The 114,408-nt window shown below is 65.3% G+C and carries 107 protein-coding genes and 1 tRNA gene (1 of these 108 only partly in view); 54 read left to right on the forward strand and 54 right to left on the reverse strand.

All coding sequences use genetic code 11. From position 1 onward, the window contains the following. The 4 genes from QA642_RS36545 to QA642_RS36560 all read right to left on the reverse strand — a co-directional run. Positions 1-54 carry the 5' end (the start) of an MFS transporter gene (locus QA642_RS36545; protein ID WP_283081228.1) on the reverse strand. Its footprint begins 1,140 nt before the window's first position, so the window shows 54 of its 1,194 coding nt (coding positions 1-54); the start codon lies at positions 52-54; its stop codon lies beyond the left edge, outside the window. A 53-nt stretch (positions 55-107) separates the two neighbouring features. Beyond that, positions 108-662 (reverse strand): TetR/AcrR family transcriptional regulator, encoded by a 555-nt coding sequence (locus QA642_RS36550; RefSeq protein ID WP_283081229.1) that lies wholly within the window; start codon positions 660-662, stop codon positions 108-110. Positions 663-1,677: 1,015 nt separating this feature from the next. After that, on the reverse strand, positions 1,678-1,824 hold the full coding sequence (locus QA642_RS36555; protein ID WP_283081230.1) for a hypothetical protein: 147 nt from the start codon (positions 1,822-1,824) through the stop codon (positions 1,678-1,680). Between the two features lie 132 nt (positions 1,825-1,956). Then, complete coding sequence (locus QA642_RS36560; protein ID WP_283081231.1) at positions 1,957-2,217, reverse strand: hypothetical protein; 261 nt, start codon at positions 2,215-2,217, stop codon at positions 1,957-1,959. Between the two features lie 247 nt (positions 2,218-2,464). Between QA642_RS36560 and QA642_RS36565 the strand changes: the two genes are divergently transcribed. From QA642_RS36565 to QA642_RS36580, 4 genes are all read left to right on the forward strand, one after another. Further along, on the forward strand, positions 2,465-2,629 hold the full coding sequence (locus tag QA642_RS36565) for a hypothetical protein (protein ID WP_283081232.1): 165 nt from the start codon (positions 2,465-2,467) through the stop codon (positions 2,627-2,629). Between the two features lie 293 nt (positions 2,630-2,922). After that, entirely contained in the window at positions 2,923-3,894 is a 972-nt protein-coding gene (locus QA642_RS36570) for an AraC family transcriptional regulator (protein ID WP_283081233.1), read from the forward strand. Between the two features lie 215 nt (positions 3,895-4,109). Continuing rightward, positions 4,110-4,334: a hypothetical protein gene (locus QA642_RS36575; RefSeq protein WP_235539831.1), complete on the forward strand. Its 225-nt coding sequence runs from the start codon at positions 4,110-4,112 to the stop codon at positions 4,332-4,334. A 343-nt stretch (positions 4,335-4,677) separates the two neighbouring features. After that, positions 4,678-5,004, forward strand: a complete 327-nt coding sequence (locus QA642_RS36580; protein WP_027558216.1) for a hypothetical protein — start codon at positions 4,678-4,680, stop codon at positions 5,002-5,004. A gap of 175 nt (positions 5,005-5,179) precedes the next feature. Here QA642_RS36580 and QA642_RS36585 read toward each other — a convergent pair. Next, positions 5,180-5,256, reverse strand: a tRNA-Pro gene (locus tag QA642_RS36585). A 68-nt stretch (positions 5,257-5,324) separates the two neighbouring features. On the opposite strand from QA642_RS36585, the gene QA642_RS36590 reads away from it, so the two are divergent. From QA642_RS36590 to QA642_RS36615, 6 genes are all read left to right on the forward strand, one after another. Next, complete coding sequence (locus tag QA642_RS36590; RefSeq protein WP_283081234.1) at positions 5,325-6,314, forward strand: L-threonylcarbamoyladenylate synthase; 990 nt, start codon at positions 5,325-5,327, stop codon at positions 6,312-6,314. A 23-nt stretch (positions 6,315-6,337) separates the two neighbouring features. Continuing rightward, on the forward strand, positions 6,338-7,765 hold the full coding sequence (locus tag QA642_RS36595; protein ID WP_283087054.1) for an FAD-binding oxidoreductase: 1,428 nt from the start codon (positions 6,338-6,340) through the stop codon (positions 7,763-7,765). Continuing rightward, positions 7,762-8,205 carry a GNAT family acetyltransferase gene (locus tag QA642_RS36600; RefSeq protein WP_283081235.1) on the forward strand — a complete coding sequence of 148 codons (444 nt, stop codon included), beginning with the start codon at positions 7,762-7,764 and terminating at the stop codon, positions 8,203-8,205. Before QA642_RS36595 ends, QA642_RS36600 begins: the two co-directional genes overlap by 4 nt. A gap of 9 nt (positions 8,206-8,214) precedes the next feature. Then, complete coding sequence (locus tag QA642_RS36605; RefSeq protein ID WP_283081236.1) at positions 8,215-8,796, forward strand: NUDIX domain-containing protein; 582 nt, start codon at positions 8,215-8,217, stop codon at positions 8,794-8,796. A gap of 161 nt (positions 8,797-8,957) precedes the next feature. Next, positions 8,958-9,887 (forward strand): glycine reductase, encoded by a 930-nt coding sequence (locus tag QA642_RS36610; RefSeq protein ID WP_283081237.1) that lies wholly within the window; start codon positions 8,958-8,960, stop codon positions 9,885-9,887. Positions 9,888-9,923: 36 nt separating this feature from the next. Then, on the forward strand, positions 9,924-11,117 hold the full coding sequence (locus QA642_RS36615; RefSeq protein WP_283081238.1) for a CoA transferase: 1,194 nt from the start codon (positions 9,924-9,926) through the stop codon (positions 11,115-11,117). 120 nt (positions 11,118-11,237) lie between these two features. Here QA642_RS36615 and QA642_RS36620 read toward each other — a convergent pair whose 3' ends face one another. Next, positions 11,238-11,996 carry an SOS response-associated peptidase gene (locus QA642_RS36620; RefSeq protein WP_283081239.1) on the reverse strand — a complete coding sequence of 253 codons (759 nt, stop codon included), beginning with the start codon at positions 11,994-11,996 and terminating at the stop codon, positions 11,238-11,240. Positions 11,997-12,059: 63 nt separating this feature from the next. On the opposite strand from QA642_RS36620, the gene QA642_RS36625 reads away from it, so the two are divergent. From QA642_RS36625 to QA642_RS36640, 4 genes are all read left to right on the forward strand, one after another. Beyond that, on the forward strand, positions 12,060-12,560 hold the full coding sequence (locus QA642_RS36625; protein ID WP_028158159.1) for a hypothetical protein: 501 nt from the start codon (positions 12,060-12,062) through the stop codon (positions 12,558-12,560). A 33-nt stretch (positions 12,561-12,593) separates the two neighbouring features. Then, complete coding sequence (locus QA642_RS36630; protein WP_283081240.1) at positions 12,594-13,028, forward strand: NUDIX hydrolase; 435 nt, start codon at positions 12,594-12,596, stop codon at positions 13,026-13,028. 208 nt (positions 13,029-13,236) lie between these two features. Continuing rightward, positions 13,237-13,614: a TIGR02301 family protein gene (locus QA642_RS36635; RefSeq protein ID WP_283081241.1), complete on the forward strand. Its 378-nt coding sequence runs from the start codon at positions 13,237-13,239 to the stop codon at positions 13,612-13,614. A 273-nt stretch (positions 13,615-13,887) separates the two neighbouring features. Next, positions 13,888-14,154: a hypothetical protein gene (locus tag QA642_RS36640; protein WP_235539844.1), complete on the forward strand. Its 267-nt coding sequence runs from the start codon at positions 13,888-13,890 to the stop codon at positions 14,152-14,154. A gap of 3 nt (positions 14,155-14,157) precedes the next feature. Here the strand turns inward: QA642_RS36640 and QA642_RS36645 are convergent, their stop codons facing one another. From QA642_RS36645 to QA642_RS36665, 5 genes are all read right to left on the reverse strand, one after another. After that, positions 14,158-14,478 carry a cupredoxin domain-containing protein gene (locus tag QA642_RS36645; protein ID WP_283081242.1) on the reverse strand — a complete coding sequence of 107 codons (321 nt, stop codon included), beginning with the start codon at positions 14,476-14,478 and terminating at the stop codon, positions 14,158-14,160. 11 nt (positions 14,479-14,489) lie between these two features. Further along, positions 14,490-15,023, reverse strand: a complete 534-nt coding sequence (locus QA642_RS36650) for a DUF4142 domain-containing protein (RefSeq protein WP_283081243.1) — start codon at positions 15,021-15,023, stop codon at positions 14,490-14,492. 89 nt (positions 15,024-15,112) lie between these two features. Further along, on the reverse strand, positions 15,113-15,817 hold the full coding sequence (locus QA642_RS36655) for an RNA polymerase sigma factor (RefSeq protein ID WP_283081244.1): 705 nt from the start codon (positions 15,815-15,817) through the stop codon (positions 15,113-15,115). 95 nt (positions 15,818-15,912) lie between these two features. Further along, entirely contained in the window at positions 15,913-16,782 is an 870-nt protein-coding gene (locus QA642_RS36660) for a sulfurtransferase (protein ID WP_283081245.1), read from the reverse strand. Positions 16,783-17,011: 229 nt separating this feature from the next. After that, complete coding sequence (locus QA642_RS36665) at positions 17,012-18,346, reverse strand: dihydroorotase (RefSeq protein WP_283081246.1); 1,335 nt, start codon at positions 18,344-18,346, stop codon at positions 17,012-17,014. A 96-nt stretch (positions 18,347-18,442) separates the two neighbouring features. Between QA642_RS36665 and QA642_RS36670 the strand changes: the two genes are divergently transcribed. From QA642_RS36670 to QA642_RS36695, 6 genes are all read left to right on the forward strand, one after another. Further along, the gene (locus tag QA642_RS36670; RefSeq protein WP_283081247.1) at positions 18,443-19,318 is read left to right on the forward strand and encodes a folate-binding protein; all 876 of its coding nucleotides are present in this window, start codon (positions 18,443-18,445) and stop codon (positions 19,316-19,318) included. After that, positions 19,315-19,941 carry a DNA-3-methyladenine glycosylase I gene (locus tag QA642_RS36675; protein ID WP_283081248.1) on the forward strand — a complete coding sequence of 209 codons (627 nt, stop codon included), beginning with the start codon at positions 19,315-19,317 and terminating at the stop codon, positions 19,939-19,941. Before QA642_RS36670 ends, QA642_RS36675 begins: the two co-directional genes overlap by 4 nt. Next, positions 19,938-20,552 carry an HD family hydrolase gene (locus QA642_RS36680; protein ID WP_283081249.1) on the forward strand — a complete coding sequence of 205 codons (615 nt, stop codon included), beginning with the start codon at positions 19,938-19,940 and terminating at the stop codon, positions 20,550-20,552. The genes QA642_RS36675 and QA642_RS36680 overlap by 4 nt, the downstream gene beginning before the upstream one ends. A 258-nt stretch (positions 20,553-20,810) precedes the next feature. Continuing rightward, on the forward strand, positions 20,811-21,317 hold the full coding sequence (locus QA642_RS36685) for a protein tyrosine phosphatase (protein WP_283081250.1): 507 nt from the start codon (positions 20,811-20,813) through the stop codon (positions 21,315-21,317). A 109-nt stretch (positions 21,318-21,426) separates the two neighbouring features. Continuing rightward, the gene (locus tag QA642_RS36690; RefSeq protein ID WP_283081251.1) at positions 21,427-22,395 is read left to right on the forward strand and encodes an NAD regulator; all 969 of its coding nucleotides are present in this window, start codon (positions 21,427-21,429) and stop codon (positions 22,393-22,395) included. A gap of 93 nt (positions 22,396-22,488) precedes the next feature. Further along, positions 22,489-25,212: a DUF2339 domain-containing protein gene (locus QA642_RS36695; RefSeq protein ID WP_283081252.1), complete on the forward strand. Its 2,724-nt coding sequence runs from the start codon at positions 22,489-22,491 to the stop codon at positions 25,210-25,212. A 195-nt stretch (positions 25,213-25,407) separates the two neighbouring features. On the opposite strand, the gene QA642_RS36700 is transcribed toward QA642_RS36695, so the two are convergent. From QA642_RS36700 to QA642_RS36725, 6 genes are all read right to left on the reverse strand, one after another. Then, positions 25,408-27,096 carry a methyl-accepting chemotaxis protein gene (locus QA642_RS36700; RefSeq protein ID WP_283081253.1) on the reverse strand — a complete coding sequence of 563 codons (1,689 nt, stop codon included), beginning with the start codon at positions 27,094-27,096 and terminating at the stop codon, positions 25,408-25,410. 354 nt (positions 27,097-27,450) lie between these two features. Beyond that, entirely contained in the window at positions 27,451-29,193 is a 1,743-nt protein-coding gene (locus QA642_RS36705) for a HAMP domain-containing methyl-accepting chemotaxis protein (protein ID WP_283081254.1), read from the reverse strand. A gap of 228 nt (positions 29,194-29,421) precedes the next feature. After that, positions 29,422-29,655, reverse strand: a complete 234-nt coding sequence (locus QA642_RS36710) for a hypothetical protein (protein WP_283087055.1) — start codon at positions 29,653-29,655, stop codon at positions 29,422-29,424. Between the two features lie 152 nt (positions 29,656-29,807). Beyond that, a complete protein-coding gene (locus tag QA642_RS36715) occupies positions 29,808-30,392 on the reverse strand; it encodes a hypothetical protein (RefSeq protein WP_283081255.1) in 585 nt (194 codons plus the stop codon). Between the two features lie 113 nt (positions 30,393-30,505). Continuing rightward, on the reverse strand, positions 30,506-31,492 hold the full coding sequence (locus QA642_RS36720) for an MDR family oxidoreductase (RefSeq protein WP_283081256.1): 987 nt from the start codon (positions 31,490-31,492) through the stop codon (positions 30,506-30,508). A gap of 41 nt (positions 31,493-31,533) precedes the next feature. Further along, positions 31,534-32,784: an MFS transporter gene (locus QA642_RS36725; RefSeq protein ID WP_283081257.1), complete on the reverse strand. Its 1,251-nt coding sequence runs from the start codon at positions 32,782-32,784 to the stop codon at positions 31,534-31,536. A 336-nt stretch (positions 32,785-33,120) separates the two neighbouring features. On the opposite strand from QA642_RS36725, the gene nadA reads away from it, so the two are divergent. From nadA to nadC, 3 genes are all read left to right on the forward strand, one after another. After that, on the forward strand, positions 33,121-34,227 hold the full coding sequence (nadA, locus tag QA642_RS36730; protein WP_283081258.1) for a quinolinate synthase NadA: 1,107 nt from the start codon (positions 33,121-33,123) through the stop codon (positions 34,225-34,227). Between the two features lie 181 nt (positions 34,228-34,408). Continuing rightward, entirely contained in the window at positions 34,409-36,013 is a 1,605-nt protein-coding gene (locus QA642_RS36735) for an L-aspartate oxidase (protein ID WP_283081259.1), read from the forward strand. Between the two features lie 9 nt (positions 36,014-36,022). Then, positions 36,023-36,901, forward strand: a complete 879-nt coding sequence (gene nadC, locus QA642_RS36740) for a carboxylating nicotinate-nucleotide diphosphorylase (protein ID WP_283081260.1) — start codon at positions 36,023-36,025, stop codon at positions 36,899-36,901. A 153-nt stretch (positions 36,902-37,054) separates the two neighbouring features. On the opposite strand, the gene QA642_RS36745 is transcribed toward nadC, so the two are convergent. The 3 genes from QA642_RS36745 to QA642_RS36755 form a co-directional block, all read right to left on the reverse strand. Beyond that, the gene (locus QA642_RS36745) at positions 37,055-38,509 is read right to left on the reverse strand and encodes a cell wall hydrolase (protein WP_283081261.1); all 1,455 of its coding nucleotides are present in this window, start codon (positions 38,507-38,509) and stop codon (positions 37,055-37,057) included. Between the two features lie 499 nt (positions 38,510-39,008). Continuing rightward, the gene (ppdK, locus tag QA642_RS36750; RefSeq protein ID WP_283081262.1) at positions 39,009-41,945 is read right to left on the reverse strand and encodes a pyruvate, phosphate dikinase; all 2,937 of its coding nucleotides are present in this window, start codon (positions 41,943-41,945) and stop codon (positions 39,009-39,011) included. A gap of 96 nt (positions 41,946-42,041) precedes the next feature. After that, positions 42,042-42,197 (reverse strand): DUF3096 domain-containing protein, encoded by a 156-nt coding sequence (locus QA642_RS36755; RefSeq protein WP_018648785.1) that lies wholly within the window; start codon positions 42,195-42,197, stop codon positions 42,042-42,044. Positions 42,198-42,422: 225 nt separating this feature from the next. On the opposite strand from QA642_RS36755, the gene QA642_RS36760 reads away from it, so the two are divergent. Beyond that, positions 42,423-42,776, forward strand: a complete 354-nt coding sequence (locus QA642_RS36760; RefSeq protein WP_283081263.1) for a DUF1236 domain-containing protein — start codon at positions 42,423-42,425, stop codon at positions 42,774-42,776. Between the two features lie 346 nt (positions 42,777-43,122). Here the strand turns inward: QA642_RS36760 and glyS are convergent, their stop codons facing one another. From glyS to QA642_RS36790, 6 genes are all read right to left on the reverse strand, one after another. Further along, positions 43,123-45,222, reverse strand: coding sequence for a glycine--tRNA ligase subunit beta (gene glyS, locus QA642_RS36765; RefSeq protein WP_283081264.1), 2,100 nt, complete (start codon positions 45,220-45,222; stop codon positions 43,123-43,125). Beyond that, positions 45,222-46,160, reverse strand: a complete 939-nt coding sequence (locus QA642_RS36770) for a glycine--tRNA ligase subunit alpha (RefSeq protein ID WP_212435997.1) — start codon at positions 46,158-46,160, stop codon at positions 45,222-45,224. The genes glyS and QA642_RS36770 overlap by 1 nt, the downstream gene beginning before the upstream one ends. A 223-nt stretch (positions 46,161-46,383) precedes the next feature. Next, the gene (locus QA642_RS36775; protein ID WP_074122886.1) at positions 46,384-46,575 is read right to left on the reverse strand and encodes a hypothetical protein; all 192 of its coding nucleotides are present in this window, start codon (positions 46,573-46,575) and stop codon (positions 46,384-46,386) included. Between the two features lie 104 nt (positions 46,576-46,679). Further along, the gene (locus QA642_RS36780; protein ID WP_283081265.1) at positions 46,680-47,588 is read right to left on the reverse strand and encodes a S49 family peptidase; all 909 of its coding nucleotides are present in this window, start codon (positions 47,586-47,588) and stop codon (positions 46,680-46,682) included. A gap of 214 nt (positions 47,589-47,802) precedes the next feature. Continuing rightward, positions 47,803-48,570, reverse strand: a complete 768-nt coding sequence (locus QA642_RS36785; RefSeq protein WP_283081266.1) for a methyltransferase — start codon at positions 48,568-48,570, stop codon at positions 47,803-47,805. After that, positions 48,563-48,790 carry a DUF2007 domain-containing protein gene (locus QA642_RS36790; RefSeq protein ID WP_283081267.1) on the reverse strand — a complete coding sequence of 76 codons (228 nt, stop codon included), beginning with the start codon at positions 48,788-48,790 and terminating at the stop codon, positions 48,563-48,565. The genes QA642_RS36785 and QA642_RS36790 overlap by 8 nt, the downstream gene beginning before the upstream one ends. 134 nt (positions 48,791-48,924) lie before the next feature. Between QA642_RS36790 and QA642_RS36795 the strand changes: the two genes are divergently transcribed. The 5 genes from QA642_RS36795 to QA642_RS36815 all read left to right on the forward strand — a co-directional run bounded on the left by QA642_RS36795 (position 48,925) and on the right by QA642_RS36815 (position 53,738). After that, positions 48,925-49,932: a polyprenyl synthetase family protein gene (locus tag QA642_RS36795; protein WP_283081268.1), complete on the forward strand. Its 1,008-nt coding sequence runs from the start codon at positions 48,925-48,927 to the stop codon at positions 49,930-49,932. A gap of 478 nt (positions 49,933-50,410) precedes the next feature. Continuing rightward, entirely contained in the window at positions 50,411-50,926 is a 516-nt protein-coding gene (locus tag QA642_RS36800) for a helix-turn-helix domain-containing protein (protein WP_283081269.1), read from the forward strand. A 1-nt stretch (position 50,927) separates the two neighbouring features. Beyond that, positions 50,928-52,190 carry a beta-ketoacyl-ACP synthase II gene (fabF, locus tag QA642_RS36805; RefSeq protein ID WP_283081270.1) on the forward strand — a complete coding sequence of 421 codons (1,263 nt, stop codon included), beginning with the start codon at positions 50,928-50,930 and terminating at the stop codon, positions 52,188-52,190. A gap of 44 nt (positions 52,191-52,234) precedes the next feature. Then, positions 52,235-52,867: a LysE family translocator gene (locus QA642_RS36810; RefSeq protein WP_283081271.1), complete on the forward strand. Its 633-nt coding sequence runs from the start codon at positions 52,235-52,237 to the stop codon at positions 52,865-52,867. Then, positions 52,860-53,738 (forward strand): alpha/beta hydrolase, encoded by an 879-nt coding sequence (locus QA642_RS36815; RefSeq protein WP_283081272.1) that lies wholly within the window; start codon positions 52,860-52,862, stop codon positions 53,736-53,738. The genes QA642_RS36810 and QA642_RS36815 overlap by 8 nt, the downstream gene beginning before the upstream one ends. 126 nt (positions 53,739-53,864) lie before the next feature. Here the strand turns inward: QA642_RS36815 and QA642_RS36820 are convergent, their stop codons facing one another. From QA642_RS36820 to QA642_RS36830, 3 genes are all read right to left on the reverse strand, one after another. After that, positions 53,865-54,749, reverse strand: a complete 885-nt coding sequence (locus QA642_RS36820; protein ID WP_283081273.1) for a 4-(cytidine 5'-diphospho)-2-C-methyl-D-erythritol kinase — start codon at positions 54,747-54,749, stop codon at positions 53,865-53,867. 26 nt (positions 54,750-54,775) lie between these two features. Next, positions 54,776-56,572: a tetratricopeptide repeat protein gene (locus QA642_RS36825; RefSeq protein WP_283081274.1), complete on the reverse strand. Its 1,797-nt coding sequence runs from the start codon at positions 56,570-56,572 to the stop codon at positions 54,776-54,778. Between the two features lie 309 nt (positions 56,573-56,881). Beyond that, complete coding sequence (locus QA642_RS36830; RefSeq protein ID WP_283081275.1) at positions 56,882-58,543, reverse strand: electron transfer flavoprotein-ubiquinone oxidoreductase; 1,662 nt, start codon at positions 58,541-58,543, stop codon at positions 56,882-56,884. A 135-nt stretch (positions 58,544-58,678) separates the two neighbouring features. Here QA642_RS36830 and QA642_RS36835 point away from each other — a divergent pair, with 135 nt between their 5' ends. Continuing rightward, positions 58,679-59,485: a uracil-DNA glycosylase gene (locus QA642_RS36835; RefSeq protein WP_283081276.1), complete on the forward strand. Its 807-nt coding sequence runs from the start codon at positions 58,679-58,681 to the stop codon at positions 59,483-59,485. Positions 59,486-59,613: 128 nt separating this feature from the next. Here the strand turns inward: QA642_RS36835 and QA642_RS36840 are convergent, their stop codons facing one another. From QA642_RS36840 to QA642_RS36855, 4 genes are all read right to left on the reverse strand, one after another. Beyond that, positions 59,614-61,122, reverse strand: coding sequence for a glycosyltransferase family 39 protein (locus QA642_RS36840; RefSeq protein WP_283081277.1), 1,509 nt, complete (start codon positions 61,120-61,122; stop codon positions 59,614-59,616). Between the two features lie 262 nt (positions 61,123-61,384). Beyond that, entirely contained in the window at positions 61,385-62,236 is an 852-nt protein-coding gene (locus tag QA642_RS36845; protein ID WP_283081278.1) for a ribonuclease HII, read from the reverse strand. A 74-nt stretch (positions 62,237-62,310) separates the two neighbouring features. After that, positions 62,311-62,766 carry a VOC family protein gene (locus QA642_RS36850; protein WP_283081279.1) on the reverse strand — a complete coding sequence of 152 codons (456 nt, stop codon included), beginning with the start codon at positions 62,764-62,766 and terminating at the stop codon, positions 62,311-62,313. A gap of 23 nt (positions 62,767-62,789) precedes the next feature. Beyond that, complete coding sequence (locus QA642_RS36855) at positions 62,790-63,953, reverse strand: PA0069 family radical SAM protein (RefSeq protein ID WP_283081280.1); 1,164 nt, start codon at positions 63,951-63,953, stop codon at positions 62,790-62,792. Between the two features lie 210 nt (positions 63,954-64,163). On the opposite strand from QA642_RS36855, the gene QA642_RS36860 reads away from it, so the two are divergent. Further along, positions 64,164-66,578, forward strand: coding sequence for a phosphoketolase family protein (locus tag QA642_RS36860; RefSeq protein WP_283087056.1), 2,415 nt, complete (start codon positions 64,164-64,166; stop codon positions 66,576-66,578). A gap of 6 nt (positions 66,579-66,584) precedes the next feature. Further along, positions 66,585-67,778 (forward strand): acetate/propionate family kinase, encoded by a 1,194-nt coding sequence (locus QA642_RS36865; RefSeq protein WP_283081281.1) that lies wholly within the window; start codon positions 66,585-66,587, stop codon positions 67,776-67,778. A 337-nt stretch (positions 67,779-68,115) separates the two neighbouring features. Here the strand turns inward: QA642_RS36865 and QA642_RS36870 are convergent, their stop codons facing one another. Further along, on the reverse strand, positions 68,116-68,871 hold the full coding sequence (locus QA642_RS36870) for an RMD1 family protein (RefSeq protein ID WP_283087057.1): 756 nt from the start codon (positions 68,869-68,871) through the stop codon (positions 68,116-68,118). Between the two features lie 417 nt (positions 68,872-69,288). Here QA642_RS36870 and QA642_RS36875 point away from each other — a divergent pair, with 417 nt between their 5' ends. Together QA642_RS36875 and QA642_RS36880 are read left to right on the forward strand one after the other, a co-directional pair. Next, entirely contained in the window at positions 69,289-69,864 is a 576-nt protein-coding gene (locus tag QA642_RS36875) for a glycosyl transferase (protein WP_283081282.1), read from the forward strand. A gap of 62 nt (positions 69,865-69,926) precedes the next feature. Then, positions 69,927-70,856 (forward strand): helix-turn-helix domain-containing GNAT family N-acetyltransferase, encoded by a 930-nt coding sequence (locus tag QA642_RS36880; RefSeq protein ID WP_283081283.1) that lies wholly within the window; start codon positions 69,927-69,929, stop codon positions 70,854-70,856. 200 nt (positions 70,857-71,056) lie between these two features. Here QA642_RS36880 and moaB read toward each other — a convergent pair whose 3' ends face one another. The 3 genes from moaB to QA642_RS36895 all read right to left on the reverse strand — a co-directional run bounded on the left by moaB (position 71,057) and on the right by QA642_RS36895 (position 72,984). Next, positions 71,057-71,620: a molybdenum cofactor biosynthesis protein B gene (gene moaB, locus QA642_RS36885; protein ID WP_283081284.1), complete on the reverse strand. Its 564-nt coding sequence runs from the start codon at positions 71,618-71,620 to the stop codon at positions 71,057-71,059. Between the two features lie 156 nt (positions 71,621-71,776). Continuing rightward, the gene (locus QA642_RS36890) at positions 71,777-72,721 is read right to left on the reverse strand and encodes a neutral zinc metallopeptidase (protein WP_283081285.1); all 945 of its coding nucleotides are present in this window, start codon (positions 72,719-72,721) and stop codon (positions 71,777-71,779) included. A 122-nt stretch (positions 72,722-72,843) separates the two neighbouring features. After that, positions 72,844-72,984, reverse strand: a complete 141-nt coding sequence (locus QA642_RS36895) for a hypothetical protein (protein WP_283081286.1) — start codon at positions 72,982-72,984, stop codon at positions 72,844-72,846. Positions 72,985-73,127: 143 nt separating this feature from the next. Between QA642_RS36895 and QA642_RS36900 the strand changes: the two genes are divergently transcribed. The 3 genes from QA642_RS36900 to QA642_RS36910 all read left to right on the forward strand — a co-directional run bounded on the left by QA642_RS36900 (position 73,128) and on the right by QA642_RS36910 (position 75,561). Beyond that, positions 73,128-74,258 (forward strand): site-specific DNA-methyltransferase, encoded by a 1,131-nt coding sequence (locus QA642_RS36900; protein ID WP_283081287.1) that lies wholly within the window; start codon positions 73,128-73,130, stop codon positions 74,256-74,258. Between the two features lie 181 nt (positions 74,259-74,439). Next, positions 74,440-74,766, forward strand: coding sequence for a hypothetical protein (locus tag QA642_RS36905; RefSeq protein ID WP_283081288.1), 327 nt, complete (start codon positions 74,440-74,442; stop codon positions 74,764-74,766). 114 nt (positions 74,767-74,880) lie between these two features. After that, on the forward strand, positions 74,881-75,561 hold the full coding sequence (locus QA642_RS36910; RefSeq protein ID WP_283081289.1) for a glutathione S-transferase family protein: 681 nt from the start codon (positions 74,881-74,883) through the stop codon (positions 75,559-75,561). 58 nt (positions 75,562-75,619) lie between these two features. Here QA642_RS36910 and QA642_RS36915 read toward each other — a convergent pair whose 3' ends face one another. The 4 genes from QA642_RS36915 to QA642_RS36930 form a co-directional block, all read right to left on the reverse strand. Next, the gene (locus QA642_RS36915; RefSeq protein ID WP_283081290.1) at positions 75,620-77,629 is read right to left on the reverse strand and encodes a methyl-accepting chemotaxis protein; all 2,010 of its coding nucleotides are present in this window, start codon (positions 77,627-77,629) and stop codon (positions 75,620-75,622) included. Between the two features lie 326 nt (positions 77,630-77,955). Further along, a complete protein-coding gene (locus QA642_RS36920; protein WP_283081291.1) occupies positions 77,956-79,965 on the reverse strand; it encodes a methyl-accepting chemotaxis protein in 2,010 nt (669 codons plus the stop codon). A gap of 277 nt (positions 79,966-80,242) precedes the next feature. After that, positions 80,243-80,389, reverse strand: coding sequence for a DUF1127 domain-containing protein (locus QA642_RS36925; protein WP_349253805.1), 147 nt, complete (start codon positions 80,387-80,389; stop codon positions 80,243-80,245). Positions 80,390-80,463: 74 nt separating this feature from the next. Beyond that, entirely contained in the window at positions 80,464-80,907 is a 444-nt protein-coding gene (locus tag QA642_RS36930; protein WP_283081292.1) for a nuclear transport factor 2 family protein, read from the reverse strand. A 91-nt stretch (positions 80,908-80,998) separates the two neighbouring features. Here QA642_RS36930 and QA642_RS36935 point away from each other — a divergent pair, with 91 nt between their 5' ends. Beyond that, positions 80,999-81,922 carry a LysR family transcriptional regulator gene (locus QA642_RS36935; protein WP_283081293.1) on the forward strand — a complete coding sequence of 308 codons (924 nt, stop codon included), beginning with the start codon at positions 80,999-81,001 and terminating at the stop codon, positions 81,920-81,922. 208 nt (positions 81,923-82,130) lie between these two features. Here QA642_RS36935 and QA642_RS36940 read toward each other — a convergent pair whose 3' ends face one another. Further along, a complete protein-coding gene (locus tag QA642_RS36940; protein WP_283081294.1) occupies positions 82,131-82,751 on the reverse strand; it encodes a glutathione S-transferase family protein in 621 nt (206 codons plus the stop codon). A gap of 128 nt (positions 82,752-82,879) precedes the next feature. Between QA642_RS36940 and QA642_RS36945 the strand changes: the two genes are divergently transcribed. Beyond that, positions 82,880-84,157: a flavin-dependent oxidoreductase gene (locus QA642_RS36945; RefSeq protein WP_283081295.1), complete on the forward strand. Its 1,278-nt coding sequence runs from the start codon at positions 82,880-82,882 to the stop codon at positions 84,155-84,157. Positions 84,158-84,366: 209 nt separating this feature from the next. Here the strand turns inward: QA642_RS36945 and QA642_RS36950 are convergent, their stop codons facing one another. Together QA642_RS36950 and mutY are read right to left on the reverse strand one after the other, a co-directional pair. Further along, on the reverse strand, positions 84,367-84,789 hold the full coding sequence (locus QA642_RS36950; protein WP_283081296.1) for a PaaI family thioesterase: 423 nt from the start codon (positions 84,787-84,789) through the stop codon (positions 84,367-84,369). 70 nt (positions 84,790-84,859) lie between these two features. After that, positions 84,860-85,960: an A/G-specific adenine glycosylase gene (gene mutY, locus QA642_RS36955; protein ID WP_283081297.1), complete on the reverse strand. Its 1,101-nt coding sequence runs from the start codon at positions 85,958-85,960 to the stop codon at positions 84,860-84,862. Between the two features lie 199 nt (positions 85,961-86,159). On the opposite strand from mutY, the gene QA642_RS36960 reads away from it, so the two are divergent. The 8 genes from QA642_RS36960 (at position 86,160) to QA642_RS36995 (ending at position 95,886) form a co-directional block, all read left to right on the forward strand. Beyond that, the gene (locus tag QA642_RS36960) at positions 86,160-86,657 is read left to right on the forward strand and encodes a DciA family protein (protein ID WP_283081298.1); all 498 of its coding nucleotides are present in this window, start codon (positions 86,160-86,162) and stop codon (positions 86,655-86,657) included. A 136-nt stretch (positions 86,658-86,793) separates the two neighbouring features. Then, complete coding sequence (locus QA642_RS36965) at positions 86,794-87,450, forward strand: DsbA family protein (RefSeq protein ID WP_283081299.1); 657 nt, start codon at positions 86,794-86,796, stop codon at positions 87,448-87,450. A 217-nt stretch (positions 87,451-87,667) separates the two neighbouring features. Beyond that, a complete protein-coding gene (smc, locus tag QA642_RS36970; RefSeq protein WP_283081300.1) occupies positions 87,668-91,132 on the forward strand; it encodes a chromosome segregation protein SMC in 3,465 nt (1,154 codons plus the stop codon). 150 nt (positions 91,133-91,282) lie between these two features. Further along, positions 91,283-92,263, forward strand: coding sequence for a small ribosomal subunit Rsm22 family protein (locus QA642_RS36975; protein ID WP_283081301.1), 981 nt, complete (start codon positions 91,283-91,285; stop codon positions 92,261-92,263). A gap of 140 nt (positions 92,264-92,403) precedes the next feature. Then, positions 92,404-92,964: a LemA family protein gene (locus tag QA642_RS36980; RefSeq protein ID WP_283081302.1), complete on the forward strand. Its 561-nt coding sequence runs from the start codon at positions 92,404-92,406 to the stop codon at positions 92,962-92,964. A gap of 32 nt (positions 92,965-92,996) precedes the next feature. Further along, entirely contained in the window at positions 92,997-94,202 is a 1,206-nt protein-coding gene (locus QA642_RS36985) for a M48 family metallopeptidase (protein ID WP_283081303.1), read from the forward strand. Between the two features lie 200 nt (positions 94,203-94,402). Further along, entirely contained in the window at positions 94,403-95,155 is a 753-nt protein-coding gene (locus QA642_RS36990) for a hypothetical protein (protein ID WP_027558136.1), read from the forward strand. 62 nt (positions 95,156-95,217) lie between these two features. After that, positions 95,218-95,886: a hypothetical protein gene (locus QA642_RS36995; RefSeq protein WP_283081304.1), complete on the forward strand. Its 669-nt coding sequence runs from the start codon at positions 95,218-95,220 to the stop codon at positions 95,884-95,886. Between the two features lie 114 nt (positions 95,887-96,000). Here QA642_RS36995 and QA642_RS37000 read toward each other — a convergent pair whose 3' ends face one another. The 5 genes from QA642_RS37000 to petA form a co-directional block, all read right to left on the reverse strand. Further along, positions 96,001-96,540, reverse strand: coding sequence for an adenine phosphoribosyltransferase (locus QA642_RS37000; protein ID WP_018323310.1), 540 nt, complete (start codon positions 96,538-96,540; stop codon positions 96,001-96,003). 119 nt (positions 96,541-96,659) lie between these two features. Continuing rightward, positions 96,660-98,825, reverse strand: a complete 2,166-nt coding sequence (locus tag QA642_RS37005; RefSeq protein ID WP_283081305.1) for an anthranilate synthase component I — start codon at positions 98,823-98,825, stop codon at positions 96,660-96,662. 392 nt (positions 98,826-99,217) lie between these two features. After that, complete coding sequence (locus QA642_RS37010; protein ID WP_095426928.1) at positions 99,218-99,892, reverse strand: dienelactone hydrolase family protein; 675 nt, start codon at positions 99,890-99,892, stop codon at positions 99,218-99,220. Positions 99,893-100,102: 210 nt separating this feature from the next. Then, positions 100,103-102,166 (reverse strand): cytochrome b/c1, encoded by a 2,064-nt coding sequence (gene fbcH / locus QA642_RS37015; RefSeq protein ID WP_283081306.1) that lies wholly within the window; start codon positions 102,164-102,166, stop codon positions 100,103-100,105. A gap of 62 nt (positions 102,167-102,228) precedes the next feature. Continuing rightward, a complete protein-coding gene (petA, locus tag QA642_RS37020; RefSeq protein WP_283081307.1) occupies positions 102,229-102,759 on the reverse strand; it encodes a ubiquinol-cytochrome c reductase iron-sulfur subunit in 531 nt (176 codons plus the stop codon). A gap of 280 nt (positions 102,760-103,039) precedes the next feature. On the opposite strand from petA, the gene QA642_RS37025 reads away from it, so the two are divergent. From QA642_RS37025 to QA642_RS37055, 7 genes are all read left to right on the forward strand, one after another. After that, positions 103,040-103,498: a tRNA (cytidine(34)-2'-O)-methyltransferase gene (locus tag QA642_RS37025; RefSeq protein ID WP_283081308.1), complete on the forward strand. Its 459-nt coding sequence runs from the start codon at positions 103,040-103,042 to the stop codon at positions 103,496-103,498. A 19-nt stretch (positions 103,499-103,517) separates the two neighbouring features. Then, complete coding sequence (gene queE, locus QA642_RS37030) at positions 103,518-104,150, forward strand: 7-carboxy-7-deazaguanine synthase (protein WP_283081309.1); 633 nt, start codon at positions 103,518-103,520, stop codon at positions 104,148-104,150. Between the two features lie 17 nt (positions 104,151-104,167). Beyond that, entirely contained in the window at positions 104,168-104,533 is a 366-nt protein-coding gene (locus QA642_RS37035) for a 6-carboxytetrahydropterin synthase (RefSeq protein ID WP_027558127.1), read from the forward strand. A gap of 129 nt (positions 104,534-104,662) precedes the next feature. After that, positions 104,663-105,550, forward strand: a complete 888-nt coding sequence (hemF, locus tag QA642_RS37040; protein WP_283081310.1) for an oxygen-dependent coproporphyrinogen oxidase — start codon at positions 104,663-104,665, stop codon at positions 105,548-105,550. Further along, positions 105,541-106,287, forward strand: a complete 747-nt coding sequence (locus QA642_RS37045; RefSeq protein ID WP_283081311.1) for an HAD family hydrolase — start codon at positions 105,541-105,543, stop codon at positions 106,285-106,287. The genes hemF and QA642_RS37045 overlap by 10 nt, the downstream gene beginning before the upstream one ends. 468 nt (positions 106,288-106,755) lie before the next feature. Further along, positions 106,756-107,811 (forward strand): hypothetical protein, encoded by a 1,056-nt coding sequence (locus tag QA642_RS37050; RefSeq protein WP_283081312.1) that lies wholly within the window; start codon positions 106,756-106,758, stop codon positions 107,809-107,811. A gap of 129 nt (positions 107,812-107,940) precedes the next feature. Continuing rightward, positions 107,941-108,168, forward strand: coding sequence for a DUF2158 domain-containing protein (locus QA642_RS37055; RefSeq protein ID WP_283081313.1), 228 nt, complete (start codon positions 107,941-107,943; stop codon positions 108,166-108,168). Between the two features lie 277 nt (positions 108,169-108,445). Here QA642_RS37055 and rnk read toward each other — a convergent pair whose 3' ends face one another. From rnk to QA642_RS37080, 5 genes are all read right to left on the reverse strand, one after another. Continuing rightward, positions 108,446-108,859, reverse strand: coding sequence for a nucleoside diphosphate kinase regulator (gene rnk / locus QA642_RS37060; RefSeq protein ID WP_283081314.1), 414 nt, complete (start codon positions 108,857-108,859; stop codon positions 108,446-108,448). A 15-nt stretch (positions 108,860-108,874) separates the two neighbouring features. Next, the gene (locus tag QA642_RS37065; protein ID WP_283081315.1) at positions 108,875-109,357 is read right to left on the reverse strand and encodes a GreA/GreB family elongation factor; all 483 of its coding nucleotides are present in this window, start codon (positions 109,355-109,357) and stop codon (positions 108,875-108,877) included. Between the two features lie 336 nt (positions 109,358-109,693). Further along, positions 109,694-110,995 (reverse strand): glycosyltransferase, encoded by a 1,302-nt coding sequence (locus tag QA642_RS37070; protein ID WP_349253806.1) that lies wholly within the window; start codon positions 110,993-110,995, stop codon positions 109,694-109,696. Positions 110,996-111,534: 539 nt separating this feature from the next. Continuing rightward, complete coding sequence (locus tag QA642_RS37075) at positions 111,535-113,538, reverse strand: PQQ-dependent dehydrogenase, methanol/ethanol family (protein ID WP_283081316.1); 2,004 nt, start codon at positions 113,536-113,538, stop codon at positions 111,535-111,537. A 469-nt stretch (positions 113,539-114,007) separates the two neighbouring features. Further along, on the reverse strand, positions 114,008-114,337 hold the full coding sequence (locus QA642_RS37080) for a PilZ domain-containing protein (protein WP_283081317.1): 330 nt from the start codon (positions 114,335-114,337) through the stop codon (positions 114,008-114,010). Positions 114,338-114,408 lie beyond the last annotated feature (71 nt).

Here is a 114,408-nt window from a genome sequence, read left to right on the forward strand (position 1 = left end):
CTGCGACACCGCATCCGGCCCGGGCGCAGTCTCGATCGTGGCATTCATCGTCATTTCACGTGGCCTCCAAACAATCGGGAACGATCATTCCCTAATAGGACATGAATTCAGGCGAGCAGCTTCATCGCGATGCCGACGAGGCGCATGCCGTCGAGCGGCAGGCGCGCCTTGCCGACGACGCGCATGCCTTGCGTGATGCAGATCATCAGTCGCGCGGTGTCGTCCGCCTCGACATGGCCGGGAATCGAGCCGTCGGCCTGGCCCTCGCGGATCAGGCCGGCGATGAAGCTTTCATTGGTCTCGAGCTGGGCGCGAACGCGGGCGGCGACGGCGGAATCGACCGCCGACAGCTCGACCGCGCTGCCGACCACGAGGCAGCCGCGCCGCCCCTCGATGCCTTGCGAATGCGCGACATAGGACAGCAGCACATTGCGCAGCCGCTCGCGGCCGTTGTCGGCGCGCGCCGCGGCGCTGCGGGTCTGCTCCTGGCGCAGCGCCGTGTAGCGCTCGAAGGCGGCGAGGAACACCGCATGCTTGTCGCGAAACGCCTTGTAGACGCTGCCGGTGGCGAGCCGCATTGCCGCGGTGAGGTCGCCGATCGAGGTAGCATGATAGCCGCGCTCCCGAAACACGCGCACGGCGCGGTCGAGCGCGGTATCCATGTCGAACTCCCGGGGACGGCCGGGCGGACGGGCTGCGGGCTGGGATCGGCGGGCGGCTTTTTGCATTGCGGGATAATAGGGAATGATTGTTCCCGAATAAAGACACGTGGTTGTGATGGGGGCATTGGCTGTTTAGCGGAGCCCTGCAACTCTCGTAAGGGGCGCGGGCTTCGTTGTCCCAACTCCGCTGTCATTCCCCCGAAGGCGGGGAATCCAGTACGCCGCGGCCTATCGGTTCAATCACGACAGCCTCGGAATACTGGATCGCCCGGTCAAGCCGGGCGATGACAGCGAGTGTGTGGTTGCAGACATGCGTATTCGCCCTCGCGGCGCAATTCGCCCGAGCTTTGCTTGATTGCTCCGCCCTCAGAACCAAGAGGGCGCAGGGAAGGCCGGGTGCCAGCTCGCACCCGCGGTCCGCTGCGCGAAAGGTAGCGCAAGGAGACCGCACAGCAGCATACAGGTGAAGCCCAACACACGGCCTTCCCTGCGCGATGGTTGGACGGCTTATGCCGTGCTCTCCCGGGAGCCGAATTCCTTCTGGCCTCCCTCGCCCTTACAGAAGTCGCCGGCATCGCGCCGGTTGACGCGACTGCCGCATCCGCAAGAGCTTGACCGTAGCAACGACGGCCAGGACCACACGGTTTTGCCGTACGCGCGGCCCGCTATTCGCCGCAGTTTTTCCAGCCCTGTCGACGGAGCCGGAAACCTACAGGCGAGACGAACCTGACAGCGCCGCTCGTCCACGCGCGGCTTCGGGCTCACGGAGAGCAATCCGCCCTGCCCTAACCTCTCGCGCCCGACGCTGCCGCGTCCACCGCAAACCCTGCTCGCGAAACATGACGACCTCACGATCGCCCCTCAAGGATGAGCCGGGACGGGCGACACATACGACAAATCCGAATTTCGGTAAAGCGGAATATTTTTCCGCTATGGGGTTGACGGGCGGCGACACAGGCCGCTCGTGTGTTCTTCCGGCTTCATTGTCTCTCCGGCGGCGCGACCGCCAAGCAACTTACCCGGCGTGCCCATCCTGACGCTTGCGAAATTTGTCGATGAACTCGCGCTGCTGATCGGCATATTCTTGCGCGACCTCGCGAGCTTCTTCCTCGCGCGATTTTGCTGGTTCCGTAGGCTTCTTGGACTTCTTGTCATGCGACATGCTGGCTCCGAAGCAATTTCAGGCTGTCGGCCAACGGTCGCTGTGTCGGGTCGTTCCTCGCTCCAAGAATGAATTGTGCATTTGTGAACTTTGGAACGTGGCCGCGCATCCCGCCTATGCGCGCCAAAGGGATCAGCGCGATTTTCGCTTGTGTGTTTGTTTGCGGCTGAGCCGTTTGGCGTTGGCCGCAACCTTCCTTCGATACTGCGCGACAATCTTGTCTCCGGATGCCCCGGCCATCAGGCTTTTACCGGCCTTCGCCGCCGCAAAGAATTTCTCACTCACCATGAGTTGGGCTTCACGTTGAGCGGCTTTGCCGCCGCGCATCAGCTTCGCCATTCGCAGGGCGATCACACGGTTGCTTTCCAGCCCGAGCATCATCCAGTTCCACATGCGGCGATGTTCCTAGCCAAGCAATAGCCTTATCACATGAACAACTCCGGTGTGCGCGGTGTCCAATCAAAGCCGCGTGGCTTATCACCACGGCAATCGGTGCGGATCATTCTGCCGGTAATGCGCGTCCCTACGAGCTAAGGGTTCCTTCACCTTGCTTTAGGGAACACCCGAACTGGTAATGGCTCGGCCCCATTTCACGCCGAATATCAGACCGCTGCTGCTGGGGGCCAAACGGAGATGTCCGATGGGTGCGGCAGGCTTGCGCTTCGCGCGTATGAAAAGAACTCTCCGCTTCCGGGCGGTCTTTATCAGCGTGCTGGAAGAGTTGCCCTTTATCTGCCCGGTGGCGGTCGCAATCGGCTCGCTGATCATGATCGGCATCACTCTCTGCAAGGATTGGCCGCAGTGAGGCCTCGATCATCTACCGAATGATCCGCAATCTTCTCGTAGCCGTCACGCGGAAATCTTTTCGTGCCGTTACGGCATTTCGCGCATCATCGCAACCTCGATGCGAACCGTGTCAGCATCGAAAGTTTGACGGGAAATTCCTCGTCATTTTCTTGAAGTCCTCCCTTGTAATCCACCTCACACCCGCACCGAAGCGCAGTCCGATATAGTCCAGTCGTTGTTGCTTGGTTGAGCACCGAAACGGGAGGCCGGGCATGCCAACGTCATCTGCCCTTTTGCGATGGTCGACCGAGATTGCCGGAGCGCGCTCGGTTCTCCACGTTCCGTGAGGAGTTTGCGCGGCTGAACCTCGCCTTGGATGTGATAGATCACAGCGGCGGCCGCCCGCGTATTGACGTCACCTACCTGTCGCTCGGCGCGGTTGGCGTTTGTAGTATTGTCACCACGCCGGTGGAGTTTATCCGGCACAAACACCACCTCAAGGATAGCCGCGACCAATTCGGACTGAACATCGTCGAGGCTGGACCCGTCCAATTTGCAAATGCTGGCCGGGAACATGTTTATGATGCCGGCTCCGCTTGTTTGGTTGACCGGGGAAAGCCACTGCGAGTATTTGGCCCGCGTGGCGGCAGCGTCAAATTCGTGACCGTGCAGGCTCCCGCCCTTAGGTCCCTGGTTGCGCAGCCGGAAGATCTTTCAGGTCGGCCGGTGCATCGCGGACCGGCGCTTAGATTGCTCGGTCGTTACCTGCGGTCGCTCGCATCCTTCAAAGAACCTCCGTCATCAAAACTGGCGTCCACCGTCGGCGTACATCTCCTCGATCTCGTGGCCGCGACGCTCGGGTCGACCGCCGAAGCTGCAGACATGGTTACCGAGCGTGGTGTGAAAGCGGCCAAGCTTCAGGCGATCCTGGCGGAGGTCGCGCAACGCTTTGGCGATCCCAATTTCGATCTGGACAATGTTGCCGGCACGCTCGGTATGTCGCGGCGATACGTGCAAAAATTACTCGAAGGGACCGGAAAGTCGTTCACCGAGCACCTTGCAGGGTGTCGGCTTGAGCGTGCCTTCGCGATGTTGGCTGACCCGCACTATCTGCATTTGGCTATCATTGATATCGCGTTTGCAGTCGGCTTTGGTGACCTTTCTCATTTCAATCGCTCGTTCCGCCGACGCTTCGGCGAGACGCCGTCAGGCGTGCGCGCCGCATCAATCGTGCTGCAGAAGTCGTCCAGCGCCCCCGCACAATGCGCTGGCGACGGCCGCTGAAGTGCGGATATGCATCGGGAGGGCGCAAGGCTGAGCGAAGCGACATCCGGAGATCTGCGCCAGCGCATTCCCCGAGTTTCACCCACTCACCGGCTGGATGGGAACTTTCGTTGCCAATCTGCAACGGTTCCCCGCGATCTGAAGCCGGACAAAACAAACTCCCATTCCGGCCACGAACCGCTCTCACAACGCCGTGAGACGACAGGGGAATTACGATGCGTGCACAACGCGTTTGGAAAGTGAACGGGGCTGCCAGCATCGGGCAGCTCCAGTCGAGACTGGACGATCTCAACAAGCGCCTCAGCCAGCTCGAAGGCCAGAATCCGGAGAGCTGGAAGCTCGACGAGCTGAGATCGAGCGCGCTCAGGCTGTCGCGCGAGATCGACGACATCCGCTGCGCCGAGGCGACGGCGGCGCTGAGCGAGCTGCTGCGGAAGTAGCCGGCGCCAGAGAGTCGCCGGTACGTCGGATGGGGAGAGCGACTTGTCCGCCGTAGCTTGAAAAGCGAAGGCGGAAGCGAAATCCATCGATCCCTTTGGGGGGAAGAAGGTGATGGGTTTCGCTTCACTCTACCCATCCGACCCAGCTCGACGAATCGGTCGCCGCTTAGGGAACCAACACGTCCCGCCGCCATTTCCATGAGAGCATGGAGCAAGATCATGACCAGGCACCTGACGCGAGCCGGTCTCGCGCGCGGCGTGGCCGGCGCGGTATCCACGCTGGTCCTGTGCGCGACGGCGGCATTCACCATCGCGCGCCATTTCGCGCTGTGAGGGATTTCGCATGACATCCGACCCCGAGGAGTCGGTGAGGCTGCAAGGCTTTGGCGAGATGACGTTGCGCACGGCGATCGCGACGCTGATGGCGCTCGCGCCGCGCGAGCGCACTGACGCTGCCATCTTCCGTATCCGCGACGGCTCGCGCTTGGCTTCGAGCGAGATCACCGAGCTCGCCTCCGACTGGGGCATGACGCCGATGGCTGAGGTCAGGTCGCCACGACTGGCGCCGGATCAGCACTGGACGGACATCGTTCGCGGCATGGTGCGCGAGGCGCCGCTGCCGTCGCTGATGGTGGCGTTCCTGGTGGGCGTACTGGTGGCGCGGCGGTAGGCGCAAACACAACTCGCGCGGCCTCGGCCGCCGATGCAAGCCATGCCGCGCGCTCAGGCGCCCCTGCCCGGCCAAATCGGCCGTGGACCCGCCCCGAAAATCGTTGCAGAAAGGTATCCTGAGGCGCCGGCGGCCGGTCCGCCAAGCCTCTGGAAAACGTCAACTTTTGGAAGAATGGTCGGAGTGGCAGGATTCGAACCTGCGACCCCTGCGTCCCGAACGCAGTGCTCTACCGGGCTGAGCCACACTCCGACAAGAAGGCGGCTTATAGCGTCGGGTTTGACGCACTGCAAGCGGCCGAGCCGAGGAATTTTGTCCCTGTGAAAACGGGTCTTGAGACACTGATTTTGCCGGCCGGCGAGGCCGGCGCGGAAGCCGCCGCCCGGACACTTGCGGCCGGCGGGCTGGTCGCGTTTCCGACCGAGACGGTCTACGGCCTCGGCGCGGACGCCGCCAATGCCACCGCGGTGACCCATATCTACAGCGCCAAGGGGCGGCCGGCCTTCAATCCGCTGATCGCACATGTGCCGGACATCGCCGCCGCGCGCCGGATCGGCGGGTTCGACGGCCGCGCGCTGAAGCTGGCGGAGGCGTTCTGGCCGGGGCCGCTGACGCTGGTGGTGCCGAAGACCGACGGTTGCCCGGTGGCGGATCTCGCCACGGCGGGCCTCGACACCGTCGCGATCCGCATTCCCGCCCACCCGGTGGCCGAGGCGATCCTGCGCGCCTTCGGCGGAGCGGTGGTGGCGCCGTCCGCAAACATCTCCGGCCACGTCTCGCCGACATTGGCGGCTCATGTCGAGAGCGACCTTGCCGGGCGCATCGACCTGATCATCGACGGCGGGCCGGTCGCGGTCGGCGTCGAATCGACCATTGTCGGCTGCTTCGACGCGCCGATGCTGCTGCGGCCCGGCGGGCTGTCGCGCGAGCGGATCGAGGCGGTGCTGGGCATGCCGCTGGCACGGCCGCCGGCGGCAGCCGAGAGCGACGACAGCCAGCCGCTGGCGCCGGGCATGCTGGCCTCGCATTACGCGCCGCGCGCCCAGGTGCGGCTCGGCGCGCTGGACGTTGCGCCTGATGAAGCGCTGCTTGCGTTCGGGCCTGCGCGTCTGCCTGGACTCGATGCTGCCGCGGCCGTCATGAATCTGTCGCCCACCGGTGATCTCGATGAAGCCGCCACCAATCTGTTCGGTTATCTTCGCAGCCTGGATGCGAAGGCGCCGAAGACGATCGCGGTGATGGCGATCCCCGAGGAAGGCTTGGGCGAAGCGATCAATGACCGGCTGCGGCGCGCGGCAGTTGCGCGCTAGAACGCGGAATGAAAGAAGACGACATGAACATCAACCAATCCGCCACCCCTCCGCTTGCACCCGAGCTGATCGACCAATTCCGCAAGATCGTCGGCGACAAGCACGCCATCACCGATGCGGCCGACATCGAGGCTTACGTCACCGAGGAGCGCAACCTGTTCCATGGCCGCACGCCGCTGGTGCTGCGTCCGGGCTCGACCGCGGAAGTCTCGGAAATCTGCAAGCTCGCCTCCGCGCACAGGATCGCGCTGGTGCCGCAGGGCGGCAATACCGGGCTCGTCGGCGGACAGACGCCGCATAATGGCGAGGTCGTGGTGTCGCTGCGCCGGCTCGACAAGATCCGCGAGGTCGACACCGCCTCCAACACCATGACCTGCGAGGCCGGCGTCGTCCTGCAGATCGCGCAGCAGAAAGCGTCCGACGTGGACCGGCTATTTCCGCTGTCGCTCGGCGCCGAAGGCAGCTGCACCATCGGCGGCAATCTCTCGACCAATGCCGGCGGCACCGCCGCGCTCGCCTATGGCGTGGCGCGCGAGATGGCGCTGGGACTGGAAGTGGTGCTTGCCGACGGGCGGGTGCTCAACGTGCTGTCCAAGCTGAAGAAGGACAATACCGGCTACAATCTGCACAACCTCTTCATCGGCGCGGAAGGCACGCTCGGCATCATCACCGCGGCGACGCTCAAGCTGTTTCCGAAGCCACGGGCGGTCGAGACCGCCTATGTCGGGCTGAAGTCGCCGGCGGCGGCGCTAAAACTGCTGACGATCGCGCAGAGCGAGGCCGCGAACGCGCTGACGAGCTTCGAGCTGCTGTCGGAGATGGCGGTGGACTTCTCGGTGCGCCATGGCATCGACGTGCGCGATCCGCTTGCGGAAAAACATCCGTGGTATGTGCTGATGGAATTGTCCTCGCCGAGCGACGACGCCCGCACGCCGCTGGAGACGATCCTCGGCCGCGCCATGGAAGAGGAAATCGTCGACGATGCCGTAATCGCGGCCAGCCTCGCCCAGCGCAACGCCTTCTGGAAGTTGCGCGAGGAAATGTCGTCGGCGCAGAAGCCGGAGGGCGGCTCAATCAAGCACGATATCTCGGTCCCAGTCGCTGCCGTTCCTGAATTCATCGAGGAAGCCAACGCCGCCGTCGTAAAACTGATCCCGGGCGCGCGGCCGGTGCCGTTCGGCCATCTCGGCGACGGCAATCTCCACTACAATGTCAGCCAGCCGATCGGCGCCGACACCGCGGACTTCCTCGCGCGCTGGCACGAGATGAATGCGGTCGTGTTCGAGATCGTGCTGCGCATGGGCGGCTCGATCTCGGCCGAGCACGGCATCGGCGTGCTCAAGCGCGACGAGCTGCCTGAGGTGAAGGACAAGACCGCGATCGAGCTGATGCGGTCGATCAAGGCGATGCTCGACCCGCTCGGCATCATGAATCCGGGGAAGGTGCTGTGAGTGCTCTTGCGATCGATGCGATTGGGGATGCCGATGTCGAGAACGTTGTGGCGCTGTGGCAGCGCTGCGGCCTGACGCGGCCGTGGAACGATCCGCATGCCGACCTCGCGCTGGCGCGGCGGCGTGACAATTCCACCGTACTGGTCGGCCGGGACAATGGTGCGATCGTGGCGACCGTCATGGTTGGCCATGACGGCCATCGCGGCTGGGTCTATTACGTCGCCGTCGACCCCGACTGCCAGAAGCGCGGCTATGGCCGGGCCATCATGGCGGCGGCCGAGGACTGGCTGCGGCAGGCCGGGATTTCGAAGCTTCAGCTGCTGGTCCGGCGCGAGAATGCGCAGGCGACTGCGTTCTATGGCTCGCTCGGCTTCGAGCTGTCCACCTCCGTGATGTTCCAGAAGTGGCTCGACGGCCGCGCGACCACGCAAAGCAATTGAGATCCAGCCATGACCATTTCCGACCGCGTCCGCATCAAGGACGTCCGCGTGCTCTCGGACAACTGGACGCCCCTGAAGACCACGACGTTCGAGTACCGCCGCGCCAATGGCGAATGGCAGACGCAGCACCGCGAGACCTATGAGCGCGACAACGCCGCCGCCGTGCTGCCCTACAATCTCGGCCAGCGCACTGTGATCCTGGTGCGGCAGTTCCGCCTGCCGGCGTTCATCCGCGGCTACGACGATCTCCTGATCGAGGCGGCCGCCGGCGTGCTGGAGAACGCTTCGCCGGAAGAGCGCATCCGCGCCGAGGCGGAGGAAGAGACCGGCTATCGCCTGCACCATGTGCACAAGGTGTTCGAGGCGTTCATGAGCCCTGGCGCCGTCACCGAAAAACTGCACTTCTTCGTCGCCGAATACGAACCTTCGATGCGCGTCAGCGACGGCGGCGGCCTCGAGCACGAGGGCGAAGACATCGAGGTGCTGGAGCTCGACATCGACGAGGCGCTGGCGATGATCGCCGACGGCCGCATCATCGACGCCAAGGCGATCATGCTGCTGCAATACGCAGCGCTGCATGTTTTCAGGTGAGAGCTCTCTTCACCTCGCCCCGCTTGCGGGGAGAGGGAGCGCACCTGCCGCGCGGCGAGCCATCGCGGTAAGCAATTCAGACCTGCGCCGCCCTTCCCCCGGTTGAGCAACCCCAAAACTATCTCTAGTCTGGCTTCAACCAAGAACCAGGAGACGCGCCCATGTCCGCTCCGCGCGACGACGAATTCGGCTTTGCGCCCGACTATGACTCCCCCGTCCCCTATATGCAGCGCACGCGGGATTATTACACCGCGATCGGCTACACCACGCCGTATCGCTGGGCGCATTACACCGAGGCGCCGTTCCAGCCGCTGAAGAAGCCGCTGGCGCAATCGCGGGTGACCCTCATCACTACCGCTGCGCCGTACGATCCGGCCAAGGGCGACCAGGGGCCGGGCGCGGCGTATAACGGCGGCGCGAAATTCTACCAGGTCTACGACGGCGACACGTCGCAGCAGCACGATTTGCGCATCTCCCACATCGGCTACGACCGCAAGCATACCACGGCGACCGACAGCGGCACCTGGTTTCCGCTGCCGCAGTTGCTGAAGGCTAGCGCCGCCGGACGCATCGGCGAAGTCGCCCCGCGCTTCTTCGGCGCGCCGACCAATCGCAGCCATCGCGTCACGATCGACACCGACGCGCCGGAGATTCTGGCGCGCTGTCTTGCCGACAAGGTCGACGTCGCCGTGCTGGTGCCGAACTGCCCGGTCTGTCACCAGACCACCGCGCTGGTGGCGCGGCACCTGGAGCGCAACGGCATCCCGACCGTGATCATGGGCTGCGCCAAGGACATCATCGAGCACGCCGCCGTGCCGCGGTTCCTGTTCTCCGACTTCCCGCTCGGCAACTCCGCCGGCAAGCCGCACGACGTCGCCTCGCAGGCACAGACGCTGGAGCTGGCCTTGAGGTTGCTGGAGACCGCGAGCGGTCCGCAGACCACCATGCAGTCGCCATTGCGCTGGAGCGAGGACGCCTCCTGGAAGCTCGACTACAACAACGTCGCGCAGCTGTCGCCGGAGGAGCTGGCGCGCCGCCGCGCCGAATTCGACAAGCAGAAGGAGATCGCGCGCGGCAACCGCGCCGCCTGACGTCCTCCAACAAAAACAAACCAAGGGGAGAGCGACGTGACGCGACCGTTCGAGGGCGTGAAGATCCTGGACTTCACGCAAGTGCTGGCCGGCCCCTATGCGAGCTACCAGCTCGCGCTGCTGGGCGCCGACGTCATCAAGGTCGAGCGGCGCGAGGGCGAGGACATGCGCCGCACGCCGCTCTCCCGCGAATGGGCCGAACGTGGCCTCGCGCCGGCCTTCCAGGCCATCAACGGCAACAAGCGCAGCCTGACGCTGGACTTGCAAAAGCCTGACGCGATCGCGATCGTGAAGAAGCTCGCCGCGACCGTCGACGTCGTCATGGAAAATTTCCGCCCCGGCGTGATGGACAAGCTCGGCATCGGCTATGAAGCACTCTCCGCGATCAATCCCAAGCTGATCTATTGCGCGGTGTCAGGTTTTGGCCAGACCGGCCCGGACCGCTTGCGGCCCGGCTATGACGGCAAGATGCAGGCGCTGTCGGGCATCATGGCGATCACCGGCCATCCCGAGACCGGGCCGACGCGCGCGGGTTTTGCGGTGTGCGACGTGCTCTCGGGTGCGACGGCGGCGTTCGGCGTGTCGAGCGCGCTCTACCAGCGCGACCGCACCGGCAAGGGGCAGCTGATCGACGTCTCCATGCTGGAGGCGACGATGGCGTTCCTCTCGGGCCAGATCGCGGACTGGTCGGTCGCCGGCCATCGCCAGCAGCTGTCGGGCAACCAGGCGGTGAGCCGCAGGACCACGGCGAATTTGTTCAGATGCGGCGACGGCCACATCCTGCTCGCCGTCAACAACGAGAAGCAGTATCGCGCGCTGATGACGACGCTCGGCCGCGCGGACACGCTGTCCGATCCGCGCTTCGCCGACTGGTTTTCGCGCAACGAGAACGAGCCAGCCCTGCGTGCCATCATCGAGGAGGCGCTCGCGGCAAGGCCGGCGCGCGAATGGGAGAAAATTCTCGAGGACGCCGGCGCGCCCTGCGCCAGCATCTGGAAAGTCGAGGAGGTCATCGACCATCCGCAGATTGCCGCGCGGGGTGCCATCCAGGAATTGGACACGCCCTACGGCCGCCTGCGCTTCGCCGGCAGCGGCTTCAAGCTCGCGCATGGCGGCGGACGGCTGGACCGGATGGCGCCGGAGCTGGGGGCGGATACGGATGCGGTGCTGGGTGAGCTGGGATTTGATGCTACGGAGATCGCGGCGCTCAGGGCAAGGGAGATTGTCTAAAACTCCGCAGCCGTAGGGTGGGCAAAGCGAAAGCGTGCCCACCATTGCGCGTTGAGGAGAGAGATCGTGGGCACGGCGCGTTGCGCCTTTGCCCACCCTACGGCAGCTGCGGCAGCGCAGCTAGAACAACGACCCCTGCCCGTCATCGGCCGAGCTCGCTGCAACCTTCCGCGCCGCCTTCCTCGGCTTCGGCGCCTCCGCCTCCATCTCCTCCGCACTGATCGGCAACAGCAGCTGCTCGTCGTCATTGGCGACGCGGTTGACGCGGGTGGAGACGGGGTGCCAGGCGAATTCGCCGATGCGTGGGGCCGTCATCATCGATAACACATGATCGACCTCGTCACCGCGGATCTCGAGCCAGCGCTCGAAATCGCGCGGGCTGATGGTGACGGGCACGCGGTCATGCAGCGTGGCCAGATCCTCGCCCGCCGCGGCTGTGACGATCGCGACCGTGTCGAGCTCCTCGCCGTTCGGCCCGACCCAGGTCTCGAACACCGCCGCGAAACCAAGCGGCTCGCCATCGGCGCGGTGGATGAAGAAGGGCTGCTTGCGGCCCTCGATGGTTTTCCACTCGTAATAGCCGTCGGCCGGAATCAGCCCGCGGCGGCGGCGTATAGCCTTCTTGAACGCGGGCTTCTCCAGCACCGTCTCCGAGCGGGCGTTGATCAGCAACGTGAATCCCTTGGGATCCTTGACCCAGCTCGGCAGCAGGCCCCAGCGCATCAGGCGGAAATGGCGTGCGCCATTCTCGACCAAAACGACCGGAATCGGTTGTGTCGGGGCGACATTGTACCGTGGCGGGAAATTCGGCTGCTCGATATAGCCGAACAGTTGCCGTAAAGCCGCGGGGGCTGAAGTTATGACGAAGCGTCCACACATCCTTGGGCGTCCATATAGGGTCCGTTCAGGTCCTTTTAACCCCGAACGTTAACACTGCCGCCGATGAGCTCAATGGCCTCCCAACCCGCGCGGACGCATGTACAGACGGGCCCCGAGGCCGCCGCCTGGGCCGAACGGCTGCGCGTGGCCAACATCAACCCGCGGACCGGGCTTGCCACCGACTATCTCAACCATTTCAATGAAGCCGTGATGCTGCTGGAAATGGTCCCCGACATGCCCGAATGCGCGGAAGATTTTCTGACCTGGTCGCCGCTGTCCTATGCCGAGCATTTCACCGCGTCCAATTTCAAGGCACGGGATCTCGCCATCGAGGCCTATGAGAAGGCCGATCCGAACGTGCGTGCCCAGTTCGACCACATCACCGACACCATGACCTCGATCCTGACCGCGGTCGGCTCGGCCATGCGCGAGGTCGAGAAGGATACGACCCGCGTCCGCCTCGCCGAGCAGGCCACACTCTGGGTCAAGCCGCTGATCGCGGCCTGCGGCGGCATCATCAATGGCGGCGCGGAGGCCGACGTCGACACCATCATGGCCAACTGAGCCAGGTCCTTTAAGAGCAGGTCCTTTAAGAAAATGTCGGCGGTCGTTCAGCCCACCCATCCCCAGATCGCGGTCAGTGCCGCGATTTTTCGCAACAGTAAGGTGCTGCTGACCCGCCGCGCCCGTTCGCCCGCCAAAGGCTTCTATTCGCTCCCGGGTGGCCGGGTCGAGTTCGGCGAATCGCTACACCAGGCGCTCAAGCGCGAGGTCGACGAGGAGACCGGGCTGGACATCGAGATCATCGGCCTTGCCGGCTGGCGCGAGGTGCTGCCCAGCGCGCCCGGCGCCGGGCACTACCTGATCATGTCCTTTGCCGCCCGCTGGGTGGCCAGGGAACCGGCCCTCAACGACGAGCTCGACGATTACCGCTGGATCGCCCCGGACGCCTTGGCGAGCCTGGGCGACCTCAAGCTGACCGGGGGGCTCGAGGAGGTCATCCAGTCCGCTGCGCGCCTGGTTGGCCCCTGACCGAGCCGCGAGCTCTGACACCTCTCCCGCTTGCGGGAGAGGTCGCTTCGCATCGTAGATGCGAGGCGGGTGAGGGCTTTCGCCTCTAGGGGGTTCTCGCCCGCGGAGATACCCTCTCCCCGACCCTCCCCCGCAGGCGGGGGAGGGAGCGCACCACCCGCGCGGCTCCGCCTTGCGCCCGTCGCCCCGAGGGGGCATACAGCCGCCGATGTCCACGCGATTTCTGGCCATTTTTGCCCTGCTTCTCGCCTGCGCCTCCGTGCCCGCGAGGGCCCAGGACGTGGCGGCGCCGTTTGACGCCGATTTGCAGCGGCTGGCGGAGATCCTGGGTGGCCTGCACTATCTGCGCGGCATCTGCGGCTCCAACGAGGGCAACAAATGGCGCAGCGAGATGCAGGCGCTGATCGATGCCGAAACCCCCTCCGGCGAGCGCCGCACCCGCATGATCGCCGGCTTCAACCGCGGCTATAACGGCTTCCAGCAGACCTACCGGAGCTGCACGCCGGCGGCGACGGTGGCGATCCGCCGCTATATCGAGGAAGGCTCGAAGATCTCGCGCGATCTCACGGCGCGCTACGCGAACTGAGGTCTCTCCCCTTGTCATTCCGGGGCGCGCGCAGCGCGAGCTATGGTGCGCAATTGCGCACCTGAGAATCCATCCCACCACCGACTCTGCAGCCCGATGGATTCCGGGTTCGCACTTCGTGCGTCCCGGAATGACAGTGACGGGAACCTGTCATCACTTTGTTCACAGCCGTTAACCGTTCCTAAAGATGTGCCCTAGCGGTCGTTAACACCCGTGCTACACCTCTCTCACAGCGCATCGCCGTGGATCGCGCCCCAGCCCTGACCGAGTTGCATGAGCCAGCCGATTTCCTACGCCCCCGCCCGCGCGCCGCTGCCCGATCACGAGCAGAAGCAGGCTGCCTTGAGCTATCTCAACGAGGCCTGGGCCGAGGCGCGCCATGACGGCGTCGACGGCGATTGCCTGGCGCAGGCAAGCCTGTTCGCCGCCTTCGCCGAGCTGGTCGGCACCTATGGCGAGGATGCGGTGGCGAAATTCGTCGAGGGCCTTCCTGGCCGCGTGCGCAACGGCGAATTCTCGGTCGGCGTCTCCAGGCAGTAGGCGCTACGGCTCGATTTTGAGCGTCGCTTTCATGTTGGGATGATAGCGGCAGTAATACTCGACCGTTCCCGCTTTCTTCAGGACGAACGACACCGACTTCTTCGGCGGCAGCGTCACGTCGAAATCGCCGTTCTTCGCGGTGGCGGTGTGGGCGAAGACGTCCTTGTTGATCCAGTTGATGGTGTCGCCCACCTTCGCCGACACCTCAGCCGGTGAGACCACGAGATTCTCCATCGCGATCTCGATCGTCGCGGCGTGTGCCGGGACAACCATCGACATGAAGATGGCCGCAAGCGCGATCGATGCGAGGCGTCCCGGCTTCATCTCACACGCTCCTACTTCAGCTCGGTTGCGACGTGCTCGGCGTGCTGCTGATGGCCCTGAAAGATCTTCAGGCCGGTCTGCAACAGGCTTTTGAGCTCGGCGTTGCTCGCCGACGGGATCAGCTGGGTCTCGAGCGCGCCGTTGACCGTCTTGTGGTAGGCGACCTCGTTGGCGACATAGGCCTTGTCGAAGGCTGCGCCGCTCAGCTTGTCGAGCTCGGCCAGCTTGTCGCTCGCCTGCTTCGACAGCGCCTTGCTGGTGTCGTTGTCCTCGGGCGTGACGTTCAGCTTCTTGACCAGCGCCAGCGCCTGCTTGTTGACCGTCTCATGGTCGCGCAGCATGTCGTCGGCAAACGCCTTGACGTCCTTGTTCTTGGCCTTCTTCTGCGCCTGCTTGGCCGCGTTGATGTCGATCACGCCGGCAGTGTAGGCGATGTGCGCGATCTGCGGATCGGTGAGCTTGTCGGCAGCGCGCGCGCCTTGCAGCAGCACGGGGCTGGACAACAGAATGGCTGCGGCGGCCGCCGCGCTCCAACGGATGAACATGGTTTGACACTCCTGTGCTGCCGGACGGTTTGCCGGCGTTGCGTCACAGGTGTTGGATGGACGTTTGGCGCAAACGTTCCCGAAAAATTTCAGCCGCCGATGCCGAGCCGCTTCAGCACGGCCTCCGTCAGCCGTTCGCAGCGCCAGCCGGCGAACGGGAATGCGTCCATCATCACCGGGCCGATCTCCCTCTCCACGTTCTCGCGCAGCATGGCCCGGGCGCGATGCAGCCGCGTCTTCACGGTCTCGGGCTTGACGCCGAGCAGATCGGCGGTCTCCTCGATGTTCATGCCCTCCATGACCCGCGCAACGAACACCATGCGGAAGACATCCGGCAACTCGTCGATGGCGCGTTCGACGACGCGCTGGATTTCACGTTGGGCCATGGTCCTTTCCGGATCGCCTGCGGGAGAAACGGGAAATTTGATGATCTGCGCCTCGAGCGCCGCTTCCGGCACCGCGCCAAGCTCGACATGCGGCCTGGCGCTACGCGCCCGGCCAAGCGCCTCGTTGATGGCGATGCGGGACAGCCAGGTCGACAGCCCGGATTCGCCCCTGAAGCCGTCGAGATGGGTGAAGGCGCGGACATAGGTCTCCTGCACCACGTCCTCGGCTTCGCTGTCGCTGCGCAGGATGCCGCGCGCGAGGCGGTAGAGCCTGCGGTTGTTGGCCTGCATGATCTCGCGCAGCGCGGCCTCGTCCCGGCCTCGCGCGCGGTCGATCAGTTCGGCTTCCGATGCCCTGATTTCTGGGGTTTTTGCGCCGGCGGACAGGCCGGCTGCGGTCCGTTGCATGGCGGTCACCTGCTTGTTTCGCGTCGTTCCGGACATTGGATGCAGGCCAAGGGAAAAGGTTCCCAACTTTCTTACCCTCCCCTGGAGGGTAAGACCTAATCCGTCTCGATCGGCAGGGACGGGTCCCTCGCCCATTCGCCCATCGAGGCATCGTAGAGCGTGAGCTTGTCGTAGCCGAGCTGCGTCAGCATCAGCAGGTCGATCGTCGCCGAGATTCCGCCGCCGCAATACACGATCACATTCTTGTCCCGCGTGACGCCTGCCGCGGCGAATTTCGCTTCGGCATCGGCGAGGCTCGTTAGCGTCTTGTCGGCATTGGCGAGCGTGGCCGCGGGAACGTTGACACTGCCAGGTACGCGGCCGGGCCGGCCGTAGCGGCTCGGCTCGAGTCCCCCGTGAAACTGCGGTCCGAGTGCATTGACGATCACGGTCGAGGGATCGCCGATCCGCGCCTTCACGGTGTTCTTGTCAACGAAGAAGCCCGCGCGCGGCGACGCCTTGAAGGTCGTAGCCGGATAGCCCTTTGGTGCGCCGGTCTCAATCGGCCGCCCCTCGTCCTTCCATTTGTCGAGGCCGCCGTCGAGCACGCGCGCATCGACACCGAGCGAGCGCAGCATCCACCAGAACCGCGTCGACCACATCATGCTGCCGATGCTGTAGAGCACGATGGTCTTGCTTGCATCGGCGCCGTGACGGCCGAAGGCGGCCTCGAGCTCGGGCACCTCGGCCATCATGAAGAGCGGACCTGCGGAGGTGTCGGAGAACTCGCCTTGCAGGTCGAGGAAATCGGCGCCGGGGATGTGGCCGGCCGCGAAGGTCTTGTCGCCGGGCACGGCACGATACGGCACGTCGCTGCCGGGCGGCACGGGCTCGTTGTAGGTCGTGCAATCGTAGAGGCGCAAATTGGGATCGCCGAGGATGGCGGCGAGTTGCTCGGTGGTGATGAGGGGCGTCGGTTGGGACATTGTCACCTCGCGCTGCAAAGCTGTAGCCCGGGTGAGCGTAGCGAAACCCGGGAACCTCGCAAAGTGAAAACCCGCATGTCGCTGCGCTCATGCGGGCTACGGCCCCTCCACTCGTCATTGCGAGCGTAGCGAAGCAATCCAGACTGCCGCTGCGGAGGGATTCTGGATTGCTTCGCTACGCTCGCAATGACGAGTGGGGAGGCACTATGCGTCCCCACGACACATCACGTTACTGCTTCAGCGTCTCCAGAAACCGCACCGGCTCGCCTTGCGAGGCCGTCACCAGCTCGCCCTGCCACATCACGCGGCGGCCGCGGATGAAGGTGCCGACGGGCCAGCCCGTGACGCGCACGCCGTCATACGGCGTCCAGCCGGCTTTCGACGCCACCCATTTGTTGGTGATGGTCTCGCTGCGTTTCAAATCGACCACAGTGAAATCGGCGTCGTAGCCGGCGGCGATGCGGCCCTTGCTGGCCATGTTGTAGAGGCGCGCGGGGCCGGCGCTGGTGAGATCGACCAACCTTGCGAGCGACAGGCGGCCGGCATTGACGTGATCGAGCATCAGCGGCACCAGCGTCTGCACGCCGGTCATGCCGGAGGGCGAAGCGGGATAGGTCTTCTGCTTCTCTTCCAGCGTATGCGGGGCGTGGTCGGAGCCGAGCACGTCGATGATGCCCTGCTCGATGCCGCGCCAGATGCCGGCGCGGTGATCGGCGCCGCGCACCGGCGGGTTCATCTGCGCGAGCGTGCCGAGCCGCTCGTAGCATTCGGGCGCGACCAGCGTCAGATGATGCGGCGTCGCCTCGCAGGAGGCGACGTCCTTGTGGTCGCGCAAGAATTCGATCTCTTCCTTGGTCGAGATGTGCAGTACGTGGATGCGCTTGCCGGTCTCGTGCGCGAGCTTGACCAGGCGCTGCGTCGCCATCAGCGCCGCGGTCTCGTCACGCCAGACCGGATGCGAGCGCGGATCGCCCTCGATGCGCAGCGATTTCCGATCGTTGAGGCGGTACTCGTCCTCGGCGTGGAAGGCGGCGCGGCGGCGGATCACCTGGAAGATGCGGCGCAGGCTCTCGTCGTCCTCCACCAGCAGCGCGCCGGTCGAGGAGCCGATGAACACCTTGACGCCCGCGCAGCCCGGCGCGCGTTCGAGCACCGGCAGGTCCTGCACGTTCTCGCGGGTGCCGCCGATGAAGAAGGCGAAATCGCAATGCATGCGGTGATGGGCGCGCTTCACCTTGTCGGTGAAGGTGGCTTCCGTCACGGTCAGCGGCGAGGTGTTCGGCATCTCGAACACGGCGGTGACGCCGCCCATCACGGCGCTGCGCGAGCCGGTCTCGAGGTCTTCCTTGTGCTCCAGCCCGGGCTCGCGGAAATGCACCTGCGTGTCCATCACGCCGGGCAGGATGTGCAGGCCCTTGCAGTCGATCACCTCCGCGGCGGAGCCTTGCGACAGCGCCCCCAGCGCGGCGATACGACCGCCCATGATGCCGATGTCGCGAACACCCTCGCCGTCCTGGTTGACGACGGTGCCGCCCTTCAAGATCACATCGAAACGCTGGGTCATGGGGCCTCTCTCATCCCCAAGCGCAGGGCTCGAGGTCTTGTCGTTTACGCCTTGCGGGCTTACGTTCCGGAGCAACATGTCGCAAGAGATTTTCGCATGAAATCAGCGTTTCTTCCCGACCGGGGCGTGGTCAAGGTCGCGGGCGAGGATGCGCGCAACTTCCTCAACGGCCTCATCACCACCGATGTCGACAGGCTTAAGCCGGGCCTGGGGCGATTCGGCGCGCTGCTGACGCCGCAGGGCAAGATCATCGTGGACTTTCTGATCACGGAGGTGCCCGCGGGCCATGGCGGCGGGTTCCTGATCGACTGCCCGAAGCCGCTGGCCGAGGGACTCGCCACCAAGCTGAAATTCTACAAGCTGCGCGCCAAGGTCACGGTGGAAAACCTCGATCTCGGCGTGCTCGCGGCCTGGGGCGGCCAGCCTGCGGCGCAGCCGGACCTCGCCTTCGCCGATCCGCGCAATGCCGAGCTCGGCATCCGCATACTGATCCCCGAGGATCTCAAGCAAAAGCTGTCCGACCTGATCGGCGCCGAGCTGGTCGATGCCGCCGACTACGAGGCGCATCGCATCGCGCTCGGCGTGCCGCGCGGCGGGCTCGATTTCATGTACAGCGACGCGTTTCCGCACGAGACCAACATGGACCGCCTCGCCGGCGTCGATTTCGACAAGGGCTGCTATGTCGGCCAGGAGGTCGTCTCGCGCATGCAGCATCGCGGCACCGCGCGCACCCGCAGCGTCAAGGTGCTGCTCGACGATCTCTCGCCGGAGGTCGGCGTCAGCGTCATGGCCGGGGACAAGCAAGTCGGCACCATGGGTTCGTCGGCGCAAGGCAAGGGCATTGCGCTCGTACGCATCGACCGCGTCGCCGACGCGCTCGATGCCGGTCAGCCGCTCACCGCCGGCGGCCTGCCCTTGACGCTCGCCGAGCCTGAGATCGTGCGTATTCCAACCAAGCAGCCGACCGCATGAGCCGAGCCCCCCGCCTGCATCCCGACGGAAAGACGCGCTGCCCCTGGCCCGGCGAAGATCCGCTCTATGTCGCCTATCACGACACCGAATGGGGTGTGCCGGAGTATGACGATCGCGCGCTCTACGAGAAACTGATCCTCGACGGTTTTCAGGCCGGCCTGTCCTGGATCACGATCCTGCGCAAGCGCGACAATTTCCGCAAAGCCTTCGACGATTTCCAGCCGGAAAAGATCGCGCGCTACAACGAGAAGAAAGTTCATGCGCTGATGCAGGACGTCGGCATCGTGCGCAACCGCGCCAAGATCGAAGGCACGATCCTGAGCGCGAAGTCGTATCTCGACATCATGGAGAAGGGCGCGGGCTTCTCGAAGCTGTTGTGGGACTTCATGGACGGACGGCCCAAGGTCAACCATTTCAAGACCACCGCGAGCGTGCCGGCCTCGACGCCGCTGTCGGTGCAGATCTCGAAAGAGCTGTCCTCACGCGGCTTCAAGTTCGTCGGCCCGACCATCGTCTACGCCTTCATGCAGGCGACCGGCATGGTCAACGACCATCTCGTCGACTGCCATTGCCACGCGACCTGCGGCAAGACGCAGCGCAAGCCGCGCCTCAAGGCCAAATGACCGCGAAGAAGACGGCGCGCGATGCGCAATCCCGCGCCTGGCAGCGCATGCTGTCGGGCCGGCGGCTCGACCTGCTCGATCCCTCGCCGCTCGATGTCGAGATCGCCGACATCGCGCATGGGCTGGCACGCGTGGCGCGCTGGAACGGGCAGACGACAGGCGCGCACATCTTCTCGGTCGCGCAGCACACGCTGCTGGTGGAGACCGTGATGCGGCACGAGATGCCGCGCGTCGACCAGCGCATGCGGCTCGCGGCGCTGCTGCACGATGCGCCCGAATATGTCATCGGCGACATGATCTCGCCGTTCAAGGCCGTGCTCGACGGGCATTACAAGGCTGTGGAGAAGCGCCTGCTCGGCGCCATCCACATCCGCTTCGGCCTGCCGCCGGTGCTGCCGGACGAGATCACGCAGGCGATCAAGGCCGCCGATCGCGGCGCGGCTTATCTCGAGGCGACCGAGCTTGCCGGCTTCAGCGAAAGCGAAGCCAGGCGCCTGTTCGGCAAGGACCCAGGCCTCTCCGACGGCGTCCGGCGCGACTATCTCACGCCCTGGACCGCGGCGCGGGCCGAGAAGCAGTTTCTGGAGCGGTTCGGCGCGGTGTTTGCGTAAGTCATTGTCTTGGTTTGGTGGCGCCTGTAACTCCGGTGTCGTCCCTGCGAAAGCAGGGACCCATAACCACAGGAAACGGTTGCGGCGCAAAACTGGCAACCACGAGTCTTCGCAAAACTCAATCCTGTGGTTATGGGTCCCGGATCTGCGCGCGCTTTAGGCGCGCTTGTCCGGGACGACGAAAGTAGATGCAGGGACACCATGGGCTTCGCTTTGCCCACCCTACGGCCGCGGCTATAATCAAGAAAAAGGTCCACCATGATCCACGTCTGTTCCCTCGCCGCGCTTCCCGAAACCGTTCGCCTCACCAAGGCCAGCCATGTGCTGACGGTGATGGCCAATGTCGAGCAGGTCGCGCGTCCGGTGTCGGTGCTGCCGGCCAACCATCTCAAGGTGTCGATGGACGACATCACCGAGGAGATGGACGGTTTCGTCGCGCCGTCGGAGGCGCATATCGACCAGGTGCTGGCTTTCGTGCGCGGCTGGGACCGCGCTGCGCCGCTGGTGGTGCATTGCTATGCCGGCATCAGCCGCTCCACAGCGAGCGCGTTTGCGGCCGTGTGCGCGCTCAATCCCGAGCGCGACGAGATCGAGATCGCCAGGAAGATCCGCGCGGCTTCGCCGATCGCCTCGCCGAACCGGCGCATCGTCAGCCTCGCCGACCGCGCGCTCGGGCGCAACGGCCGCATGCTGCGCGCGCTCGACGAGATGGGCCCGGGCGCGATGATGGTCGAAAGCCGCCCCTTCGTGATCGAGCTCGCATGAGGCGAGAGTCGAATAGCAGCCGCGCCAGGACTGCGCCCCTTCTAATGCCCGGATGCATCCGCATCGTCATGGCTGGGCATGACGTGCCACCACCCGCGATCATCATCGCATGAGCGACAAGCTGCTGACGCCGATCGAGATCGGGCTGACTGCGGCGATCGTCGCGATCGCGGATCATGAGCCGCTGGTCCTCACCGCGCGCGGCAGCGACGGGCTGGCCGGACTGCCGTTCGGGCCGTTCGACGCGCTCAGCCACCGCACCTTCGAGATCGGCTTGCGCGCCTGGGTCGAGGAACAGGCGGCCTTGCGGCTCGGCTATGTCGAGCAGCTCTACACCTTCGGCGACCGCGGCCGCCATGCCGAGGCCGGCGACACCGGCGCGCATATGGTGTCGATCGGCTATCTCGCGCTGACGCGCGCGGTGGACGGCGAGCTTGCTGCGACCGGCGCGAGCTTCGAGCCCTGGTATCGCTTCTTCCCCTGGGAGGATTGGCGCGAGCAGCCGCCCGCGATCATCGCCCGCGACATCATCCCGGCGCTCGCCAAATGGGCCGAGGAAGAGACGCCGGAGACCACGCGCGCATTGCCGCGAAAAGATCGCGTGCGGTTCTATTTCGGCCTCGACGGCGCGCCCTGGGACGAGGAGCGCGTGCTCGACCGCTACGAGCTGCTGTACGAGGCTGGCCTGATCGAGGAGGCACGGCGCGACGGCCGCCCTGCGGCATTAGCGCGCAAGGCGCTGCCCGCGCTCGGCACTTCCATGCGGTTCGACCACCGCCGGATTCTCGCCACGGCAATCGCGCGGCTGCGCGCGAAATTGAAGTATCGCCCTGTGGTGTTTGAACTTTTGCCCGCCGAGTTCACACTTACGGAATTGCAGCATACGGTGGAGGCGATCTCCGGCCGGCACCTGCACAAGCAGAATTTCCGCCGCCTGGTCGAAACCGAAGCCCTGGTCGAACCGACCGGCGTGATGTCGACACAGACCGGCGGACGGCCGGCAGCGCTCTACCGCTTCCGCCGCGAGGTGCTCCAGGAGCGGCCCGCGCCGGGCTTGCGCGTCCGCTCCCGGCGCTAGGGCATGATCCGGAAAAGTGCGTAGCGGTTTTCCGAGAAGATCATGCTGAGATTCGTGTGATCGGCCCCTGCGCGCCGGTTGCCAGGAGGCTTTATGTTCGACGGCCCGTTTGACGTCTTCGCGCTGATCATTGCGATCATCGCCTTCCTGATCGCGATCAAGGCTTCCAGCCAGGCGACCGAGCTGCGCCGCCGGCTGAGCTCGCTCGAAGAGAAATTTTATGCGCAGCGGCAGGTGCAGCAGCCGCCGCCGCTCCTGCCCGCCCAAGTGCAGCCCGAGGCGCCCGCGACGGCTGCCGCCGCCGAACCGCCGCCGCTTGCGCCGGAAGCCGAGGCGGCGCCGCCTCCGCTCGTCACCGAAGAGGCCTCGCCGCCGTCGCTCGAAGCGAGCACCGCCGGCGATGCACCGCCGCCGTTGCCCACACCGGCGCCTGTTTCCAGAGAACCTGGCTTCGAGGAACGGCTCGGCACGCGCTGGGTGGTGTGGATCGGCGGCCTTGCGCTCGCGCTCGGCGGCTTCTTCATGGTGCGCTATTCGATCGAGGCCGGCCTGGTCGGCCCCGGCGTGCGCGTGTTCCTCGGCGGCCTGTTCGCAGCCGCGCTGCTCGCGGCCGGCGAATGGACGCGGCGCAAGGAGAGCATCTCCAACATCGCGGCGCTGCCGATCGCCAACATCCCCGCCATCCTCACCGCGGCGGGAACGGCGGTGGCGTTTGCCACCATCTACGCCGCCTACGCGCTCTACGGCTTCCTCGTGCCCGCAACCGCCTTCGTGCTGCTCGGCATCGTCGCGATGGGCACGCTCGCCGCCGCACTGCTGCATGGCCCTGCGCTCGCCGGGCTCGGCGTGGTCGGCGCGTTCGTAACGCCGCTCCTCGTCTCCAGCGGCAAGCCGGACTATTGGGCGCTCTACATTTATCTCGCGATCGTCACCGCCGCGAGCTTTGGTCTCGCCCGCATCCGGCTGTGGCGCTGGCTTGCGGTGACGACCATCGTCTTCGCCGTGCTCTGGGTCTTCCCGGGGCTCGACACCAGCGATCTGCAGGTCGCGCCGCACGCTTTCCATGTCATCGCCGGCTTCGTGCTCGCCGCACTGCTCGTGGTCTGCGGCTTCATGTTCGGACCGACCATCGAGGACGGCGAGATCGAGCCGGTGTCGTCGAGCTCGCTCGGCGCCTATCTGTTCGGCGCGATGCTGATCGTGCTGTCGAGCGCGCATGCGGACCTTGCGCTGATCGCGTTCACGCTGCTTATCGGCGGCACGCTGTTCGTCGCCTGGCGGGCGCCGGCGGCGACCGGCGCGCTGGGCGCAGCCGCTGCGACCGTCTTCATCGTCTTCGCGGAATGGGCGGTGCGCGCCAATCCGGATATGCTGGTGCTGCCGGGCGGCCCGATGCCCGGCGTCGGACCGGTCGCGACCGACAGCTCCGTGACGCTGCATCTGGTGATGGCCGCGATCTTCGCCGCCGGCTTCGGCGTCGCGGGCTTTCTCGCGCAGGGCCGCTCTAATTCGGCGATCATTCCGATGGTGTGGTCGGCGGCTGGCGTCGCGACGCCGATCGCGATCCTGGTTGCGCTCTATGCGCGCATCGCCCATCTCGACCGCTCCATTCCGTTCGCGATCCTCGCAGTGCTGCTCGCTGCTGCCTTCGGCGCCGCGACCGAAGCGCTGATGCGTCGCGAAGAACGACCGGGCGTGGCAACCTCGATCGCACTATTCGCGACCGGCACGCTCGGCGCGCTGGCGCTGGCGCTGACCTTCGCGCTGGAGAAGGGCTGGCTCACCATTGCGCTCGCACTGATGTCGCTTGGCACCGCCTGGATCTCGTTGCAGCGGCCAATTCCAGTGCTGCGCCGGTTAGCTGCGATCTTCGCCGCGATCGTCACCGCACGCATCGCCTATGATCCGCGCATCGTCGGCGATGCCGTCGGCACGACGCCGATCTTCAACTGGCTGCTCTGGGGTTACGGCCTGCCGGCGGCCTCGTTCTGGGGTGCGAGCATCTTCCTGCGCCGCCACGGCGATGACGCCCCGCTGCGCGTGGTCGAGGCGGCCGCGATCCTGTTCACCGCGCTGCTCGCCTTCATGGAGATCCGTCACCTTGCGACCGGCGGCGACATGATCTCGCCGCCGTCACTGCTCGAATTCGCGCTGCAGGTCTGCGTCGCGCTCGCGATGGCCATCGGCCTGGAACGGCTGCGGCTGCGCAGCGGCAGCATCGTGCACAATGTCGGCGCGGTCGTGCTCACCGTGATCGCCGGCCTCATCAGCCTGTTCGGCCTCTTCATCCTGGAGAACCCGCTGATCTGGCGCATCGACGTCGGCGGCGCGGTGTTCAACCTGCTGCTGCTCGGCTACGCGCTGCCGGCGGTGCTGATGCTGCTGCTCTCTTATGCCGTGGTCGGCGCGCGCGGCAAGGTCTACGCCAACACCATCGCAGGCGGTGCGCTGCTGTTCGCGCTCGCCTATGTCACGCTGGAGATCCGCCGCTTCTATCACGGCCCGATCCTCTCCACGGGACCGACCACGGGCGCCGAGCAATACACCTATTCGATCGGCTGGCTCGCCTTCGGCGTGGTGCTGCTCGGTGTCGGCATCCTCGTCAACTCCGAGCGCGCGCGGCTGGCCTCCGCCGTCGTGATCGCGCTGACGATCCTGAAGGCCTTCGTGATCGACATGTCGACGCTGACGGGTGTCTACCGCGCACTGTCGTTCATGTGCCTCGGTATCGTGCTGGTGGCGATCGGCTGGCTCTACCAGCGCATCCTGTTCCGGCGGCAGGTCACATCGCCGCCGGCTCCGCAAACGAGCCCGTAGAGCTCCAGGGGAGGTGCCCACCTCTCCCCAGCGGGGAGAGGTCGGATTGCGCCGGGCGATGCGGAGCATCGTCCCCAGCAATCCGGGTGAGGGGCCGCAGCGCATCGTGAGACTGTAACCCCTCACCCGGATCGCATCTTCGATGCGATCCGACCTCTCCCTACGGGAGAGGTGAATAACGACCGTGTGCGACGTCTAGGCCGCGCGGACCGATTCCAGGAACTGCGCGACCTCGACCTTGAGGCGCGTGCTGTCCGTCGCCAGCGACTTCGCCGCCGACAGCACCTCGACCGAGGCCTCGCCGGTCTCGATCGCGCCGCGCTGCACGTCGGTGATGTTCGAGGAAACCTCCTGCGTGCCGACCGAGGCCTGCTGGACGTTGCGCGAGATCTCCTGTGTCGCCGCACCCTGCTCCTCGACGGCCGCGGCGATCGCCGCAGACACTTCGGACAGCCGCTCGATGGTGTCGCCGATCTCCTGGATGGCGGTGACGGATTCCTGCGTCGCGGCCTGGATGCCGGAGACCTGCGCCCCGATCTCGCCGGTGGCCTTCGCGGTCTGCTCGGCCAGGGCCTTGACCTCGGAGGCGACGACGGCGAAGCCGCGGCCGGCTTCGCCGGCGCGCGCGGCCTCGATGGTGGCGTTCAGCGCCAAGAGATTGGTCTGGCCCGCGATGGTGTTGATGAGCTCGACGACGTCGCCGATGCGGGAGGCCGCCTGCGACAGCGCATTGACGCGCTCGTTGGTGCGCGCCGCCTGCTCGACCGCTTCCGCCGCCATCCGCGCCGAATCCTGCACGCGCCGGCTGATCTCGGTGATTGAGGACGACAGCTCTTCAGAGGCGGAGGCCACCGCCTGGACGTTGGTGGAGGCTTCCTCGGACGCGGCGGCAACCACGGTTGCCAGCTCCTGCCCGCGCTGCGCGGTGCTGGTCAGCGTCGAGGCCGAGGCCTCGAGCTCGGTCGAGGCGGAGGACACGGTGCCGACGACCTCGCCGATCATGGCCTCGAACCTGCCGGTGATGGCGTCGACGCGGCGGCCGCGTTCGATCTTGGCTTCGGCATCGGCCGCGGCAGCCTCGTCGGCGGCCTTCTTGGCGATCAGGGCTTCCTTGAAGATCTGGAGCGCATCCGCCATCGAGCCGATCTCGGTCTTCTCGCCGCGATGCGGCACCTCGGCCGAAAGGTCGCCCTCGCCGAGCGACTGCATCGGCTTGATGATCGAAGCAATGCCACGCGAGACATCGCGCACGAGATAATAGGCGGCGCTGATCGCGATCACGACCGAAAGCACGATGATGCCGACCAGCACGCGGAAAATCATGGCGTAGCTGTCGGCCGCCTGCTTCGTCTCCAGCTCGGCGCCGCGATTGTTGAGCTCGATGCCCTTCTGAAGCAGCGGGTCGGCCGCCTGTGCCATCTTCGCGACCTTGGTCTGCAGCATCTCGTTGGCCTCAGTCGGGAACTTGCCGACGCTCTTGCGCGACAGCGCCATCACCTCCTGCACGCCGTTCAGATACTCGCCCCAGGCCGTGGCCCATTGCTGATAGAGCGAGCGCTCTTCCGATGAGGTGATCAGGGGCTCGTAGACCTTGCGGGTCTGCTCGATGCGGTCGCGCAGCGAAGCGAGGCGCTTCTCGGCGGCCTCCTTGCCCTCGGCGCTCTCCTGCATCAGGTGCAGCCGCAGCGCGACGCGCAGCTCGTTGATGTCGGCCCGGAGCGAGCCGAGCGCACGCACGCTCGGCAGCCAGCTTTCCGCGATCTCGACGGTATGGGCGTTGATGTTCTGCATCGTGCCGATCGCCGTCACGCCGACGCCGGCGAGCGAGAGCACGAGGACCGACAGCACGGTCAGAAGCTTGAACACGATCGACAACTTCGACATCACCACACCCGCTGATACCAGGCAACGCACAAGTCACCCGCGCCGCAATCGTCGCATCGGACGATAGGGCCGGCTTCCTTCCAACAATGCTGGCTGGTTCTTATCCGGTAAGATAGCGCCCATAATTGCAAACAGGCGTTAACAAGAACCTAGTGGAACTACTGGTTCACCGATTCTCGATACTTAACGTCCACGCAATCATTTTGCGGTTGCGGCGGCATCCCGCTGCACACGCGAATGTGCCTCACGTGAGGCCGTGCATCATCCAAGCTGCAACCGGTTCGTATGAAGGCGACAACGGCCGCGCAAGCAAGCGCGGCCGTCGGAGCTACTCCCTGCCCGGCGACGCCTGGATCAGGCCGCGCGCACTGTCTCGAGAAATCTCCCGACCTCGAGCTTGAGACGGTTGCTGTCGCCCGACAGCATCTGCGCGGCGGACAGCACCTGCGAGGAGGCCGAACCGGTCTCGCTCGCACCGCGCTGCACGTCGGTGATGTTGGACGAGACCTGATGCGTGCCCTGCGCGGCCTGCTGCACGTTGCGGGAGATTTCCTGCGTCGCCGCGCCCTGCTCTTCGACCGCCGCCGCGATGGTCGAGGAGATCTCGGACAGCTTTTCGATGGTATCGCTGATGTCCTTGATGGCACCGACCGATTCCTGCGTCGCGGCCTGGATGCTGGAGATCTGCTGACCGATCTCGCCGGTGGCCTTCGCGGTCTGCTCGGCGAGCGCCTTGACCTCGGAGGCGACGACCGCAAACCCCTTGCCGGCCTCGCCGGCGCGCGCCGCCTCGATCGTGGCATTGAGCGCCAGAAGATTGGTCTGGCCCGCGATCGTGTTGATCAGCTCGACGACATCGCCGATACGTGTCGCCGCCTTGGACAGTTCGCTGACGCGTTCGGTCGTGGTGCGAGCCTGGCCGACGGCTTCGCTCGCGACACGCGCGGATTCCTGCACCTGGCGGCTGATCTCCGTGATCGAGGACGACAGTTCCTCGGTGGCGGAGGCCACCGACTGCACGTTGGTGGAGGCTTCTTCCGAAGCGGCCGCAACCACAGTGGTCAACTGTTGCGTACGCTCTGCGGTCGAGGTGAGCGTCGTGGCGGACGCTTCGAGCTCGGTCGAGGCCGACGATACCGTGCCGACGATTTCGCCGACAGCGCCCTCGAAACTGTCGGCGAGCCTGCGCATCTCCGCTTTGCGTTGCTCGGCTGCGATCTGATCCTGCCGCATCTTGGCTTCCGCTTCCGCGCGCGCTTTCTGCTCGGACACGACCTTGAATTTCTCGACGGCACCGGCGACCTCGCCGACCTCGTCCTTGCGGCCGAGCCCGGGCAGCACCACCGAGAAATCGCCACCGGCGAGCTTCTCCATCGCCAGCGTCAGCGCACGCATGGGCCGCGCGATGCTGAAGACCGAGAAGATGCACGCGCCGACAAGAACCAGCGCGACCAGCACACCGACGACGAGCGAGGTCCGCGCAACCGACGCCGCCTCCGCTTCAGCCTCGGCACGGGCCTCAAGGCTTCTCTGCTTGGCGAACTCGGTGATCTGGTTCGACAGATCCGAAATCTCTTCGTTGATCGGCGCCAGCGTCCCCTTGCGGACGCGATCGATCTCGGCCGCGAGCTTTGCAAATTGCGTCGCCGCCTCGCCGTCCTTCTTGCCCTCGAGCGCGAGCTCCTGCTTGCGGATGGCTTCGATCTGCTGCGCGCCTTTGCCGAAATCGCCGATCAGCACCGTCAGTCGATCGATCCGCTTGCGGTTCTCGGGGGAGCGCGAGAGCTTCGCCATCTCACCGGCGAATTTCAGGGCCGCCGTCTGGCGGTCGTTGAAATAGGTGACTGCTTTCTGCATCTCGGCCGGCGAGGATGAGGTCAGGATGTCGCGAATGCCGATCTGCATGCCGCGGACCGAAGCCTTCGCTTCGGCGGCGTTCTGCGCGATCGCCTGCTGTCCGGCCGCGCTCATGCCGAGCTTCTGAACCTCGGCGTCGCCACTCCTCTGAAGGAAAATCATCAGCGCGACGAGCCCGATGGTCAGCGCGGAGGTGACGGCGAGCTTGGTGCCAATTCGCAGATTTTGAATGAAGGACATCGATACTCCCGGCTACGCATGGCCGCGCGGACGCGCGTGAACAGTCGGGAAAAACTAGCAGAGAGGTTCCTCATTAACGTTAAACGGGGCGCACCGCGGGGTAGGTAGAAATACTGAAAACGCTGCTTAAGTTGCCGGACTTACGCACTTTTCGCGTGCAGCGAATCTGCACTTCGCGAATTTGCATGCCTTGGCGTTCGTTAACGCCTGTCGCGCTATTCGCGGTCGTCAGCCCACCTTCTCGCCGACGAGGCTGACGCGGAAGACCGGCTTCTTGTTCTCGTCGAGCAGCTCCATGCGCCACTCGGCATTCGGCTTCAGGCCGCGCGCGATGCCGCCGAGTAGATTGGCGCAGACCTCGGTCATCTCGGTCCAGGCGGCCGCCCGGTCCTCGAACTCGTACGGCTGGTCGGCGGCGCCGGAATAGCGGCCGGTGCTGATGCGAAAGAAATACAGCGACATGTAGAACCCTTGCGCCCCCCGGCCCTGCGCAAACTGGGACACGACTAGCTACCAACGCATGAAAACCGCCGTCCGTATGATTACGGCGCAGCGGCTTCGTGCTCGATGCGGCTCTTCAAGGACAAAGTAGGCGGCGGGATCCCGCGGCCAGCTCACTGGGTCGAGCGGCGCAGCTCCAGCGGGGCGTCGTTCCTGGCGGGTTCGGCCTTCACCGGCTCGAGCCGGCCGCTCTCGACACGCGGCGTCTCGACCCGCGCGGCGACCTCGGTGTTGGAGGCGCCGACCGATCCGGTGCGCTCGGAGCGCAGCGAGCGCGGACGCGCCGCGGCACGCGCCATCAGCATCTGGTTGCCGCCCTGGTGATGGAAGTCGCAATAGGCGAAGCCCATGCCAGACACCGAGCCGCGGAAGCTGCGCTCGTCGGTCTTTTCCAGGTTGAAACAGGGCTCGAACGGGATGCCCTTGATCGAGGCGCAGACGTTCTGGCCGCGGATCTGGAGCGTGTTGCCGGGCAGGCGGAGATGTTTCACCGGGCCAGAGCCCGAGAACTGCACGGCCCCGGCGGCGCCGAGATCGTCGAGAATGCGGCCTGCGCCGCGCGTGCCGTCGAAACAGGTGAAGGCGAACACCTTGCCAGCCACAAAGCGGCGTGCCTCGTCGGCATTCATGCTACCTGCAATGGCCGGCGCAAACGTCGCTGCCGCCGTGACCGCCCCCAACACAATACGCGCAAGCATGCTCAACTCCGAACCAACCCCCGCAGCGGGCGATGCCTTATCTCTTTACCCGCTGCTTACCATACTAACCAAGGCAACATTGAAGCAGCTTGGTTGGTAAAGTCTGAACGCCGTTAGACAATTTTTACCACGACGCGACCGCGGACCTGGCCGGCCAGGATTTTCGCGCCCCATTCCGGAACTTCGCCGAGCGAAATTTCCTGAGTGATTTCAGATAGTTTCGTCCGATCCAGATCCGACGCGAGACGCTGCCAGGCGGCCTTCCGCGGCTCAATCGGGCACATCACGGAATCGATGCCGAGAAGGCACACTCCGCGCAAAATGAAGGGTGCGACGGAAGACGGCAGGTCCATGCCGGCCGCCAAGCCGCAGGCCGCGATCGCCCCGCCGTATTTCGTCATCGACAGGAGATTCGCGAGCGTCGTCGAGCCAACGCTGTCGACGCCGCCCGCCCAGCGCTCCTTGGCCAGGGGTTTTGCCGCCGCCGACAACTCATTCCGGTCGATCACCTCGGCGGCGCCAATCTCTTTCAGGTAATCCGCTTCCGAGGCGCGGCCGGTCGAGGCGATGACGTGATAGCCGAGCTTCGACAGCACGGCCGTTGCGACCGAGCCGACGCCCCCTGCGGCGCCCGTCACCACCACGGGTCCGCTCTTTGGCGACAGGCCGTGCTTCTCCAGCGCCAGCACCGAGAGCATCGCGGTGAAGCCCGCGGTGCCGATCGCCATGGCGTCGCGCGCCGAGAGCCCTTGCGGCAACGCGACCAGCCAGTCGCCCTTCACCCGCGCCTTCTCGGCATAGGCGCCGAGATGGGTCTCGCCCATGCCCCAGCCGGTGCAGACCACCTTGTCGCCCGCCTTCCACTGCGGATGCGAGGAGGCTTCGACCGTGCCGGCGAAGTCGATGCCGGCGATCATCGGGAAGCGGCGCACCACCGGTGCCTTGCCGGTGAGCGCGAGACCGTCCTTGTAGTTCAAGGTCGACCATTCCACGCGGACGGTGACATCGCCATCCATCAGCTCGGCTTCGTCGAACTGCGCGAGCTGTGCGGTGGTGCCCTTGTCCGCCTTGTCGATCCGGATCGCCTTGAATGTGGCCACGGCTGAACTCCCTGACTTGTTTGTCGGGATTGTTTAGCCGATCAGGCAGGCTGCGCAACCACCCGCTGAACCGGTTTCTCCACGATCGGAAGATTGATCAGCGCCGAAAGCACGCCAAACAGGATCGAGAGCCACCAGATCGGCGTGTAGGAACCGAACTTCTCGAACACGATGCCGCCCAGCCAGACGCCGAGGAAGCCGCCGACCTGATGGCTGACGAACGCAAAGCCATAGAGCGTCGCGAGCCAGCGCGTGCCGAACATCAGGGCCACCAGCGCCGAGGTCGGCGGCACTGTCGACAGCCAGGTCAGACCGGAAACCGCGCCGAATGCGATCGCCGAGAACGGCGTGATCGGGAACGAGATGAAGGCGAGCGTCGCGAGCGCGCGGGTGAAATAGATGGTCGAGAGGATGTAGCGCTTGGGCAAGCTGTTCTGGAGATAGCCGACGCTGAGCGATCCCATGATGTTGAACAGGCCGATCGCCGCGATCACCCAGCCGCCGGTTTGCGTCGAGATGCCGCGATCGACCAGGAACGCCGGCAGATGCACGGTGATGAAGGCGAGCTGGAAGCCGCAGGTGAAGAAGCCGAGCACCAGCAGCACATAGGAACGATGGCCAAACGCTTCGGCGAGCGCCTTCGTAAAGGTCTGCTCGTCCGCGGGCGCCGCATTTGCCGTGCTCGTGACTGGCGGCGTCGACAGCGCCAGCGACAACGGGATGATCAGCAGCATCAGGAAGCCGAACACGGAGAGCGCCTGCTGCCAGCCGAAATTGTCGATCAGCGCGACACCGATCGGCGCGAACAGGAACTGGCCGAACGAGCCCGCCGCGGTGCCGGCGCCAAGCGCGAGGCCGCGCTTCTCCGCCGGCAGCAGTTTTGTGAACGCCGACAGCACCAGGTTGAACGAGCAGCCGGCAAGTCCGAAGCCGATCATGACGCCGGCGCCGATGTTGAGCGACAGCGGCGTCGAGGAATAGCGCATCAGCAAGAGGCCGCCGGCATAGAGCAGCGCGCCCACGCACATCACCCGAAACAGGCCGAAGCGATCGGCGACCGCGCCGGCGAAGGGCTGGCCCAATCCCCAGAGAAGATTCTGCACGGCGATGGCGAGGCCGAACACGTCGCGGCCCCAGGCAAATTCGTGGCTCATCGGCTGCACGAAGAAGCCGAGCGCCGAGCGCGGGCCGAAGCCGAGCATGCCGATGGCGCAGCCGCAGAGAATGATGATCGCCGGCGTGCGCCAGGAGGAACGGGAGGCCGGACCGAGCTCGCCCACTTGTGTCGACATGCACTTCCTCATGTGTCGTTGGCGGATCCGGAATAGGCAGCCGCGCCATAGCGTTTAATGCAGGTGCATGAAAATCCCAAGTCAAAAACGATTGCGTTCCACGAAGGGCTGCTGTGGGAGCATTGCGTTTCTTCGCGGGCTCGCCCGACGCGCGAGCCCGACTTAACGGGAATGTGTGCGGCTTGCCCTAGCGGCCGGCCGCTGGGCGTGTTATCTTCGATTTACTCAAGTTGAGTATATGTGAGCTCTGGCGAAGCGCCCCGGCCCTCTCGGCCGGATTTCTCAGGCTGTATATATACTCATATAGAGCATAATTAGCATACACGGGAGGCTTTGATGCCGATCACTGGAATTTACGGCCCCGACGATCTCGCAGGCCGGCCGCAGGGCCAAACCACCATCGCTCCCCGCGCCGCGCCGGGGCGCACGGGGCCTGCGCTGCCGATGCCCTCGCTGGAATGGACGGATGAGGTCGAGCGCGCCACCGCCCCGCTCTCCGAGCGCCTGAAGCACGTGATCCCGCCGATCGAGTGGCCGCTGATGGCGCCGACGATCCACGCGATCAACGAGCTGAAGGCGGCGCGCGGCGCGGTGATCCTCGCGCACAACTACCAGGCGCCGGAGATCTTCCACTGCGTCGCCGACATCGGCGGCGACTCGCTCCAGCTCGCGGTCGAAGCCACCAAGGTGAAGGCCGGCATCATCGTCCAGTGCGGCGTGCACTTCATGGCGGAGACGTCAAAGCTGCTCAACCCGGACAAGACGGTGCTGATCCCGGATTCGCGCGCCGGGTGCTCGCTCGCCGCCAGCATCACCGGCGCCGACGTGCGGCTGTTGCGCGAAAAATTCCCTGGCGTGCCCGTCGTCGCCTATGTCAACACCTCGGCGGAAGTGAAGGCCGAGGTCGATATCTGCTGCACCTCGTCCAATGCGGTGCAGGTGGTGGAGAGCCTCAACGCGCCGACCGTGATCTTCCTGCCCGACCGCTACCTCGCGACCTACGTGGCCTCGAAGACCGACGTGAAGATCATCGCCTGGAAGGGCGCGTGCGAGGTGCATGAGCGTTTCAAGGGCGAAGAGCTGCGCGCGTTTCGCGAGGCCGACCCGTCGGTGCAGATCATCGCGCACCCCGAGTGCCCGCCGGATGTGCTGGCGGAAGCCGACTTCACCGGCTCGACCGCGCACATGATCAACTGGGTGCGCGAGCGGCGGCCTCGGCGCCTCGTGATGATCACGGAATGCTCGATGGCCGACAATGTCCGCGCCGAGCTGCCCGATGTGGAGATGCTGCGCCCCTGCAATCTCTGCCCGCACATGAAGCGCATCACCCTCGCCAACATCCTGGAGAGCCTGCTGACGCTGCGCGAGGAGGTCACAATCGATCCCGCGCTCGCAGAGCGAGCTCGGCGTTCGGTCGAGCGGATGATCAATCTGAAGAACTGAAGGCGAGAAGCAGCAACACCCACGGTGTCGTCCCGGACAAGCGAAGCGCAGATCCGGGACCCATAACCACGGGGAGACGTGGTTGCGAAGAACGACGTTGCAGAGCTTCGCAAGACAACTTCCGCCGCGGAGTATGGGTCCCTGCTTTCGCAGGGACGACAGCGAAGCAAGAGGAACAACCATGACAAACATCCACAATCTCACCCGCACCACCGACGACGTCGTCATCGTCGGCGGCGGCCTTGCCGGATTGTTCTGCGCGCTCAAGCTCGCGCCGCGGCCGGTGACCTTGATCTCGGCAGCGCCGCTTGGCCAAGGCGCATCCTCTGCATGGGCGCAAGGCGGCATCGCCGCGGCGGTGGCCGAGGGCGATACGCCGGAAGCGCATGCCGCCGACACCATTGCCGTCGGCGGCGGCATCGTCGACGAGGCCGTCGCGCTCGGCATCGCGCGTGAAGCGGCGCCGCGAATCCACGATCTGCTCGCCTATGGCGTGCCGTTCGATCGCGACCTCGAAGGCCGGCTCGCCGTCGGTCGGGAAGCCGCGCATTCCGCGCGGCGCATCGTGCATGTGCGCGGCGACGGCGCCGGCGCGGCGATCATCGCGGCCTTGAGTGAGGCCGTGCGCTGCACACCCTCGATCCGGCCGATCGAAGGTTTTGTCGCCGAGGCACTGTTGACTGAGGACGGCGCGGTCACCGGCCTTCAATTGCGCGAGGCCGGCAATCCCGCCGCGCGGCCGGTCATGCTCGCCTCGCGTGCGGTCGTGCTCGCCACCGGGGGCATCGGCCATCTCTATGCCGTCACCACCAATCCGGTCGAGGCCAACGGCTCCGGCCTTGCGATCGCCGCGCGCGCCGGCGCGGTCATCGCCGACCCCGAATTCGTGCAGTTCCACCCGACCGCCATCATGGTGGGGCGCGATCCCGCGCCGCTCGCAACCGAAGCGCTGCGCGGCGAAGGCGCGATATTGATCAACGGCGATGGCGAGCGCTTCATGCTCGCCCATCATCCGCTCGCCGAGCTCGCGCCCCGCGACATCGTGGCCCGCGGCGTGTTCGCGGAGATCGCGGCCGGGCGCGGCGCCTTCCTCGACGCGCGGACGGCGCTCGGCGCGCGCTTCGCCGAAAAGTTTCCGACCGTGCACGCAAGCTGCATCGCCGCCGGCATCGATCCCGCGACGCAAGCCATCCCGATCGCGCCGGCCGCGCACTACCACATGGGCGGCATCGCGGTCGATGCATGCGGGCGCAGCTCGATCGACGGGCTCTGGGCGGGCGGCGAGGTGTCGTCCACCGGCGCGCATGGCGCCAACCGCCTCGCCTCGAACTCGCTGCTCGAAGCCGTGGTCTATGCCGCGCGCATCGCCGACGACATCGCCGGCCGCCCGATCCCCTCGCCGGCCCGGCTTCCGGATGCGCTGGTGACACAACGCAGCAGCAGCGCGGACGAAGCCAGCGTGACGCGGCTGCGGGCGATGATGAGCGCGCATGTCGGCGTGATCCGCGATGGTGACGGGCTCGCGGAGGCCGTGCGCAGCTTCGCCGCACTGGAACACGAGGCGACTAGCATCACCGTCCGCAACATGGCAACAACGGCCCTGCTCGTCGCGGCTTCCGCCTGGACCCGACGCGAGAGCCGCGGCGCACATTTCCGCTTCGACCATCCGGCGGATGTTCCCGCGCTGGCACAGCGGACGATGACGACGCTCACAGCGGCACGCGAAGTCGCGGAAAGCCTGAGCGAACGTCCGCTGCCGCGCACCGCCCAACCCATGATCGCCTGAAGGAAGCTCATGATGACCCCGACCTCCCTGCTCTATCCCGACGCCTTCCTCTCGCCGCTCGCCATCGACGCGGCCGTGCAGCTCGCACTGGCGGAAGACCTCGGCCGCGCCGGCGACATCACCTCGCTCGCGACCATCCCCGAAGCAACGAAAGCGCAGGCCATCCTGGTCGCGCGCCAGTCCGGCGTCATTGCTGGATTGCCGCTGGCACTGGCGACGCTGCAAAAGCTCTCGTCCGACATCGAGGTGCGCGCGCATGTCCGTGACGCCGCCCGCGTTGCCCGCGGACAGCACGTCCTGACGATCTCAGGCCCCGCCCGCGCCATCCTCACGGCGGAGCGGACCGCGCTGAATTTCGTCGGCCGGCTGTCCGGTGTTGCGACGCTCACGGCCGATTACGTCGCGCGCACCGAGGGCACGAAGATGCGGATCTGCTGCACGCGAAAGACCACGCCGGGATTGCGGGCGCTAGAGAAATACGCGGTGCGCTGCGGCGGCGGCTTCAACCACCGTTTCGGGCTCGATGATGCAATCCTGATCAAGGACAACCACATCGCGGTCGCCGGCGGCATCCGCCCGGTGCTGGAGCGCGCCCGTGCGCATGCCGGCCATCTCGTCAAGATCGAGATCGAGGTCGATACGCTGGCGCAATTGCGCGAGGTGCTCGATACGGGTCTCGCCGACGCCGTGCTGCTCGACAACATGGACCTTGCGACCTTGCGCGAGGCGGTGCGGATGACGGAGGGGCGCCTCGAGCTGGAAGCGTCCGGCGGCGTCACGCTGGACTCGATCGCCGCGATCGCGGCGACCGGCGTCGACTATGCGTCATCCGGCGCCCTGACGCATTCGGCGCCGAACTTCGACTGTGCGCTGGATATCGAGGCGTGAGGTGGCCTACTCCCTCTCCCCGTTCTTACGGGGAGAGGGTTGGGGTGAGGGGCCTCTCTCCGCACATGCGACTGTCGCGGGACCTGTACCCCCTCACCCGGATCGCTAAAGCGATCCGACCTCTCCCCGCAAGCGGGGCGAGGTGAAGAATGCCTACCTCCGTTCGCTCACGCCCATCTCGGCGGAGCTCTTGGCTTCCTGCGCGAGCTCGGCGGAGAGCGCGGCGGTCTGCGCCGGGGTGCCCCAGCTCGGCTCCTCGCTCCCGTCGCCCCAGGCGCGCGGGCGGTAGAAGGTGTGCACGCCGGTCTTGTACATCTTCTTCATCTCGGCGACCCAGGACGGGCGCACCCAGTAGGCGTGGTAATGCGTGGACTTGCCGACCTCGGGCAGCCAGATCTGGCCGTCGAGCATCGCCTTCGAAATCTTCTTGGCACGCTCCCACATCTCCGGCTCGCGGATCACGTCGGGATTGTTGTCGCAGGCGAAGGTGAACTGGCAGGCGAAGTGGCGATATTTGTTCTGGTAGACCACGCCGCACACGGTATCAGGATATTTGCCGGAGAACACGCGGTTCATCACCACCTGCGCCACCGCCATCTGGCCGCGCACGGCTTCGCCGCGGGATTCGAAGTAGATCGCCTCGGCGAGACATTTTTCCGACTTCGCGCGCGACTTGTCGTCGAGTGCGAGCCGCTCCGCCGGCGATCTAGTGCGCTGGTTGTCGACGTTGACCTCGCCCTTCGGCGCGACGCTCTCGCCGCTTTCGATATCCCTGGCGATCTCTTCGGTCGGCGGCGTCAGCGAGGCCGTCACCTTCATGTCGGGATCGGGCATCACGATCAGCGGCTCGGCGCCAGGCTGCCAGCTTTCGATGCTCTCGAGATTGCCGCCGAGCGAGGAGCTGCCGAAGAACAGCTTCGCGGTCTTGACGCTGAAGGGATCGCGCGGCGGTGCCGCCGGTAGTGTCGCCTGCTTCAATGCCTCCAGCGGCTGCACCGCGAACGAGCGCGCGAGGTCGCTGGCCTTTGGCGGATTGGCATATTGCGGCAGCGGCGGCGCCCGCAGCGCTTCGGCGAGCTCGGGATCGAGCGCGGCTGCGGACTCGGGCGACATTGCTTGCGGCAAGGTGGCGGTCTTGGCGCCGAACACCGAGCTGTTCGAGGTCGCGGGATCTTCCTGCGCGGGCGTCACGGCCGGTGCTGTCGTCTCTGGCGCCTGCGCAGGCGCGACGGTTGCGAGACGATCGCCCTTCAGCGAGCGATCGACCTTGGGAAAATCGGCGGCCTGGTAGCGCGGCGGCGCCTGCAGCGCCGGATTGCGGCTGATTGCGCCGGTGACGTCGCGACTGTCGAGGCTCGCGAGCCGAACCATCGCGCTCTGCGGCGCCGACGTGCCAATGGGCCGGGAGAAACTGTAGGTGGCCAGTTGGATCGAGGACGCCGCGGAAAACACCTGCTTCTGCCAACGCTCGGCAACGCCGGGCTGGCGCGCCAGCAGAGAGGCAATGTCCTGATAGCCGGTCTCTCTCGGCATCAATGCGAAGATGCAGAGACCGATGCCGAAGGACGCGAACCGCGCGCCCTTCGGATGGTTACGCAACACTGACATCGATACGCTCACGCAACGCTTACGCCCGTTCCGATCGAACTCAGTACATCCGTGCAATTCGATCTTTTTCGTAAGTATCCAATTTAGGTTGCCGGGGCGTTAATCGGCGTTGCGCGCGCGGCACACTCAAGCGAACACAGGTGATTTCGCGGGGCGATTGCGCGCGTGGTAAATGCCGCCTCATCTGAAGCGGTAAACAATCGGTCAATGCGAATGGTGAAGGAACTCTTGCACGCGCGTATCATTACGGGACGCGGGGTGAGTTCCCGGCATAAGCACGAGATGCTTCTACACAACGGGTGTCATGCCCCGCGAAGGCGGGGCATCCAGTACGCCGCGGCTTCTCGCTTCAATCACTGGCATCACGGAGTACTGGATCGCCCGCCTTCGCGGGCGATGACAGTGAGTGCGTGGTGACTGCTCGCAACAACTCCGCGCAAAATGAAAAAAGGCGGGGTTTGGCCCCCGCCTCTTTCACATCTCGCAATCAGTCTTCCTCTTACGCCTGGCTCGCAATCGCCTTGCCGAGCGCGGCCTGCGCCGCGGCAAGCCGCGCGATCGGCACGCGGTAGGGCGAGCAGGAGACGTAGTCGAGGCCGATATTGTGGCAGAAGGCGACGGAAGCGGGATCGCCGCCGTGCTCGCCGCAGATGCCGACCTTGAGCTTCGCGCGCGTCTTGCGGCCGCGCGCGACGCCGATCTTGACCAGCTCGCCGACGCCTTCCTGGTCGAGCGCGATGAAGGGATCGACCGAGAGGATGCCCTTCGCCACGTACGGACCGAGGAAGCTCGCCGCGTCGTCGCGGCTAATGCCGTAGGTCGTCTGCGTCAGATCGTTGGTGCCGAACGAGAAAAACTCGGCCGACTGCGCGATCTCGGCCGCAAGCAGACAGGCGCGCGGCAGCTCGATCATGGTGCCGACCTGATAGGCGAGCTTGGTGTTGGTGTCGCGCATCACCGACTGCGCGGTGGCATCGATGCGCGCCTTAACGAGATCGAGCTCGGCCTTGGTCGCGATCAGCGGCACCATCACCTCGAGGCCGATGGCCTTGCCGGTGCGCTTCTGCGCCTCGACCGCCGCCTCGAAGATCGCACGCGCCTGCATCTCGGCGATCTCAGGATAGGCGATCGCGATGCGGCAGCCGCGGAAGCCGAGCATCGGATTGAACTCCGAGAGCTCGCGCGCGCGGTCGGCGAGGCGCCGCGGGTCGGTGTTCATGGCACGCGCCACTTCCTCGACCTCGGCGTGGGTGTGCGGCAGGAATTCATGGAGGGGAGGATCCAAAAGCCGGATCGTGACGGGCAGGCCCTTCATGATCTCGAACAGCTCGACGAAGTCGGCGCGCTGCATCGGCAGCAGCTTTGCGAGCGCCGCGCGGCGCGACTGCTCGTCCTCGGAAAGGATCATCTCGCGCACGGTGCGGATGCGCGTCTCCTCGAAGAACATGTGCTCGGTGCGGCATAGGCCAATGCCTTCCGCGCCGAACTTGAGCGCGGTGCGCGCATCCTCCGGTGTGTCGGCATTGACGCGCACGCCGATCTTGCGGACCTGGTCGGCCCAGTTCATCAGCGTGCCGAACTCGCCGGACAGCTCCGGCTCGATCATCGGCATGCGGCCGGCGAGCACCTGGCCGAGCGAACCGTCGATGGTGATGACGTCGCCGGTCTTGAAGGTGCGCGAGCCGATGCTCATGGTGCCGCGGCCGTAATCGACGCGGATGGTGCCGCAGCCGGAGACGCAGGGCTTGCCCATGCCGCGCGCGACCACCGCCGCGTGCGAGGTCATGCCGCCGCGCGTGGTCAGGATGCCTTCGGCGGCGTGCATGCCGTGGATGTCTTCCGGGCTGGTCTCGATGCGGACCAGGATCACCTTGCGACCGTCGGCCTGAAGCTTGGCCGCTTCATCCGAGGAGAACACGATCTCGCCGGAGGCCGCGCCCGGCGAAGCCGGCAGGCCGGTCGCGATCACGTTGCGCTTGGCGTTGGGATCGATGGTCGGATGCAGGAGCTGATCGAGCGAGGCCGGATCGATCCGCGTCACCGCTTCCTTCTTGGAGATCAGGCCTTCGTTGGCGAGTTCGACCGCGATGCGCAGCGCCGCCTTCGCGGTGCGTTTGCCGCCGCGGGTCTGGAGCATCCACAGCTTGCCCTGCTCGACCGTGAACTCCATGTCCTGCATGTCGCGGTAGTGCTTCTCGAGCAGCGTGTAGATCCGCGTCAGCTCCTTGAAGGCCTCCGGCATCGCCGATTCCATCGACGCCTTGTCGGAGCCGGACTCCTTGCGCGCTTCCTCGGTGATGTCCTGCGGCGTGCGGATGCCCGCCACCACGTCCTCGCCTTGCGCGTTGATCAGGAACTCGCCGTAGAGCTTGCTCTCGCCGGTCGAGGGATTGCGCGTGAACGCAACGCCGGTCGCCGAGGTCTCGCCCATGTTGCCGAACACCATCGCCTGCACGTTGACCGCGGTGCCCCAGGATTCCGGAATGTCGTGCAGCTTGCGATAGGTCATCGCGCGCGCGTTCATCCAGGATGAGAACACCGCGCCGATCGCGCCCCAGAGCTGGTCGTGCGGATCCTGCGGGAATTCCTTGCCGGTCTCGCGGGCGACGGCGTCCTTGTACTTGCCGACCAGCTCGACCCAGTCCTCGGCCGACAGATCGGTGTCGAGCGTGTAGCCCCGGCTGTCCTTGAAGGTGTCGAGGATCTCCTCGAAGTGATGATGCTCGAAGCCGAGCACCACGTCGGAATACATGGTGATGAAGCGGCGATAGCTGTCATAGGCGAAGCGGCGGTCGCCCGAGAGCTCGGCCAGCGCTTCGACGGTCTCGTCGTTGAGGCCGAGATTGAGCACGGTGTCCATCATGCCCGGCATCGAGGCGCGCGCGCCGGAGCGCACGGAGACGAGCAGCGGGTTCTTGGTGTCGCCAAACACCTTGCCGGTCAACTTGCCGACATAGTCCAGCGCCTTCTCAACCTGCGGCTTCAGCTCCTTCGGGTACGTCTTGCCGTGCTCGTAGAAATAGGTGCAGACCGAGGTCGGGATGGTGAAGCCGGGAGGCACCGGGAGGCCAAGATTGGCCATCTCGGCGAGGTTGGCGCCCTTGCCGCCGAGCAGGTCGCGCATCTCCGAGCGGCCCTCGGCCTTGCCGTCACCGAATGTGAACACCCATTTGCCCGCCTTGGCGGCTGGCGCGGCTTTGGCGGGTGCAGCCTTCTTCGGCGCAACCGGCTTGGTCACAGCCTTTGCAGCAGCTTTAGCGGCAGGCTTTGCAGCCGGCTTGGCTGCAGGCTTGGTCGCCGCTTTTGCAGCCGCCTTGGCGACCGGCTTCGGGGCGCTCTTGGCCAGCGCCTTGCGGGCTGGCGGCGCGGCTTTCGCGGCGGCTGAAGACTTTGATTTCGCTGAAGTTTTATTAGGCTTCGAGGCGGCTTTGGCCATAGCTTGCACACAACCTGCGAGAGGGAGGGGAAATCGCGGGCCTTACACCATTTTGGGCGGGCCCGCGCAAGTCGGACTGTTCCGGAAAGTGAACCCCTAGAGGTGGAGCCACTTCAGGAGCCCAAGCCCGATCGCGCCGTTGACGATGAGGAAGATCGCGACGATCAGGTTGAGCAGCCGCGGCATGATCAGGATGAGCACGCCCGCAATCAACGACAGGATCGGCGAAATGTGGGCGACGGTGATGTGCATGAACTATCTTTCCATGAGGTGAGGCGAATCGCGGGCGGATCATAGCGGCCTCGGTTCGGCGAGTAGAGACGCGCAGGCGGCGAGCGGGTTCCCGCCACTCACGAAAACTGCCCGAAATTGCCCCTGATGCGGCGGGGCTTTTCCCGGAACATTGCGAAGAGGCCCGCATTGGCAAGCGGTTGCGCTACTCGCGCTTCCCGAAGAATCACGTCGAAGGAGTTTTCCATGCGGAACAGGATTCTTGCTCTTGCAGCGCTTGCGGCCGCGATCGGTTCGCCCTTGGCGGCGCAGGCGCAAAGCGGGGCCACAGTCGGACGCGCGCCCGTCGTGGTCGACTCTGGCCCGACCATCGCGGTCGAACAGCGACCGGCCTTCCGCGAATATGTCGTCGAACAACGTGTGCCGGCCTTCCGGATTCCGGATCGCGTGGTGGTCGGAGCCACCTTACCGGAGACCGGCATCACCTATTATGACGTGCCGCAACGTTTCGGCGCCACCACCTATCGCTACACCGTCGTGAACGGCGAGACCGTGCTGGTCGAGCCGCGCTCGCGCCGCATCGTCGAGGTGATGGACTAAAGCATGATCCGGAAAAGTGCGCAGCCGTTTTCCGAAAAGCTCATGCGCAAACAGCAATCCGAAGCGCGATGACGATTCATCCTGATCTCATCGCGCTTTAGTTCAGCTCGACACGAGCTCAACTCGATGTCCGGCGCGTCACTTCAATCAGGCTGGCGCGAAGCAGTGTTAAATCGGACATCAGGCCCTGCCCGGTCCTCCCCCCGCCGGGCGGGGCTTTTTTGTATCCGTCATTCCGGGGCGCGCCACTTGGCGCGAGCCCGGAATCCATACTCACGATCGTGGTTATGGATTCCGGGCTCGTGCTTCGCACGCCCCGGAATGACAGCGTCAATTGTTGCGCGCCTCAATCCTGGATCTTCGAGAAATCCGCCACCGCACGCGTAGCGCTGCGGATCTCGTTCAGCAGCTTCAGACGGTTCTCGCGCACCTTCGCATCGTCGTCGTTGACGCGCACCTTGTCGAAGAACGCATCGACCGGCGGACGCAGCTTGGCCATCGCGCTCATCGCAGCCGCAAAGTCTTCCTTGGCGACGGCGGCGCTTGCCTCAGCCTTCACCTCGCTGATCGCCTTCGCCAGCGCCTTCTCCTCGGCGAGGCTGTAGAGCGCAGCATCGGGCGCACCCTCGAAGGTCCGCTTGTCCTTCTTCTCCTCGATCGAGAGGATGTTGCTGGCGCGCTTGGTGCCGGCGAGTAGGTTCTTGCCGTCGTCGCTGTCGAGGAATTTTCCAAGCGCCTCGACGCGGCGGATGATCATGAGGAGATCATCCTGGCCGCCGAGCGCGAACACGGCATCGACGAGATCGTGCCGCGCGCCCTGCTCGCGAAGCTGGACTTTCAGGCGGTCAGCGAAGAAGGCGAGCAAATCGCTCGGGAGCTTCTGCGCATCCGCAGGCTGCACCGACAAGCCGGCGAGCGCGGACGCCGCCACCTTCATCAGCGACAAGCGCAGCGCATTCTCGGCGATCAACCGGATCACACCGAGTGCCGCACGACGCAGTGCATACGGATCCTTAGATCCCGTCGGCTTTTCGTCAATCGCCCAGAAGCCAACGAGCGTGTCGAGCTTGTCCGCAAGCGCGACGGCAACACTGACCGGGTCGGTCGGCACGCGATCAGTCGGCCCTTGCGGCTTGTAGTGGTCCTCGCAGGCGGCAGCGACGGACGCATCCTCGCCCTGAGCCAGCGCGTAGTACTTGCCCATCAGGCCCTGCACCTCGGGGAATTCGCCGACGACTTCCGTCAGCAGATCCGCCTTGGCGAGATGTGCGGCGCGCGTCGCCTTGGCGACATCGGCGCCGACCAGCGGCGCGATCTCGGCGGCGAGACGCTCGATGCGCTTGATGCGCGCGGCCTGGGTGCCGAGCTTCTCGTGGAACACGATCTGCTCGAACTTCGGCAGACGATCCTCGAGCTTCGTCTTCAGATCGGTCTCATAGAAAAACTTCGCATCCGACAGGCGCGGACGGATCACGCGCTCATTGCCTGATACGATGACCTTGCCGCCGTCGGTCGCCTCGATATTGGCGGTGAGGACGAACTTGTTGGTCAGCTTGCCCGTCTTGGGATCCTTGACGACAAAGCACTTCTGGTTGTTGCGGATGGTGGCGCGGATCACCTCGTCCGGGATCGCGAGATATTCTTCCTCGAACGATCCCATCATGACGACAGGCCATTCGACGAGGCCCGAGACCTCGTCGAGCAGCACCTGATCCTCGACCAGCTCAAAACCTTGCGCGAAGGTCAGCTCCTTGGCGTCTTCGAAGATGATGTCCTTGCGCGCCTGCGGATCGAGGATGACCTTTGCCGCCTTCAGCTTGGCTTCATAGTCCTCGAAGCGGCGCACGGAGATCGCGCTAGGGGCCATGAAGCGATGGCCGTAGGTGGTCTGGCCGGTTTCGATGCCGTCGACCTCGAACTTCACGATATCGGGATCTTCGGTCTCGGGCCCGAACGTGGCGGTGATCGCGTGCAGCGGACGCACCCAGCTCAGCGAGCCCGGCTTGCCCGAGCGCGCGCCCCAGCGCATCGATTTCGGCCAGGGGAAGGTGCGGATGATGACGGGCAGGATTTCCGCGAGCACATCGATCGCATCGCGGCCGGGCTTCTCGATCAGGCCGATGTAGAAATCGCCCTTGGGATCGCGCTGGATCTTGGCTTCATCCAGCGATTTCAGACCTGTCGCTTTCAAAAAACCCTGCACGGCGGCATCGGGCGCGCCGACCTTCGGGCCGCGGCGTTCGGTCTTCAGATCAGGCTGGCGCGCGGGGATGCCGTGCACGGTGAGCGCGAGGCGGCGGGGCGTCGCGAACGCTTTCGCGCCCTCATAGACGAGGCCTTCGGCGACGAGCTTGTCGGTGACCATGCGGCGCAGATCGTCGGCCGCCTTGGCCTGCATGCGCGCGGGGATTTCTTCCGAGAACAGTTCAAGCAAAAGTTCGGGCATCAGGCCGCTCCGCCCGCTTCAGTGTGGATCCAGGCCTCGCCGCAGGCTTTTGCCAATTCGCGCACGCGCAAGATGTAGCTCTGCCGCTCCGTCACCGAGATCACGCCGCGTGCGTCCAAGAGGTTGAAGACGTGACTGGCCTTGATGCACTGGTCATAGGCCGGCAGCGCCATCAGATGCTGCTTCCTGTTGCCGCCTTCGCGCCAGCCGGCGTCGAGATACTTTCGGCAGGCGGCTTCGGCCATCTTGAACTGCTCGAACAGCATCGCGGTGTCGGCATATTCGAAGTTGTGCCGGGAATATTCCTGCTCGGCCTGCAGGAAGACGTCGCCATAGGTGACCTTGGCGTCGCCCTCGCGGCCGTTGAAATTGAGATCGTAGACGCGGTCGACGCCCTGCACATACATCGCGAGGCGCTCGAGCCCGTAGGTGAGCTCGCCCGCGACCGGCGCGCATTCGAAGCCGGCGACCTGCTGGAAATAAGTGAACTGGCTGACTTCCATGCCGTCGCACCAGCACTCCCAGCCAAGACCCCAGGCGCCCAGCGTCGGGCTCTCCCAATCGTCCTCGACGAAGCGAATGTCGTGCACGGCGGAATCGATGCCGATCGCGGCGAGCGACTTCAGGTACAGCTCCTGAAGATTCGGCGGCGACGGCTTCATGATCACCTGGAACTGGTAATAGTGCTGCATCCGGTTCGGGTTCTCGCCGTAGCGGCCGTCCTTGGGCCGGCGCGAGGGCTGCACATAGGCCGCGTTCCAGGGCTTTGGCCCGAGCGCGCGCAGCGTGGTGGCCGGATGGAAGGTGCCTGCGCCCATCTCCATGTCGTAGGGCTGCAGGATCACGCAGCCCTGCTCGGCCCAGAATCGCTGGAGCGCGAGGATGAAGCCCTGGAACGAGCGTTCCGGGCGCATATGGGCGGGCAATGAGGCGTCCATCGTCAGATCAGGCTCTCGCGGGGGGTTTTGAATCGCGCGGGACCGTATCGACGGCGGGGGTGGGAATCAAGGCAAAGGGGGCCGATTCGGGCCAAATGGCCGTCGTCCGGGGATGGTGTCGTAGGGTGGGCAAAGCGAAGCGTGCCCACCATCGTCATCACCAGTGCCGAGGGATGGTGGGCACGGCGCAAGGGCGCCTTTGCCCACCCTACGGCAGCGTTTCCTAGCCGGGCCGATAAGCTCCGGTCACGGGGTCACGCTTCAGCGTCTGGATATCCCCCATGCGGGCGGTCTCAGCGACGCGCGACAGGCGCATCTCCTCCAGCTCCTGGTTGATCCGGACGGCGGTCTTGTAGGCCCAGCGGACCACGGCAAGCCCGCCCAGGACGCCCGCGAAAGCGACGAACGGCGGCATCTGTCGATCCTTGTCTAGTGCTCAGCCCCCACGCGCATTCTCGCGCAGACCGGGCCGCGCCGCAATTGGCTCGGGCCGGACCAAATGGCGCGGGAGCGCGCCGCCTAGAACCCGAATTTCGCCCAAATCGCCCGCGTCTCGACCGCCGAGATCAACTCGTCCGGCAGCCCGGCCATTGATTCCATGGCCAAAAGCTGCCCCGCGCCGGGCGCTTTCCGCCCGAACAGGCCGGACAAAAGTCCTGTCGGCTGCGCAATCACGGGGGTGAGAACCTTCTCGCCATAGCGGGCACGAAGAGTTGAGCGGAGATCGCCGATGCCGTCGGCGAGCCCCAGCGCGATCGCACTCTCGCCGGCCCAGTACTCTCCCGTGAAGAGCGTGTCGTCATTGCCGTTCAGCCGTGCGCCGCGGCTGTCCTTCACCAGCGAGATGAAGATCTGGTGGATCTCGCGCTGGATCGCCTTCAGCTTGGCCACATCATCCGGGTTTTCCGGGAGGAACGGATCGAGCATCGCCTTGTGCGCACCGGCGGTGTAGAGCCGCCGCTCGATGCCGAGCCGCCTGATCGCGTCCTGGAAACCGAAGCTGCCGCCGACCACGCCGATCGAGCCGAGGATGGAGGACGGATCACAAATGATCTCGTCGCCCGCGCAGGCGATCATGTAGCCGCCGGAGGCCGCGACGTCCTCGACGAAGACAAGCACCGGCAGCTTCTTCTCCGCCGCGAGCTGCTTGATGCGCAGGTAGATCTGGCGCGACTGCACCGGCGAGCCGCCGGGCGAATTGATCACCAGCGCCACAGCCTTGGCGTTCCGATACGAAAACGCCCGCTCCAGGATTCGCGCGACCCCGGCGAGCGTCATGCCCGGCCGCAGCGGCGTCACCGCGCCGATCACGCCCGAGAGCCGCACCACCGGCACCACCGCCGTGCCGGGACGGAAGCGCGCCGGCAGATATTCCATGAGCTTGTCGGCCAGGCCGGAACTCTCTCGATCGTTCAATTGTTCGGCCATGCCGTTACCTCTGATTAACCATTTCTTATCACGCGAGTGTCATTGGAAGTGCCTGGAACGTGTTTTGCAGATTTCCCGTTGGGAGGCTGCAATGGGGCAGCGGAGAACACCATGAAAATCTATCTGCTGATGCTGCTGATCGGTGCGCTGTTCATGGCGATCCGCCTGACGTCCCCGCAGGAACAGCAATCGGAATCGCTTCCCCAGTAAGCGATCACGGCTCCGCCAGCGACAAGGCCGCCCTCCCTTCCAGGATATCGCTCACCTCTTTTTTAGGCATGCGTGACTCATCATTGAGCACGAGGCCCGATAGCAGGCGTGTCGGGGCCCGACCGCCCTTGACCGCGCGCACCAGCACCCGGATCGCGGACCGTCCCGCCTCGCCGTGAACCGGCAGGATCGCGAGGCTTCCGAAGCCGCGTGACAGCGCTGCCAAGACATCGCCGATTCCATCTGCACGCCAAATCAAGGTGAGCGCGCCATTCGATCGAAGGATGCGCCGTGCTGCATGCACCCAGGCATGCAGCGTCTCGTCGGTCGCGACATGCGCGATCTGACGCGCCTGATCGGGCGAGCCGCGGTGGCGCGCGGGGTCGTTGAAGGGCGGATTCATCAGCACCACGTCGACGCTGTCGGGCACGAGCCCGTGTGCCGCAAAGACCTGCGCGTCAGCCGTGGCGTCGAGCACGATCGTCTCCGCGGCAATCCCGTTCGCCGCCGCATTGGCGCACGCAAGCTCAGCCAGTTCCGGATTGATCTCGACGAGGCCAAGCCTGATCCCCGCGACGCGACGCGCCAGCGCCAGCCCGGCCGTGCCGATGCCGGCGCCGAGATCGACCACGCGGTCGCCTGCGTGGGCTTCGGTCGCCGCCGCAAGCAATATGGCGTCGTGCCCGGCGCGATGGCCGGATCGTTTCTGCTTGAGGCGCAACTGCCCACCGAGAAAGGCGTCCTCGGTGATATCTGTGACGACGTCAATCATCGCCGCGCAGTTCGTGGCTGAGGCCGGCCTCGATCAGGAGCGCCCGCGCCTCCTGCGCGTCGTCCTCATGGACCAGGATCCGCCGCGGCAGGATGCCGAGCGAGCCCTCGATGATGCTCATATTCTGGTCCAGCACCAGATGATGGATATTGGCGCCGTCGAGCAGCGCGCCGATCGCCGACACCAGCACCATGTCGTTGGTCCGAACCAGTTCACGCAAAACGCAGGACTCCTGCCTGAAAGGGGCTAAAAGGGGCAAATGTCAATGGTTCCGCGGGCCTTGCCGCATCCGCTGCCAGTTTCTATTGTCTTTCCATCAGAATAGCCCCTCCGGGGCAAATATTGGAGACCGGCGTGGCCGTCATCGTACCTTTCGAAACTCCCGGCGCGTCGATCGAAGAGCTGGTGGCCCTTGTCGCTGGTGACATGGAACGCGTCAACGCCACGATCCTGTCGCGGACCGGTTCCGACGTGACCATGATCCCGGAGGTCGCCAACCACCTCATCTCCTCAGGTGGCAAGCGTCTGCGCCCGATGCTGACGCTCGCCATGGCCAACCTCGCTGGCTACACCGGCGACGGCCATATCAAGCTCGCGGCCAGCGTCGAGTTCATGCACACCGCCACGCTGCTCCACGACGACGTCGTCGACGAGAGCGAGATGCGCCGCGGCAAGCTGTCGGCGCGCATGCTCTGGGGCAACGAGGCCAGCGTGCTGGTCGGCGACTTCCTGCTCGGACAGGCGTTCCGCATGATGGTCGAGGTCGGCTCGCTCCGCGCGCTCGACATCCTCTCCGCGGCCGCCGCCACCATCGCCGAGGGCGAGGTGATGCAGCTTGCCGCCGCCAAGAACACCGCGACCACCGAGGACGAATATCTCGCCGTGATCCGCGGCAAGACCGCCGAGCTGTTTGCTGCGGCCTGCGAGGTCGGCCCTGTGATCGCCAACCGCCCCAAGGCCGAGCAGACCGCCTGCCGCTCGGTCGGCATGAATCTCGGCATCGCCTTCCAGCTCGTCGACGACGTGCTCGATTATGGCGGCAAGAGCGCCAAGCTCGGCAAGAACACCGGCGATGATTTCCGCGAGGGCAAGATCACCTTGCCGGTCGTGCTCGCGTTCCGCCGCGGCAACGACACCGAGCGCGCCTTCTGGATCCGCGCGCTCGAGCGCGGCGAGATCGGCGATAGCGATCTCGATCACGCCATCGGGTTGATGAACAAGCACCGCGCGCTCGAGGACACGCTGAGCCGCGCCCAGCACTACGGCGCCATGGCCGTCGACGCGCTGGCGCTGTTCCCGCCCTCGCCGATGAAGAGCGCGCTGGAGCAGGTGGTGGCGTTCTGCCTGGCGCGGTCGCACTGAGCGACTGCCTCTCTTTCCTCGCAATTTGCTCCGTCATCCTGAGGCGCGAGCGGCGCGATGCGAAGCATCGCGCCACTCGCACCTCAGGGGTGACGGCGTGACATTTGCACGCGCTGCATCAACGCCGTCATTGCAATGACGGAGTTTGGAGCAACAGCACACCCACTCTCGTGTCCCGGACGCGCTGCAGCGTGAAACGCTGCTGCGCTGAGCCGGGACCCACGTAGCACCGAGCGATCAGCAACATGGGCCCCGGCTCTGCAGCGCACCGCTGAAGAAGCGCTGCGCTGCGTCCGGGGCACGAGAGGGGTTATCCAACAACCACCGACATCTCACCATTGGGCCCGTGGCCACATACATCACTCTCCCATCCCACCTCACCGGCGAACTACCTCCAAATTCTCACCGCTCCCTCCACCCGCACGACAGTTGTCCCAGTCACTTGCATTTTGCAAGTCACTACCCTACCTTCCGCCGCATGCAGCCCAAATCCCCTTCCATTCTGGAATGCCCGGTCGGCCGCGCCGTGGAGACGGTCGGCGAGTGGTGGAGCATCCTGATCCTGCGCGATGCATTTCAGGGCGCGACCAAGTTCGACGAATTCCAGCAGGGCCTCGGGATTGCGCCGAACATCCTGTCGCGGCGGCTTGCGCATCTCACCGCGAGCGGCATGTTCGTGCGCCGCCGCTATCATGAGCGGCCGCCGCGCTACGAATATGTGCTGACCGACAAGGCGCGCGACTTCTTCCCCGTGGTCGCCGCGCTGCTCGCCTGGGGCAACAAGCATCTCGCGCCGAAGGGCGAATCCATCCTGCTGGCGAGGCACGCTGGCATCCGTCCGCTCGATCCGGTTGTTGTCGATGCCGCCGACATGCAGCCGATCACGCTCGCCAATACGGTCGCCATTCCCGGGCCCCGCGCCAGCCGCGGCATGCGCGCGCGGCTCGCTTCGCTCAAAGCCATGAACCCGGCCGTCGCGCCGGCCGGAGACTGACATGCGTCGTATCGTCGTGACAGGCATGGGCGCGGTGTCGCCGCTCGGCTGCGGTGTCGAATTGTCGTGGCGCCGGCTGCTTGCCGGCCAAAGCGGGCTGCGCCCGCTGCCCGAATGGGCGCAATCATTACCCGCGCGCATCGCCGGCCTCGTGCTCGACAAGGCCGACGATGCCGAAGGCGGTTTCGATCCGGCAGAGGCCGCTGCGCCCAAAGACCAGCGCAAGATGGACCGCTTCATCCTGTTCGCGCTGCTCGCCACCACCGAAGCGGTCGCGCAAGCCAAATGGACGCCGCAGGACGCATCTGCACTGGAACGGACCGCGACGATCATCGCCTCCGGCGTCGGCGGCTTTCCGGCGATGGCCGAAGCCGTGCGCATCACCGAGCAGCGCGGCGCGCGCCGGCTGTCGCCGTTCACGATCCCCTCCTTCCTCGCCAATCTCGCCGCCGGCCACGTCTCGATCAAATACGGCTACAAGGGTGCGCTGGGCACGCCGGTCACGGCCTGCGCCGCCGGCGTGCAGGCGATCGGTGATGCCGCGCGCATGATCCGCGCGGGCGAAGCCGATGTCGCGATCTGCGGCGGCGCGGAGGCCTGCATCGACATCGTCAGCCTCGGCGGCTTTGCCGCGGCGCGCGCGCTGTCGAGCTCCTTCAACGACGAGCCCGCACGGGCCTCGCGCCCGTTCGATCGCGACCGCGAAGGTTTTGTCATGGGCGAAGGCGCCGGCATCCTCGTGATCGAGGAGCTCGAGCATGCACTGGCGCGCGGCGCGACGCCGATCGCCGAGATCGTCGGCTATGGTACGACCGCGGACGCCTATCATATGACGTCGGGGCCGCCTGATGGGGACGGTGCCCGCCGTGCCATGGAGATCGCGCTTCGGCAGGCGAAGCTTGCGCCCGCAGATCTGCAGCACCTCAACGCACATGCGACCTCGACGCCAGCCGGCGACGAAAGCGAGCTCGGCGCGATCGGCGCGCTGTTCGGCCGTAACCGCGGCATCGCGGTGAGCGCGACCAAATCGGCGACCGGCCATCTGCTCGGCGCGGCCGGCGGCCTGGAGTCTATTTTCACCATCCTCGCCTTGCGCGACCAGATCGCGCCGCCGACGCTCAATCTCGAAAACCCTGATCCGGGCGCAGAAGGCATCGACATCGTCGCCGGCACCGCGCGGCCGATGCCGATGCAGCATGCCATCTCCAACGGATTTGGCTTTGGCGGGGTGAATGCGAGCGCAATCTTCCGCCGCATGGGCTGAACGAGAGGCCTTGAAATCGCGGCGGCCTGCGCTACGAAAACAGGATGACCGAAACCAATTTCTGGCTGTTCCTGGCCGCTGCCTGTCTAATCGCCGCCATTCCGGGCCCCGGCATTTTCTACGTCGCGGCCCGGACCTTGTCCGAGGGACGCGCAAGCGGCTTCGCCTCGACCGCGGGCACGGCGCTGGGCGGGATGGTCCATGTCGTGGCCGGCAGTCTCGGCATCTCCGCCATCATCCTCGCCAGTGCGGAACTGTTCGCTGCGGTCAAATTCGTCGGCGCGCTCTATCTGGTCTGGCTCGGCATCAAGACGTTTTGCAGCGCCGGCCGCGCGCTGTCGCTCGATCGTGAAGCCGTCGGCGACACGCGCGCGTTCCGCGACGGCGTGCTGGTCGAGACGCTGAATCCGAAGACCGCCGCGTTCTTTCTCGCCTTCATTCCGCAATTCCTCGATCCCGCGGGAGCGAGCCCCACGCTGCAATTCATCATGCTGGGCACGATCTCGGTGACGCTGAACACGCTCGCCGATGTCGTCGTGGTGCTGATGGCCTCCGCGACGCGCGCGCAGCTGATCGGACGGCCGCAGCTGATGCGGCGTCTCACCCAAGGCTCCGGCGTCTTCATCGTGGGCCTCGGCCTCTCGCTTGCGCTGGCGCGGCGGCCGGCAAATGGCTAGCGCGCCGCAAAGCCGTTTCTATGAGTCGCACGGCCTGCGGCTGCATTATGCCGATTGGGGCAACGACGGCGCGCCGCCCCTCATCCTGGTCCATGGTGGCCGCGATCATTGCCGCAGCTGGGACGTCATCGCGCGATCGCTGCAGCCGCATTTTCACGTCATCGCGCCCGATCTGCGCGGCCACGGCGATTCCGACTGGACCCGTGGCGGCAGCTACGCGTTGACGGAGTATGTCTACGATCTCGCGCAGCTCGTTCGGACGATTGCGGCGCCTCAAGTGACTCTCATCGGCCATTCCATGGGCGGCATGGTGAGCCTGATCTTTTCCGGGTCGTTTCCCGAGTTGGTCACAAAGCTCGTCGTGCTCGACGGCGTCACCATGCTGCCGGATTCACCGAAGCCGCCGGTGCATGAGCGCATCGGCAAATGGGTCAGCCAGCTCGACAGACTGCACGACCGCACGCCGCGCCGGTACGCCACTCTCGCAGACGCCGCCGCGCAGATGGTGCTGCACAACAAGCGGCTGTCGCGCGAGCTCGCGCTGCATCTCGCCACCCACGGCGCGCGGCGGAACGAGGACGGCACCTTTAGCTGGAAGTTCGATCCCTACCAGCGCGCCAGTGCGCCGCACCGGCTCTGGCCGGACGATCACGTCGCGCTGTGGTCGCGCATCGCCTGCCCGACGCTGCTGCTCAATGCCGGCGAAAGCTTTCTGGCGGGGGCCAGGGGAGCGGGCCTGGAACGTTATTTCCCGAATGCGCGCGTTGAGACGATAGCCGGTGCCGGGCACTGGCTGCAGCACGACAAGCCGCAGGAGGTGCTGGGTGAGATCCGGCGGTTTTTGGGCCTGGCCGAGGACGGCGCGAGATAGCCCCGCTGCCGTAGGGTGGGCAAAGGCGCGACAGCGCCGTGCCCACCGTCAATCGAGATTTGAACGGATAGATTGGTGGGCACGCTTCGCTTTGCCCACCCTACGGCACTGTCGCCGGGGAGATACCTAGCTCAACGTCCCCGCATGCACCCACCAGCCGGGGTGATCGCGCCGGGTCTTCTCGGCGGCCGCATGTGCCTCGGCGGCCCCACCATAGACCGCAAAACACGTCGCACCGGAGCCGGACATGCGGGCGAGCTTGACGCCGGCGGAAGAGCGCAACGCTTTCAGCACCTCGCCAATCACCGGTTCGATGCGCATCGCGGGCGCTTCGAGATCGTTGGCGACGGTTTCGAGAACGTCGACCCAATCAGCGATCGAGGCGCCCTCTTCCGGCCAGGCTGGCGCTTCGAGGACGGAAGTGGCGCCGACCAGAAGCTCGCCGTTGCGCAGGCCCAGCGCCTGGAACACGTCCTTGGTCGCAACGGGCACGCGCGGATTGACCATCACGCAGGGCATGCTCGGCAGCGCGAGCGGCAGCAACTGCTCGCCGACGCCGGTCATGTCACAGGCGCGCGACAGCAGGCACACCGGCACGTCGGCGCCGGTCGCGAGCGCGACTTTCTGCAAACGGGAATCGTCGAGCGAGAGATTGTTCAGACGCGCCAAGAGGCGCAGCGCCGCCGCGGCATCCGCCGAGCCGCCGCCGATACCGGCGGCAACGGGCAGCACCTTGTCGAGCGCGAAGGCGCCGAGCTTCAGGTCCGGCACGGCCTCGGCCAACAGCTTGGCCGCCTTGAACACGAGATTGTCCGATGTCTCGCCGCAAGCCGCAGCGAGCGGCCCGGTGGTGGTGAGCTTCAGCTCGCCGCCCGGCTCCAGCGTCAGCCGGTCGGCGCAGTCGGCAAACGCGACCACGCTTTCGAGATCATGATAGCCGTCAGCACGACGGCCAACCACGCGAAGGCTCAGATTGACCTTCGCGCGCCCTTCTTCAACCAACGCCGGCATCGGCGATACGCCCCCAGTTACTTGGATCAACCGCCCTTGCCGTCGTCCTTCTTCTTTTCCGCCTGCGCGGCCGAAGAGTTCGAATTGTCGTCCACCATCCCGTTTGCGATCTTGGCCTCGATCTTCGGAAGGTCATCCGGCTCGGGCTTGAGATCACGGGCGTGCGACCACTGGAATTTGGCCTCCAGCGTGCGGCCGACGCGCCAATAGGCATCGCCAAGGTGATCGTTGATGGTGGGATCCTCGGGCTTGAGGTCGATCGCGCGCTCGAGGTTCTTCACCGCCTCTTCGTAATTGCCGATGCGGTAATAGGCCCAGCCGAGGGAGTCGACGATGTAGCCGTCGTCGGGACGCTGCTCGACGGCGCGCTTGATCATCTTCATGCCTTCGTCGAGGTTCACGCCCTGGTCGATCCAGGAATAGCCGAGATAGTTGAGCACATGCGGCTGGTCGGGCTGGAGCTCGAGCGCCTTCTTCATGTCGGCTTCGGCCTTGCCCCACTGCTTGGAGCGCTCCTCGCAGATGCCGCGATAATAGTACCAGACGCTGTTAACCTTGTCGTTGCCGGCCGGCAGCACGTCGATGCCCTGCGAATAGGTCGCGCCGCAATCGCCGAACTTCTTGCGGCCGCGCTCGATATTGCCGAGCGCCATGATCGCTTCGAGATCCTTGGAGTCCTCGGTGGTGACGCCCTTGAGGATCTTGATCGCCTCGTCGGTGCGGTCGGCGGAATCGAGGTCGATCGCGAGTTGGATCTGCGCGTTGCGCTTGAGCGGCGAGGACGCCGGCACCCGCTCATAGACCTTGATCGCCATCTGCGGCCGCTTCACCGATTCATAGAGATCGGCGAGCGAGAGCAGCGCCAGCGGATGGCTGGGCTGGAGGTAGAGCGAGAGCTGGAGATAGACCAGCGCCAGATCCTCACCGCCGCGGCGGGTCAGCGTGGCGCCGATGCCGTAGAGCGCTTCGGCCGCGCCGGCCTGCGCGGAATCGACCAGCGGCGGCAGCTTCTTGCCGGCCTTGGTGTCGCGCAAACCTTCCACGATCAGCGGATGACGGGCGAGCTTCTTGTCGAACGCCTGATAGACATTGGTCGCCGCAGCCGAATCCTTGTTGCGCGACAGCCAGCGCGCATAGGCCTCGGTGACGCGTAGCATGGAATCGTCGAGCTTGTAGGCGCGCTCGAAGCGGGTGCCGGCGTCCTTCTCCTTGCCGGAGAGCTCGAGGATCATGCCGGCGTGGAGATCCTTGAACAGCGGATACCATTCCGGACCGGCGAGCTTGTCGATGGCGGCGACACCGCCCTTGGCATCGCCGGCGCCATAGGCGGCCCAGCCCGACAGCAGCGTGGCGACGAGATCGGTGATCGGACCGCGGATCGACTGGTTGATGTTGCTCTGCGCGGTCGCGTATTTCTTCACCTTGAGATCATGCACGCCGACAACGAGGCGCGCGACACGGTTGGTCTTGTCGATGGTGAGGATGCGCTCGGCGAGCTTGACCGCTTCGTCGATGTCGCCGTCGGCGACCGAGGAGATGAAGGCGCGATCGAGCAGCTCGTTGTTCTTCGGATCGGTGCGCAGGGCCGAGCGGTAGAACGCAGCCGCCGAGGCCGCATCGCGCTCGACGCTGGCATGGCGGGCGGCGAGATAGCTGCCTGCGGTAGTGAGCGACTTCAGATCGTTTCGGGTCGGAAACTGCGCCGCCGTGTCGGACGGATGGTCCGGCGTCTGCGCCAGGACCGCGCCGGGGACCGTCGCGATCGCTGTGCCCATGAGGGCGATGGCGGCAACAGTCCAGCGGTTGAAACGATATGAAAACATCAGGGCTCGCCTTGGGTTGGTAGTGCCTGGGTTTGCAGCAGAAGGCCGTCTCGCATGCGAACGCGGCCAGTGGCATCGGGACCCGGAACCGTCGGGCCGACAATGCCGCTTTTGGCGCTTCACCGCAAGGATTCGGGCATGCGATCCCCCTCCGCACGCCCCAAATCGGCCGACAACGCCCCAAGACGCTGCCAGTATGGCCTTATCGTGGCCGCGGGCCGCCGTGGCAGCCCGGTTCTCACGCGAACGTGCGTCACAATGCCGGGGGGCACCTAACCTGGGTCACATCGGCCGTGGCTGCCGTGTGGATTACATCGCCTCATAGTTCGGCCCGCCGCCGCCCTCCGGGGGAACCCAGGTAATGTTGCCGTTGGGGTCCTTCACGTCGCAGGTTTTGCAGTGGACGCAGTTCTGGGCGTTGATCTGGAAGCGCGGGCCCGAACCCTCCTCGATCCACTCATAGACGCCGGCCGGGCAATAGCGGTTCGAGGGACCGGCGAACACGTCGTGCTCCGAGGTCTTCTGGAGGTTCATGTCCGCGACCTTCAGATGGACCGGCTGGTCCTCTTCATGATTGGTGTTGGACAGGAACACCGAGGACAGCTTGTCGAAGGAGATCTTGCCGTCCGGCTTCGGGTAATTCTTCGGTGCGTGACTCTTGGCCGGATCCAGCGTGGCGCGATCGGGCTTGGCGTGCGACAGCGTGCCGAACAGCGAGATGCCGAACAGCTGGTTGGTCCACATGTCGAGTGCGCCAAGCGGAACACCGATCAGCGTGCCGAACTTCGACCACAGCGGCTTGACGTTGCGGATCCTGAACAGGTCCTTGCCGACCGCGGACTCGCGCCAGGCGTTCTCGTAGGCGACGACCTCGTCATTGGCGCGGCCCTCGGCAAGCGCGGCCGCGACATGCTCGGCGGCGAGCATGCCGGTGCCCATCGCGTTGTGGACGCCCTTGATGCGGGGAACGTTGACGAAGCCCGCGGCGCAGCCGACCAGCGCACCGCCCGGGAAGGTCAGGCGCGGCACCGACTGGTAGCCGCCTTCGGTGATGGCGCGCGCGCCGTAGGCGAGACGCTTGCCGCCCTCGAACACGTCGCGGATCGAGGGATGGGTCTTGAAGCGCTGGAATTCATCGAAGGGCGACAGATACGGATCGTCGTAGTTGAGATGCACGACGAAGCCGACCGCGACGCGGTTGTCGTCGTAGTGGTAGAGGAACGAGCCGCCGCCGGTGGAATTGTTGAGCGGCCAGCCGAACGAGTGCTGGATCAGGCCCTTCTTGTGCTTGGCCGGATCGATCTGCCAGACTTCCTTCAGGCCGATGCCGAACTTCGGCGGTTCGCTCTTGGCGTCCAGTGCGAACTTCGCGATCAGCTGCTTCGACAGCGAGCCGCGGGCGCCTTCGGCAAACAGCGTGTACTTGCCGAGCAGCTCCATGCCGCGGGTATAGGAATCCTTGTGGGTGCCGTCCCTGGCGATGCCCATGTCGCCGGTCGCGATGCCCCGCACCGCGCCCTTGTCGTCATAGAGCACTTCAGTCGCGGCGAAGCCCGGATAGATCTCGACGCCGAGCGCCTCCGCCTTCGGCGCCAGCCAGCGGCAGACATTGCCGAGCGAGCCGATGTAGCAGTGATGATTGTCCATCAGCGAGGGCATCGCGAAGCCCGGGAGCTTGATGCGGTTGTCGCCGAACATCCAGTAGAAGTGGTCGTCCTTGACCTGCGTTTTCAGCGGACAGTCGGGATCCTCACGCCAGTCGGGGATCAGCTTGTCGAGCGAGATCGGATCGATCACCGCACCGGACAGAATGTGCGCGCCGACCTCGGAGCCCTTCTCCACGACGACGATGTTGAGATCGGCGTTGAGCTGCTTCAGCCGGATCGCCGCGGCCAGGCCGGAGGGGCCGGCGCCGACGATGACGACATCGAATTCCATGGATTCGCGCGGGGGAAGTTCTTCGGTGCTCATCTGATCTCAGCCCTTGAGACGGTTCCTTGTCATTTGCGCCCCCTTGTTTCCGATTTTTCCGGGTAGGACAACCACGGAAATGCGTTCCGCTGGGATGCAAGGCGGCCTAAACTGAACTAATAGTCAGACTTTCCGATGATACCCGAACCCGCACCCACCGTCCGCGAGCTCTTAGCCTTCTATCTGGAGGCCGGAGTCGACTGCGCGCTCGCGGAGGAGCCGATCGACCGCCTGGCGGAATTGGACGCCCCGCCGCCCGCCCCGCGCGCGGCACCGCCGATCGAGGCGCCGCGGCCGGTCGCCGCGCCTGCGGTGATGCGCGGCGAGGCCGCTCCTGCGCCCGACGTCGCCATCGCGTCCGCACGCGAGGCCGCGCGCACCGCGCCGACGCTCGAGGCGTTGCGCGAGCTGATGCAAAACTTCGAGGGCTGCGCACTGAAGCACACGGCGACGCGGCTGGTGTTCGCCGACGGCAATCCGCAGGCGCGCATCATGTTCGTCGGCGAGGCTCCGGGCCGTGACGAGGACATCGAGGGACTGCCGTTCGTCGGGCGCAGCGGCAAGCTGCTCGACCTCATGATCGGCGCCATAGGCCTCAACCGCACCACCGCCTACATCGCCAACGTCATACCCTGGCGGCCGCCCGGCAACCGCACGCCGACGCCGCAGGAGACGCAGATCTGCCTGCCCTTCATCCAGCGCCAGATCGAACTGGTGAATCCCGACGTGCTGGTGACGCTCGGCAATCCCTCGACACAGACGCTGCTGTCGACGCGCGAGGGCATCATGCGCACGCGCGGCCGCTGGTTCGACTACGAGACCGGCCAGCGCACCATCCGCGCGCTGCCGACGTTCCACCCGGCCTATCTCTTGCGCTCGCCGGCATACAAGCGCCTCGCCTGGCAGGATCTGCGCGCAATCGCGAAGGTGCTGGCGGGGTAGCGAGCTCTTGTAGGGTGGGCAAAGCGAAGCGTGCCCACCAGCTTTATCGTGGCTACGGATAGACTGACGTGGGCACGGCGCTTTGCGCCTTTGCCCACCCTACGATGTCAGCGTCCGGAGCACGCGGGTCAGTTTCCCTTCGGCCGCACGATGGCCCAGCCGATGCGCAGCAATCCCTGTCGACCATTGACCAGCCATTCGAACGCGCGCGGCACCTCCGGCACGATGCCGGGAAAGCGCGCGAGGATTTCCGGCGGCGGGGTGCCGGCCGTGTCGGAGGTGCGCCAGACCACGACGCCGCCGGTCTCGCTGAACTTGGCCTGGCTCATCCACGGCGTCCGCCCGGGCTGAGCGTCGATGAACAGATGCGGCCGGCCGGAATGCAGCGTGATCAGGCTGGCGAGCTGGGTGTCGCCGGCGACCGCGCGCAGGCGATGATTGGTGCGGCGAGCGAAGCTCTCGTCGAAGAAATCAGAGATCGCACGCGCCGGCATCGAGGTCGCGATTTCATTGGTGCCGGTCCAGGGCAGGAACAGCACGGCGAGCACGACGCCGGCGGCCGGCGCGGCGACGGCGGCAGCCCACACCGTCCGCAGCATCCGCGCGCGGCGCATCGCGATGAGGTCGCCGGCCGCGACCACCACGGCAAGCCCGGACATCACCAGCACGACTCCGGCGCCGCCGACGACGGAGTTGAGCCCGAGCAGGCCCGAGATCAGCACCGCGCCGAGTGCCGGCGCCAGCGCAAAGAAGTAAACGAAGTTGCGCCCGAGCGGCTCGACTGGTGGGCGGAAAATGATCGGCGCTTCCTCGCCCTTGGTGACGAACAGGCCGGTGTTGAGGAAGGTCAGCGCCGGGATCGTCGCCGCGCCGAGCACGAGCCCGCCAAGCAGCCAGGCCGCATGGAGCGCGCGGGCGCTGAGCTCCGTGACTTGCGGCATGGCCGGCATCACAAACGTCTCCGCGCGCATCAGCCAGACCGCATAGGGCAGCGCCAGCACCGCGACGACGATCAGCGCGAACAAGGGATCGAGCGAGCGCAGCGTGCGACGGCCGCCGGCGGTCGAGAGTGCGAAGACGACGATCAGCAGCAGCAGGAAGATCGCGGCAGGCGTGGTCAGCAGCAGCAGGCCGGCCTCGATCGACCAGGCGAACCAGGCATTGCCGCGGCGCTGGCCGATGATCTGCCAGGAATGCAGCAGCAGCAGCGCCCAGAGCGGCCGCGCCAGCACCAGCGGGCCGAAATCGAGCGCGGGCGAAGAGAAGGCCAGCACCGTCATGGTCAGGAGCACGGCGAGCACCGCCTGCTGCGAGCCGACCACGGCGCGGGAGAGATGATAGAGCGCGATGAAGGTCGCGATCTCGCAGAGCTGGGCCAGCACATAGACGCCGAACACGTGGCCGCCGGCGGCGCGATAGGCGATATCGGCGAGCCAGATCGGCAGCGGCGGCCCCAGATCCGTACCGACCTGATATTCGCGGCCGAACGCCAGCAGCGTCGCGAGGCTCCCCGGCGGGCTGCGGTAGAACGCCAGCGCCACGAACAACCACATCAAAGCCTGGAGCAGCACGGCGATCCACACGATCAGCCGCGGCCGGGCGCGAATGAGCTCGATGACCAGGGAGGTAAACCGCATGCAACGTCCGAAAGATGCAGCCAACCCGTCCAGCCGGCCCTATTCGCTCACACCTGTTTTGATAGTGGGCGCAGCGCGCTGTGGCAACGACGGTCTGCTCCCTCTCCCCGTTCTTACGGAGAGTAAGGTGTGGAGGCGTACCAGCAACAGGTCGTCATGCCCGGGCCTGTCCCGGGCATCCACGTTCTCCGTGCCGCAGGAAAGACGTGGATGGCCGGGTCAAGCCCGGCCATGACGATGCGGAAGCACCGGGATAAAACCATTAGAGATTTGCCGACGTGTCAATTTCCAGGCTGGTCTCCACCTGCACTTCAGTGACCGTGAACAAATCCTGCACCGGCTCGACGGTCCAGGGCATGTGCTTGGCACGGGCCGCCGCGACGGGGGCGAAGAAGCTGCGGTGGTGGATGGAGGGGCCAAGGCGATCGAGGGCGTCGAGATGCTCGGGGACGGCATAGCCCTTGTGCTGCTCGAAGCCGTAGCCGGGGCAGTCCTGCGCCAGCGCGCACATCAGGCGGTCGCGCGTCACCTTGGCGATGATCGAGGCGGCCGCGATCGACAGCACGATGCCGTCACCGCCGATCACGGCCTCGCAGTCGCAAGGCGTGTCGAGGCGGTCGCGGCCGTCGACGAAGACGTGGCGGGGCTGCTCGGGCAGCGCCACCACGGCGCGCTTCAAGGCCCACAGCGAGGCGCGCAAAATGTTGTCGCGGTCGATTCGCGAGGGCGAGGCGACGGCGACCGAGACCTGTGCGGTGGCGCAGATCTTGTCGAACAGTCTTTCGCGCTCCTCGGCGGTCAGGCGCTTGGAATCGTCGATGCCGCGCGGGATGCGGTCGGGATCGAGAATCACCGCGGCCGCCACCACGGGACCGGCCAGCGGCCCGCGGCCGGCCTCGTCGCAGCCCGCGACCGGCCAGATGCCGCGCTTGATCAGCGCGCGCTCGCGGCGGAAGCTCGGCGGCGCGATCGCGATGATGCCTTTCTTGCCGGGGAGGACCGGCGCGGCCTTGACGGCAGGCGCCTTCGCCTTGGCAGGGGCGGCCTTCTTCGCAGCAGCGCTCGGCTTGGGCGCGTCTTTGGCCGGTTTCTTGGCGGACTTGTCCCGAATCATGGCCGGGATCGTGCGCAAGCGATCCGGCGAGCGCAACCTGGAACCCCGCGCAATTCCCGTTATTCAGACCCGTCCTACTCCGCCAGATGCACCCGCCGGTCCTCGCCGACCTCGATGCCGGGCGCGACGACCACTTCCCAGGGATGGCCGTCGGGATCGGCGAAATAGCCGGAATAGCCGCCGTAATCGGTCTCATGCGCCGCTTTCAGCGGAACCGCGCCCTTGCCAAGGGCGAAGGCCAGCACGGCATCGACCTCCTCGCGTGTCCGGCAGTTCCAGGCGAGCGTCGTGCCGCGGAAGGTCGATGGCCTCGGATCGTCAGTTAACTTGGCGTCGGCTGCGAGCTGATCCCAGGGATACAGCGCGAGCACCGGACCGCCCGTATCATAGAATGCGACCGCCTCCCCGGTTGCCTTCAGACGGCGCGCAAAGCCGAGCGCATCGTAAAAGGCGATGCTGGCGCGGATGTCGCTGACGCCGAGCGTGATGACGGTGAGCCGCGGTACCGGCGGAGGGAGTTCTTTGCTCATGCGACGCGTCGTCCCTTTCCCGATCAGAACAGGCTGAGCTGCTCGCCGTTCTGCTTCGGCTTGGCAAAGTGATCCGTCGTCAGCTTCGAGCGCCGCTTGTTGAGGCCAAGCCTGTCGCAAGCGATCTCGAAACGGCGGCCGATGGTCCAGGCCATCGGTCCCGTCCCCTTCATCCGCTCGCCCCATTTCGCATCGTAATCGCGGCCGCCGCGCATGTCGCGGATCAGCGTGAAGACGTGACGATAGCGGTCCGGATAGTTGGCCATCAGCCATTCCCGAAAGAGATCGCGCACCTCCAGCGGCAGCCGCAACAGCACATAGGAGGCCTCCTTGACGCCGGCATGGGCGGCGGCATCGAGGATGCGCTCGATCTCGGAATCGTTCAGCGCGGGGATCACGGGCGCGACCATCACGGTGGTGGGAATGCCGGCGTCCGAGAGCTGCTTCAGCGCCTCCAGCCGCTTCGGCGGCGTCGAGGCCCGCGGCTCCATGGTGCGCGCCAGCTTCGGATCGAGCGAGGTGACCGATATCGCGACCTTGGCAAGGTTGCGCCTCGCCATGCGCGAGAGAATGTCGATGTCGCGCACCACCAGCGCCGATTTGGTGACGATGCCGACGGGATGGCCGGTGCGCTCCAGCACTTCGAGAATGCCGCGCATGATTTTGCGCTCGCGCTCGATCGGCTGATAGGGATCGGTGTTGGTGCCGATCGCGATCATCCGCGGCTCGTAGCCGGGCGCGGCGAGTTCCTTCTCGAGCAGCGCCGGCGCCTCGGGCTTCACGAACAGTTTCGACTCGAAGTCGAGCCCCGGCGACAGGCCGAGATAGGCATGCGTCGGCCGCGCGAAGCAATAGACGCAGCCATGCTCGCAGCCGCGATAGGGATTGATCGAGCGGTCGAAGCCGATGTCGGGTGAATCGTTGCGGGTGATCACCTTGCGCGAGGTGTCGACCGCGACCGAGGTCTTGAACGGCGGCAGATCTTCCAGGCTCTGCCAGCCATCGTCGAAGGCGACGCGGGCCTCGGCCTCATAACGGCCGCTGGCATTGGATTGGGCGCCCCGCCCTCGCCTGCGCGCACGGTCGATGGCGGCGCCAAGCTGGGGAAAATCAGAGTCCGCACCCGCCGGCTCGGAGGGCGCCTTGACCGGCGGGTGCTTGAGAGCATGAGAGGATGCTGGACTCATGCAGCCAAGATACCACGACACAGGAACAAATCAAGAACACAAACAAAAAACTCGAAAACAACCCCATGTACAGTAGCCGCCCAAACTTAGGGCGCGCGGCCTTGACCTCGCGCAACACGCATGTCGCAGCGATCCCGTTTGATGCCGGCAAGGGATCGATCGTCGCGGAACACAGTTGGTGACGATCCCCGGGTGAAGGTCGGCATGAACATGACAAATCAACAACAATCGGCTGCCGCAAGCAGCGACCTCGATCTGCTCGATCGCTATTGGCGCGCCGCGAACTACCTCTCCGTCGGGCAAATCTATCTCTTGGACAACCCGCTGCTGCGAGAGCCCCTGCGGCCCGAGCACATCAAGCCGCGTTTGCTCGGCCATTGGGGCACGACGCCAGGGCTGAACTTCATCTACGCCCATCTCAACCGCGTCATCCGCGCGCTTGACCTCAGCGTGATCTATGTCTGCGGGCCCGGGCATGGCGGCCCGGGCATGGTCGCCAACACCTATCTCGAAGGCAGCTACAGCGAGATCTATCCGGATATCGCGCGCGATGCGGAGGGATTGCGAAAACTTTTCAGACAGTTCTCCTTCCCCGGCGGCATTCCGAGCCATGCGGCGCCGGAAACGCCGGGCTCGATCCACGAAGGCGGCGAGCTCGGTTATGCGCTGGTGCACGCCTACGGCGCGGCCTTCGACAATCCCGATCTGATCGTCGCCTGCGTCGTCGGTGACGGCGAGGCCGAGACCGGCCCGCTCGCAGCGTCCTGGCATTCGAACAAGTTCCTGAATCCCGCCCATGACGGCGCGGTGCTGCCGATCCTGCATCTCAACGGCTACAAGATCGCCAACCCGACCGTGCTGGGGCGGATGCCCGACAGCGAGATCCGCGATCTCTTCCGCGGGCTCGGCCACGAGCCGCTGTTCGTCGAGGGCGATGACCCCAAATTGATGCACCAGGCCATGGCGGACGCGCTCGACGTCGCGCTCGCCAGCATCCGCTCGATCCAGCAGCGCGCCCGCGACGGTCGCAAGACGATTGAACGGCCGCGCTGGCCGATGATCGTGCTGCGCAGCCCGAAGGGCTGGACCGGGCCGAAGGAGGTCGACGGCAAGAAGGTCGAAGGTTTTTGGCGCGCGCATCAGGTGCCCGTTGCGAACTGTCGCGAGAACCCGGCGCATCTGAAGATTCTCGAAGAGTGGATGCGCAGCTACGAGCCGGAGAAGCTGTTCGACCATAACGGCGCGCTCATCCCCGAGCTTCAGGCGCTGGCACCCGACGATACCAGGCGCATGGGCGCCAACCCGTACGCCAATGGCGGCCTGCTCAAGAAGGAGCTGAAGCTGCCGGACTTCCGCAGTTTTGCCGTGGACGTGCCGCAACCCGGTGGCGTCACTGCAGAGGCGACGCGTGAGCTCGGCAAATTCTTGCGGGACGTCGTCCGCCTCAACGCGCAAGAGCGCAATTTCCGCATCATGGGCCCGGACGAAACCGCGTCAAACCGGCTGGACGCGGTGTTCGAAGCCACAGAACGCGTCTGGATGGAGCCGATCGAGCCTTACGACGTGCATCTCGCGCAGGACGGCCGCGTCATGGAAGTCTTGAGCGAGCATCTCTGCCAGGGCTGGCTCGAAGGCTATCTGCTCACCGGCCGCCACGGCTTCTTCTCCTGCTACGAGGCCTTCATCCACATCGTGGATTCCATGTTCAACCAGCACGCCAAATGGCTGAAGGTGACGCGGCATCTGCCATGGCGGCGCCCGATCGCCTCGCTCAATTATCTCCTGACCTCGCATGTCTGGCGTCAGGACCATAACGGCTTCAGCCATCAGGACCCCGGCTTCGTCGACCTCGTCGCCAACAAGAAGGCCGACATCGTCCGCATCTATCTCCCGCCGGATGCCAACACGCTGCTATGGATCGCCGATCACTGCCTGCGCACTTACAATCGCATCAACGTCATCGTCGCCGGCAAGCAGCCGGCGCCGCAATGGCTGTCGATGCAGGAGGCCGCCACACATTGCGATGCCGGCATCGGCATCTGGACCTGGGCCGGCAATGAGGGCGCCGACAGCGAACCCGACGTCGTGATGGCCTGCGCCGGTGACGTGCCGACACTGGAGACGCTTGCCGCCGTCGACCTGCTGCGCAAGGCGCTGCCGGACCTGAAGATCCGCGTCGTCAACGTTGTCGACCTGATGACGCTGCAACCGAGCGAGCAGCACCCGCACGGCCTGTCCGACCGCGACTTCGACAGCCTGTTCACGCGCGACAAGCCCGTGATCTTCGCCTATCACGGCTATCCGTATCTGATCCACCGCCTCACCTATAACCGGACCAACCATGCCGGCATGCATGTGCGCGGCTTTGCCGAGGAGGGCACCACGACGACGCCGTTCGACATGGTCGTGCTCAACGGGCTCGACCGCTATCACCTCGCCATCGAGGCGATCGAACGCGTGCCGGGCCTGGCGACCAAGGCCGCGCAGGTGAAGCAGCAGTTCCGCGACAGACTGATCGAGCATTCGCGTTACGTGCGCGAGCACGGCGAGGACATGCCTGAGGTGCGCGACTGGGTCTGGCCCGACCGCGCCGGCGGCAACACGCCGGCCGAGGCCGGCGATTGACGCCCCGTGTCCGACGCGGTTCTCGTTCTCAACTCGGGCTCGTCGAGCATCAAGTTCGGCCTGTTCGATATCTCCGCGGCCGAGCCCACCCTGCTCTGCAACGGCCTGCTCGACGAACACGAGGCAAAGCCCCGGCTCGCCGTGAAGAGCCCTGCGGGCGAAGACCTGTTCGAGACGCACAGGGAGGCGTCTGAGGCGAACAGCGGCGATCTGTTCACCGATGTGCTGGACTTCGTCGAGGATCGTTTTGGCGGTCATCGCTTACGCGCTGTCGGTCATCGCATCGTTCATGGCGGGCCGGATTATTCCGGCCCGGTCGAACTGACGGATGGTGTCTATGCAAGGCTGGAGGCGTTGACGCCGCTGGCGCCGCTGCATCAGCCAAGATGCCTGGAGCCGATCCGCACCATCGCGGCGATCAGGCCCGGCCTCACGCAGATCGCCTGCTTCGACACCGCCTTCCATCACAGCATGGCGCCGCCGGCGAGCCGCTTTGCCATTCCAAGGCGCTTCGAGGCGCGCGGCATCCGCCGCTACGGCTTCCACGGCCTGTCGTTCGAATATGTCGCCGGCCGCCTCGCGGAAATCGCGCCGGAGCTCGCGACGAGGCGCATCGTCATCGCGCATCTCGGCAATGGCGCGAGCCTCTGCGCATTGCGCGATGGCCGCAGCGTCGATACCACGATGGGGCTGACGCCGCTCGACGGCCTCGTGATGGGCACGCGAAGCGGCACGATCGATCCCGGCCTGCTGCTCTATCTGCAGCAGCACGAGAAGATGTCCGGCGAAGACGTCCAGCACCTGCTCTATCACCAGTCGGGTCTGCTCGGCGTCTCCGGCATCTCGGCCGACATGCGCACGCTGCTCGCGAGCCACGAGGCGGCGGCGCGGGAAGCGGTCGATCTCTTCACGCTTCGTGCGGCGCAGCAGGTCGCAATGATGACGGCCACGCTCGGCGGGCTGGATTGCCTGGTCTTCACCGGCGGCATCGGCGAGCATGCGAGCGATATCCGCAGCGCGATCGGCGAGCGTCTTGCGTGGCTCGGCGTGCGCATCGACGCGGCGGCGAATGACGCGGGCCGCGGGCGGATCAATGCCGGCGCCTCGGCGGTGGATGTCTTCGTCATCCCGACTAACGAAGAACTGACGATCGCACGGCATTGCGTCTCGGTGCTGCAAGCTACCGGGACAGTATCGTAGGGTGGGCAAAGCGACCTGTCCGCCGTAGCTCGAAGAGCGAAGGCGGAAGCGTGCCCACCAATTCTCGGTGGTGGGCACGGCGCGAGCGCGCCTTTGCCCACCCTACGATACTGCGAACGACGGCGAATCCAGCCAAATAGAGCGTGATGAGATGCGTTCTTCCCTTCTCCCCTTGTGGGAGAAGGTGGCGCGAAGCGCCGGATGAGGGGTCTCTATCCGCGGTCACATCTGCGAATGAACATGCGGAGACAGACCCCTCACCCCAGTGAGTTTGTGTCTCCCAGCGGTGCTGCCCTCTCCCACAAGGGGAGAGGGCGCAGTAACGCGCAGCTCGCTGTTAGTGAATACCCGCGAAAATCTGGATGCATCCGATCGCGACCTCGATCAGGATCAGCACGACCACCGCGATTTCGAGGCGGAGTGAGCGCTGGGTGTCGATGATGTCGGTCAGTGCATCGGCCGTCTCCGCGACGACCGTGAGCTTGCGCTCGAGCGTGTCGAGACGCTCCTTCAATTCGTACTCATCTTCGAGACGCGCATAGAGCCGGTCGAGCTGCGGTTTTTCCCAGAGCGCGTCGGGCTTTTCAGCGACCGCGACGCGGCCGGCGACGCGCTGCTGGACGAGCAGCGCGTTGCCGATGAGCTGCAGGATGCCCCTGCGTCGCCGCGACGTACGGCCTTTCTCGGCGAGCTCCCGCGCAAAAGGCTCGATGACATCGAAGACCGCAGCGACGCGCCGCTCATCGCGTGCCAGCGACGTGCTTTTGGCGAGTGCGTCCGCGATCAGCAGCAGCCGTTCGTCGGAAAATTTCGAGAGATTGATCGGGCCGCCCGGCTGGATCGCTTCGGCATTTTCATCCTTGCAGAGCTGGGCCTGCGCGGTCTCCTCCTCATGGGGGCTGAGCTCGCCGATCACGCGGGACTTGAGGCTATCGAGCAGCACCTTCTCCTCGGAAGGGAGGAGCCCGATCAGCACCACGACGCCGTAGCGGAAGATCACGGCGAGGCCGGCGTGGACGCGGAAGGCGGCGGGCGTCGAGGAGACGGGTGCGCCGAGCTCGAGCCCGGACGGATTGATGCGTTCGCCGAGCATCACGGCGCGGATCCGCAAGGTCGGCGCGGCGTCCGACTTCGGCGATGCTGGCGTGGTGCCAATGGGAAGTTGATCGGCGGTCACTCGACTATCTCACTCTCGGCATCGGCAGTTGCGGGTTTTCCCGTCGTAGGGTCCATGTCAGACCGCCGATGCAGGCTTGCGGACCGGAAGCGTCCTCACCTCGATCATATCGGCGGAGACAGCCCCGTTTGAAGCTCACGAAGCCGAAATTCGCCGAAACATTCGGCAATATTGTCACCCCGCGCGAGACACATTTGGCTGCGATGGGCGGGCGTGGTTTACCATCACATCCCGGAACGCCGCCAAAAAGTTGCACTCGGTGACGCCGCATGTTTATGACAAAGTCATAACAAGCTACGCTTCTCCCGAATTGCGGACATCGAAGCTTCAGTCATGCTGAGCGTCATCATCCCGACCGAAGGCGTCGAACAGACTGCGGTCGCAACTCTGGCCGCGCTGGTGCCCGGTGCCGCCGCGGGCGTCATCCGCGAAGTGCTGCTGGTCGACGGCACCCGGAACGGCGTCATCGAGCGCGTTGCCGACGTCGCAGGCTGCCGTTTCATCGGTTTCGAGGGATCCTCGCAAGGCGCGGCGCTCGCCGCCGGCGCGCTCCAGGCCCGTTCACCCTGGCTGATGTTCCTGCCCGCCGGCGCCGTGCTGGAAACGGGCTGGATCGAGGAGACCACCCAGTTCATCCAGGCCGTCTCTAGCAGCGGACGGGATCGTGCTGCGGTGTTCCGCTATGCCCGCTCGCCCTACGCCGATACCGGTCTGCGCGACGTGTTCCGCGCCGTGGCGCGCAAGCTGGTCGGCCCGCTGGGCGACCAGGGACTTTTGATCGCGCGCGACCATTACGAACGGGTCGGCGGCTATCCGCCCCAGGCTCGCCGTTCCGAGGCGCAGCTGCTCCGCCGGCTCGGCCGCTCGTCCCGGACCATGCTGCGCAGCCGGATCGTCATGGTCGGCTGAGGCACCTGATACTTGCCAAAGTCAAATAATTATTTGACAATGGCAATTATTGAGGTGTCCCGATGTCATTCAACGGTACCGACCACCAGATCGCAGCGGTCCGCGCCTTCAACCGCTTCTACACCCGCAAGCTCGGCGTGCTCGACCAGCACCTGGGACAGAGCCCGTTCTCGCTCAGCGAGGCCCGGGTGCTCTACGAGCTCGCGCATCGCGACGAGCTTTCGGCAAAAGAGATCGGGAACGAGCTCGGTCTCGACCCCGGCTATCTCAGCCGCATCGTGCAGAGTTTTGACGAGAAGGGACTGATCACGCGAAAGCCCCTGCCCGCGGATCGCAGGCAATATCAGCTCAGCCTCACCGCCAAGGGCCGCCAGACCTTCGCCCAGCTGAATCTCGGCTCGCAAAACGAGGTTGCCGCCATGCTGGCGCAGCTGTCGGCCGGCGATGCAGCGCGGCTCACGCAGGCCATGGCGACCATCGAGGCCGTGCTGGAGCAACGCCGAAGCCAGCCCGCTTCGTTCATGCTGCGCAGCCATAGCGTCGGCGACATGGGCTGGGTCATCTCCAGCCAAGGCGCCGCCTATGCCGCGGACTACGGCTGGGACATCAGCTATGAGGCGCTGGTCGCCGAGATCTGCGCACAGTTCATCAGGAATTACGACCCCGCGCGCGAACATTGCTGGATGGCGGAGGTCGGCGGCGAGCCGGTCGGCTCGATCTTCCTGGTCAAGGCCACGGACGAGATCGCCAAGCTGCGCCTGTTGCAGGTGGAGAAGAAAGCGCGCGGGCTCGGCGTCGGCCGCGCGCTGGTCGAGCAATGCATCCAGGGCGCCCGCGAGCGCGGCTATCGCCGGATGACGCTGTGGACGCAAAGCATTCTGGTTGCCGCGCGCGGCATTTACCAGAGCGCAGGATTCAAGCTCGTGAAGGAGGAGAAGCACCACAGCTTCGGTGCCGATCTGGTCGGCGAGACGTGGGAGCGGGATCTCTAGCTGCGCGAGACGCGGCGCGGACTACGGAGCGATGCGCATTGTTGTGCCCTCTCCCCTTGCGGGAGAGGGCAGCGACGCAAGGAGACACAAGCTCACTGGGGTGAGGGGTATGCCTCCTCGCATTCCGTGCCGATAGATACCCCTCATCCGGCGCTTCGCGCCACCTTCCCCCGCAAGGGGGGAAGGGAAGAAAGAACAGACTACACCGTCGCGCCCTGCGCCTTTGGCCGGCGCAGATGCTCGTCCAGCCGCGGCATGATCTCGACGAAATTGCAGGGGCGCGTGCGGTAGTCGAGCTGGCTCGCGAGGATGCCGTCCCAGCCGTCGCGGCAGGCGCCGGGCGAGCCCGGCAGGCAGAAGATGTAGGTCGCGCCAGCAACGCCCGCGGTGGCGCGGCTCTGGATCGTCGACGTGCCAATCTTGGCGTGGCTCAGCATGTGGAAGGCGATCGAGAAGCCGTCCATGCGCTTCTCGAACAGCGGCTCGATCGCCTCCGGCGTGACGTCGCGCCCGGTAAAGCCGGTGCCGCCGGTGGTGATGACGACGTCGATGCCGGCATCCGCGATCCAGCGGCGGATGACAGTGCGGATCGCCTCGACGTCGTCGGTGACGATCTCGCGCGCGGCGAGATGGTGACCGGCTGAGGTCAGGCGGTCGGCGAGCGTCTGGCCCGACTTGTCATCCGCGAGCGCGCGCGTGTCGGAGACGGTGAGCACCGCGATGTTGAGCGGGATGAACTGTTTGGATTCGTCGATCGAGGCCATTGGTACTTCCTCTCGTGTCCCGGACGCGATGCAGCGCGTGAGCGGTGCATCGCAGAGCCGGGACCCATGTCAGAGGCTTGGGAGACCGGCGTTGTGGGCCCCGGCTCAGCAGCGCATCACTTCGTGCTGCGCTGCGTCCGGGGCACGAGATCTTCGTTACTGCGCCCCGCCGCCGAACGTGTTGCAGGCCTGGACCGTGCCCTGCTGATAGCCGGTCATGAACCACTGCTTGCGTTGCGCGGCCGATCCGTGGGTGAAGGAGTCGGGCACGACGCGGCCGGTGGCCTGGCGCTGCAGCGTGTCGTCGCCGATCGCGCTCGCCGTGGTCAGCGCGGCGTCGATGTCGCCGGGCTCGAGGAAGTTCGGACGCTTCTTGGCCTCGCGGTTGACCCAGACGCCGGAGAGACAATCCGCCTGCAACTCCACCTTGACCTGGAGTGCGTTGGCCTCGGCCTTGCTGCCGGCTTGCTGCTGCAGGCGTGTGACGCGCGGGATGATGCCGAGCAGGTTCTGGATGTGATGGCCGGCCTCGTGCGCGATGATGTAGGCGGTGGTGAAGTTGCACGCCGACTTGCCGGAGCAGCCGCGGAAGCGCGTCTCGACCTCGCGGAAGAAGCTGGTGTCGAGGAAGATGGTGCGGTCCGGCGGGCAGTAGAACGGGCCCATCGCCGACTGCGCCATGCCGCAGCGGCCGCCATTGGTGGCGTTGCGGAACAGCACGACCTTCGGACCGGTATAGGACTGCCCGCTGGCCTGGAAAATCTCGCTCCAGCGATCGTCGATCTCGCCGAGGATGCCGGATATCATGCTGCCGACCTCGTCGGTCGGCGCGCCGCGCTTGGCCGAGGTCGACTGACGATCGGTCTGGTAGCTCGGCGCCTGGCCGCCGCCGGAGAGGATCTCGGCGCCGCCGATCAGGATACGCGGATCGATGCCGAAGGCATAGCCGATCAGGCCAAGCACGATGATGGTACCGATGCCGAGCCCGCCGCCGCCCATCGGCAGGCCGAACCCGCCTCCTCCACCGCCGCCGCCAAAGCCACCACCTTGGTCGCGACGATCCTCGACGTCGTCGCTGCGGCGGAAGTCATCGTAACGCATGGCGGTTGTCCCTCGGGGGTCCCTGATTCAGTCTCGTCGGCGCACAGATACGCAAAAGCTCAACGCGCCACACAGGTAAAATTTCCATTGCGTTAATCAATATCCCGGTCGGCAAAAATTGCCTAGTGCGACAGCACGCCCGCACCAGCAATTTTTTCCGGTCCGCGTGCAATTTTTTCCGAGAGAAATTTGCAGTCGCGGCGGCTGCCGCGCCGCAGATGAATGCGAAATATACCGTAAAACACAGCGATTGTGCGCATCACGCGGCATATCGCGGGCGATGCGACGCCTGCTCAGAAAAGCAGCGGGTTAAGTCGTTTTTTACTTTGCCGCTGCAATGTAACGGCCAGTCGGTTGTTTGGTCCCGCGTCGCCGACAGCGTCGCCTGAGTCAGAGTTCTTGAGTCATGGTAGAGTCGCGTCGCGGGGCGTCTGCAAGGGCGCCCCGCACAAATTTTGAGTCCGCCTCGCATCGCATCATCGTCGGCGATTGCGTCGCCGAGATGTCGAAGCTTCAGGCTGGCAGCGTCGATCTGGTGTTCGCAGATCCGCCGTACAACCTCCAGCTCAAGGGCGATCTCAAGCGCCCCGACGAATCCCACGTCGATGCCGTCAACGACGAGTGGGACAAGTTCGATTCGTTTTCCGCCTATGACGATTTCACCCGCGCCTGGCTGCTGGCCGCGCGCCGCGCGATGAAGCCGTCGGCGACGATCTGGGTGATCGGCTCCTATCACAACATCTTCCGCGTCGGCGCGATCATGCAGGACCTCGGCTTCTGGCTCCTGAACGACATCGTCTGGCGCAAGACCAATCCGATGCCGAACTTCCGCGGCCGCCGCTTCACCAACGCGCACGAGACGATGATCTGGGCCGCGCGTGACGAAAAAGCCAAGGGCTACACGTTCAACTACGAAACGCTGAAGGCCGCCAACGAGGACGTACAGGCGCGCTCGGATTGGCTGATCCCGCTCTGCACCGGCGAGGAGCGCCTCAAGGGCGCCGACGGCAAGAAGGTGCACCCGACGCAGAAGCCGGAAGGCCTGCTCGCGCGCGTGCTGCTGTCGTCGTCGAAGCCCGGCGATCTCGTGATCGATCCGTTCAACGGCACCGGCACCACCGGCGCCGTCGCCAAGCGCCTCGGCCGCTCCTATATCGGCTTCGAGCGCGACAAGACCTATGCCAAGGCCGCCGAAGCGCGCATCGCCAAGGTCGAGCCTCTGCCGGAAGAGAGCCTCGCCCCGTTCGTGACCGCGCGCGAAGCCCCGCGCGTCGCGTTCTCCGAGCTGATCGAGCGCGGCATGATCATGCCCGGCACGAAACTGTTCGACGCCAAGAAGAAGCTCGGCGCTCTCGTCCGCGCCGACGGCGCCATCATGCTCGGCGACAAGGTCGGTTCGATCCACCGCATCGGCGCGGTGGCGCAAGGCGCGCAGGCCTGCAACGGCTGGACCTTCTGGCACGTCGAGACCAAGAAGGGCCTCAAGCTGATCGACGAGCTGCGTGCGGAAATCCGTGCAGGCATGGCGGCGGAGTAGCCGCTGCCGCACGTCGTGACCTTGTAGGGTGGGCAAAGGCGCAAAGCGCCGTGCCCACGAATCCTTCTCCGTAGATACAGAACGTGGGCACGCTTCGCTTTGCCCACCCTACGGAGTCTTGAACGCGGCCACAGCCGGGACTACATTCGCCCGATCAGCCCCGTCCCGACGGGTGGCCCCCATGCGACGACAGTCCGAGACTTTGCTGCTGGTGCCGCTGCTGCCGATCTTCCTGCTCGGCATGTTTCCGATGTTCCTGATCGCACTGCTCGGCTTCTTCGGCCTCGCGCTGTTCGGCGTGCTCGTGGTCTGCGTCGGGCTCGCCAGCAGCAACGAGGCGCACGACAATTTCAATCACGACGTCATCGTGCACGGCTATGCCCGCGGATCCGAGCGCGCGGCGCGCGCCTCCGACATGCATCTCGCCGCCAAGCTCGGACTGCGCCTGGAGGCGGTCGGCGCGGCGATGGTCGTTACGGCGGCGATCGGGCTTTGTTACGCCGGCTGATCTGCGTGGCGCGCACATACCGCCCGCCAACTCGCCGCTTGCGCGTCCGGCCCCGGGTTTGGCAAGAGAGGACGCCACGCGTTCGCTCTCGGCAACACACTGGGGAGATGCTCAATGCTCAAATTCTATTTCAACGGATCGCCGAACCCGACCAAGGTCGCGCTCTTCCTCGAGGAGTCCGGACTGCCGTTCGAGCCTGTCGCGGTCGACACCCGCAAGGGCGAGCAGTTCTCGCCGGACTATCTGAAGATCAACCCGAACGGCAAGGTGCCGGCGATCGACGACAATGGCACGATCGTGTTCGATTCCAACGCCATCCTGCTCTATCTCGCCGAGAAGACCGGCAAGTTCCTGCCCGCCAATCGCGCCGAATTGCTGTCATGGCTGATGTTCGTGGCGACCGGCGTCGGCCCGTATTCGGGTCAGGCGGTGCACTTCAAGCATTTCGCGCCGAAGGACCAGAACCACGACTACGCCCATAACCGCTACCAATACGAGACCGACCGCCACTACACGATCCTCGACGGTCACCTCAAAGGCCGCAGCTACATGGTCGGCGATGCCTATTCGATCGTCGACATGGCGCTGTGGGGCTGGGCGCGGATGGTGCCGTTCAAGCTCGGCGACGGCGCCTTTGCGCGCTACCCGAACGTGAAGCGGCTCGTCGACGAGATCTCGGCCCGTCCCGCCGCGGCACGCGCGATCGCGCTGAAGGACAAGTTCACCTTCAAGGCCGAGATGGACGACGAGGCGCGTCGCAACATGTTCAGGCACATGACGACCAAGGTCGCCTGATCGCACGACACAGCTCTTCGAGGCCACGCGCTTGCGCGTGGCCTTTTGCTTCTAAGGTTCAGGCGGCGTGGACCGAGCTCAGGAACTTGGCGACTTCCTGCTTCAGCCGGTTGCTGTCTGAAGACAGCGAGCGTGCCGCCGACAGCACCTGCGATGAGGCCGAGCCGGTCTCGGATGCCCCTCGCTGCACGTCGCCGATATTGGTCGAGACGCGCTGGGTGCCGTGAGCCGCCTGCTGGACGTTGCGGGAAATCTCCTGCGTCGCCGCGCCCTGCTCTTCCACGGCGGCCGCGACCGTCGAGGAAATCTCCGACAGCCGCTCGATGGTGCCGCTGATCTCCCTGATCGAGCCGACCGATTCCTCGGTGGCAGCCTGGATGCCGGAGACCTGCTGGGCGATCTCACCGGTTGCCTTCGCGGTCTGCTCGGCGAGTGCCTTGACCTCGGAGGCGACCACGGCAAAGCCGCGACCGGCCTCGCCCGCGCGCGCCGCCTCGATCGTGGCATTGAGCGCGAGGAGATTGGTCTGGCCGGCGATGGTGCTGATCAACTCGACCACGTCGCCGATGCGGGCGGCGGCCTTGGACAGCTCGCCGACGCGCTCGTTGGTCTTGGTCGCCTGCCCCACCGCCTCGCTGGCGATGCGGGCGGATTCCTGCACTTGGCGGGCGATCTCGCTGACCGAGGAGGAGAGCTCTTCGGTAGCCGACGCGACGGCCTGAACATTGGCCGAGGCCTCCTGGGAGGCGCTGGCGACTTCCGTCGACAGGTCCTGGGCGCGCGAGGCCGTCGTCGTCAGCGTGCCGGCCGAGGCTTCCAGCTCGTTCGATGCCGAGGACACGGTGTCGACGATCTCGCCGACCGCACGTTCGAACTGATTGGCCAGGTTTCTCATATCTTGCTTGCGGCTCTCGGCCTGCCGCGCCTCGACCTCGACCTGCTCGTGGCGCAGGCGCTCGGTCTCGACCATGCTCTCCTTGAACACCTGGATCGCCTTGGCCATGTCGCCGATCTCGTCGCTGTTACCACGGCCGGGGACCTCGACCTTGAGATCACCACTGGCGAGCAACCCCATCGCCCGGGTCATCGTGGTCAGCGGTCCGACGATGCTGCGCGCGATCAGGAAGGCGACGAGGCCGCCGAACAGGACCGCAAGGCCGCCGGCGACTTCCTGAATCCAGGTCGTGCTGGCAACGACGCCATCGGCGGCCGCGCGCGACTTCTGATAGTCCGCTTTCAGTCCGGTCTCCGCCACCTTGAGCTTGTCGACGCTTTCGGTGATCAGGGGCGCGATCTCGTTGCGGTAGATTTCATCGGCCTGGAGGATTGCGGCGGAGGTCGTCTCGAAGGCCGCCTTGTAGGTCGAAAGCGAGCTCTTGATCGGCCCGAACGCGGCCTTGACCTCGTCCGGCAGACCGGCCCCCTCCAGGGACTTGAGCGCTTGCTGCGCCCGATCGACATTGGTCCTGAAGGTCGCCGGCCCCTTTGCGTCCCGGACGGCGAGGAAGCGCCAGTTCGCGACACGAACCAGCAGGACCTTGGATTCAAGATCGGCGACGGGGGCGACCACGCTGGTATCGCCGGTTGCACGCGCGGCCTCGACCAGCTTGCCGGTGTTGGCGGTCAGTTCGTCGCCACCGGCGAGCAGAACGGCCTTGCCCTTGGTCGTCTCGTTGACGGCGGCGCCCATGCGCTCGCGCAGAGACTTCATCTTCTCGATGTCGGCGAGCAGGCCATTGTAGATCTTGAGCCGCTCCTCGGAGAGCGTCGACTTGGCCGCAGCCTTCAACAGCTCGACCGTCGCGGCCTCCCGCTCCGCAGCCTCCTTGAAGGCCGGCTCGTTGGCGTCATAGATGTAGCGGAGGTTGGCGCGCCGCAGCGCCTGGAGGTTGATCGAGATTTCCTGCACGCGCGCCGTGTTGTCCGACAGCGCGGACAGCCGCGTCATCTGGGCCTGAACGGCCCACAGATTCCAAACGGCGACCGCGGCCATCACCAGGCCAAGGACCACGAGAACCGAAAATCCGGCGTAGAGACGCCCCCGAATTCCTAAACGCAAGCTCGGCATCACTGTCCACCCATCAAGGAAGAAAAGAGAAGCAGCCGACGACCTTCTTACGATTGCAATGGCGATCCATTGCAACCACACCCCGGGAATCGTGCTGCACCGCCGCCGTACATTGCGGAACAATTGTTAATTGAGGCTGTATTTTACCGGCGTCGACTACGGAGAAGCCGACGAAGACATCGCTATCGTCTGTTCCGATGTACAAGAGTTGGGCACCGGTGGCGCACAGAATTGGTGGCCGGATCACGTAGTGCCTCGCTTCGGATCCACGCACACGCGCGTGGACCTTAGCTCTTGCGACGTCTGCTTTTTGATGTCCGCCCCGCTCAGGCGGCGTGGACCGAGCTCAGGAACTTGGCGACCTCCTGCTTCAGCCGGTTGCTGTCTGAAGACAGCGAGCGCGCCGCCGAGAGCACCTGCGAGGAGGCCGAGCCGGTCTCTGACGCGCCGCGCTGCACCTCGCCGATATTGGTCGAGACGCGCTGGGTGCCGTGCGCCGCCTGCTGGACGTTGCGGGAAATTTCGCGCGTCGCCGCGCCCTGCTGTTCCACGGCCGCCGCCACCGTCGAGGAGATTTCCGACAGCCGCTCGATGGTGCCGCTGATCTCCCTGATCGAGCCGACCGACTCTTCCGTGGCAGCCTGGATGCCGGAGACCTGCTGAGCGATCTCGTCGGTCGCCTTCGCGGTCTGCTGGGCGAGCGCCTTGACCTCGGAGGCGACCACGGCAAAACCTCGCCCGGCATCGCCGGCGCGCGCCGCCTCGATCGTGGCGTTGAGCGCAAGGAGATTGGTCTGGCCGGCGATGGTGGTGATCAGCTCGACCACGTCGCCGATGCGGGCGGCGGCCTTGGAGAGCTCGCCGACGCGCGCATTGGTCCGGCTCGCCTGGCCGACGGCTTCGGTGGCGATGCGGGCGGATTCCTGCACCTGGCGGGCGATCTCGCTCACCGAGGAGGACAGCTCTTCCGTCGCCGAGGCGACGGCCTGCACGTTGGCCGTGGCCTCCTGCGAGGCGGAGGCCACTTCAGTCGACCGGTCCTGGGCGCGCGAGGCGGTCGCGGTGAGCGTGCCGGCCGAGGCTTCCAGCTCGCTCGATGCCGACGACACGGTGTCCACGATCTCGCCGACCGCCTGCTCGAACTGATCGGCGAGCCGGACCATGTCTTTCTTGCGGCTCTCGGCCTGCCGCGCCTCGACAGCGACCTGCTCGGCGCGAAGGCGCTCGGTTTCGACCATGTTGTCCTTGAACACCTGGATCGCCTTGGCCATGTCGCCGATCTCATCGGCGTTGCCGCGACCGGGAATCTCGACCTCGAGATTGCCGCCGGCCAGCAGCCCCATCGCCCGGGTCATCGAGGTCAGGGGACCGACGAGGCTGCGGGCGGTCAGGAAGGCGACGATCAGGCCGAACAGGATGGCGATGCCGCCCGCAGTCTCCTGCACGGTCGTCGTGCCGCTGATGACGGCTTCGGTCTGGTCGCGGGATTCCTTGTAATCCTTCTTCAGGGTGGTTTCCGCGGCCCTGAGCTTGCCGATGCTGTCGACGATGAGCGGCGCGAGGTTCTTGTGATAGATCTCGTCGGCCTGGAGCATCGCCGCCGACGTGGTCTCGAACGCGGATTTGTAGATTCCGAGCGAGGTCTTCACCGGAGCGAGCGTGGTGCGGAGCTCGCTCGCCTGCGGGCTCTTTTCGAGCGCCGAAAGCCGCTGCATCGCCCGGTCCACATTGGTCCTGAAGTTGGCCGGCCCCTTGGTGTCGCGCAGGGCCAGGAAACGCCAATTTGCGATCTGCACCACGAGCAGCCTGGATTCGAGATCCGCGACCAGCGCCGCGGTGTCCTCGTCGACGGCCGCACGGGCCATGTCGACCAGCTTGCCCGTCTTGACGGTCAGCTCGTCGCCGCTCGGGAGCAGCGTCGCCTTGCCCGTCCGCGCCTCGTTGACGGCGTCGCCGAGATTGTCACGCAGGCTTCGCATCTTGGCGATGTCGGCGATCAGATCGCTGTAGAGCTTCCGCCGCTCCTCGGAGCCCGTCCCCTTCGCGCCGACCTGCAACAGCTCAGTCGCCGCGGTCTCCCGCTCGGCGGCCTCCTTCATCGCGGATTCATTGGCATCGTAGATGTAGCGCAGATTGGCCCGCTGGATCGCCTGGAGATGGGTCGAGATCTCCAGCACCCGCGCCGTGCTGTCCGAGAACGCCGAGGCCTTCGCGACCTGCTCCTGCACCGACCGCAAGTTCCAGATGGCAACCACCGCCATCACGAGACCAACCGCCACCAGGGCCATGAAGCCTGCGTACAGGCGTCCCCTGATCCGCAAACGAAACTTCGGCATTCCCACTGTCCACCCGGATGCATGTGAATTCGAGCGGACCGAACGAATCCGGCAATCGTCACGGCCACCCTGGCAGCCGCACGTCGCGCTTGAGGCGACTCACGCTGCACTGCGACACAATGGGGGACACTCGTTAATTGAACCTTCCAATATTTCGCGCAAACCTGCGGCGAAGCGCGCAACGCCTGCTGATTTTGTAGCCAGCTATGCATGAATCGGCGCGCTCACCATCACGGGTCGCGAAGATGAAGGGCGCGCCGATGTCCGCTCTGTCATTTTACTTTCGCCGAACGGGCTTCTCCAACTCGTACGCAATCTCCGACCGGGTCATGCCGCAGTCCTGAAGCTCCCGTTCGGTCATGGCAGCGAGCTGGTACCGGGCCCGGGAACGCTCCCGCCGAACCCGCATGATGTCCACCAGCATCCGCCATGCGCGCACGACAATCGACGACTGTGGCGGATGAGACCGGCCGGCGGACGCGACGCGGCTCAGTCCGGTCAGCTCGCGGCCCTCACACCCGTCTGCGGAAAAGGACCCAGCGCCTTCTCGGTCAGGACGGAGTCGCAGTATTCTCGGATCTCCCTGATCTTGCCCTCCTCGAACTGAAACACGAGACAATAGTCGTTGTCGTAGCGCACGCCCTCGGGCGTGACGTTGTCGCCCTTGGCTTCCACCACGACGACGTCGCCATCGGCGATGAAGCGGTGCGCCACAGTGCGCGTGCGGTCGCGCAGGCGGGTGCGCACATAGCCGTGCAGATCGTTGAGGATCGCCTCCTTGCCGGTGAAGGTGCGCGACCAGGAATACTGGCCGGTCACGACCCATCTGGCATCGTCGGCAAGGCTTGCGGTGAACAGGGCGCGATCGCGCACGGCCGGATCGGGGTTGGCGGCGGCGGCGAAAATATCCTGCATCAGTTTCTTGTTGGCGCTCGCGCTCATGGCGGCATCTCCTTTGGTAAGAACCACGGAGATCATCGTTCGCCGATCGAAATTCTTCAAATCGATAGCAGATATGATATCTATTCACCTCATGAATTTGAATTCCCTTGACCTCAATCTCCTGACCGCGCTCGACGCGCTGCTGCGCGAGGCCAATGTCAGCCGCGCCGCGATGAGGATGGGCCTGTCGCAGCCGGCGGCGAGCCACGCACTGCAGCGCCTGCGCGACATCTTCGGCGATCCGCTGCTGGTGCGGACCGGCGCGCGGATGGAGCTGACGCCGCGGGCGCAAACGCTCCGCGCGCCACTGGCGCAGGCGCTCGACCAGGTCCGCGGGCTGTTCCTGCCTGAGGACTTCGATGCTGCGCGCAGCGAGCGGCAATTCCGCCTGATGATGCCGGATCTTGCGGTCGAGCTGTTGATGCCGCCTTTGATGGAGAAGGTGACGCGCCTTGCGCCCAACGTCCGCATCGACGTCGTGCCGTGGCGGGGGCCGGCGATCTTCCACGCCGAATTCGCCCGCACCATTGACCTCGTGATCTCGATCGGCAACGCCTTCAAAGGATTTCACCGCCAGCTGCTCTACACCGACAGCGATGCCCTGGCGGTGCGGCGCGGCCATCCCGTCGGCACCAAGCTGAAGCGGCGCGAGACGTTCCTAGCCGCGCGCCATGTCGGCGTGATCATCCGCGGCAATGCCGAGGATCTCATCGACACCTGGCTGCACGGCAAAGGCATCGAGCGGCATATCTCGCTGGTGGTGTCGGGCTATCTCGAAGCGCTGCACGTCGCCGCGCGAACCGACCTCGTCGCCTTCGTGCCGCGCCGGCTGATCGCGGCGCTGTCGAATCAACTCGGCCTCGTCACGGTGACGCCGCCGCTCGATCCCGGCATCGACGAGCAGTTCATGTTCTATCCGACGCGGGCGCAGATGGACCCGGGCTCGATCTGGCTGCGGCGGCTGATGCTGGAGACGGGACGGGAGCTGGAGCAAGCCAAGCGCAAACTGCCGTAGGGTGGGATGCTCTCTCAACACACTCGGCGTCGTCCCGGACAAGCGCAGCGAAGCGGAGCGCTGATCCGGGACCCATAACCACAGGATGTGGTTTGGCGAAGACTCGTGGTTGTCAGCTCGGGCCGAAACTTCTCCCTGTGGTTATGGGTCCCGGGTCTGCGCTTCGCTTGCCCGGGACGACAGGGGAATATGCGGCCGCGCAGTGCTCCTACGCCTTCTGCGCGTCCATCACCTTGCGGATCGCCGGGCGATCGGACATGCGCTTGAAATGATCGGCGATCTTCGGCGTCGCGTTGATGTCGACGCTGTCGCCTTCGAGCCAGTGCGAGAGCGTATGGAGGTAGGGATCGCAGATCGTGAACTGATCGCCCATCACCCACGGGCCTTTGAACATCTTCTGCTCGATGAGCTTGAAGCAAGCGGCCATGGTCTTCGGCACCATCGCCTTCATGTCCGCAAGCGAGGTCTCCTGCGTCGCCCAGCGCGCGCCACGCATCTTGTGGGCGTGGTTGATATGCACGGTCGAGCAAAGATAGGAGTCGAACGACTGCACTTGCGCGAAGTCGAAGGGATCGTCGAGCGGCGCGAGCTTTGCCTTGGGGAAGGTTTGCGCGATATAGGCCAGCATCGCCGGCGTCTCGGTGAGGACGCCGCGATCGGTCACCAGCGCAGGCACGCGGCCCTTCGGATTGATCGCGAGATAGTCCGGGCTGTTCTGCTGGTTGTCCTTGAAGCTCAGCCGTTCAGCCGTGTAGTCGGCGCCGGCCTCCTCCAGGGTCATATAGGTGGCGAGCGCGCAGGTGCCGGTGGCGTAGTAGAGCTTGAGCATGTCGGACCTCATGGGAAAATTGGAAATTAGCCGCTGCCGGAGCCCAGGTCCATAGCAAGACATCCTCTTCGCAGTTGCCCACCGCGGCCCGCCTGTGCCAAGACGCCGATGATCGGAGGGGCTTTCTCATGACCGTACTCATCGCCGGTGGCGGCATCGGCGGGCTGACGCTGGCGCTCAGCCTGCATCAAATCGGCGTTCCCGTAAAAGTGTTCGAGAGCGTCGCGGAACTGAAGCCGCTCGGCGTCGGCATCAACGTGCTGCCGCATGCGGTCCGCGAGCTGATCGAGCTCGGGCTGCTGGACAAGCTGGACGCCAGCGGCGTGCGGACCCGCGAGCTCGCCTATTTCTCCAAGCACGGCAAGCCGATCTGGAGCGAGCCGCGCGGGCTGGAAGCCGGCTACAAATGGCCGCAATTCTCGATCCACCGCGGCACCCTCCAGCAAATCCTGCTCGACACCGCGGTCGAGCGGCTCGGCCGCGAGAACATCCTGACCAGCCATCACCTGACGGGCTGGAGCGAAACGGCGAACGGCGTGCGCGCCGACTTCATCGACCGGGCGACCGGCAAGGCTGCCGGCAGTTACGATGGCGCGATCATGATCGCCGCCGACGGCATCCATTCCGCCGTGCGAGAAAAGCTCTATCCGAAAGAAGGTCCGCCGATCTGGAACGGCCGCATCCTCTGGCGCGGCGTCACGCCGGCAAAGGCCTTCCTCACCGGCCGCACCATGATCATGGCCGGCCACGAGATCCTGAAATTCGTCTGCTATCCCATTTCGAAAGAGCCGGACGTATCAGGCAACCACCTGATCAACTGGGTCGCCGAGCGTCACATGCCGCCGACCTATCAATGGCGACGCGAGGACTATAACCGTGCTGCGCGGCTCGAAGAATTCCTGCCCTGGTTCGAGAGCTGGACATTCGACTGGCTCGACGTGCCCGGCCTCATCAGGAACTGCCCGCACGCCTACGAATATCCCCTGGTGGACCGCGATCCGGTGTCGCAATGGACCTTCGGCAAGGTCACGCTGATGGGCGATGCCGCACACCCGATGTATCCGATCGGCTCGAACGGCGCCTCGCAGGCGATCCTCGACGCCCGCGTCATCACCCGCGAGATCCTGGCCCACGGCCCGACACAGGCCGCGCTGCTCGCCTATGAGGCCGAGCGCAGACCCGCAACCACCGACCTCGTCCTGCTCAACCGCAAGAACGGCCCCGAGCAGGTGATGCAGCTGGTCGAGGAGCGCGCGCCCGACGGTTACAAGGTGGTCACCGACGTGCTGTCGCAAAAGGAGCTGGAAGACATCGCCGCCAACTACAAGCGCGTCGCGGGATTCCAGGTCGAGGCGTTGAACGCGAAGCCGCCGATCGTGAGCAAGGACGCAAGGGCAAGGGCGTGATGTGCTCGCTCAAAGCGAGATGCGCATGAATGTGCCCTCGCCCCTTGTGGGAGAGGGCAACGACGCTCGTAGACGCAGGCTCACTTGGGTGAGGGGTCTGTCCCCGCACACTCATCTCGCTGTTAGAATTCGCGGAGACAACCCCTCATCCGGCGCTTCGCGCCACCTTCTCCCACAAGGGGAAAAGGGAAGTGGAGCGCGCGGCTGGACTATTTGCCCACCACCCTCGCCGCCTCCAACAACCTCTCGCTTGCGCTCGCCGTCGCCAGCACCGTGCCATCCTCCGCCATCAGCTTCGCCTCGACGAACGCAATGGTCTTGCCGAGCTGCGTCACCTTGGCTTCGCCGATGATCGGTCCGGGCTTTGCCGGCGCCAAAAAGCTCACGGTCATGCTGATGGTCGTCGTGTAGAGCCGCCCCTCACTCATCACCAGCACCGCGGGCCCCATGGTGTCGTCGAGCATGGCCGAGAGCATGCCGCCCTGGATGAAACCGGCCGGATTGCAGAATTCCGGCTTGCCGTCGAAGGCGAGCTTGATCCAGCCCTCCTCGGGCTTTGCGTCGAGCAGGCGCCAGCCGAGCAGCTTCGCGCAGGGTGGCCTTGGAAAGTCGTCGAGCGCGGTCTTGACCATGCGGCTCCTCCGTTGCTTACCGACAGATAAGCTAGCCCTGCTGACACCATGGTGGCAGCAGGACAATCGGCTAGAGATCCAGCGCGTGCGCGATCACCTTGCGCATGACATTGGGCAGCGCCTCGCCGGCAAGGGTTGCGATCGGCACCCAGCGCATGCCCTCGGGCGCGCGCGTGCGCGCCTCCGCCTTTGCCGTGTAGACCACCAGCTCCAACGGAAAATGCGTGAAGACGTGGGTAACGACGCCCACCTTGCGCTGCCAGCGCGACAGCCCCTTCAATTCCGGCGCCTGCTGCTTCGCCGTCGCATCCTCTTGCTCTGCGAGCCAGTCCGACCCCGGCACTTCGGTCATGCCGCCGAGCAGGCCCTTTTCGGGCCTCGAGCGGACCAGCAGCTCGTCGCCGCGCGTGACGACAAAGGCCGCGCCACGCCGCAACGTCCCGCTCTTCTTCGGCGCCTTGCGCGGAAACGTTTCTTGCGTTCCCTGCGCACGCGCCGTGCAGTCCTCAGTGAACGGACACAGCGAGCAGGCCGGCTTCTTCGGCGTGCAGATCGAGGCGCCCAGATCCATCAGCGCCTGCGCACTGTCGCCGGCGCGCGTGTCGGCAAGCAACGTCGCCGCCAATTGCTGGATCAGCGGCTTGGCTTGCGGGAGCTCTTCTTCAACCGCAAAGAGCCGCGACACCACACGCTCGATATTGCCGTCGACCGGCATGGTGCGGCGGTCGAACGCGATCGCTGCGATCGCGGCCGCGGTGTAGGGCCCAATGCCCGGCAGTGTCCGCAGCCCCTCCTCCGTGTCCGGAAACACACCACCGTGCTCGCGCGTCACCGCGACCGCGCAGGCGTAGAGATTTCGTGCGCGCGAATAATAGCCGAGCCCGGCCCACATCCGCAGCACGTCGTCCTGCGAGGCGCTCCCCAGCGCCGCGACGTCAGGCCAGCGCGCGACGAACTTTTCGAAGTAAGGCCCGACCGCCTTCACGGTGGTCTGCTGCAGCATGATCTCCGACAGCCAGACGCGGTAAGGGTCCGACGCCTCGCCGGGCGCGGCGCGCCAGGGCAGCCGGCGGCGGTGGCGATCGTACCATTGGAGCAGCGCGAGTGGGCGCGATGTGGTCTCCGGCAGGGAAGGTTCCGGCTTCGGCTTGCGGACGGATCTGGAGCTCATGCATCACTGTAGCGGCAAATGCACCGGCCTCTCTACGTCATGCCCGCGCTCGTCGCGGGCATCCACGTCTTTCTTCTAGGGAAGAACGTGGATGGCCGGACATAGGCGAGCGGAAGCGACGCCGTCCTCCGGACGGCTATGCCCGGCCATGACGAGCCGCGGGCCTGTGGTCCACCCGCCGAAGTGCTATAAAGCGCCCATGTCCAAATCCGGCCCCATCTTCAAGCCCGGTCCCATCAGCGCAAAGCCGCTGTCGATCCTGCTCAACGACGTCTTTGCCGAGGCCTATGCCAAGCAGGGCTTTGCGGCGCGCGAGCTGGTGACGCGGTGGGCACAGATAGCGGGGCCGGAGATCGCGGCGCATGCCGAGCCGCTCAAGATGCAATGGCCGCGGCCGGTCGAGGGCCAGCCGCAGGAGCCGGCCACGCTGGTGCTGCGGGTCGAGGGGCCGATGGCGCTGGAGATCCAGCACTCCGCCGACGTCATCCTGGAGCGGGTCAACCGCTTCTTCGGCTGGAGCGCGGTCGGCAAGCTGGCCTTCCGCCAGGCCCCCCTGTCGCGGCCCCGCGTCCGGAAGCGCCCGGGTCCGCCGGACCCCAAGAGCGTCGCCAAGGTGGCGGAGAGCCTGGGGGCCATCGAAGATGAAGATTTGAAGACGGCGCTGGCGCGGCTCGGGGCCGCCATCAAGCGAAATTGAGCCTCATTTTGCGGCCAATCTGGACCTGTCCGTGTCCCTCGCCATTGCCTCAAACGACGTTTCAAGCTAGCGACAGGCCGCCCAACGGGAACTTTGAAAGGACCTTGGGGCAGACCATCCAATTCGGGAGCCGACCTTGATCATCACCCGCCGCGCCTTCACCACGATGCTGTCGCTGACCGGGCTTGCCGCGGTCGCCGGGCTCTCGCCGCTGCGGTTTATCAGCGAGGCTATGGCGCAGTCGGCCGCTGATGTGGCGAAGCCGGTGTCGCTGCCCGACATGGCGCTCGGCCCGAAGGACGCCCCCGTCACCATCACCGAATTCGCCTCGATGACATGCCCGCATTGCGCGGCCTTCAACGAGCAGGTGTTCCCCAAGATCAAGTCGGAATACATCGACACCGGCAAGATCCGCTACATCTTCCGCGAGTTCCCGCTCGACATCAAAGCCGCCGCCGGCTCGATGCTGTCGCGCTGCATCGCCAATGGCGACGCGACGAAATACTTCGCGGTCACCGACATGCTGTTCCGCCAGCAGAGCGACTGGGTGATGAAGAACACCACCGAGACCCTGACGCGGATCGGCAAGCAGGCCGGCCTCACCCAGCAGCAGGTCGAAGCCTGCCTGAAGGACCAGGCGCTGCTCGACAAGATCGCCGCCGACCAGAAATATGCCAGCGACATCTTGAAGGTGGATTCGACGCCGACCTTCTTCATCAATGGCGAGAAGATCAAGGGCGAGGCCTCGTTCGAGGAGTTCGCCAAGAAGATCAACCCGCTGCTCAAGAGCTGATTCGCTCGTCAAGATCCTGATTCGCATCTCGAAAGCCGTATCATTCCCGTCATAAATCCCTTGGGAAAAGCGGCTTTCGCCGGTTGCCCTCGCGGCGCACCGCGGCCATTGTCCAGCCGCATGAGGCGCCTCGCGCGACTCGCCCGGATAGCGACATTGCCTTCCATGGTATTGTCCCGGCAGGGGGATTCGCGCCTGCCAACAGAGATGCGTGCTTATGAAAATCACCCGCCTGCGCCTTCACGGCTTCAAGTCCTTCGTTGAGCCCACGGACTTCGTCATCGAGCCCGGCCTGACCGGCGTGGTCGGCCCCAACGGTTGCGGCAAGTCGAATCTCGTCGAAGCGCTGCGCTGGGCGATGGGCGAGACCTCGTACAAGAGCCTACGCGCCGCCGACATGGACGCGGTGATCTTCGCCGGCTCCGGCAACCGTCCGGCGCGCAACCACGCCGAAGTGACGATGACGATCGACAATGCCGATCGCACCGCGCCGGCGGCGATGAACGACAGCCAGCTGCTCGAAATCTCCCGCCGCATCGAGCGCGAGGCCGGCTCGGTCTATCGCATCAACGGCCGCGATGTGCGCGCCCGCGACGTGCAGATCCTGTTTGCGGATGCCGCCACCGGCGCGCGTTCGCCCGCCCTCGTCCACCAGGGCAAGATCGGCGAGATCATTCAGGCCAAGCCCGAGCAGCGCCGCCGCGTGCTGGAAGACGCCGCCGGCGTCGCCGGCCTGCACGCCCGCCGCCACGAAGCCGAGCTGCGGCTGAAGGCCGCCGAAACCAACCTCACCCGCGTCGAGGACGTGATCGGCCAGCTCTCCGGCCAGATGGAAGGCCTGAAGAAGCAGGCGCGCCAGGCCGTGCGCTACCGCGAGGTCGCCGCCAAGGTCCGCAAGGCCGAGGCCACGCTGTTCCATTTGCGCTGGATCGGCGCCCATGCCGACGTCAACGAATCCGGCCAGACCCACGATCTCGCCGTGCGCGAGATGGCCGAGCGCACCCAGCACCAGGCCGAGGCCGCCCGCATCCAGGCGATCCGCGCCGCCGAAATGCCGGCGCTGCGCGATGCCGAAGCGCGCGCCGCAGCCGGCCTGCAGCGCCTGACCAATGCCCGCGAGCTGCTCGACCGCGAAGAGGAGCGCGCCAAGGAGCGCGTCGCCGAGCTCGAGCGCCGCCTTGCGCAGTTCGAAGGCGACATTTCCCGTGCTCAACAACAAACCATGGACGCCGACGTCGCGCTGCAGCGGCTCGACACCGAGGACGCCGAGCTGAAGGAAGAGATCAAGTCGCGCGTCGAGAAGCGTTCCGGTGTCGACGAGCGCGTCGCCGAGGCCGAGGCGGTGCTGACCGAGACCGAGCAGCAATTCGCCGAGCTGACCACCGCGCTCGCCGACCTCACCGCCAAGCGCAATCAACTGGAAGCCAATGTCCGCACCCACCGCGACAAGCTCGCCCGGCTCGACCAGGAGATCGCGAACGTCACCGCGGAAGAGCAGAAGCTCGCGCAGGAGACCGGCGGCTTCGGCGATCTCGACGAGCTGACCGCTCTGGTCGAGACCGCGGAGCAGACGCTGGCAGCTTCCGAAGCTGCGGCGCAGGCGAGCGAAGCCGCGCACGTCGCCGCGCGCCAGACGCTGGAATCCTCGCGCTCGCCGCTGAACGAAGCCGACAAGCGCGTGCAGCGCCTCGAGACCGAGGCGCGCACGATCTCCAAGATCGTCAACGGCGAGACCAAGAATCTGTGGCCGCCGATCATCGACGGCATCACCGTCGACAAGGGTTTTGAAAAGGCGATCGGCGCCGCGCTCGGCGACGATCTCGACGCGCCGGTCGACCCGTCGGCGCCGATGCGCTGGACCAATGCCGGCGTCACCGAGGGCGATCCGGAGCTGCCCGAGGGCGTCGTGTCGCTTGCCAACCACGTTCAAGCGCCGGCCGAGCTGGCCCGCCGCCTCGCGCAGATCGGCGTGGTGCCGCGCGAGCGCGGCGCCGAGCTGGTGTCGCAGCTCAAGACCGGCCAACGGCTGGTCTCGCCCGAGGGCGACGTCTGGCGCTGGGACGGTTTCGTCGCCGCAGCCCACGCCCCGACTGGTGCGGCGCGGCGTCTTGCCGAGCGCGCCCGTCTCGTCGACATCGAGAACGAGCTGGAGCAGGCCCGCATCGACGCGCAGATCAAGCGTCAGGCGCTGGAGAATGCCGAGTCCGAGCTGCAAATGGCCGCGAGCACCGAAGGTGCTTCGCGTGAAGCCTGGCGCGCCGCGCAGCGCGAGCTCAACGCCGCGCGCGAGCGCCACGCCGCTGCCGAGCGCGAGATCAGCCGCCACGCCGCCCGCAAGGCGACGCTGTCGGAAGCGCACAGCCGTCTCGCCGCCGACCGCGCCGAGGCCGAGGCCGCGCATGAATACGCCGCCGCCGGCATCTCCGAGCTGCCGTCGAGCGAGGACACCGAGACCCGCCTCGCCGCCGTCCGCAGCGACATCGAGGCCCATCGCCGCATGGCCGCGCAGGTCCGCGCCGAGGCGCAGGCGCTGGCGCGCGAGGCCGAGCTCGCCGACCGTCGCGTGCAGGCGATCCTCGCCGAGCGCACCGAGTGGCAGAACCGCAAGGAGAGCGCGGCCTCCCACATCGACACCATCCAGGCCCGTATTGCCGAGCTCACGATCGAGCGCAGCGAGCTCGAGAACGCGCCCGCCGTGTTCGCCGAGAAGCGCAGCGCGCTGATCACCGAGATCGAATACGCCGAGAACGACCGCCGCATGGCCGCAGACGCGCTCGCGACCGCCGAGACCGCGATGGCCGAGACCGACCGCGTCGCCAAGCTGACGCTCGAAGCGCTCTCCAGCTCGCGCGAGGCCACCGCCCGCGCCGAGGAACGCATGGAAGGCGCGCGGCGCCGGCTCGAGGACATCGAGCGCGAGATCCGCGACATGCTCGAGGTCGAGCCGCAGGCGGTTGCCGGCCTTGCCGAGATCGAGCCCGGCGCGGAGCTGCCGCCGCTGCACGACATCGAGGAAGACCTCGAAAAGATGCGCCGCGACCGCGAGCGCCTCGGCGCAGTCAATTTGCGCGCCGAGGAAGAGCTGCGCGAGGTCGAGACCCAGCACACCGGTCTCGTCACCGAGCGCGACGACCTCGTCGAAGCCATCAAGCGGCTGCGCCAGGGCATCCAGAGCCTCAACAAGGAAGCGCGCGAGCGCCTCCTGACCTCCTTCGAGGTCGTCAACAACCACTTCAAGCGCCTGTTCGTCGAGCTGTTCGGCGGCGGCGAGGCTGCGCTGCATCTGATTGAGAGCGACGACCCGCTGGAAGCCGGTCTCGAGATCATCGCAAAGCCGCCGGGCAAGAAGCCGCAGACGCTGTCGCTGCTGTCGGGTGGCGAGCAGGCGCTGACCGCGATGGCGCTGATCTTCGCGGTGTTCTTGACCAACCCCTCGCCGATCTGCGTGCTGGACGAAGTCGACGCGCCGCTCGACGACCACAACGTCGAACGCTACTGCAACCTCTTGCACGAGATGACCGGCTCGACCGACACGCGCTTCATCATCATCACGCACAATCCGATCACCATGGCGCGGATGAACCGCCTGTTCGGCGTCACTATGGCCGAGCGCGGCGTGTCGCAACTGGTGTCGGTGAGCCTCGCCGAGGCCGTGGACATTCTCGACCAGAACGTGGCGTGACGCTGCGGCCGCGCCACACCCATTGACGTCATCATCCGCCTTGTGCGCAAATTGCGCACTGGAGCGGATGATCCAGTACGCCGCGGCTTCTCGGTTGGCGGCACTGTCTCGGAGTACTGGATGCCCCGCCTTCGCGGGGCATGACTGCGGATGATGATCACCCCCACCCTCCCCGCCGAACTGAAAGCCGCCCTCGACGGCAAGCTGCAGGGCTTCTCCCGGACCGACGCCGCCCAGCGCTCGCAGAAAATCTCCACCTCCTATCGCGCCGGCGGCGGCTCCGGCACGATCAAGTCGGAGGCTGATGCGCTGGCTTACGCGCTGGCGCGCATGCCGGCGACCTACGCGGCCGTGGCCGCGAGCCTGAACGCGCTGACCGAGAGCGCGCCTGATCTCGCCCCGGAGACGCTGCTCGACGTCGGCGCAGGCCCGGGCACTGCGAGCTGGGCCGCTGCGGAGGCGTTTCCATCGCTGCAGGATTTCACCCTGCTCGACGCCAACGCCACGCTGAGCCGGCTCGCGCTCGAGCTGGCGCGCGACAGCTCGCGGCTTTCGGAGTGCCGCTATCTGCCGGGCGATGCCGGCGGCAACCTCACTGAAGTCTCGCAAGCCGATCTCGTCATCGCCAGCTACATCATCGGCGAGCTCAATGAAGGCGACCAGCGCAAGCTGACGGAAGCGATGTGGGCGAAAGCTCGCCACGCGCTGGTGGTGATCGAGCCCGGCACGCCCGCCGGCACCACCCGCATCCTCGCACTGCGCCAGCAGTTGATCGCGGCTGGGGCGTACGTCGTTGCGCCCTGCCCGCACGAAAAACCCTGCCCGCTCACCGCGCCCGACTGGTGCCATTTCAGCCAGCGCCTGCCGCGCTCACAGGCGCACCGCCAGATCAAGGGCGCCGAAGTGCCGTTCGAAGATGAGCGCTTCATCTACGTCGCTCTAACCCGTACGCCGCCGGCAACGCGTGCGTCACGCGTGCTGGCACCGCCCGATGTCGGCAAGGCCGAGATCGCGGCCAAGCTCTGCACCGAGGGCGGCGTCGACCTAGCGAAGGTGCCCCGCCGCGACAAGGCGGCCTATGCAGGTGCCCGGCGCTGGCGCTGGGGCGATGCCGTTATTGCCGAAAGTTAACCTCATTCAGGGCTTTGCCCTTGAACTTGGATGGTTCCCGGTTCGACCAAGTCTTACCTTCCCCTGTGCGCCGGGGCTCTCGTCCTGCGCCAATTTGGTCTACCCTAGCGCCCGCCTCAATTCCCCTTCAGGAGTCCTCCATGTCGACCGGCTGGATCGTTCTCGGCGTCATCGTCGTCCTCGTGTTCCTGGCGTTCAGCGCCTACAACCGCCTGGTGGCGCTGGGCCAGCGGGTCGGCCAGGCCTTTGCCGATATCGACGTGCAGCTCAAGCAGCGTCACGACCTGATCCCGAACCTGGTCGAGACCGTGAAGGGCTATGCCTCGCACGAGCGCGGCACGCTCGACGACGTCATCAAGGCGCGCAATTCGGCGATGTCGGCGCAGGGTCCGGCGCAGGTGTCCGCCGCCGAGAACCAGCTCTCCGGCGCGCTCGGCCGCCTGATCGCGCTGTCGGAGGCCTATCCCGACCTCAAGGCCAACGCCAATTTCCAGCAGCTCGCATCCGAGCTCTCCGACCTCGAGAACAAGATCGCGGCGAGCCGCCGCTTCTTCAACAACGCGGTCCAGGAATACAACACCGGCATCCAGCAGATGCCCGCCGCGCTGTTCGCCGGCATGTTCGGCTTCACCAGGAAGGACTTCTTCGATCTTGGCGCCAGCCGCACCGACGTCGAGGCCACGCCTCAGGTGAAGTTCTGATTTGAGCCGATAGGCCGGCAGGGCAACGCGTCATGGCCGCGTATGGTCTCTACACGCACATCGCCTCGAACAAGTTTCGTTCGATGCTGCTGCTCGCCGGCCTGTTCGCGCTGGTCTATGTGCTGGTCTACGCCGGCGCGCTGGTCGCCGAGGTTCTCAGCGACAGCAACCGGACCGTCGCCTTCTACCTGAGCCACGCCTTCCATGATCTGATCGTCGCCGCGCCCATTGCGACGGTCGTCACAGTGGCCTGGGTCGTGATCGCCTATTTCTTCCACCAGTCGATGATCGACGCGGTGACCGGCGGCCACGACGTCACCCGGCAGGAGGAGCCGCGGCTCTACAACCTGCTCGAAAACCTCTGCATCTCGCGCGGCATCACCATGCCGAAGCTGAAGATCATGGAAAGCCCGGCGCTGAACGCGTTCGCGACCGGCCTCAACCCGCGGCAATACTCGGTCACCGTCACCACAGGCCTCCTCAACGCGCTGAACGACAAGGAGATCGAGGCGGTGCTGGGGCATGAGCTGACCCACATCAAGAACGGCGACGTGCAGCTGATGGTGGTGGCCGTCATCATCGCCGGCGTGGTCGGCTTTTTCGGCGAATTGTTCTTCCGCCTGTTCACGAATTTCAGCTGGAGCTCCGGCGGCTCGTGGTCGTCGGGCTCCTCCTCGTCATCGCGCTCGTCCTCCTCGTCGAGCGACAGCAAGAGCTCCGGCGGCGGCGCGGTGATCGTCATCATCATCGCGGTCGTGCTGATCGTGGTGGCCTGGCTGATGTCGCAGGTGGTGAAGCTGGCGCTGTCGCGCTCGCGCGAATATCTCGCCGACGCCGGCTCGGTCGAGCTGACCAAAGACCCCGATGCCATGATCTCAGCCCTGCGCAAGATCGAGGGCCGCGGCGAACTGCCGGGCGCGACCTCGGCGGTCATGGAGCTCTGCGTCGACAATCCGCGCGAGGGCTTTGCCGATTTGTTCGCGACCCACCCTTCCGTGCAGTCCCGGGTCGATGCGCTGGTCAAGTTTGCCGGCGGCCACGATCCCGGCCCGCTGCCCGACCCGACCGAAGCGACGGATCAGCCCGAGGCGCAGGCTGACTCGCAGACCACCCCGCCGCGGCTGTCGCAGGGACCGTGGGGCGATGCAGCTGGTCCGGCCAGTCCGCCGCCGGTCCCCACGCCCAGCCCCTCCGGAACCGCGGCTGGCAATCCCATGGGTCCCTGGGGCCGCCATTGAACTGGGCACCGCATGCGGCTGTTACGCAACGATCAGGAAAAACCCCGCGCATAGCTGCATCAGCGTGCCGAGGATTTGAATTCTCCCTTGTTTCTGCCATGTTCGCGCCCAACAGCAGACTTGGGACGTCTTTTGGGACATCGATTTGGGGCCCGGCCGATTGCGACCTCGCGATCGGGGGCGCGCGTTAGGGGACAGCAATGGCAAAGCCGGCAGTGGTTGTGGTGGGCGCGGACAAGGGCGGGGTCGGCAAGACCACGGTGTCGCGCACCCTGCTCGATTATTTCTCGGCCAACAACGTGCCGACGCGTGCCTTCGACACGGAGTCGCCGCGCGGAACCCTGAAGCGCTTCCACCCTGATATCACCGAGATCGTCGACATGACGACGACGGCCGACCAGATGAAGATTTTTGACACGCTCAACGCGGTCAGCCCGTCGGTCACCGTCATCGACGTCCGCGCCGGCCTGCTCTCGCCTGCACTGGCTTCGCTGCGCGACATCGGCTTCCTCGACGCCGCCAAGGCCGGCCAGATCACCTTCGCGGTGTTCCATATCCTCGGCCCCTCGATCGCCTCGCTGGAGGAGATCGCCGAGACCGCCGGCTTCATGACTGGCGCAAAATATTTCCTGGTCAAGAACTTCATCAACGACACCCAGTTCTTCCAGTGGGACCAGGCGACCTATAATTCCTACTTCCACCGCATCAAGGACGCCACCGAGCTGACTATCCCCAAGCTCAACGAGATGGCCTATGAGCAGGTCGAGGTGTCCTCCGTCCCGTTCCTGAAATTCGTCGCCAACAAAGGCATCAGCGACGAGGCCGCGAACTATTCGTTCGTGCTGCGCGGCTATGTCCGGCACTGGCTGGCCAATGTCTGGAGCGAGTTCGACCGGATCCGGCTGACCGACATCGTCGGTTCGAAGCCGGTGACCCGCAACAGCGAAAAATAGTTGCGCAAGCAGGGCTGATACGGCTGGATTGGGCGACAAGATCGCTCAAATAATATGCCGCAATGTCTGCCACGCCCGTCTACATTATCTGCTCGCCCCGCCCGCAGGTCGGCAAGACCCTGCTGGCGCGGCTGCTGAGCGAATTCCTGCTGCTCAAGAACGGCAATGTCGCGGCCTTCGACGTCAATCTGAAGGAGCCGTCGCTGCTGGACTACCTGCCGAAGATCACGGAGACCGCCGACGTGATCGACACCTACGGCAAGATGCAGCTGATGGACCGCGTCATCGTCGATGATGGCCTTGCCAAGGTGATCGACCTCGGCTTCCACGCCTTCGACGAGTTCTTCAAGATGACCGAGGAGATCGGCCTGTTGAAGGAGGCCGCGCGCCGCCACGTCGCACCGCAGATCATGTTCATGGCCGATACCGACCGCGTCTCGGCCCGTGCCCACGAGATGCTGCGTCAGCAACTTCCGCGAATGAGCCTGATCACCGTGGACAACGAATATGTCGTGCGCGGCGAGCTGCCCGCCGCGATGGAAGGCGGCCGGCTGTTCCGCCTGCCCGCCCTGCCGGGCTTCCTGAAGACCTATATCGACCGGCTCAACTTCTCCTTCACCGGCTATCTGCGCCAGGAGAAGGACTCCTCGACCGAGCTGCACCAGTGGACCCGGCGGAACTACCTCGCCTTCCGCGAGCTCGAGCTCAACCTGATCCTGCAACGGTCGTAGAGTATGCTCAGCCGGCGAACTCGGTGTTCACCTCTCCCCAGCGGGGAGAGGTGAACCGAGGCCGCAGCCGACAGCAATCCAAACAAAATAGCCCGGGCGACATTCTACGCCCGCTCAGTGCCCCTCGAACGTCATCAGCGTGCGCACCGGGACGTCCATCGCGCGCAGCTTGGCAGCGCCACCGAGCTCGGGCAGGTCGATGATGAAGCAGGCGGCGACGACGTTGGCGCCGATCTGGCGCAGCAGCTTCACCGCGCCCTCGGCGGTGCCGCCGGTGGCGATGAGGTCGTCGACTAGGATCACGCGCTCACCGGGCTGGATCGCGTCGACATGCATCTCCATCTCGTCGATGCCGTATTCGAGCGAATAGGCGATGCGCACGGTGGTGTGCGGCAGCTTGCCCTTCTTGCGGATCGGCACGAAGCCGGCCGAGAGCTGGTGCGCCACCGCGCCGCCGATGATGAAGCCGCGCGCCTCCATGCCGGCGACCTTGTCGATCTTGTTGCCGGCCCAGGGATTGACGAGCTCGTCCACCGCCCGGCGGAAGGCGCGCGCATCCGCGAGCAGGGTCGTGATGTCGCGGAACATGATCCCCGGCTTGGGATAGTCGGGGATGGTCCGGACGCTTGCCTTGATATCGTGGTCAAATGTCATGGTTATCTCGCTCTGGCTTCTCCACCGTCATTGCGAGCGAAGCGAAGCAATCCAGTTCTTCTCCGCGGCAGCAGTCTGGATTGCTTCGTCGCTTCGCTCCTCGCAATGACGGCCCTCACTCAATTCGTCCCGGCATCCAGCCGGAACGCATTCTCGACGATCTTCAAGCCCACCTCGTTGCCGAGCGACATCAGCGATTCCGGGTGGAATTGCACGCCGGCGACCGGGAGGGTCTTGTGCTCCAGCGCCATGGCGACGCCATCCTCAGTGCTGGCGGTAACGGACAACACCTCCGGCATGCTGTCGCGCTCGACGAACAGCGAGTGATAGCGGCCGATCACGATCTCGTTCGGCAGATTGCGCATCAGCCGCCCGCCGCGCACCTGCACCCGCGAGGGCCGGCCGTGGGCGGGATGGGTGAGCTGGCCGAGCTCGCCGCCGAAATATTCGCCGATCGCCTGCACGCCGAGGCAGACGCCGAACACCGGCAGCTTCTTCTCCAGCGCCGCATCGATCGTCTTCCTGATCCCGAAATCCTCAGGGCGGCCCGGGCCGGGCGACAGCACCAGCAAATCCCACCTCTTCCGCTTGAGCATGTCGAGCGCATGCACATAGCGGACCACGGTGACCTCGGCGCCGACCTGGCGGAAATAATCGGCGAGCATGTGCACAAAGCTGTCGTCGTGGTCGATCAGCAGCACCTGCTTGCCCGAACCAGTGGCATCCGGCGCAAAGGTCGAAAGCGGCTTTGGCGGGTCGCCGCGCAGCGCCTGGAACAGCGCGGCAGCCTTGACCTGGCACTCGCGGTCTTCCGCGGCGGGGTCTGAATCGAACAGGCAGGTGGCGCCGACGCGCACTTCGGCGAGGCCATCCTTCATGCGGATGGTGCGGATGGTGAGGCCGGTGTTGATGCTGCCGTCGAAATTCACCGCGCCGATCGCCCCCGCGTACCAGCGCCGCGGCGAGCGCTCGTGATCCTCGACGAACTGCATCGCCCACAGCTTTGGCGCGCCTGTTACGGTGACGGCCCAGGCGTGGGTGAGGAAGGCGTCGAGTGCGTCGAAGCCGGGGCGCAGCATGCCCTCGACGTGGTCGACGGTGTGAAACAGCTTCGAGTAGGTCTCGATCTGACGGCGCGCCAGCACCTTGATGGTGCCGGGGACGCAGACGCGTGCCTTGTCGTTGCGATCGACGTCGGTGCACATGTTGAGCTCGAACTCGTCCTTCTCCGAGTTCAGCAGCTGGCGGATCTGCTCGGCATCGCCGATCGCGTCGGTGCCGCGCGCGATCGTGCCCGAGATCGGGCAGGTCTCGACGCGGCGGCCATCGGAGCGCACGAACATTTCCGGCGAAGCGGAGACGAGAAACTCGCCCTCGCCGAGATTCATCAGCGCGCCATAAGGCGACGGGTTGATGACGCAGAGGCGCTGGAAGACTTCGGCCGGCGAGCGATCGCACGGTTCGGCGAAGAGCTGGCCGGGCACGGCCTCGAACAGATCGCCACGTGCAAACGCCGCGCGCGCGGTCTCGACGGTCGCCTGATATTCGCCGGGCGCGTGATCGGCAAAGCCCTGGCGCGGCGTCTTGAGATATGGGCTCACCGCGGTTTCGCGCGGCAGGCCCTCAGTGGATTTGCCCTTCCAGGCGAAGTCATAACTCAGCACCACGCCGCGGCCGGTGGCGCGGTCATAGGCCAGCAGACGATCGGGCACATAGAGCACGATGTCGCGCTGGTCGGCGTCGCGCGGGCGCTTCTGCACGAGGTCCTCGATCTGGAACACGAGGTCGTAGGCGAAGGCGCCGAACAGGCCGAGCAGCCCGTCCTCATTGGCGGAGAAGGCGGCGACGATGTCGCGCACCAGGGACATCACGCTGGAACGCCGGGTGCGCTGGTCTTCCTCGACCGGCGCATCGCCGCGGATGATGTGACCGGCAAGGCGCGTCGCCGTCTTCTCGGAGATCACCACGCAGGGCTCGCGCAGCACGTCTGCGAGGAAGGCGATCAGCACCTGGCCGCGCTCGTTCAGCGCTTCCAGCTTGAAATTGACGCCTGATGTCTCGAGCTTGAGCGGCGGATCGGAGAAGCCGAGGTCAAAACTCTCGTAACGGCCGGGCACGGTCGTGCCCGAGGATAGCACCACGCCGCGGCGGCGATCGAGCAGGTTGACGAGATCGTCGAGCCGGTTGGCGCCGCCGGTGAACTGCTCGGCCACGCGCGTGATCGCAAGACCGCCGCGGGTCACGTAGTCACTTCGGGCCGGAAGGGCAAAGACAGTCCTGTTCATGTGATCCTCTTGGGGTCCTCTTACGAGACTTGCCGAGGGAACGCCACACAGGACAAACGATAAGGCCGCCGCACTGCGTTGGCGACCTCAGACGATTTGGGAAAGGAAAATCGCACCGGCCACCTCTTTAGGAGGTGCGCCACCAAAGACGGGCTGGGCGGACGGCGGTGCTCATGGGGCGGATACTCACCATGGCCCGGGGGCGCCGTCAAGGGCGGGCTACAGGTTAGAGGCCACACCGCGTCCAAAGCGCGGCCATCTCTGCATCGGTAGCGAACTCGCCTCGATCCGCCTCGCGGAGGCCTTCGAGAACGGCCGCCCGATGCGCCTCAGGGACCTTGAAGACCTCGCGCTCCGAACGCGCATCGGCTTCCGATTTATCCTCCACGCCGCTACCCCAGATGCTTCCGGAAAAACTCCGTCGCCCTGCCCCAGGCGAGCTCGGCGGCTTCGCGGTCGTGAACGGCCTGGCGCTGCTCGTTGACGAAGGCGTGTTCGGCGTCATAGCGGAACAGCTCGAGCGACTTGCCGGCGGCCTTCATGGCTTTCTCGAAGCCGCCCACCAGCTCCGGGGTGCACCAATCGTCCTTGTTGGCGAAATGCGCCTGCAGCGGGATCTTGACGTCGGCGGGCTTGGCGGCCTGCTCCGGCGGGATGCCGTAGAACACGACGCCGGCGGCGAGCTCGGGCACATGCACCGAGCCGATGATGGTGACGGCGCCGCCGAGACAGAAGCCTGTCAAGCCGACCTTGGCGCCGTTGCGCGACAGGTACTGCGCGGCGCCGCGCACGGTCTGCGTGGTGGCGTCCATGAAATCGAGCGAGTTCATCTCCTTGTTGGCGGAATCCGTGTCGTGATACGGCACCACCTTGCCCTTGTAGAGATCGGGCGCCAGCGCATCGAAGCCGGCGAGCGCAAAGCGATCGCACAGGCCCTTGATCTGGTCCGACAGGCCCCACCATTCCTGGATCACGACCACGCCCGGCGCATTGCCGCGCGCGGCATTGGCGAGATAGCCCGAGGCGTCCTTGCCATCCGGGCGCTTGAAGGTGATGGCGGTTCCCATGGTGTCCTCCGGTGAGTTTCTGGGGAGCGGTTGGCGGTCATTGTGGCGGGTGAGGACGTGTGAAGCAATCCACACTCTCGTCATTCCGGCGGTGCGCAGCACCGAACCCGGAATCTCGAGATTCCGGGTTCGCGCTATCGCGCGCCCCGGAATGACCGCACAACAAAAAAGCCCCCTTGCGGGGGCTTCTTCATTCTCGTCGCGCGCCGCTCAGTGGGAGTCGGCCCAGACCTTCTTCTTGGTGAAGTACATCAGCAGCGCGAAGATGATCAGGAACACGAACACCTGGAAACCGAGGCGCTTGCGCGCTTCCATATGCGGCTCCGCGGTCCACATCAGGAACGTGGTGACGTCCTTGGAATATTGCGCGACCGTGGTCGGCGAGCCGTCGTCATAGGTCACCTGGCCGTCGCTGAGCGGCTTCGGCATCTTGATGGCGTGGCCCGGGAAGTACCTGTTGTAGTAGGAGCCCTCCGGGATCGTCACGCCCTCCGGCACCTTCTCCTCGAAGCCCTGGAGCACCGCCGCGACGTAGTCCGGGCCCTGCTCCTGGTATTGGGTGAAGAAGTCGAAGATGAACCAGGGGAAGCCGCGGCCGTAGGAGCGCGCCTTGGTGATCAGCGACAGGTCGGGGGGCGCCGCGCCGCCATTGGCCGCACGGGCGGCCTGCTCGTTCGGGAACGGCGAGGGGAAGTAGTCGGCTGCCCGGCCCGGGCGCTCGAACATGTCGCCCGCATCGTTCGGACCATCCTTGATCTTGTAATCGGAAGCGAAGGCCGCCACCTGGGCCAGGGAATAGCCGGGGCCACCGGGTTCGCCCAGATTGCGGAAGGCGATGAAGGACAGGCCGTGGCAGTTGGCGCAGACCTCCTTGTAGACCTTCAGGCCGCGCTGGAGCGCACCGCGGTCGAACTTGCCGAACGGACCTGAGAACGACCATTTGTTGCCGGGCGGCCTGTCGCTGCCTTCGCTGGCCCGGGCATCACCGAGGCTGCCGAGGAACAGCGCACCGGCGGCGACCAACGCGACCGCGACGGAGGCCACCGCCTTGCTGCCCTTGGCGAGGATCGCCTCCGAGATCGAGTTCGGCACCGGCCGCGGCGTCTCGATGCGCGAGAGCAGCGGCAGCACGATCAGGAAGTAGGCAAAATAGCACACCGTCAGGACCCGGCCGGCAACCACGTAGATGCCTTCCGGCGGCTGCGCGCCGAGATAGCCGAGCAGGATGCAGACCGCGACGAAGATCCAGAAGAACTGCTTGGCCAGCGGACGGTACTTCGACGACCGCGTCCTCGCGCTGTCCAGCCAGGGCAGGAAGCACAGGATGATGATCGCCGAGAACATCGCGATGACACCCGCGAGCTTGTTCGGGATCGAGCGCAGGATCGCGTAGAACGGCAGGTAATACCATTCCGGCACGATGTGCGGCGGCGTCACGCCCGGATTCGCCGGGATGTAGTTGTCGGCGTCGCCGAGATAGTTCGGCATGTAGAAGATGAACCAGGCATAGAGCAGCAGGAAGCAGGACACGCCGAACATGTCCTTGATGGTCGCGTGCGGCGTGAACGGCACCGTGTCCTTTTCCGTCTTCGGCTCGACGCCGTCGGGATTGTTCTGTCCGGCGACATGCAGCGCCCAGACGTGCAGCACGACGACGCCCGCGATCAGGAACGGCAACAGATAGTGCAGCGAGAAGAAGCGGTTCAGCGTCGGGTTGCCGACCGAATAGCCGCCCCACAGCAGCGTCACGATGCTCTCGCCGACATAGGGAATGGCGGAGAACAGGTTAGTGATGACGGTGGCGCCCCAGAAGCTCATCTGGCCCCACGGCAGCACGTAGCCCATGAAGCCCGTCGCCATCATCAGGAGGTAGATGATGACGCCGAGGATCCACAGCACCTCGCGCGGCTCCTTGTAGGAGCCGTAATAGAGGCCGCGCAGCATGTGGACATAAACCGCGAAGAAGAACATCGACGCGCCGCAGGCGTGCATGTTGCGCAGCAGCCAGCCGTAATTGACGTCACGGACGATCAGCTCGACCGACTTGAAGGCGAGATCGGCGTGCGGCGTGTAATGCATCGCCAGGATCACGCCGGTGAGGATTTGCATCCCGAGCATGAAGGAGAGGATGGCGCCGAAGGTCCACCAGTAGTTCAGATTGCGCGGGGTGGGATAGACGACGAAGGAAGAGTGCATGAGGCCGAGGATCGGCAGGCGCCGCTCGATCCATTGCAGGGCCGGATTGCTCGGCTGGTAGTCGGATGGTCCGCTCATGATGCGATCCTGAGGAAATATAACGACGAGACGGCGCGAAGCTTCGGACGCAGGTCCGAAGCTCAGCCGATCTGGATTTTGGTGTCGGAAACGAACTGGTACGGCGGCACGGCCAGGTTCGCGGGCGCGGGCCCCTGGCGGATGCGGCCGGACGAGTCGTACTGCGAACCATGGCAGGGGCAGAAGAACCCGTCGTAATTGCCCTCATGGGCGATCGGGATGCAGCCGAGATGGGTGCAGATGCCGATCACGACCAGCCACTGCTCATGGCCGGACTTGACGCGGGCCTCGTCGGTCTGCGGATCGGGCAGGCTCGCCACGTTGACGGCGCGCGCCTCTTCGATCTGCTTCTTGGTGCGGTGGCTGATGTAGATCGGCTTGCCGCGCCAGAACACCTTGATGTCCTGCCCCTCGGCGACCGGGCTGAGATCGACCTCGATCGGCGCACCGGCGGCGATGGTCGACGCATCGGGATTCATTTGGGAGATGAAGGGCCAGAGCGCGGCTGCGCCCCCTACTGCTGCAGCTGCCCCCGTTGCAACGAATAAGAAATCACGGCGTGTCGGATGGTCCGCCGAAGACGCTGTCGTCACGATTCCAACCCTTTCTTCTTTTGCTGCCGGCGGAACCGCTCCGGGAGCCCCCAAGGTCCCCAGAACAGCCTGCCGGCGCCCGCGGCCCCCCGCGGCGGCAGAACTTTCACTTGTCCCCACCAAAACAAGGGCGAAAACAGCAGTCCAGAATCGTTCTATTGGCACCCTTGCCGGGCGAGCGCAAGCCCGCTAACGGCGCGGGAGCGTGCAATGCACGAATTCCCGCGCCAGCGATGTTTTATTGAGACAATTCGGTCCCGGCCCAACCCGACGCCAAGCCATGCAGATAGCGCTTTTCCAACCCGACATCCCCCAGAACACCGGCACGATTCTCAGGCTCTGCGCCTGCTTCGGGCTGGCCGCCCACATCATCGAGCCGGCAGGGTTCCCGGTCTCCGACCGGCATTTCCGCCGGGCGGGAATGGATTATCTTGACCATGTCAGCATCGTCAGACACAGCTCCTGGCTGACGTTCGAGGAGTGGCGCGCGGCACAGGGCTACCGCCTGCTGCTGTTCACCACCAAGGGTGCCACCGACTACCGCGATTTCCGTTACCAGACGGCGGACATCCTGCTATTCGGACGCGAGAGCGCCGGGGTCACCGACGCGGTGGTCGAGGCCGCGGACGCGCGGCTGGTGATCCCGATCAATCCGGGCCTGCGGTCGCTCAATGTCGCCATGACCGCGGCGATGGCCGCAGGCGAGGCGCTGCGGCAACTCCGGAACCCGCAAGTTTGAGACCATTGAGGAGAGAAGCGTGAGTTACGCGGTCAAGGAGATCTTCCTGACCCTGCAAGGCGAAGGCGCCCATGCCGGGCGCGCGTCGGTGTTCTGCCGTTTTGCCGGCTGCAACCTCTGGAGCGGCCGCGAGGCTGACCGCACGGACGCCGTGTGCAAGTTCTGTGACACGGATTTCGTCGGCACCGACGGCACGCTCGGCGGCCGTTACGCTTCCGCCGCGGACCTCGCCGACACCATCGCCGCGCAGTGGACCGCGAGCGCGGGCAACCGCTACGTGGTGCTGACCGGCGGCGAGCCGCTGCTCCAGGTCGATGCCGACCTGATCGATGCGCTCCATGCGCGCGGCTTCGAGATCGGCGTCGAGACCAACGGCACGATTGCAGCGCCTGACGGCCTCGACTGGATCTGCGTCAGCCCCAAGGGCGGCAGCGAGCTCGTGCAGACGCGCGGCCATGAGCTGAAGCTGGTCTATCCGCAAGCCCTCGCCGCCCCCGAGACCTTCGAGAGCCTTGCCTTCGAGCGCTTCTCGCTCCAGCCGATGGACGGCCCGGAGGTCACGGAGAACACCGCGCGCGCGATCGACTATTGCCTGCGCCATCCGCAATGGCGGCTGAGCGTGCAGACGCATAAGTCGCTCGGCATCAGATAGGATTGGTTTTCGGACAGATGTGGGAATTGACGAAATCGTTCCGCTTCGAGGCGGCGCATTCACTATCGGGCACGACGTTCGGCGCGGCGAGCGAGGAGATCCATGGCCACTCCTTCCGCGCCGAGGTGACGCTGCGCGGCACGCCCGATCCCAAGACCGGCATGGTGGTCGATCTCGGCCTTGTCCAGCGCGCCATCGAGGACGTCCGGCTGACGCTCGACCACAAGTACCTCAACAAGATCGAGGCGCTGGGCACGCCGACGCTGGAAAACCTCTCGCGCTTCGTCTGGGAGCGGCTGGCGCATATCGGCAAGCTGACCCGCGTCAGCATCCACCGCGACAGTTGCAACGAGAGCTGCACCTATTACGGTCCGCAGGAATAGTCACGATCTCGGTCTCGCAGGGTGGGCAAAGCGGAGCGTGCCCACCAATCAAGACGACGGTGAAAGATGGTGGGCACGGCGCAAGGGCGCCTTTGCCCACCCTACGGCAGGTTTGTTCGGGAATTGAATATGGACGCATCGACAATCGAAGACCGCAAGAGCCGCGCCCGCGCCTGGTTCGAAGCCTTGCGCGATGACATCTGCGCAAGCTTCGAGCGCCTCGAGGACGAGGCGCCGCAAAGCCTCTATCCGGGCGAAGCCGGCCGCTTCGCGCGCACGCCCTGGCAGCGCACCGACCACTCTGGCGCGGCCGGCGGCGGCGGCGTGATGTCGATGTTGCATGGGCGCCTGTTCGAGAAGGTTGGCGTGCATTGCTCGACCGTGCACGGCGAATTCGCGCCCGAGTTTCGCGCGCAGATCCCGGGCGCGGCGGACGACCCGAAATTCTGGGCCTCCGGCATCTCGCTGATCGCGCACATGCGCAATCCGCATGTGCCAGCCGTGCACATGAACACGCGCTTCGTCGTCACCACAAAGGCCTGGTTCGGCGGCGGGGCCGATCTGACGCCCGTACTGGATCGCCGGCGCACGCAGGACGACGCCGACACGCTCGCCTTCCATGCCGCGATGAAAGAGGCGTGCGACCAGCCGAACGGCGTTGCCGACTACGACAAGTACAAGAAGTGGTGCGACGAGTATTTCTACCTGCCGCACCGGAAAGAGGCGCGCGGCGTCGGAGGCATCTTCTACGACTGGCATGACAGCGGCGACTGGGACGCCGACCTCGCCTTCACCCAGGATGTCGGCCGCACCTTCCTGAAGATCTACCCTGAGATCGTCAGGCGCAATTTCGCGACAAGCTGGACGGCGGTTGATCGCGAGGAACAACTGGTCCGGCGCGGCCGCTATGTCGAGTTCAACCTGCTCTACGACCGCGGCACCATCTTCGGGCTCAAGACCGGCGGCAATGTGGACTCCATCCTGTCGTCGCTGCCACCGGAGGTGAAATGGCCATGAGCCCATTGAGGCCGCTGCCGCGCGCGATGCTGATCGACATGGACGACACCATCCTGTCGGCCTATGGCCGGCCCGAGATCGCCTGGAACACCATCGCCCATGAATTCGCCGCAGAGCTCGCGCCGCTGCCGCCGCGGGAGGTCGCAACCGCGGTGCTGGCCTTCGCGCGAAGCTTCTGGGCCAATGCGGACGCCTCATGGCGGCTCAAGCTTGGCGAGGCGCGACACATCACCGTCAAGGGCGGCTTCGCCGCGCTCGCCGCCGCCGGCCACCGCACCCTCCCCGACGATCTCGCCATCCGCATCGCCGACCGCTTCACCGCCTATCGCGAGGAGGAGATGTTCGTCTTCCCCGGCGCGCATGAGGCGATCGACCAATTGAAGGCGCTCGGCGTCAAGCTCGCGCTGGTGACCAACGGTGCCGCCGATACCCAGCGCGCCAAGGTCGAGCGCTTCGAGCTCGCGCACCGCTTCCACCACATCCAGATCGAGGGCGAGCACGGTTTCGGCAAGCCCGAGGAGCGCGCCTATCTGCACGCGATGGAAGCGCTCGGCGTCAGCGCGAAGGACACCTGGATGATCGGCGACAATCTGGAATGGGAAGTCGTGACGCCGCAGCGGCTCGGCATCTATGCGATCTGGATCGACGTGCATGGCGACGGCCTGCCCGCAGGCTCGACTGTCAGGCCCGACCGCATCATCCGCTCGCTGACGGAGCTCGTGCCGGACCGGCGGTGATCGGGGCACGAGACCAAAGAAATCGAAAACAACCCCATGCACAGTAGACGGGCGCTGCAAATTCAAAGGCTTACTGATTTTCCGAACAGTCGTTGACACGTCGGGCAAAACAGGGGCATCATGTCACCGTCGCGCTGTCTGCGATGGCCGGCCGCGTGAGCTGCACATGCCAGCTTGGCGGGGCTATTGCATATGAGGAGAGCGTTGGGCGCACCAAAACATCCACCGCGTCATGGCCGGGCTTGTCCCGGCCATCCACGGTCTTGCCTGTGGCACAAACAACGTGGATGCCCGGGACAAGCCCGGGCATGCGACCTCGTAAATCTTCAAAGCGATTGCTCTAGCGAACCACCGCCTCCCGACATCCGACAGCTTCCCTGCCCCACTTGAAGTGAATTGCCTCACAGTTCGCAATCCGGAATTGCGGTATTTTTGCGCCATTGGGCGTGGAGTGAGTTGGAGGCGATCATGGAGCAGGAGAAGGACGCAGCGCAGACGCAACCTCCCGCCGCGGGACCGCTGGGTTGGCTCGCCAAGTTCGATCGCGGGTTCACCCTCGTCAAAGGTCTCTCGGTCGTCACGGTGCTGAGCAGCCTGTTTGTCGGATCCTTCCAGTATCTGAGCTCCTATCAGGACAAGGTGAGCGCGCAGGCCAAGGAAAACATGCAAGCTGCGGCGAAGACGTTCGACGAGATCTCGACGAAGTTTTCCCAGGTGCAGGCGCTGCAACAGCAGCTGTTCTCCGACTACGCGACCGCGCTCGACGATCGCGCCGACGCCGACGAGCAGGCTCTTGCCGTCAAAAGCGCCCAGGAGATTCTGAAGGTCTACGAAGATACCCAGCTCGCCCTGTTCGAAACCGGCGAGCTGATGGCGCGGAACGCCCAGATGTACATCGATTGGGCGACGAATTTCAGGCGCGACCCGACCGAACAAACCGAGCCGACCAGCGACCCGCTCGACCAGACCCTGCTTCGCGCTTATGACTTCGATTGCGACCACAACTTGCCGCAATTCTTGCCCGCGAACGGCAGCACGGCCGCCGCCCCGCGCGCGTCTACGGAGAATGCGTGCACGATCGATGCCCGGCATAATTGGGACCCGGCTTATTCCTACGTCGACATCTGTCCCAAGAACCGCGAGAAGGCCGGCTCGAGCGAGTCCGTCACGATTCACTGGTATAGCGCCAAGCACCAGGTGCTGGTGATGCACTACTGTCTGCGCAATCTGCACGAGAGGTTGGCGCCGGTGCGCCACTGGGCCTCGCGACCCGAGGTGAAGGCCGCCGCGAGCGAGGGGTCACCGTCGGTCGATCGGGACAATATCCAATTGGCGATCGACCTTCAGGCCAAGCGGCTCAATGCCTTCATGAACCTTGCGACCTTCGACATGGACGGCATCCGGGAGAGCTATCGTCCGGACAGCTTTGCCTGCCGTATCCCGATCGTGACGTCCGTGGTGGGCCTCTTCAACGATTCCTGCACGCCGATCAAAACAACGCCGATCATCGTCACCAGGCGTTGATATCGCACCGGAATCTCTGGGCGGCCCGGAGGCGTTCGCATCACCGGCTGAACCCGGCCGTCGGTGATCGCCCTGTCATGACCGCCTGCTAGCCTCCCCGCCGAGTCGATCAACTCGAAAGGAAAATCCATGGACTTGAAAGCCGGCGATGTCGTGATGCTGAAATCCGGCGGCCAGCCGCTGACCGTCGCGGAAGTGAAAGAAGACGACGTGCTCTGCATCTGGATGGGCATGGAAGGCGACCTGTTCCGCGAGACGCTGCCGCTGGCCACGCTCGTGCAGGTGGAAGAAGACCCCGACGAGGAAGAGGACGACGAAGACGAGGAAGAAGACGACGAGGACGAAGATGAGGAGTAGGCGCACCTAGGACCGCATCCTCGTTAGGCCGGAGTCTTCCGCTCCGACGCTCCTGATGTCCGCTTCGCTGTCAAGAACGGTGCAATAGCGGACATTGCTGGATGGCCGCCGGTTCGGCGCGACCGCGGGATCGATCACCGAACCGGTTACGTCGGGGGTTGGACCGTCAAGCCGTGAAGAAGGTCGCCAGATAGGCTATGGCGGCCAAAACAAACGTGGCTCCGATGACTGCTAATGCGGCCTGTTTGGTTGAAACATCCCGCATCTCGGGCCTCCTTCAATTGGACACACCAAGCACCGTCAAGGACCGCTTGTCGTGGCCCGGCGTCTGAAATTCGATCGTTTGGCCAACCGATAGGCCAATCAATGCAGCGCCGACCGGCGTAAGAACCGAAACCCGTTTGAGGGTGATGTCTGCTTCGTGCGGATACACCAACACCACGTCCCGGACCTCACCGGTCCTGTCATCGCAGAACCGGACCTGCGAGCCCATGCGGACCACCCCCCGAAGCTCGGAATGGTCCACCACTACTCTTGCACGCTCCATCTCCTGTGCAAGGAAATGGGCCACACGCGGGAAGAATGTCGCGCTCGAGCTCGCCAGCGCATTCAGACGCCTGGCCTCATCCTCGATCACCGTGAGGGGCGGCAATGCGATGTCAGGCTTGCTCCTGCCGTTGGTCTTGCTCATCTTGTCTCTCCTTTCCTAAGCAGCCGATGGGCCCGGATCATCGTCATCAAAGCGCTTCTGTCCCTGCATCGGACCGCCAAACAGAACCCTGACAACGTCATTCGGATCGGTTCGACTGACGCTCTCGATCCTGACCACATTCGTGCGCCCCGCGGCCAAGAAGGGGATTTCGCTTCCGACCTTCAGCCCCACCAATGCTGCACCCAACGGCGACATCACGGGAATTTGGGTGCGTTCGGACGCATAGTCTTCGGGATACACAAGCTGCTTCGTCTCACAAAGGAGACCCCAGTTGACCCAGAACGTCACCCAGGATCCCATGGTGACAATGCTGTCCAACCGAGCCGCGCGATCAGGGACGATTTCCGCGCGCTGGATCTCACTCAACAGAAAACGTGCATCCACGTCGCCTTGAGCTGCGCCCAAGCACGCGAGCCGTTCCAAGCGGCGATGCTCGGAAGCCGAAAGAGTGACCTCGGGGATAGAGGGAATGCCCATGACATGCTTCCTTGTTTGGCTTCCCATGAGAAAGCCACTCCAAATCTGGTCTATGAAGGAAGGGGTATCCGGACGGCATCAATTGCCGCCCGGCTAGACTCCTGCTTGGAGCCGTCCGGCACGCAGGCAACGCCGCGCAATGCGCGGATCGATGTCGAGGGCGTGGATCATGTCATTACCAACATAGGATCTTCCGCCCGGGCCTGCATCGCGACGAAAGCGCGCACGCCTGTTCCGCGCAGCGTCAGCACCCCGTCCATCGCTTTTCGAAACGTGCGTGATGAGGGTCTGATCAATGTCTGCCACGGGGTCATAAGCCAGCGCACTTCCGGACTGTCAGGCAGATTTGCGAAACGGCGGCTTCCTCGGTTGCTGTCTCGCTGCACGGCCAATGGCGGCGATCGCCTCCATCTCGTCGACGAGGCTGGACCGATCGATATCGGCCTTCATGGCTTCGCCGAGGAGACCGGCTGCCATCCTGAATCGCGGCTCTGCAATCAACCGGTTCACCGCCGCGGCAATGTCCGCTTCCGAGGCGGTCGGCGGCAATTGAAGCCCTGCCCCCTTCGCCTCGATGCGCGCGGCGTTGGCGGCCTGGTCCCGTCCCATTGGCAGAATGAGTTGCGGCAATCCGTTGATGAGTGAACGCGTGGTCGTTCCGTGACCGCCTTGCGAAATCACCACGGACACATCCTTCATGACCAGGTCGTGGGGAGCGCCCCGGGTCAAATGCACATTCTTCGGAGCCCTGAGATCGGCGACGTCCAGATTGGGACCGGCCGTTGCAAGGGCGTCGATGTCGACTGTCTCCATCGCGTCGATAATGCGCTGAAACGTGTCGCGCTGGCCCTGCGCGCCCGTGCTGCATGCGATCAGCGCGCGAGGACGACCCGATCGAACCGACCATGGCGCCCGCCATGCCTCCGTCTGCAGGGATCTGGACCAGTTCGGGACATCGAGCAGCGGTCCGACATAGCGAAAATTGCCGGGCAGCGCGTCAGCTTGAAAGTCGAACGCCTGGCTGGTCGCAAGCAAAAGCCGGTCAGCGCGATCGAACAGATCGAAGACATCCGCCAGCGGAGGAAGATCGAGATCAGCACGCGCGCGGTTGAGAGCAGGCAGAAACGCATTGATCGTTTCGGCCTGCCTGGCGTTGGCGGCGTCGACCTCGGCGCGCTCTCCTGGCGTCTTTGGCTGGGTCAATCCGCTGGTGGCGGGCGGCATTCCCGGCAAAGGCCGAAGGCTGACGTGAGGGGACAGCAGAGCGAAAGGCACATCGGCTGCCTCTGCCCCGAGCGCGCCACCAAAGAGCACGTCAAGCACGAGAACTGCATCCGTCGGCGCGCGGCTGATCTCATCCCTTATATCGGCAGCATAGAGCGCGGCCGGATCAAATACGGCCCGGCGTAAGAAGTCCTGTATGTCCGAGACATCGACCGGATCCGCAGCCGTTCCGGTCGGAGCGCGACGCCATGTGACGAATGCAAAGCCGGAGGCCTCGACCTCACGGCGCATCGCCGGATCCGCCATCACCCGGACATGATGACCATTTTGGCGCAGCCGCCGCGCCGCGGTCAGCATCGGACTCAAATTCCCGAGAGTCCCCCACGACGCCAGCAGGAAATCATACGACATCATCGAACCTTCTCCATCACTTGGCCGCGCGTGTCCGCGTAGCTGCCGCCAAGAATGAAGAGGCGTGCACTACTGAACGATCTCTCTTCAGATCGAGATGGTTACAGCTGTAAGGAGACGACGGCCGCTTGTGGGCGCAAAGCGGACAGTTGAGGTCATGGACGGGTCGCGCAGTGGCCGTGAGCTATCTTGCGCATCACGCCGTCATCATCAACCGCGATCCAAGATCGCAACTCACCGCACGACGGCTTGGATAAGGGGCCGCCCTAGAAAGCCAGGGCTATCCATATGGCGCAACGGGCACTGAGGCTTCCACGGCGTCATGGCCGGGCTTGTCCCGGCCATCCACGCCTTGCCCAGTCGCACAAAGAACGTGGATGCCCGGGACAAGCCCGGGCATGACGACCTCGGGAATGTTCATATGCGATTGCGCGACGACACCCGTTTTTGTCCGGACTTCGAACGACGAGGCAAGTTCCGTGGGGCACGATTGTAACCAGACATGACTTTCGGCACGTCTTCCTGCAGCGCCCGTCGGCACATCACCTGCTCTTCAATCTGATGGAGTCGACAGTTCCCTGGATGAAGGCCTGGAGTTTCGTGATGTCCCCTTCCCTCAGCTTGCCGCTGAAATCAGGCATGCCCTGCTCGCGGAACGGGCCGTGGAAGACGATATTCCTCAGATTGTTGATCGTCTCAGTGCCGACATAACCGAGATTGACGATGTTGCCGCCGCGGCCGACGCCGGGCACACCGTGGCAGGCGACACAGGCCGCCGTGACATAGATCTCCGCGCCTTCCTTGATATCGTTCGGGTCGTACTTCACGCCCTGCAACAGACCTTCGGTCTGATATTTGACGAACGCCGGCAGCTTCGCGGTGCCGCCGAGCGCGTATGTGTAGATCGTTCCCGGGTTCTGGTACTCGGTCGCACGATGCGTGAGGCCGTAGGAGCCGCCCCAGCCGACCGCGATCGAGATGTATTGCCTGTCATCGACCATGTAGGTTGCGGCAGCCGCGATCGCGCCGGTCCCGGTCGGGATTTCCCACAGCTTGGTGCCTTTTGCCGCGTCGTAGGCGACGAAGCGGCCATCCGCCGTGCCCTGGAAAACCAGGTTGCCGGCGGTGGTCAGCGTGCCGCCGTTCCACGGCGAGGCGTGCTCGACGCGCCAGACTTCCTTTTGATGCACGGGATCCCAGGCGAGCAGACGCCCGAACGGGGCCGACTTCGGAGACGGATTGAAGACGAAGCCGATATTCCCGCCCATGATGGAGCCGAGCTTGCCTGGCGTGGCGGCATTCTGAACAAACGACTTTTCCGGCGTCAGATTGACCGGGATGTGCTGCGCCGGAAGGTAGACGAGACCGGTCTGCGGATTGAACGACATCGGCTGCCAGTTGTGCGCGCCGTCCGGTCCCGGAATGGACTCGTATTGATCTGCGTCGCGCGCAGCCGGCAGCTCAACGGGCCGTCCGTTGGCGTCGTATCCCGTCGCCCAATTCACATCGACGAAGTTCTTCGCCGAGATGAACTTGCCGTTGGTGCGATCGATGACGAAGAAGAAGCCGTTCTTCGGCGCGTGCAGGATCACCTTGCGCGGAACGCCGTCGATCTCGATGTCCGCCAGAATCATCGGCTGGGTCGACGTGTAATCCCAATTGTCGCCGGGCGTCTCCTGATAGTGCCAGATGTACCGGCCGGTGTCGGCGTCGAGTGCGACGATGGAGGCGAGATAAAGATTGTCGCCGCCCGACGGACTACGAAGCTTGCGATTCCAGGGACCGCCGTTGCCGGTGCCGACATAGACCATGTTCAGATCGGGATCGAACGTGATCGAGTCCCATGGCGCGCCACCACCCCCGTTCACCCAATATTTGCCGGCGGGATCCCAGGTCTTCGCCGCGGCTTCCATCGAGGCATCCTCGAATGGCTTGGACGGATCCCCGGGCACGGTGAACCAGCGCCAGAGTTGATTGCCCGTCTCGCTGTCATACGCCGTGACATAGCCGCGCACGCCATACTCGGCGCCGCTCTGGCCGATCACGACCTTGCCCTTGAAGACACGCGGCGCGCCGGTGATCGTGTAGGAATGCGCGTGATCGATCAGCGTGTCCGTTTCCCAGAGCTTGGCCCCGGTGGCGGCATCGAGCGCGATCAGGCGTCCGTCATAGGCGGCCTCGAAGACCTTGCCCTTGTAGAGGGCGAGACCACGGCTGACGGCGTCGCAGCAGCCCCGATAGGTCTTCGACCGGTCGACGCCTGGATCGAACGACCAGATCTTTATCCCGGTCCGCGCGTCGATGGCGTGGACCACGTTCCAGGGCGCCGACTGATACATGATGCCGTCGACGACCAGGGGCGTGGCCTCGATCCCGCGCGATGAGTCAAGATTGTAGCTCCAGACCAGCCCAAGATTCCCGACGTTGTCGGTGTTGATCTGATTGAGCTTGCTGAACCGCGTTTCGGCGTAGTCGAGGCCGACGGTCGGCCAATCCCAGGATGTCTTCGTGTTTGCCTTGATGAAGTCGCCGTCGACTCTCGCCATATCCGCCTTGATGCTGTCCGGTTTTGCGCTGGTCCCGGTCTGCGCCCATGCACTGGAAGGAAGGGAAAGACTCAAAAGCGCAAAAAAGACACTGATCTCACGGAAGGCAATCTGAATCCTGAACCGGTCGCCCGAGATTTCTTCAGGCCATTGGCACTCTGCGTTGGATCGTTCCATGCCTCACCTTCCTCCGCGCACTTCGAGACCACCATGCGTGCGCATGCACGCGCCCGCTTCCGTTGATATGAAGCAACGAGCCTGGCTCGACGGTGCTACTGAAGCATTTCAGCCCCGAGATTGCCGGTTGCAGTTGTAAGAAAGCGTCCTGCGCCGGACAAAGGCGACCGATATCTGCAAGCAAGCTCATGGCGGCAACACGTTTCAGGTCGCCGAACTCAAGCGATCAAAGCGCTTGCGCCAGAGCATGTCAGCACGCAAGAAGGGGGCGCCGATCCAAGCCAGGCCCGTCCTAACGGCACACGATCTGGCGAACAAGTCGCACCACGTTTGCGGGTTCGCCAGAATCGTTCGCCAATTTCGGCGGGCGACGACGCAGGAGAAAGCAAACGCCGCAAAGCGTCGCCTTTCTCCACACGATGCGGCAGATGAAAATTCCGGAATGGCCTTCGAACGACAGCACAAACTCATTCGCAAATATGTAGTACGGCGTGGAGATACAGGCCCCCAGGGCGTTTATATCGCGCACCACGCATGGGGGCGTCCCACGAATTCCATCAAATGACAGCCGCGCGGCCCGGTTGATCGGTATGCGCTCCATTGCTCGACGTTCGATCATCATGGCGAGATGCTCCGGGTGAGAAGGCTACTTCCCATCGAACGACCGCAGCGATTGCGATCGCGCTCCATGAG

The organism is Bradyrhizobium sp. CB2312, from assembly GCF_029714425.1.
Lineage (GTDB): Bacteria > Pseudomonadota > Alphaproteobacteria > Rhizobiales > Xanthobacteraceae > Bradyrhizobium.

Coding starts and splice junctions, on each gene's coding strand:
- mutY (WP_283081297.1), bottom strand. CDS start 85,960: ATGAGCTCCAGATCCGTCCGCAAGCCGAAGCCGGAACCTTCCCTGCCG.
- QA642_RS36630 (WP_283081240.1), top strand. CDS start 12,594: ATGTCGGCGGTCGTTCAGCCCACCCATCCCCAGATCGCGGTCAGTGCC.
- nadC (WP_283081260.1), top strand. CDS start 36,023: ATGATGACCCCGACCTCCCTGCTCTATCCCGACGCCTTCCTCTCGCCG.
- nadA (WP_283081258.1), top strand. CDS start 33,121: ATGCCGATCACTGGAATTTACGGCCCCGACGATCTCGCAGGCCGGCCG.
- QA642_RS36705 (WP_283081254.1), bottom strand. CDS start 29,193: ATGTCCTTCATTCAAAATCTGCGAATTGGCACCAAGCTCGCCGTCACC.
- hemF (WP_283081310.1), top strand. CDS start 104,663: ATGGACGCATCGACAATCGAAGACCGCAAGAGCCGCGCCCGCGCCTGG.
- QA642_RS36690 (WP_283081251.1), top strand. CDS start 21,427: ATGAGCGACAAGCTGCTGACGCCGATCGAGATCGGGCTGACTGCGGCG.
- QA642_RS36930 (WP_283081292.1), bottom strand. CDS start 80,907: ATGAGCGCGAGCGCCAACAAGAAACTGATGCAGGATATTTTCGCCGCC.
- QA642_RS36675 (WP_283081248.1), top strand. CDS start 19,315: ATGAGCCGAGCCCCCCGCCTGCATCCCGACGGAAAGACGCGCTGCCCC.
- QA642_RS36660 (WP_283081245.1), bottom strand. CDS start 16,782: ATGTCCCAACCGACGCCCCTCATCACCACCGAGCAACTCGCCGCCATC.
- ppdK (WP_283081262.1), bottom strand. CDS start 41,945: ATGGCCAAAGCCGCCTCGAAGCCTAATAAAACTTCAGCGAAATCAAAG.
- QA642_RS36565 (WP_283081232.1), top strand. CDS start 2,465: ATGGGTGCGGCAGGCTTGCGCTTCGCGCGTATGAAAAGAACTCTCCGC.
- QA642_RS37045 (WP_283081311.1), top strand. CDS start 105,541: ATGGCCATGAGCCCATTGAGGCCGCTGCCGCGCGCGATGCTGATCGAC.
- QA642_RS36680 (WP_283081249.1), top strand. CDS start 19,938: ATGACCGCGAAGAAGACGGCGCGCGATGCGCAATCCCGCGCCTGGCAG.
- QA642_RS36870 (WP_283087057.1), bottom strand. CDS start 68,871: ATGCTCGGCGAACGCATCAATCCGTCCGGGCTCGAGCTCGGCGCACCC.
- QA642_RS36860 (WP_283087056.1), top strand. CDS start 64,164: ATGACAAATCAACAACAATCGGCTGCCGCAAGCAGCGACCTCGATCTG.
- QA642_RS36945 (WP_283081295.1), top strand. CDS start 82,880: ATGACCGTACTCATCGCCGGTGGCGGCATCGGCGGGCTGACGCTGGCG.
- QA642_RS36725 (WP_283081257.1), bottom strand. CDS start 32,784: ATGTCGACACAAGTGGGCGAGCTCGGTCCGGCCTCCCGTTCCTCCTGG.
- QA642_RS36825 (WP_283081274.1), bottom strand. CDS start 56,572: ATGTTTTCATATCGTTTCAACCGCTGGACTGTTGCCGCCATCGCCCTC.
- QA642_RS37075 (WP_283081316.1), bottom strand. CDS start 113,538: ATGGCGAGAGTCGACGGCGACTTCATCAAGGCAAACACGAAGACATCC.
- QA642_RS36800 (WP_283081269.1), top strand. CDS start 50,411: ATGCAGCCCAAATCCCCTTCCATTCTGGAATGCCCGGTCGGCCGCGCC.
- QA642_RS36580 (WP_027558216.1), top strand. CDS start 4,678: ATGACATCCGACCCCGAGGAGTCGGTGAGGCTGCAAGGCTTTGGCGAG.
- QA642_RS36665 (WP_283081246.1), bottom strand. CDS start 18,346: ATGACCCAGCGTTTCGATGTGATCTTGAAGGGCGGCACCGTCGTCAAC.
- QA642_RS36815 (WP_283081272.1), top strand. CDS start 52,860: ATGGCTAGCGCGCCGCAAAGCCGTTTCTATGAGTCGCACGGCCTGCGG.
- QA642_RS36940 (WP_283081294.1), bottom strand. CDS start 82,751: ATGCTCAAGCTCTACTACGCCACCGGCACCTGCGCGCTCGCCACCTAT.
- QA642_RS36905 (WP_283081288.1), top strand. CDS start 74,440: ATGCGACGACAGTCCGAGACTTTGCTGCTGGTGCCGCTGCTGCCGATC.
- QA642_RS36620 (WP_283081239.1), bottom strand. CDS start 11,996: ATGTGTGGACGCTTCGTCATAACTTCAGCCCCCGCGGCTTTACGGCAA.
- QA642_RS36640 (WP_235539844.1), top strand. CDS start 13,888: ATGAGCCAGCCGATTTCCTACGCCCCCGCCCGCGCGCCGCTGCCCGAT.
- fabF (WP_283081270.1), top strand. CDS start 50,928: ATGCGTCGTATCGTCGTGACAGGCATGGGCGCGGTGTCGCCGCTCGGC.
- QA642_RS36990 (WP_027558136.1), top strand. CDS start 94,403: ATGGCAAAGCCGGCAGTGGTTGTGGTGGGCGCGGACAAGGGCGGGGTC.
- QA642_RS36605 (WP_283081236.1), top strand. CDS start 8,215: ATGACCATTTCCGACCGCGTCCGCATCAAGGACGTCCGCGTGCTCTCG.
- QA642_RS36695 (WP_283081252.1), top strand. CDS start 22,489: ATGTTCGACGGCCCGTTTGACGTCTTCGCGCTGATCATTGCGATCATC.
- QA642_RS36625 (WP_028158159.1), top strand. CDS start 12,060: ATGAGCTCAATGGCCTCCCAACCCGCGCGGACGCATGTACAGACGGGC.
- QA642_RS36745 (WP_283081261.1), bottom strand. CDS start 38,509: ATGTCAGTGTTGCGTAACCATCCGAAGGGCGCGCGGTTCGCGTCCTTC.
- QA642_RS36920 (WP_283081291.1), bottom strand. CDS start 79,965: ATGCCGAAGTTTCGTTTGCGGATCAGGGGACGCCTGTACGCAGGCTTC.
- QA642_RS36760 (WP_283081263.1), top strand. CDS start 42,423: ATGCGGAACAGGATTCTTGCTCTTGCAGCGCTTGCGGCCGCGATCGGT.
- QA642_RS36960 (WP_283081298.1), top strand. CDS start 86,160: ATGTCCAAATCCGGCCCCATCTTCAAGCCCGGTCCCATCAGCGCAAAG.
- QA642_RS37070 (WP_349253806.1), bottom strand. CDS start 110,995: ATGATGTCGTATGATTTCCTGCTGGCGTCGTGGGGGACTCTCGGGAAT.
- QA642_RS36595 (WP_283087054.1), top strand. CDS start 6,338: ATGAACATCAACCAATCCGCCACCCCTCCGCTTGCACCCGAGCTGATC.
- QA642_RS36820 (WP_283081273.1), bottom strand. CDS start 54,749: ATGCCGGCGTTGGTTGAAGAAGGGCGCGCGAAGGTCAATCTGAGCCTT.
- QA642_RS36830 (WP_283081275.1), bottom strand. CDS start 58,543: ATGAGCACCGAAGAACTTCCCCCGCGCGAATCCATGGAATTCGATGTC.
- QA642_RS36735 (WP_283081259.1), top strand. CDS start 34,409: ATGACAAACATCCACAATCTCACCCGCACCACCGACGACGTCGTCATC.
- QA642_RS36610 (WP_283081237.1), top strand. CDS start 8,958: ATGTCCGCTCCGCGCGACGACGAATTCGGCTTTGCGCCCGACTATGAC.
- QA642_RS37050 (WP_283081312.1), top strand. CDS start 106,756: ATGGAGCAGGAGAAGGACGCAGCGCAGACGCAACCTCCCGCCGCGGGA.
- QA642_RS36650 (WP_283081243.1), bottom strand. CDS start 15,023: ATGTTCATCCGTTGGAGCGCGGCGGCCGCCGCAGCCATTCTGTTGTCC.
- QA642_RS36855 (WP_283081280.1), bottom strand. CDS start 63,953: ATGAGTCCAGCATCCTCTCATGCTCTCAAGCACCCGCCGGTCAAGGCG.
- QA642_RS36710 (WP_283087055.1), bottom strand. CDS start 29,655: ATGTCGCTGTATTTCTTTCGCATCAGCACCGGCCGCTATTCCGGCGCC.
- QA642_RS36775 (WP_074122886.1), bottom strand. CDS start 46,575: ATGCCGCCGTTCGTCGCTTTCGCGGGCGTCCTGGGCGGGCTTGCCGTG.
- QA642_RS36835 (WP_283081276.1), top strand. CDS start 58,679: ATGATACCCGAACCCGCACCCACCGTCCGCGAGCTCTTAGCCTTCTAT.
- QA642_RS36655 (WP_283081244.1), bottom strand. CDS start 15,817: ATGCAACGGACCGCAGCCGGCCTGTCCGCCGGCGCAAAAACCCCAGAA.
- QA642_RS36975 (WP_283081301.1), top strand. CDS start 91,283: ATGATGATCACCCCCACCCTCCCCGCCGAACTGAAAGCCGCCCTCGAC.
- QA642_RS36755 (WP_018648785.1), bottom strand. CDS start 42,197: ATGCACATCACCGTCGCCCACATTTCGCCGATCCTGTCGTTGATTGCG.
- QA642_RS36715 (WP_283081255.1), bottom strand. CDS start 30,392: ATGCTTGCGCGTATTGTGTTGGGGGCGGTCACGGCGGCAGCGACGTTT.
- QA642_RS37025 (WP_283081308.1), top strand. CDS start 103,040: ATGCAGATAGCGCTTTTCCAACCCGACATCCCCCAGAACACCGGCACG.
- fbcH (WP_283081306.1), bottom strand. CDS start 102,166: ATGAGCGGACCATCCGACTACCAGCCGAGCAATCCGGCCCTGCAATGG.
- QA642_RS36935 (WP_283081293.1), top strand. CDS start 80,999: ATGAATTTGAATTCCCTTGACCTCAATCTCCTGACCGCGCTCGACGCG.
- QA642_RS36645 (WP_283081242.1), bottom strand. CDS start 14,478: ATGAAGCCGGGACGCCTCGCATCGATCGCGCTTGCGGCCATCTTCATG.
- QA642_RS36915 (WP_283081290.1), bottom strand. CDS start 77,629: ATGCCGAGCTTGCGTTTAGGAATTCGGGGGCGTCTCTACGCCGGATTT.
- QA642_RS37035 (WP_027558127.1), top strand. CDS start 104,168: ATGTGGGAATTGACGAAATCGTTCCGCTTCGAGGCGGCGCATTCACTA.
- QA642_RS36950 (WP_283081296.1), bottom strand. CDS start 84,789: ATGGTCAAGACCGCGCTCGACGACTTTCCAAGGCCACCCTGCGCGAAG.
- QA642_RS36780 (WP_283081265.1), bottom strand. CDS start 47,588: ATGGCCGAACAATTGAACGATCGAGAGAGTTCCGGCCTGGCCGACAAG.
- QA642_RS37055 (WP_283081313.1), top strand. CDS start 107,941: ATGGACTTGAAAGCCGGCGATGTCGTGATGCTGAAATCCGGCGGCCAG.
- QA642_RS36550 (WP_283081229.1), bottom strand. CDS start 662: ATGGATACCGCGCTCGACCGCGCCGTGCGCGTGTTTCGGGAGCGCGGC.
- QA642_RS36685 (WP_283081250.1), top strand. CDS start 20,811: ATGATCCACGTCTGTTCCCTCGCCGCGCTTCCCGAAACCGTTCGCCTC.
- QA642_RS36875 (WP_283081282.1), top strand. CDS start 69,289: ATGCTGAGCGTCATCATCCCGACCGAAGGCGTCGAACAGACTGCGGTC.
- QA642_RS36635 (WP_283081241.1), top strand. CDS start 13,237: ATGTCCACGCGATTTCTGGCCATTTTTGCCCTGCTTCTCGCCTGCGCC.
- rnk (WP_283081314.1), bottom strand. CDS start 108,859: ATGAGCAAGACCAACGGCAGGAGCAAGCCTGACATCGCATTGCCGCCC.
- QA642_RS36785 (WP_283081266.1), bottom strand. CDS start 48,570: ATGATTGACGTCGTCACAGATATCACCGAGGACGCCTTTCTCGGTGGG.
- QA642_RS36850 (WP_283081279.1), bottom strand. CDS start 62,766: ATGAGCAAAGAACTCCCTCCGCCGGTACCGCGGCTCACCGTCATCACG.
- QA642_RS36890 (WP_283081285.1), bottom strand. CDS start 72,721: ATGCGTTACGATGACTTCCGCCGCAGCGACGACGTCGAGGATCGTCGC.
- QA642_RS36980 (WP_283081302.1), top strand. CDS start 92,404: ATGTCGACCGGCTGGATCGTTCTCGGCGTCATCGTCGTCCTCGTGTTC.
- QA642_RS37010 (WP_095426928.1), bottom strand. CDS start 99,892: ATGGGAACCGCCATCACCTTCAAGCGCCCGGATGGCAAGGACGCCTCG.
- QA642_RS36880 (WP_283081283.1), top strand. CDS start 69,927: ATGTCATTCAACGGTACCGACCACCAGATCGCAGCGGTCCGCGCCTTC.
- QA642_RS36910 (WP_283081289.1), top strand. CDS start 74,881: ATGCTCAAATTCTATTTCAACGGATCGCCGAACCCGACCAAGGTCGCG.
- QA642_RS37005 (WP_283081305.1), bottom strand. CDS start 98,825: ATGAACAGGACTGTCTTTGCCCTTCCGGCCCGAAGTGACTACGTGACC.
- glyS (WP_283081264.1), bottom strand. CDS start 45,222: ATGCCCGAACTTTTGCTTGAACTGTTCTCGGAAGAAATCCCCGCGCGC.
- QA642_RS37000 (WP_018323310.1), bottom strand. CDS start 96,540: ATGACATTTGACCACGATATCAAGGCAAGCGTCCGGACCATCCCCGAC.
- QA642_RS36555 (WP_283081230.1), bottom strand. CDS start 1,824: ATGTCGCATGACAAGAAGTCCAAGAAGCCTACGGAACCAGCAAAATCG.
- smc (WP_283081300.1), top strand. CDS start 87,668: ATGAAAATCACCCGCCTGCGCCTTCACGGCTTCAAGTCCTTCGTTGAG.
- QA642_RS36925 (WP_349253805.1), bottom strand. CDS start 80,389: ATGCTGGTGGACATCATGCGGGTTCGGCGGGAGCGTTCCCGGGCCCGG.
- QA642_RS36700 (WP_283081253.1), bottom strand. CDS start 27,096: ATGTCGAAGTTGTCGATCGTGTTCAAGCTTCTGACCGTGCTGTCGGTC.
- QA642_RS36560 (WP_283081231.1), bottom strand. CDS start 2,217: ATGTGGAACTGGATGATGCTCGGGCTGGAAAGCAACCGTGTGATCGCC.
- QA642_RS36845 (WP_283081278.1), bottom strand. CDS start 62,236: ATGATTCGGGACAAGTCCGCCAAGAAACCGGCCAAAGACGCGCCCAAG.
- QA642_RS37065 (WP_283081315.1), bottom strand. CDS start 109,357: ATGGGCATTCCCTCTATCCCCGAGGTCACTCTTTCGGCTTCCGAGCAT.
- QA642_RS36770 (WP_212435997.1), bottom strand. CDS start 46,160: ATGGACGCCTCATTGCCCGCCCATATGCGCCCGGAACGCTCGTTCCAG.
- moaB (WP_283081284.1), bottom strand. CDS start 71,620: ATGGCCTCGATCGACGAATCCAAACAGTTCATCCCGCTCAACATCGCG.
- QA642_RS36995 (WP_283081304.1), top strand. CDS start 95,218: ATGTCTGCCACGCCCGTCTACATTATCTGCTCGCCCCGCCCGCAGGTC.
- QA642_RS36840 (WP_283081277.1), bottom strand. CDS start 61,122: ATGCGGTTTACCTCCCTGGTCATCGAGCTCATTCGCGCCCGGCCGCGG.
- QA642_RS37080 (WP_283081317.1), bottom strand. CDS start 114,337: ATGATGATCGAACGTCGAGCAATGGAGCGCATACCGATCAACCGGGCC.
- QA642_RS36900 (WP_283081287.1), top strand. CDS start 73,128: ATGGTAGAGTCGCGTCGCGGGGCGTCTGCAAGGGCGCCCCGCACAAAT.
- QA642_RS36670 (WP_283081247.1), top strand. CDS start 18,443: ATGAAATCAGCGTTTCTTCCCGACCGGGGCGTGGTCAAGGTCGCGGGC.
- QA642_RS36575 (WP_235539831.1), top strand. CDS start 4,110: ATGCGTGCACAACGCGTTTGGAAAGTGAACGGGGCTGCCAGCATCGGG.
- QA642_RS36810 (WP_283081271.1), top strand. CDS start 52,235: ATGACCGAAACCAATTTCTGGCTGTTCCTGGCCGCTGCCTGTCTAATC.
- QA642_RS36985 (WP_283081303.1), top strand. CDS start 92,997: ATGGCCGCGTATGGTCTCTACACGCACATCGCCTCGAACAAGTTTCGT.